This window comes from Frondihabitans sp. Leaf304, assembly GCF_001423105.1.
In the GTDB taxonomy this organism is placed as follows: domain Bacteria; phylum Actinomycetota; class Actinomycetes; order Actinomycetales; family Microbacteriaceae; genus Frondihabitans.
Genome location: NZ_LMNV01000002.1, coordinates 1,933,404 through 2,026,894, shown reverse-complemented (window position 1 = coordinate 2,026,894; position 93,491 = coordinate 1,933,404). Strand labels below are relative to the sequence as shown.

81 protein-coding genes are annotated in these 93,491 nt (G+C 68.3%); 42 read left to right on the top strand and 39 right to left on the bottom strand.

What is annotated here, in order from left to right; all coding sequences use genetic code 11:
• Positions 1 to 59: 59 nt before the first annotated feature.
• Entirely contained in the window at positions 60 to 3,017 is a 2,958-nt protein-coding gene (locus ASF54_RS09150; RefSeq protein ID WP_055961149.1) for a hypothetical protein, read from the bottom strand.
• Between the two features lie 173 nt (positions 3,018 to 3,190).
• Here ASF54_RS09150 and ASF54_RS09145 point away from each other — a divergent pair, with 173 nt between their 5' ends.
• Positions 3,191 to 5,392, top strand: a complete 2,202-nt coding sequence (locus ASF54_RS09145) for an ATP-dependent Clp protease ATP-binding subunit (RefSeq protein ID WP_084816063.1) — start codon at positions 3,191 to 3,193, stop codon at positions 5,390 to 5,392.
• Positions 5,393 to 5,451: 59 nt separating this feature from the next.
• Here ASF54_RS09145 and ASF54_RS09140 read toward each other — a convergent pair whose 3' ends face one another.
• From ASF54_RS09140 to ASF54_RS09120, 5 genes are all read right to left on the bottom strand, one after another.
• Entirely contained in the window at positions 5,452 to 6,051 is a 600-nt protein-coding gene (locus ASF54_RS09140; protein ID WP_055961147.1) for a nitroreductase family protein, read from the bottom strand.
• 114 nt (positions 6,052 to 6,165) lie between these two features.
• Positions 6,166 to 6,606 (bottom strand): hypothetical protein, encoded by a 441-nt coding sequence (locus tag ASF54_RS09135; RefSeq protein WP_055961145.1) that lies wholly within the window; start codon positions 6,604 to 6,606, stop codon positions 6,166 to 6,168.
• On the bottom strand, positions 6,603 to 7,658 hold the full coding sequence (locus ASF54_RS09130) for a threonine aldolase family protein (RefSeq protein WP_235480985.1): 1,056 nt from the start codon (positions 7,656 to 7,658) through the stop codon (positions 6,603 to 6,605). Before ASF54_RS09130 ends, ASF54_RS09135 begins: the two co-directional genes overlap by 4 nt.
• Before the next feature lie 33 nt (positions 7,659 to 7,691).
• Entirely contained in the window at positions 7,692 to 9,998 is a 2,307-nt protein-coding gene (locus ASF54_RS09125; RefSeq protein WP_055961138.1) for a transglycosylase domain-containing protein, read from the bottom strand.
• A 35-nt stretch (positions 9,999 to 10,033) separates the two neighbouring features.
• Complete coding sequence (locus ASF54_RS09120) at positions 10,034 to 10,849, bottom strand: alpha/beta fold hydrolase (RefSeq protein ID WP_055961135.1); 816 nt, start codon at positions 10,847 to 10,849, stop codon at positions 10,034 to 10,036.
• 38 nt (positions 10,850 to 10,887) lie between these two features.
• Here ASF54_RS09120 and ASF54_RS09115 point away from each other — a divergent pair, with 38 nt between their 5' ends.
• The gene (locus tag ASF54_RS09115) at positions 10,888 to 11,814 is read left to right on the top strand and encodes an AEC family transporter (protein ID WP_055961132.1); all 927 of its coding nucleotides are present in this window, start codon (positions 10,888 to 10,890) and stop codon (positions 11,812 to 11,814) included.
• A gap of 263 nt (positions 11,815 to 12,077) precedes the next feature.
• Here the strand turns inward: ASF54_RS09115 and ASF54_RS09110 are convergent, their stop codons facing one another.
• Complete coding sequence (locus ASF54_RS09110; RefSeq protein ID WP_055961129.1) at positions 12,078 to 12,917, bottom strand: exodeoxyribonuclease III; 840 nt, start codon at positions 12,915 to 12,917, stop codon at positions 12,078 to 12,080.
• A gap of 93 nt (positions 12,918 to 13,010) precedes the next feature.
• On the opposite strand from ASF54_RS09110, the gene pyrE reads away from it, so the two are divergent.
• Together pyrE and ASF54_RS09100 are read left to right on the top strand one after the other, a co-directional pair.
• Positions 13,011 to 13,562 (top strand): orotate phosphoribosyltransferase, encoded by a 552-nt coding sequence (gene pyrE / locus ASF54_RS09105; RefSeq protein ID WP_055962361.1) that lies wholly within the window; start codon positions 13,011 to 13,013, stop codon positions 13,560 to 13,562.
• The gene (locus ASF54_RS09100) at positions 13,559 to 15,652 is read left to right on the top strand and encodes a septum formation family protein (protein ID WP_055961127.1); all 2,094 of its coding nucleotides are present in this window, start codon (positions 13,559 to 13,561) and stop codon (positions 15,650 to 15,652) included. The genes pyrE and ASF54_RS09100 overlap by 4 nt, the downstream gene beginning before the upstream one ends.
• Before the next feature lie 7 nt (positions 15,653 to 15,659).
• On the opposite strand, the gene ASF54_RS09095 is transcribed toward ASF54_RS09100, so the two are convergent.
• Positions 15,660 to 16,478 carry an HAD-IIA family hydrolase gene (locus ASF54_RS09095; RefSeq protein ID WP_055961123.1) on the bottom strand — a complete coding sequence of 273 codons (819 nt, stop codon included), beginning with the start codon at positions 16,476 to 16,478 and terminating at the stop codon, positions 15,660 to 15,662.
• Positions 16,479 to 16,521: 43 nt separating this feature from the next.
• Here ASF54_RS09095 and ASF54_RS09090 point away from each other — a divergent pair, with 43 nt between their 5' ends.
• Complete coding sequence (locus tag ASF54_RS09090) at positions 16,522 to 17,190, top strand: TrmH family RNA methyltransferase (protein ID WP_200919605.1); 669 nt, start codon at positions 16,522 to 16,524, stop codon at positions 17,188 to 17,190.
• 12 nt (positions 17,191 to 17,202) lie between these two features.
• Here ASF54_RS09090 and ASF54_RS09085 read toward each other — a convergent pair whose 3' ends face one another.
• The 6 genes from ASF54_RS09085 to ASF54_RS09060 form a co-directional block, all read right to left on the bottom strand.
• A complete protein-coding gene (locus tag ASF54_RS09085; RefSeq protein ID WP_055961118.1) occupies positions 17,203 to 17,805 on the bottom strand; it encodes an arsenate reductase/protein-tyrosine-phosphatase family protein in 603 nt (200 codons plus the stop codon).
• A gap of 61 nt (positions 17,806 to 17,866) precedes the next feature.
• A complete protein-coding gene (locus tag ASF54_RS09080; RefSeq protein ID WP_055961115.1) occupies positions 17,867 to 20,029 on the bottom strand; it encodes an acyltransferase family protein in 2,163 nt (720 codons plus the stop codon).
• A 14-nt stretch (positions 20,030 to 20,043) separates the two neighbouring features.
• Positions 20,044 to 21,384: an O-antigen ligase family protein gene (locus tag ASF54_RS09075; protein WP_055961112.1), complete on the bottom strand. Its 1,341-nt coding sequence runs from the start codon at positions 21,382 to 21,384 to the stop codon at positions 20,044 to 20,046.
• A 40-nt stretch (positions 21,385 to 21,424) separates the two neighbouring features.
• On the bottom strand, positions 21,425 to 22,675 hold the full coding sequence (locus tag ASF54_RS09070) for a hypothetical protein (protein ID WP_055961109.1): 1,251 nt from the start codon (positions 22,673 to 22,675) through the stop codon (positions 21,425 to 21,427).
• Entirely contained in the window at positions 22,672 to 23,751 is a 1,080-nt protein-coding gene (locus ASF54_RS09065) for a glycosyltransferase (protein ID WP_055961106.1), read from the bottom strand. Before ASF54_RS09065 ends, ASF54_RS09070 begins: the two co-directional genes overlap by 4 nt.
• Positions 23,748 to 25,166 carry a polysaccharide biosynthesis tyrosine autokinase gene (locus ASF54_RS09060; protein ID WP_055961101.1) on the bottom strand — a complete coding sequence of 473 codons (1,419 nt, stop codon included), beginning with the start codon at positions 25,164 to 25,166 and terminating at the stop codon, positions 23,748 to 23,750. The genes ASF54_RS09065 and ASF54_RS09060 overlap by 4 nt, the downstream gene beginning before the upstream one ends.
• Positions 25,167 to 25,294: 128 nt before the next feature.
• On the opposite strand from ASF54_RS09060, the gene ASF54_RS09055 reads away from it, so the two are divergent.
• Complete coding sequence (locus ASF54_RS09055; RefSeq protein ID WP_055961098.1) at positions 25,295 to 25,711, top strand: DUF3151 domain-containing protein; 417 nt, start codon at positions 25,295 to 25,297, stop codon at positions 25,709 to 25,711.
• Positions 25,712 to 25,722: 11 nt separating this feature from the next.
• Here ASF54_RS09055 and ASF54_RS09050 read toward each other — a convergent pair whose 3' ends face one another.
• Positions 25,723 to 27,897 (bottom strand): acyltransferase family protein, encoded by a 2,175-nt coding sequence (locus ASF54_RS09050; protein ID WP_162237115.1) that lies wholly within the window; start codon positions 27,895 to 27,897, stop codon positions 25,723 to 25,725.
• 67 nt (positions 27,898 to 27,964) lie between these two features.
• On the opposite strand from ASF54_RS09050, the gene ASF54_RS09045 reads away from it, so the two are divergent.
• Positions 27,965 to 29,065, top strand: coding sequence for a glycosyltransferase (locus ASF54_RS09045; RefSeq protein ID WP_055961092.1), 1,101 nt, complete (start codon positions 27,965 to 27,967; stop codon positions 29,063 to 29,065).
• 293 nt (positions 29,066 to 29,358) lie between these two features.
• Here the strand turns inward: ASF54_RS09045 and ASF54_RS09040 are convergent, their stop codons facing one another.
• From ASF54_RS09040 to ASF54_RS09025, 4 genes are all read right to left on the bottom strand, one after another.
• On the bottom strand, positions 29,359 to 31,473 hold the full coding sequence (locus tag ASF54_RS09040) for a YhgE/Pip domain-containing protein (RefSeq protein ID WP_055961089.1): 2,115 nt from the start codon (positions 31,471 to 31,473) through the stop codon (positions 29,359 to 29,361).
• On the bottom strand, positions 31,470 to 32,105 hold the full coding sequence (locus ASF54_RS09035) for a hypothetical protein (RefSeq protein ID WP_055961087.1): 636 nt from the start codon (positions 32,103 to 32,105) through the stop codon (positions 31,470 to 31,472). The genes ASF54_RS09040 and ASF54_RS09035 overlap by 4 nt, the downstream gene beginning before the upstream one ends.
• Positions 32,102 to 32,755, bottom strand: coding sequence for a TetR/AcrR family transcriptional regulator (locus tag ASF54_RS09030; RefSeq protein WP_055961085.1), 654 nt, complete (start codon positions 32,753 to 32,755; stop codon positions 32,102 to 32,104). The genes ASF54_RS09035 and ASF54_RS09030 overlap by 4 nt, the downstream gene beginning before the upstream one ends.
• Before the next feature lie 64 nt (positions 32,756 to 32,819).
• A complete protein-coding gene (locus tag ASF54_RS09025; RefSeq protein WP_055961082.1) occupies positions 32,820 to 33,224 on the bottom strand; it encodes a hypothetical protein in 405 nt (134 codons plus the stop codon).
• Positions 33,225 to 33,586: 362 nt separating this feature from the next.
• Here ASF54_RS09025 and ASF54_RS09020 point away from each other — a divergent pair, with 362 nt between their 5' ends.
• From ASF54_RS09020 to ASF54_RS09005, 4 genes are all read left to right on the top strand, one after another.
• Positions 33,587 to 34,753 (top strand): RtcB family protein, encoded by a 1,167-nt coding sequence (locus ASF54_RS09020; protein ID WP_055961079.1) that lies wholly within the window; start codon positions 33,587 to 33,589, stop codon positions 34,751 to 34,753.
• A 137-nt stretch (positions 34,754 to 34,890) separates the two neighbouring features.
• Positions 34,891 to 35,340 (top strand): fluoride efflux transporter FluC, encoded by a 450-nt coding sequence (locus tag ASF54_RS09015; RefSeq protein ID WP_055961076.1) that lies wholly within the window; start codon positions 34,891 to 34,893, stop codon positions 35,338 to 35,340.
• Entirely contained in the window at positions 35,337 to 35,714 is a 378-nt protein-coding gene (crcB, locus tag ASF54_RS09010; RefSeq protein ID WP_055961073.1) for a fluoride efflux transporter CrcB, read from the top strand. The genes ASF54_RS09015 and crcB overlap by 4 nt, the downstream gene beginning before the upstream one ends.
• Before the next feature lie 57 nt (positions 35,715 to 35,771).
• Complete coding sequence (locus ASF54_RS09005; protein WP_055961071.1) at positions 35,772 to 37,352, top strand: Na+/H+ antiporter; 1,581 nt, start codon at positions 35,772 to 35,774, stop codon at positions 37,350 to 37,352.
• Positions 37,353 to 37,376: 24 nt separating this feature from the next.
• Here the strand turns inward: ASF54_RS09005 and ASF54_RS09000 are convergent, their stop codons facing one another.
• A complete protein-coding gene (locus ASF54_RS09000; RefSeq protein WP_084816060.1) occupies positions 37,377 to 38,261 on the bottom strand; it encodes an alkaline phosphatase family protein in 885 nt (294 codons plus the stop codon).
• Positions 38,262 to 38,371: 110 nt separating this feature from the next.
• On the opposite strand from ASF54_RS09000, the gene ASF54_RS08995 reads away from it, so the two are divergent.
• From ASF54_RS08995 to ASF54_RS08965, 7 genes are all read left to right on the top strand, one after another.
• Positions 38,372 to 40,498, top strand: a complete 2,127-nt coding sequence (locus ASF54_RS08995) for a cytochrome c oxidase assembly protein (protein ID WP_235480984.1) — start codon at positions 38,372 to 38,374, stop codon at positions 40,496 to 40,498.
• Between the two features lie 25 nt (positions 40,499 to 40,523).
• Entirely contained in the window at positions 40,524 to 41,162 is a 639-nt protein-coding gene (locus ASF54_RS08990) for a hypothetical protein (RefSeq protein ID WP_055961068.1), read from the top strand.
• Between the two features lie 97 nt (positions 41,163 to 41,259).
• Entirely contained in the window at positions 41,260 to 42,006 is a 747-nt protein-coding gene (locus ASF54_RS08985) for a YcnI family copper-binding membrane protein (protein ID WP_055961066.1), read from the top strand.
• Positions 42,003 to 42,641: a copper resistance CopC family protein gene (locus tag ASF54_RS08980; RefSeq protein WP_055961063.1), complete on the top strand. Its 639-nt coding sequence runs from the start codon at positions 42,003 to 42,005 to the stop codon at positions 42,639 to 42,641. Before ASF54_RS08985 ends, ASF54_RS08980 begins: the two co-directional genes overlap by 4 nt.
• A gap of 190 nt (positions 42,642 to 42,831) precedes the next feature.
• Entirely contained in the window at positions 42,832 to 44,124 is a 1,293-nt protein-coding gene (locus tag ASF54_RS08975) for an adenylosuccinate synthase (protein ID WP_055962352.1), read from the top strand.
• Between the two features lie 47 nt (positions 44,125 to 44,171).
• Positions 44,172 to 44,483 (top strand): chorismate mutase, encoded by a 312-nt coding sequence (locus tag ASF54_RS08970; protein ID WP_055961060.1) that lies wholly within the window; start codon positions 44,172 to 44,174, stop codon positions 44,481 to 44,483.
• Positions 44,480 to 45,550 carry a lactonase family protein gene (locus ASF54_RS08965; protein ID WP_055961057.1) on the top strand — a complete coding sequence of 357 codons (1,071 nt, stop codon included), beginning with the start codon at positions 44,480 to 44,482 and terminating at the stop codon, positions 45,548 to 45,550. The genes ASF54_RS08970 and ASF54_RS08965 overlap by 4 nt, the downstream gene beginning before the upstream one ends.
• A 126-nt stretch (positions 45,551 to 45,676) precedes the next feature.
• Here the strand turns inward: ASF54_RS08965 and ASF54_RS16415 are convergent, their stop codons facing one another.
• From ASF54_RS16415 to ASF54_RS08940, 5 genes are all read right to left on the bottom strand, one after another.
• A complete protein-coding gene (locus ASF54_RS16415; protein ID WP_157510093.1) occupies positions 45,677 to 46,588 on the bottom strand; it encodes a hypothetical protein in 912 nt (303 codons plus the stop codon).
• Positions 46,589 to 46,724: 136 nt separating this feature from the next.
• Entirely contained in the window at positions 46,725 to 49,064 is a 2,340-nt protein-coding gene (gene purL / locus ASF54_RS08955) for a phosphoribosylformylglycinamidine synthase subunit PurL (protein ID WP_055961052.1), read from the bottom strand.
• Positions 49,061 to 49,756 carry a phosphoribosylformylglycinamidine synthase subunit PurQ gene (gene purQ / locus ASF54_RS08950; protein ID WP_055962349.1) on the bottom strand — a complete coding sequence of 232 codons (696 nt, stop codon included), beginning with the start codon at positions 49,754 to 49,756 and terminating at the stop codon, positions 49,061 to 49,063. The genes purL and purQ overlap by 4 nt, the downstream gene beginning before the upstream one ends.
• Positions 49,757 to 49,767: 11 nt before the next feature.
• Positions 49,768 to 50,064 (bottom strand): phosphoribosylformylglycinamidine synthase subunit PurS, encoded by a 297-nt coding sequence (locus ASF54_RS08945; RefSeq protein ID WP_055961048.1) that lies wholly within the window; start codon positions 50,062 to 50,064, stop codon positions 49,768 to 49,770.
• Between the two features lie 405 nt (positions 50,065 to 50,469).
• Complete coding sequence (locus ASF54_RS08940; RefSeq protein WP_235480983.1) at positions 50,470 to 51,336, bottom strand: cytochrome c oxidase assembly protein; 867 nt, start codon at positions 51,334 to 51,336, stop codon at positions 50,470 to 50,472.
• Positions 51,337 to 51,454: 118 nt separating this feature from the next.
• Here ASF54_RS08940 and ASF54_RS08935 point away from each other — a divergent pair, with 118 nt between their 5' ends.
• Entirely contained in the window at positions 51,455 to 51,961 is a 507-nt protein-coding gene (locus tag ASF54_RS08935) for a Fur family transcriptional regulator (RefSeq protein ID WP_055961045.1), read from the top strand.
• Complete coding sequence (locus ASF54_RS08930) at positions 51,954 to 53,459, top strand: catalase (protein WP_055961042.1); 1,506 nt, start codon at positions 51,954 to 51,956, stop codon at positions 53,457 to 53,459. Before ASF54_RS08935 ends, ASF54_RS08930 begins: the two co-directional genes overlap by 8 nt.
• Before the next feature lie 189 nt (positions 53,460 to 53,648).
• Here ASF54_RS08930 and ASF54_RS08925 read toward each other — a convergent pair whose 3' ends face one another.
• The 4 genes from ASF54_RS08925 to purD all read right to left on the bottom strand — a co-directional run bounded on the left by ASF54_RS08925 (position 53,649) and on the right by purD (position 57,194).
• Entirely contained in the window at positions 53,649 to 54,251 is a 603-nt protein-coding gene (locus ASF54_RS08925) for a GNAT family N-acetyltransferase (protein ID WP_055961039.1), read from the bottom strand.
• 153 nt (positions 54,252 to 54,404) lie between these two features.
• Positions 54,405 to 54,899: a GNAT family N-acetyltransferase gene (locus ASF54_RS08920; RefSeq protein ID WP_235480982.1), complete on the bottom strand. Its 495-nt coding sequence runs from the start codon at positions 54,897 to 54,899 to the stop codon at positions 54,405 to 54,407.
• Positions 54,900 to 54,987: 88 nt separating this feature from the next.
• Positions 54,988 to 55,896, bottom strand: a complete 909-nt coding sequence (locus ASF54_RS08915; RefSeq protein WP_055961034.1) for a phosphoribosylaminoimidazolesuccinocarboxamide synthase — start codon at positions 55,894 to 55,896, stop codon at positions 54,988 to 54,990.
• The gene (purD, locus tag ASF54_RS08910) at positions 55,893 to 57,194 is read right to left on the bottom strand and encodes a phosphoribosylamine--glycine ligase (RefSeq protein ID WP_055961031.1); all 1,302 of its coding nucleotides are present in this window, start codon (positions 57,192 to 57,194) and stop codon (positions 55,893 to 55,895) included. The genes ASF54_RS08915 and purD overlap by 4 nt, the downstream gene beginning before the upstream one ends.
• 19 nt (positions 57,195 to 57,213) lie before the next feature.
• On the opposite strand from purD, the gene ASF54_RS08905 reads away from it, so the two are divergent.
• Entirely contained in the window at positions 57,214 to 57,591 is a 378-nt protein-coding gene (locus ASF54_RS08905) for a sterol carrier family protein (RefSeq protein ID WP_055961028.1), read from the top strand.
• 76 nt (positions 57,592 to 57,667) lie between these two features.
• Positions 57,668 to 58,033 (top strand): hypothetical protein, encoded by a 366-nt coding sequence (locus tag ASF54_RS08900; protein WP_055961025.1) that lies wholly within the window; start codon positions 57,668 to 57,670, stop codon positions 58,031 to 58,033.
• A gap of 41 nt (positions 58,034 to 58,074) precedes the next feature.
• Here ASF54_RS08900 and ASF54_RS08895 read toward each other — a convergent pair whose 3' ends face one another.
• The 3 genes from ASF54_RS08895 to purF form a co-directional block, all read right to left on the bottom strand.
• The gene (locus tag ASF54_RS08895; RefSeq protein WP_055961022.1) at positions 58,075 to 59,646 is read right to left on the bottom strand and encodes a hypothetical protein; all 1,572 of its coding nucleotides are present in this window, start codon (positions 59,644 to 59,646) and stop codon (positions 58,075 to 58,077) included.
• A complete protein-coding gene (locus ASF54_RS08890) occupies positions 59,628 to 60,461 on the bottom strand; it encodes an ABC transporter ATP-binding protein (protein ID WP_084816058.1) in 834 nt (277 codons plus the stop codon). The genes ASF54_RS08895 and ASF54_RS08890 overlap by 19 nt, the downstream gene beginning before the upstream one ends.
• Before the next feature lie 86 nt (positions 60,462 to 60,547).
• On the bottom strand, positions 60,548 to 62,011 hold the full coding sequence (gene purF, locus ASF54_RS08885; protein ID WP_055961017.1) for an amidophosphoribosyltransferase: 1,464 nt from the start codon (positions 62,009 to 62,011) through the stop codon (positions 60,548 to 60,550).
• A gap of 71 nt (positions 62,012 to 62,082) precedes the next feature.
• On the opposite strand from purF, the gene purM reads away from it, so the two are divergent.
• The gene (purM, locus tag ASF54_RS08880; protein WP_055961016.1) at positions 62,083 to 63,228 is read left to right on the top strand and encodes a phosphoribosylformylglycinamidine cyclo-ligase; all 1,146 of its coding nucleotides are present in this window, start codon (positions 62,083 to 62,085) and stop codon (positions 63,226 to 63,228) included.
• Positions 63,229 to 63,491: 263 nt separating this feature from the next.
• Positions 63,492 to 63,686, top strand: coding sequence for a hypothetical protein (locus tag ASF54_RS08875; RefSeq protein WP_055961013.1), 195 nt, complete (start codon positions 63,492 to 63,494; stop codon positions 63,684 to 63,686).
• 80 nt (positions 63,687 to 63,766) lie between these two features.
• Here ASF54_RS08875 and ASF54_RS08870 read toward each other — a convergent pair whose 3' ends face one another.
• Positions 63,767 to 64,003 (bottom strand): DUF3073 domain-containing protein, encoded by a 237-nt coding sequence (locus ASF54_RS08870; RefSeq protein ID WP_055961010.1) that lies wholly within the window; start codon positions 64,001 to 64,003, stop codon positions 63,767 to 63,769.
• 184 nt (positions 64,004 to 64,187) lie between these two features.
• On the opposite strand from ASF54_RS08870, the gene ASF54_RS08865 reads away from it, so the two are divergent.
• The gene (locus tag ASF54_RS08865; RefSeq protein ID WP_055961007.1) at positions 64,188 to 65,324 is read left to right on the top strand and encodes an NAD(P)-binding domain-containing protein; all 1,137 of its coding nucleotides are present in this window, start codon (positions 64,188 to 64,190) and stop codon (positions 65,322 to 65,324) included.
• Positions 65,325 to 65,434: 110 nt separating this feature from the next.
• On the opposite strand, the gene ASF54_RS08860 is transcribed toward ASF54_RS08865, so the two are convergent.
• Positions 65,435 to 67,642: an APC family permease gene (locus tag ASF54_RS08860; RefSeq protein ID WP_370275155.1), complete on the bottom strand. Its 2,208-nt coding sequence runs from the start codon at positions 67,640 to 67,642 to the stop codon at positions 65,435 to 65,437.
• A gap of 187 nt (positions 67,643 to 67,829) precedes the next feature.
• Between ASF54_RS08860 and ASF54_RS08855 the strand changes: the two genes are divergently transcribed.
• Together ASF54_RS08855 and ASF54_RS08850 are read left to right on the top strand one after the other, a co-directional pair.
• Positions 67,830 to 70,982, top strand: coding sequence for an efflux RND transporter permease subunit (locus tag ASF54_RS08855; RefSeq protein WP_084816057.1), 3,153 nt, complete (start codon positions 67,830 to 67,832; stop codon positions 70,980 to 70,982).
• 260 nt (positions 70,983 to 71,242) lie between these two features.
• Positions 71,243 to 73,621, top strand: a complete 2,379-nt coding sequence (locus ASF54_RS08850) for a DEAD/DEAH box helicase (protein WP_055961005.1) — start codon at positions 71,243 to 71,245, stop codon at positions 73,619 to 73,621.
• A 186-nt stretch (positions 73,622 to 73,807) separates the two neighbouring features.
• Here the strand turns inward: ASF54_RS08850 and ASF54_RS08845 are convergent, their stop codons facing one another.
• The gene (locus tag ASF54_RS08845; RefSeq protein ID WP_055961003.1) at positions 73,808 to 74,314 is read right to left on the bottom strand and encodes a mycothiol transferase; all 507 of its coding nucleotides are present in this window, start codon (positions 74,312 to 74,314) and stop codon (positions 73,808 to 73,810) included.
• Positions 74,315 to 74,368: 54 nt separating this feature from the next.
• On the opposite strand from ASF54_RS08845, the gene ASF54_RS08840 reads away from it, so the two are divergent.
• The 6 genes from ASF54_RS08840 (at position 74,369) to ASF54_RS08815 (ending at position 81,330) form a co-directional block, all read left to right on the top strand.
• A complete protein-coding gene (locus tag ASF54_RS08840; RefSeq protein WP_055961000.1) occupies positions 74,369 to 74,839 on the top strand; it encodes a DIP1984 family protein in 471 nt (156 codons plus the stop codon).
• Positions 74,840 to 75,173: 334 nt separating this feature from the next.
• Complete coding sequence (locus tag ASF54_RS08835; protein ID WP_055960997.1) at positions 75,174 to 76,355, top strand: exonuclease SbcCD subunit D; 1,182 nt, start codon at positions 75,174 to 75,176, stop codon at positions 76,353 to 76,355.
• Positions 76,355 to 79,402, top strand: a complete 3,048-nt coding sequence (locus tag ASF54_RS08830) for an AAA family ATPase (RefSeq protein WP_055960994.1) — start codon at positions 76,355 to 76,357, stop codon at positions 79,400 to 79,402. Before ASF54_RS08835 ends, ASF54_RS08830 begins: the two co-directional genes overlap by 1 nt.
• Positions 79,403 to 79,420: 18 nt before the next feature.
• Positions 79,421 to 79,819, top strand: coding sequence for an SdpI family protein (locus tag ASF54_RS16960; protein ID WP_157510092.1), 399 nt, complete (start codon positions 79,421 to 79,423; stop codon positions 79,817 to 79,819).
• 113 nt (positions 79,820 to 79,932) lie between these two features.
• On the top strand, positions 79,933 to 80,358 hold the full coding sequence (locus tag ASF54_RS08820) for a GNAT family acetyltransferase (protein WP_055960990.1): 426 nt from the start codon (positions 79,933 to 79,935) through the stop codon (positions 80,356 to 80,358).
• A gap of 36 nt (positions 80,359 to 80,394) precedes the next feature.
• Positions 80,395 to 81,330 carry a CPBP family intramembrane glutamic endopeptidase gene (locus tag ASF54_RS08815; RefSeq protein ID WP_157510091.1) on the top strand — a complete coding sequence of 312 codons (936 nt, stop codon included), beginning with the start codon at positions 80,395 to 80,397 and terminating at the stop codon, positions 81,328 to 81,330.
• A gap of 8 nt (positions 81,331 to 81,338) precedes the next feature.
• Here the strand turns inward: ASF54_RS08815 and ASF54_RS08810 are convergent, their stop codons facing one another.
• Positions 81,339 to 81,854, bottom strand: a complete 516-nt coding sequence (locus ASF54_RS08810; protein ID WP_055960984.1) for a hypothetical protein — start codon at positions 81,852 to 81,854, stop codon at positions 81,339 to 81,341.
• Between the two features lie 112 nt (positions 81,855 to 81,966).
• On the opposite strand from ASF54_RS08810, the gene recQ reads away from it, so the two are divergent.
• The 8 genes from recQ (at position 81,967) to ASF54_RS08770 (ending at position 90,074) form a co-directional block, all read left to right on the top strand.
• Positions 81,967 to 84,084 (top strand): DNA helicase RecQ, encoded by a 2,118-nt coding sequence (recQ, locus tag ASF54_RS08805; protein ID WP_084816055.1) that lies wholly within the window; start codon positions 81,967 to 81,969, stop codon positions 84,082 to 84,084.
• Positions 84,085 to 84,272: 188 nt separating this feature from the next.
• Entirely contained in the window at positions 84,273 to 84,776 is a 504-nt protein-coding gene (locus ASF54_RS08800; RefSeq protein ID WP_084816054.1) for a GNAT family N-acetyltransferase, read from the top strand.
• 89 nt (positions 84,777 to 84,865) lie between these two features.
• A complete protein-coding gene (locus tag ASF54_RS08795) occupies positions 84,866 to 85,297 on the top strand; it encodes a hypothetical protein (RefSeq protein WP_055960982.1) in 432 nt (143 codons plus the stop codon).
• Positions 85,298 to 85,357: 60 nt separating this feature from the next.
• A complete protein-coding gene (locus ASF54_RS08790) occupies positions 85,358 to 86,218 on the top strand; it encodes an NAD(P)-dependent oxidoreductase (protein ID WP_055960979.1) in 861 nt (286 codons plus the stop codon).
• 178 nt (positions 86,219 to 86,396) lie between these two features.
• A complete protein-coding gene (locus ASF54_RS08785) occupies positions 86,397 to 87,665 on the top strand; it encodes an FAD-binding protein (protein WP_055960977.1) in 1,269 nt (422 codons plus the stop codon).
• A gap of 149 nt (positions 87,666 to 87,814) precedes the next feature.
• Positions 87,815 to 88,399, top strand: a complete 585-nt coding sequence (gene folE, locus ASF54_RS08780; RefSeq protein ID WP_055962344.1) for a GTP cyclohydrolase I — start codon at positions 87,815 to 87,817, stop codon at positions 88,397 to 88,399.
• A complete protein-coding gene (gene folP / locus ASF54_RS08775; protein ID WP_055960975.1) occupies positions 88,396 to 89,304 on the top strand; it encodes a dihydropteroate synthase in 909 nt (302 codons plus the stop codon). The genes folE and folP overlap by 4 nt, the downstream gene beginning before the upstream one ends.
• Positions 89,301 to 90,074 carry a pyrimidine reductase family protein gene (locus tag ASF54_RS08770; RefSeq protein ID WP_055960973.1) on the top strand — a complete coding sequence of 258 codons (774 nt, stop codon included), beginning with the start codon at positions 89,301 to 89,303 and terminating at the stop codon, positions 90,072 to 90,074. The genes folP and ASF54_RS08770 overlap by 4 nt, the downstream gene beginning before the upstream one ends.
• A gap of 240 nt (positions 90,075 to 90,314) precedes the next feature.
• Here ASF54_RS08770 and ASF54_RS08765 read toward each other — a convergent pair whose 3' ends face one another.
• Positions 90,315 to 91,523: an FAD-dependent oxidoreductase gene (locus ASF54_RS08765; protein ID WP_326934333.1), complete on the bottom strand. Its 1,209-nt coding sequence runs from the start codon at positions 91,521 to 91,523 to the stop codon at positions 90,315 to 90,317.
• On the opposite strand from ASF54_RS08765, the gene ASF54_RS08760 reads away from it, so the two are divergent.
• Entirely contained in the window at positions 91,509 to 92,159 is a 651-nt protein-coding gene (locus ASF54_RS08760) for a GOLPH3/VPS74 family protein (RefSeq protein ID WP_055960969.1), read from the top strand. The two genes, ASF54_RS08765 and ASF54_RS08760, sit on opposite strands and share 15 nt — an antisense overlap.
• A 9-nt stretch (positions 92,160 to 92,168) precedes the next feature.
• Here ASF54_RS08760 and ASF54_RS08755 read toward each other — a convergent pair whose 3' ends face one another.
• Both ASF54_RS08755 and ASF54_RS08750 read right to left on the bottom strand, forming a co-directional pair.
• Positions 92,169 to 92,366, bottom strand: coding sequence for a hypothetical protein (locus tag ASF54_RS08755; protein WP_055960967.1), 198 nt, complete (start codon positions 92,364 to 92,366; stop codon positions 92,169 to 92,171).
• 75 nt (positions 92,367 to 92,441) lie between these two features.
• Complete coding sequence (locus tag ASF54_RS08750) at positions 92,442 to 93,236, bottom strand: CPBP family intramembrane glutamic endopeptidase (protein ID WP_055960965.1); 795 nt, start codon at positions 93,234 to 93,236, stop codon at positions 92,442 to 92,444.
• Between the last annotated feature and the right edge of the window lie 255 nt (positions 93,237 to 93,491).

The window sequence follows — 93,491 nt, the reverse complement described above, 5'->3', positions numbered from 1 at the left end:
GGCGGAGCCTGTTGGCTCCGCCCGGCGGGGTGGGTGGTGCGGTGGGGGTGTCGCCGGTGTTACTTGGCGGGGGCGGCGATGGTGGCGGTGAAGGGGGTCACCGTGGTCGTGCCACCGAGGGTGTAGCGGACTTCGAGGTTCCAGGTCCAGTTGCTGATACCGCCGGTGGCCTGCCAGTTGCCGTCGCTGTCGACGTCGGCCATGGCGACGAGGCGGTCGCTTGCCATGTTGCCGGTGGTCCAGATCTCGACGTGACCGCCGGTCGTTCCGAGCCCCGTGAAGGTGGCGAGGTTGGTGCCGTTCTGCACGAACGAGTCGACGTGTCCGTCTGCTCCGGGGGTGGTCAGCTCGAAGTCCTGGATGGTGCCGACGGCCTCGTTGACCGTGACGGTGAAGAACACGTTCTGCACGGCGCCGTTGGTGTTGACCTTGGCGCGGAGCATCTGGGCGCCGACGGGGAGCTTGGCGCCCTTCGCCGTCCAGGCCTCGGTGTCGCCGGTAAGACCGGTCGCGACGACGGTGCCGCCGGACCAGATCTCGACGGAGGTGTTCTTCGGTGCTTTACCGGTGAAGTCGACGAGTCCGTTCACCTGGGTGACTTCGCCGCCGTCTTTCGGGTTTGTCAGCTCGAATGTCACGCCCTGTTCGGCTTTTACCGTGACGGTGAAGAAGACGTTCTGCATGACGCCGTTGGTGTTGACCTTCGCGCGGAGCAGGTGGGAGCCGACGGGAAGGTTGGCGCCCTTCGCCGTCCAGGTTTCGGTGTCGCCGGTGAGGCCGGTCGCGACGACGGTGCCGCCGGACCAGATCTCGACGGAGGTGTTCTTCTTCGCCTTGCCGGTGAAGTCGACGAGTCCGTTCACCCGGGTGACTTCGCCGCCGTCTTTCGGGTTCGTCAGCTCGAAGGTGACGCCCTCTTCGGCTTTGACGGTGATGGTGAAAAAGACGTTCTGGATGACGCCGTTGGTGTTGACTTTGGCGCGGACTAGCTGCGTGCCGACGGGGAGGCTGGCGCCCTTCGCCGTCCAGGTTTCGGTATCGCCGGTGAGGCCGGTCGCGACGGCTTTGCCGCCGGCCCAGATCTCGACGGAGGTGTTCTTCTTCGCCTTGCCGGTGAAGTCGACGAGTCCGTTGACCTGGCTGATTTCTCCGCCGTCTTTCGGGTTTGTCAGTTCGAACGAGGTGCCCTCTTCGGCCTTGACGGTGATCGTGCGGTAGTGGTTCTCGACTGGCTGCCCGGCGGCGGTGACCTTGAAGCGGACGTTGTGGGTGCCGGTGGGAAGAGCGGCGAGGGTCTGCCAGGTGTTGGTGTCGCTGGCGGTGGCGCTACCGACGACGTTGCCGCCGAAGATCACCTGCACGTCGGCGCCCGCTCGTGCGGTGCCTTCGAGGGAGGCCTTGCCGTCGGCCAGGGTGACGTCTTCGCCGTCTTTCGGGTTCGTCAGGTCGAACTTCGCGGCCTCGGCCTCTTCGGGCTTGTCGGGGTTGACGGTGATGGTCTCTTCGGTGGTCAGGTTGCCCTTCGAGAGCATGCGCGCGGTGTAGGTGTGCTTGTAGTCACCCTTGACGCCGGTGATGTCGTGACTCCAGTTGCCGGAGTTCAGGGCCTGGAAGGAGGCGAGGCGGGTGCCGTTTTCGTAAAGGCCGATGTTCGCGAGCGACTGGCCTTCTCCGGTGAAGTGGAGGGTGCCGCCGTCGGTGTCGGTGTTGTCGCGGGGGGTGAGGATCTCGACCGGGTTGCCGTAGTTGACGTCGACTTCGCGGACGAGACTGTTGGCGTCGCCGATGGTCTGGAAGACCTCGAACGTCTGGATGCCGGCGCCGGGGGCCTTGACCGGGGTCGACCAGTTGCCGCGCGGGTCGGCGTCGGTCTCGGTCTTGTCGCCGTTCTCGTCGAGGACGGTGATGTGCGCGGCGCTCTCGGCCTTGCCGGAGAGGATGACGTCTTCGTTGTTGTTCGCACCGAAGGCGGCGTCGACGGTCAGGTCGGCGATCGTCATCATGATCGTGAAGGTCTTCGGGCCGCCGACCGACTTCGAGTCGATCCACTGTTCGAAGGTGACGTCGTTGCCTCCGAGGGCCAGGCCTCGGACGGTGGCGGTCGCGGTGCCGGTGCGACCGAGGGAGATCTCGCTGCCTTGGAACTCGACGGAGGCACCGGGGGTTCCGGTGATCTCGACGTCGGCGCTGTTGTTCTTGATGCTGGTGGCCGTGACCTTGAAGCTCAGGGGCGTGGTCTTCACGTCAACGATGAAGCTGGATTTGCCGAGTGATTCGTCGCCGTCGAACTGCTCCATCTCGAAGGTGTTCTCGCCGATTTCGAGGTTGCGGACGGTGGTCGTCCACTCGCCCGTCGTGGGGTCGGCGAAGATCTCCTTGGCACCAATCATCACCCTGGCGCCGGGGTTTGCGTACCCCTTGATCATGGCGGTGCGGTTGTAGACGTCGACACTGGTTGTCTCGGCGTTCAGAAGCAGAAGCCGCGACGGAGTCTCGTCGGCCGCGGGCTCCTGGTAAAGAACTTGTGAGTATCGATTATCAACGAGGATGCGAAAACTCGGATTTACGCTCTCGGTGAGCGTGCCGTCGCCAGAGACTTGAAAGGCGTTCGCATAGGTCGTCCCCGGGCCGGTGCAGTACGAGCCCGAGATGCCGCCCGCTTGAAGGTAGCGGTAGTGGAGGCTACTAGAGCCAACGAAAAGGCACCGTGAGCCGTCTTCAGACAAGAGTTTTCCGGTGACTCCGGGCCGGGGAACCTGAATCTTGTCTGCATAGGCGAGAGCTTCTTGAAGCGTCCCGTTCCTCGATCTCTGATTCACACTTGTCTTAGCCCCGAAATACGTTCCGTCGGCGTTCCGCACAACGTAAGGAATGAGGAGGTGATCGCCTTCCACCTGCGGAGTGTCATTTGCGGTGGGCGTGGAAGGAGCGGCATTGGCAGCAGCCCCGAGCGAGAGCGACGACGCGAGCGTCAGCGCGGCGAGGCCGAAAGCGGCCCCGGTTTTAGCGATATTCATGAAGGGTTTGTGTCTTTCTGATCGGCCCGCAGAGCGCGGGCGGAGAGAACGGAGTAAACAAAATATTACATCTACACTCCAAATATCGCAAACAGAGCGAGAAAGCGTGGTGGCGCGCCGGGTCTCCGACGAATAAACTTGAGTCGGATCAACTCAACTTCGAAAGGTGACTGATGGCGAACATGCAAGGCGCGCCGGCCTCCGACGAGAAGCAGAAGAGCGCCCTCGAGCAGTACGGCGTCGACCTGACGGCGATTGCGGCGAGCGGCAAGCTCGACCCTGTCATTGGGAGAGACACCGAAATTCGGCGCGTCAGCCAGGTGCTCACGAGGCGCACGAAGAACAACCCCGTGCTCATCGGTGAGCCGGGCGTCGGCAAGACGGCGGTCGTTGAGGGCCTAGCGCAGCGGATAATCGCCGGCGACGTGGCCGACTCGCTCAAGGGCAAGAGGCTGATCTCACTCGACATCTCGGCGCTCGTCGCCGGCGCCATGTACCGCGGCCAGTTCGAGGAGCGCCTCAAGGCTGTGCTCAAGGAGATCACCGAATCCGACGGCCAGGTGATCACGTTCATCGACGAGCTTCATACCCTCATGGGTGCGGGCGGCGGCGAAGGATCGGTGGCAGCGGCGAACATGCTCAAGCCGATGCTGGCCCGCGGCGAGTTGCGGCTGATCGGCGCGACGACGCTCGACGAGTACCGCCAGTACATCGAAAAAGACGCCGCCCTCGAACGCCGTTTTCAGCAGGTCTACGTCGGTGAGCCCAGCGTCGAAGACACGATCGCCATTCTCCGCGGCCTGAAAGAGCGCTATGAGGCGCACCACGGCATCACGATCGCCGACAGCGCGCTCGTCGCAGCCGCATCGCTCAGCAACCGCTACATCTCGGGTCGGCAACTGCCCGACAAGGCGATCGACCTGGTCGACGAGGCCGGATCCCGCCTCAAGATGGAGATCGACTCGTCGCCCCTCGAACTCGACGAGCTCTACCGCTCCCTGGCGCGGATGCAGGTCGAAGAGTTGGCGCTCAAAAAAGAGAAGGATCCCGCGAGCCGAGCCCGACTCGACGCCCTGCGCGACGAGATGACCGCTCGGCAGCAGACCTACGCCGACTTGAATCGTCGGTGGCAGGCCGAGAAAGCTGCCCTCCAGGGGGTCGGCGAGCTCAAGGGGCAGCTGAACGACGCCCGCATCGAACTCGATCGGGCCATGCGCGAGGGGCGTTACCAAGACGCCTCGAAGATCAACTACGAGACGATCCCCGAGATCGAGAAGAGCATCGCCGACGCCGAGAGCATCGAGGAGTCGGGTGACCGGATGGTCAACGACCAGGTCACCGACGCCGACATCGCGGAGGTCGTCGCGGCGTGGACAGGCATTCCGGTCGGACGGCTGCTCGCGGCCGAGACCGAGAAGTTGCTGCACCTCGAAAACGAGCTGGGGCGGAGGATCATCGGGCAGCGAGAGGCCGTGACGGCGGTGAGTGAGGCCGTGCGGCGGACCAGGGCCGGGATCTCGGATCCTGATCGCCCGACGGGCTCGTTCCTGTTTCTCGGGCCGACCGGCGTCGGCAAGACCGAGCTGGCGCGCGCGCTCGCGGAGTTCCTGTTCGACGACGAGAAGGCGATGATCCGCATCGACATGTCGGAGTACGGCGAGGCACACACGGTGTCGCGGCTGGTCGGGGCGCCTCCCGGGTACGTCGGCTACGAGGCCGGCGGGCAGCTGACCGAAGCGGTGCGGCGGCGACCGTACAGCGTGGTGCTGCTCGACGAGGTCGAAAAGGCGCACCCCGACGTCTTCGACATTCTGCTGCAGGTGCTCGATGACGGACGCCTCACCGATGGCCAGGGGCGGACGGTCGACTTCCGGAACGTGATCCTCGTGCTGACCTCGAACATCGGCAGCCAGTTCCTTATCGACCCGGTGCTGACGCAGGAGCAGAAAGAGGAGGCCGTCCAGGCGACACTGCGGCAGGCCTTCAAGCCGGAGTTCTTGAACCGACTCGACGACATCGTTCTGTTCACGACCCTGTCGCAAGACGACTTGGGGCAGATCGTGTCGCTGTACGTCGACCGACTGGCCCGGAGGCTCTCGGATCGCCGTCTCGAGCTGGCAGTGACGCCGGACGCCCGGGCCTGGTTGGCGGAGCGCGGCTACGACCCCATCTACGGGGCCCGCCCGCTGCGTCGACTCATGCAGCGGCAGATCGACGACAACCTCGCCCGAGCGCTGCTCGGCGGTGTGATCGTCGACGGCGACACCGTGCTCGTCGACGTGGCCGAAGGGGGCGAGTCGCTGACGGTCGTCAAGTCGGAGCCGACCGATCTGACATCACCGGCGCCGCAGCCGACCGACCCGGCCTCGGAGTGACAGAGGGGCCCGGGCACCATACGGTGCCCGGGCCCTCGTCTCGTGCGATGCGCCCGAGATCAGTCGCGGCGCAGCACCAGCTCGTCGAGCTCGAGGCGCGTGCGGGGGAGCGTCTCGCGCTCGGCCAGCTTCTCGGGGAGCTGGTCGGCGGGGGCGACGACTCCGACCGCGCTCACGGTGACGGGCAGAAGGCGGGCGGGAAGGTCGAAGGCGGCTCGGAGTCCGTCGACCTCGATGCCGGCCATCTGGTGCACGTGGAGGCCCTCGGCGTGAGCCTGAACCGTCAGTGCCGAGACCGCGAGCCCGAGGTCGTACTGGGCACCGGCGCGAGCGTCGCCCGCTTCGGACTCGGTCTCGGCGATGGCCACGACGAGCGCGGCGGCGTTACCCGCCCACAGCGTGTTGAAGCCCATAAGGTTGGCGAGGATCGTGTCGAAGGTCGCGGTTCCGCGGCGCCCGACGATGAAGCGTCGCGGCTGCAGGTTGAGGGCCGACGGTGCCCAGCGCGCGGCCTCGAGCAGGGCCGTCACCTGCTCGTCGGAGACTGTGGCGGTCGGGTCGAACGAGCGGGGGCTCCAGCGCTCGTCAAGAAGATCGACGAGAGGCACCGAGGTCTCAGAGGTGCGAACCGTGGTGGCGGACTGGTCTGTGGTGGTCATAGCTGCTCCTGGAGTAGTGAAGTCTGACTCCGCACCGTCGAGGAGAACTCTTTTGCTGAACACCCTAGGCGCAGTATCTATGCCCGCGCATGCTTATGTCGTGACGCGGCGCCCTCAGCCACCGAGGTGCGAGACGACCGCCGAATCGATCATCTGCTGAGTGACCGAGTACAGCGCCACGACGAGGATCGCGGCCACCACGGGCAACCAGAAGGCGAGAATGCGCCGCGCGACGAAGAGCCCGGCGAAAACCGACGCGAAGACGGCGAGAGCGATCGGGGCGAACTCGGCGAGGACGTTCGCGAGAGCGGCGCCCGGCACCGATCCCTCCGCTGAATCGGCACGATTCAGAGCTTCGACGACATAGACCGCCACCAGGATGTAGAGGATCGCCGTGAAGATCGCCGTGATCGCCACGTCGCCCGTGCGGAGGGGGCGTCGCTTCGGCTTGGCCGGACGCCCCGGGGCGACGGCCCCGGCGGGAAGCCCGGGGCGAGACGTGCCGGGGCTGGTAGCCGGCACGGGGATGCCCGAAGGATCCGACGGCTCCGTCACGAGAGCTCGCCCAGTTCGCGACGGATCGACGCCACAAGTGAGTCGACGTCGTCGGTCGTCGTATCGAAGGAGCACATCAGTCGCACCTCGCCCGTCTCTCTGTTCCAGTCGTAAAACCGGTGTTCGGCGCGGACCGTCTCGATGATCGGTTTCGGGAGGACCACGAAGACCGCGTTGGCTTCGACCGCCTGCGTGATCGTGACGCCGGGGAGGTCGACGAGCGCGTCGCGAAGGCGGAGCGCGAGGGCGTTGGCGTGCTGCGCTGACCGGAGCCAGAGATCACCCTCGAGGAGTGCCACGAACTGGGCCGACACGAAGCGCATCTTCGAGGGGAGCTGCGCGTCCATCTTGCGGATGTACGTGATGCCCTCGAGACCTGCGTCGCTCAGCGAGACGACCGATTCGCCGAAGAGGAGGCCGTTTTTGGTGCCGCCGAACGAGACCGCATCGACTCCGGCGTCGCGCGTCATCTGCTGGAGCGTGGCCCCGGTGCTGGCGGCGGCATTGGCGATGCGCGCGCCGTCGAGGTGCACCGTCATGCCGAGGGAGTGCGCGTGTTGCGTGATCGCCCGGATCTCGGAGACCGAGTAGGCCGTTCCCATCTCGGTCGTCTGCGTGATCGAGACGGCCAGGGGCTGCGGGCGCTGCTGGTCGCCCCACCCGTCGGCCTGCCGGTCGATCAGATCGGGTGTCAGCTTGCCGTCGGGAGTCGGAACGGAGAGGAGTTTCAGCCCGCCCAGGCGCTCGGGAGCCCCGCCCTCGTCGGTGTAGATGTGCGCGGTCGATGCGCAGATGACGGCGCCCCAGCGCGGAACGAGCGCCTGGAGGGCGGCCACGTTGGCGCCCGTGCCGGTGAGGACGGGGTAGACGGTCGAGCCGGCGCCGAAGTGTTGCTCGACGAGCTCGCTGAATCGCGTCGTGTAGGGGTCGGCGCCGTAGGAGGCGACGTGGCCGCCGTTCGCGTCGGCCAGCGCCTGAATGACCTCGGGGTGGGCGCCCGAATAGTTGTCGGAGGCGAACGAGTGAAGTGCGGGATCGTGCAGAGGAGTCACCTGCCCAGTCTCTCTCACGAAGAGAGGGCCGACCTACTCGTTGCCCGGCGGGGTGGGCGCGGGCGCGGTGGGGGCAGGCTCGGTGCCTGACGTCGGCGGGGCAGCCGGCTCGTCGTTCTGAGGCGCCGGTGCAGTGCCGTTGCTGTCGTCGTTACCTTCGCCGGTTGTGTCGAGCTCGCCGTCGGGATCAGCCTCGGTCTCGTCGTCGTCGCCGAGCGGCAGCGGGGTGGTGGGGGGACGGTATTCCGGCGCCGCTGCGGCGAAGGCGTCTCCGCCGTAGGCGGCGTTGATGGCCGACTGCAGGCCGCGCCAGATGTTCAGCCGCTGCACGTTCATCGCGCCGTAGGTGCCGTAGATGCCGTACTGGTTTTGGTGGCCCTCGATGTTCCCGACCCAGGAGGCCGTGACGACCTTCGACGAGCCGCCGACGAGCCAGGTCTGTTCGGCATGGTCGGTCGTTCCGGTCTTGCCGAGGATCGGCACGCCGTCGCGCGGGTTGGCGGAGGACGCCGTGCCCGATGCGAAGACCCCCTGCATCGCCACCGCGGCCCTGGCTACGACATCGGCGTCGATGGCCTGCTCGCACTTCGTCGTCTGGCCGGGAAGGGTCGTGCCGGCGTCGTCGACGATCGAGTCGATGAACGTCGGTTCGCAGTAGGTGCCGCCGTTGGCGATGGCGGCAAAGGCCGCTGCCACGGTGAGCGGGGCGACGGTGTTGCCGGAGCCGATGACGGACGATGGATAGGCGGAGAGCTCGCCGCCGTCGGCGGGGTGGACGCCGAGCGACTTGGCGGTGTCGCGGATGTCGCAGAGGTCGAGCTTCTGCGCCATCGCGGCGTAGCCCGTGTTGATCGAGCGGATCGTGGCCTGGAGGGCTGTGACCGTGCCCGGGTTACCGAAGTCGTCGTTCTTGGGGTCGAAGCGGGTGTAGTCGGGAGCCCCGCAGGCGGTCATCGGGCTGAAGTCGCGCGGAGTCGCATTGACCGTGTCGTACAGGCTGTGGCCCTTCTTTAGCCAGTCGAGAAGCGTGAAGGGTTTGTAGGTCGACCCGGGTTGAAAGCCGGTTGAGCTGCCCCACTTCTCGTCGACGGCGTAGTTGACCGCGGTCGTGCCGGGCCCGCCGCCCCGGAGGGTGTCGTCGAAGTCTTTGTTCTGGGCCATCACGATGACGCGCCCGGTACCGGCCTCGACGGAGGTGGCCACGGCACCCAGCGCGTATCGAGTCTCGGTTTTGGGGGCGTAGGTGTCGACCAGCTCTTTCGCCTTCGCCGTGAGATCGAGATCGAGCGAGGTGTGGATCTCGTACCCGCCGAGTCGCCAGTTGCGGTCGCGGTCGGCGGCCGTCTTGCCCAGAGCCGGAAGCGTCTTCACGACGCGGCGGATCAGGTCGCACCACTGCTGGGCTCCGGCCTCCGTCACCGCCATGCAGCCCTGCGTCGCTGGGGTGAGATGGACGTACGAACCGATGCGCGCTTTGAGGGCCTTCGTGAGCGACGCCTTCGACATCATCTTCTCGTTCGCCATCGACCGGAGGATCACGTCGCGCCGAGCCTTATTGGCCTTGTAGTGCTTCGGTGAGGAGAGGTTACGGCTCTCGGGGTACTGGACGGTCGCGATGAGACTGGCCGCCTCGGCCGGCGTCAGCGTCTTGGAGCTCTTGCCGAGGTAGTGCTGGGCCGCCGCCTCGACGCCGTACGCCTGATCGCCGAAGTAGGCGATGTTGAGGTAGGCGAGCAGGATCTCTTTCTTGCTGTATTTCTTCTCGAGGCCGATCGCGAGCTTCATCTCGGCGATCTTGCGAGCCGTCGACTTCTCGGTGGCTTTCGCGTAGGCCTTTTGACGGGCCTTCTCCGTGTCGAGCGACATGGCCTTCGCGACGAGGATGTTGCGAACCAGCTGCATCGACAGGGTCGAGCCGCCACCCGCCGACCCGAGCTCTTTCGTCGCCAGGCTGCCGACACCCGCCCGGACGAGGGAGCTGAGATCGACGGCACCGTGCTCGAAGAAGCGCCGGTCTTCGCCCGCGACCGCGGCGTTCTTCAGGTTTTTGGAGACGTCGTTCCACCCGACCGTCACGCGGTTCTCGCTGTAGAGGGTGGCCAGCGGCACCTCCTGGCCGCCCTTGTGCGCGTAGACGACGTTGCGTTGCTGCAGCTTGCCGATCTCGATGTACTCGGGGATCTGATCGAAGGCGCGAATTGAACCCGAGGCTGCTTGACCGGCCACCGCGACGCCGGGCGTAATGGCGACGCTGACGAGGAGGCCGGCCGCAGTGCTGAGGGCACCAATGCCGAGCAGGGCGGTGAGGGCGCGACGTGGTTGCGAGGTGGTGACTGCCATAGACAACATGGTATGTCACACCTCAGACATCCAGACTAGAGCTGTCGAGATTCGAGCCAGGTGTTCAGGATCCTGACGAATTCGTCGGGGCGCTCGACGCTCGGCAGGTGAGCCGAGTCGGGAAACCGCGCCCCTGACGAGTCGGGGACGGTCGAGAGGAGGTACTCGGTCGCGGCCAACTCGCCCGAGAGGTCGTGCTCGCCGACGACGATGAGCGCGGGCAGCTCGATGTCGACGGTGCGGTAGTAGGCCGGAGACTCGAGGGGGACGGGCTTGGGCGTCTCGGTCAGGTGCGGCAGATTGGCCGCATTGAGTGCGTAGGCCTGCTCGAGAAACGCCGGTTCGAGTTCGATCAGGTCTCGCGTCGGCCCTGCGGCCCAGAGCTCGGCCTCGACGCGGTTGAGTTGCGTGTGGTCTCCCGCTGCCAGCAGGGCGTCGAGTTCGTCGAACAGCTCGTTCTCGCGCTCGGTCATCTCGACCTCCGGAAATCCGCTCGGCACCGACCCGACGGTGACGAGGCCGGTGAAGCGGTCGGGGTGCTCGACGACGGCGTCGATCGCGATCCGGCCCCCGCGGGAGGCGCCGATGAGGGTGGCCCGGTCGATGCCAGCGGCGCCCATCACGGCGAGAAGATCGTCGACCTCCGAGAAGTGGACGTCGTCGGTTGCCGTGTCACCGAAACCCCGGGTGTCGTAGTGCAGGATCCTGTGGTTTTGGGCCAGGCCCGGCACGATCGGATCCCACATCCGCCGCGTCGCCACCCCCGCGTGGATCAGCACCAGAGCCGGAGCGCTCGGCTCTCCGTCGAGCTCGTAGGCGAATGTGCCCCCGTTGAAAACAGTCTCAGCCATGGCTCGAGGCTAACGCCGCAGCCACCAGACTGGGGAGTATGGCTGGAGTTCTGATCGGGTTCGCAATCATCGGCGCGGTCATTCTGATCGGGTACGTCGTCGGGCGCATCGATCTGCTCGGACCGCAGGGGCACCGCGTGCTCAGCCAACTCGTCTTCTTCGTGCTCACCCCGTGCCTGCTCTTCACGACCATCTCGAAGGCCGACGTGCACGTGCTGTTCTCGCCCATCTTGATCGTGTCGACCCTCGCGGCACTCACCGCGGCGGCGATCTCGGTAGTGGTGCTGCGGCTCGTGCTTCGTCGCTCGGTGCCCGAGACCACAATGGGCACGATGGCGGGGGCCTACGTCAACGCCAACAACATCGGCATCCCCGTCGCTGTCTACGTCTTGGGCAGTGCGACCTATGTGGCGCCGGTCCTCCTTTTTCAGCTGCTCATTCTGACTCCGGTAGTGCTGACGATTATGGACGTGTCGACGAACCGAGGATCCGGCAGCAGCCGCTTGGCCACCGTGACGCGCCCGTTCCGCAATCCCCTCCTCATCGCCTCTCTCCTCGGCGTGCTCGTCTCGGTGTTCGACATCCGCATTCCCACCGACGTGCTCGAACCATTCGCGTTGGTCGGTGCCGCCGCCGTGCCTGTCGTGCTGATCTCGTTCGGCATGTCGCTGCACGGGCAGAAGCCGCTGCAGGCGGGGAGTGCGCGGGTGGACGTGCTGGTCGAGAGCGCACTCAAGGTCGTGGTGATGCCCGTTGTGGCGTGGATCCTCGGCGCTTTCGTGTTCGACTTCGGGCACGACGAGCTCTTCGTGACGGTGGTGCTCGCCGGGCTGCCGAGTGCGCAGAACGCGTTCAACTACGCGCAGCGGTATCAGACGGGGGTGGTCGTGGCGCGGGACACGGTATTGATCACGACGATTGCCGCGGTGCCCGTGCTGGTCGTCGTCGCGGCTCTCTTGAAGTAGGGGCGCCCGCTCCCTCGCAGACGTGGTGCGGACTAGCCGCTCCGCCGCGGCGCGTCTCCCAGTCCGCAGAACGTCTGCCAGTTGCCTACCCTCGTAGCCGCCGCACAGCGCCGAATCGCGCTCGCCGTGGCACACGTCGGTGTGACAATCCTGGCCACCCAGATCATGAATTCGCCGGAGTTACTCCCGTGTGCAAACGCCCACACCGTGATCGTCTTGGGCTCTGCAGACATCTCCGTCGAATTCATAGCCCCCGGAACAATTCAGAAGATCATGGGCCGATCGTCGTCGTCACCCGGGTCGACATCGAGGTCGACGACGACGGGCACGTGGTCGCTCGGCGCATCACCCTTGCGCTCGTTGCGGTCGATCCGCGCGCTCGTGACGAGGTCGGCGAACGGCTTGGAGCCGAGGATGAAGTCGATCCGCATGCCCTCGTTGCGCGGAAAACGAAGCTGCTTGTAATCCCAGTAGGTGTAGCCCTCGGGCAAGCGCGGCCGCACGACGTCGGTCAGCAGCCCCTTCGTCTGGAAGGCGGCGAATGCGTCGCGTTCGGCCGGGCTGGTGTGGGTGTGGCCTTCGAAGACCGCGGGATCCCACACGTCGGTGTCGAGCGGCGCCACATTCCAGTCGCCCATCAGCGCGAGCGGCTGCTCGGGGTTGGCCTTGATCCAGCCCTCGGTCTCGTCGCGGAGCTTCGCCAGCCAGTCGAGCTTGTAGACGTAATGCGGATCGTCGAGTTCGCGACCGTTCGGCACGTACAGGCTCCAGAGCCGGACGCCGTCGACGGTGACGCCGATCGCTCGGGCCTCTTTGGGCGCCTCGGACGACTCGACGCCCTTGGCGAAGCCGGGCTGCGACGGGAAGGTGATCTCGACGTCGTCCATCGGGAGGCGGCTGGCGAAGCCGACGCCGTTCCACTGCGAGAGGCCGTGCAGCTCGACGTCGTACCCGGCCTCCTGGAAGACGTCGTACGGAAACTGCTCCGGTTTGCACTTCAGCTCTTGCATGCCGAGCACGTCGACGTCTTCGCGCACGAGCCAATCGACGACGCGGCCCGCACGGGCTCGAATGGAGTTGACGTTCCAGGTGGCGACTCGCATGCCCCCACGCTACTAAGAGCCGGCGACACCGGTGTCCAGCCGCCCCGCGAACGGGGCGTGAGGCTGTGGAGAGGGGCCGGGTACCATGTGGGCGTGACCGACGTACGCCAGAAGCTCATCGACTACATCAGCGAACTCGCCGTTTTCCACGGAGACTTCACGCTGACCAGCGGCAAGAAGGCGTCGTACTACGTCGATCTGCGCAAGGTCAGCCTCGATCACCGGGTGGCCCCGTTGATCGGCCAGGTGATGGTCGACCTCATCGACGAGGTGCCCGACGTCTTCGCCGTGGGCGGTCTCACCATGGGCGCCGACCCCATCGCTACCGCGGTTCTGCACCAGGGCGCCGCCGCCGGCAAAGACTACGACGCCTTCGTCGTACGCAAAGAGCCCAAAGACCACGGTCGCGGTCGCCAGGTCGAAGGTCCCGAGCTCGACGGCAAGCGCGTGATCGTGCTCGAAGACACCTCGACGACCGGCGGTTCGCCGTTGAAGGCGATCGAGGCGCTCGAGAAGGTCGGCGCGGTCGTCGTCGGGGTCGCGGTCGTCGTCGACCGATCCACCGGTGCCCGAGAGGTGATCGAGGCGGCCGGCTACCCGTACTTCGCGGCGATCAGTCTGGACGACCTCGGGTTGGAGCCGTGAGCGACGAGCGTCGCCCGGGCGACGATCCCGAGGCGGAGAGCGCAGGATCCGCGACGCCGCCCCCGGCAGCACGCGAATCCGCTGCTCCCGCCACCCCTACCGAGCCCGACGCCTCGCAAACCGTTCCGATCGTTCCGCGTCGGCTGCCGAGCGCCGAGGCCTTCTTCGGCGAGCCGCGTCCGCCGCGTCATTCCGCTCGGGTCGAACCGCCCGTGACCCCGGTCGAGCCTCCCGCAGCACCGGCCACGCCCCTGCCTGTCCCTCCCGCGGCCGCCACACCGGCGTCTCCCGAGTCGCCCCACCCGATGTCGCTCGATCTCTCGGCCCTGCGCGGCCAGCGCGATGACGCGCTCGACGAAGACCGATCCGCCGACGCCCCCGAACCCTGGAGTCTCTCGACCCCGACCGTCGCCGAACCCCTCGACACGTCGGCACTGCCGGCGCACGACGGCCGCGGTGAGACGCCCACCTCCGACTTCGGCGCGGTCTTCGGGGCGACCCCGACCGCTCCCGTCCACGTCGTTCCCCCGCAGGATCCCGCTCCCGCGAGTCCCGAACCCCCGCCCGCTCGTGCTGCCTCGTTCACCGAGCTCATCTCGGTGCCCCCGGCCGATGCGGCGACGTCGAGCGAGCCCTCCCGCTTCGATTGGACGGATCTGCCGCCCGTCGAACCGGCCTCGCGTGAGCCTGAGCCTCTTTCGCCCGTGCCCGTCGTACATGAGCCTGGCATGCCTGAGCCGGTCCGGGCCGAGCCCGTCGCGCCTCAGCCCTCGGCGCCTGAGCCCGTGACGTCGGTGCCTGATGCAGTGACGAGGGACGAGACGCCGACGGTCGCCGCGCCGGTCGTGTGGTCGCTCGACGACCTCGAGCCGGCGGCGACCCCGACTGCCTCCGCGGCTGCAGCTGTGCCGGACCAAGACGAGCTGCCGGACTCGGTTCGGCCCTCTGTCGAACAGCCCGGCGCCGAGCCCCTCGACCCGGCCGACGACGTCGACGCCGTGGCCGCGCTGTTCGGGGAGGACGCCCGCCCCGAGGTCGCCGACCCCGCGGCAGACGATCTGCCGCCGGGTGGACCGGACGGTGCCTGGGCGGACGAGCCTGTGGATCCTGAGCTTCCTGTCACGCAGGCGATGTCGGCCGTGCCGGCAGAAACCGACGCCGATTTCGCCCGACCCGGCCCGGCTCCGAGTGATGCGCCGACCGTCGTCTTCGTTCCGCCCGTGGTGCCTGTGACGCCCGTGGTGCCTGCGACGCCCGTCGTGCCTGTCACACCGGTGACGACCGTCTCGGCCGATGCGCCGACGCGCGTGGTGCCGGTGACGCCGACGGAGCGTCCGCTGCCGCTCGGAGGAGTCAGCTCGCGGACCATCACTCCGATCGACGTTTCGAAGGCGCCTGCTGCCTGGGCTTCGGCCGCGCCCGCAGCGCCGACCGCATCGACGGCGACGCCGGCCGCGGTCCGCCCGCGCGCGCAGGGGGGCGGGGGATCGGATGCCGGCCGCCGCCGGATCCTGCTCTTCGTCGGAATCGCCGTCGCCTTCGTCGTCGTGCTCGCAGCGCTCTTCTTCTTCGGGCGGGTTCTGGCCGGAGAGTCCGACTCGACGGCGGCGCCGGTCGCCACGGCCACTCCAAAGGCGACCGCGACCAGCACGTCGAAGGCCACACCGAAGGCGAGCAGCACGCCCACTCCGAAGGCGACCGCGGCCTCGGGTCTCGCGGGGCCCGGCGTGCATCCCTACACCGAACTCGGTGGTGGTGAGTGCCTGTCGGCGTTCACCGACGCCTGGCAGTCGAGCTACACGGTCGTCGATTGCGGCACTCCACACGTCGCCCAGCTCGTCTACGTCGGAACGCTCGACGGGGCCGCCGGGTCGACCTACCCGGGTGCTGCGGCTCTCGAGGCGCAGGTCTCGCCGCAGTGCCAGTCCGACAAGGCCATCAATCTCAGCGCCGCGCAGGCCTACACCGACGTGCAGGTGTCAGACAGCTTCCCGTCGACCGCCGAGGAATGGGCAGCGGGTTCGCGGACGTTCTACTGCTTCGTGAATCGCACGGGCGGCGACCAACTGTCGAGCAGCCTGGTGCCGTAGAGCCCGACTACAGGTTGCCGTCGGCATCGCCGAGATCGTAGGCGACCGGCTCCGAGCGCACGAGCTCGTGCACGCCGTTCAGCACCTCGGTGGGGCGGAACGGGTAGCGGTCGATCTCGGCGCGGTCGCTGATGCCCGTGAGCACGAGAATCGTGTGGAGACCCGCTTCGATACCGGCGATGATGTCGGTGTCCATGCGGTCGCCGATCATGGCGGTGTTCTCGGAGTGGGCGCCGATCCGGTTCATCGCCGAACGGAACATCATCGGGTTCGGCTTGCCGACGATGTAGGGCTCTTTGCCGGTGACCTTGGTGATCATGGCGGCGATGGCTCCCGTGGCGGGCAGGATCCCCTCGGCGCTGGGGCCGGTTGCATCGGGGTTCGTCACGATGAAGCGGGCCCCGCCCATGATCAGCCGGGCCGCCTTCGTGATCGCCTCGAACGAGTAGTTGCGCGTCTCGCCCACGACGACGTAGTCGGGTGCCGTCTCGGTCATGATGAACCCCGCCTCGTGCAGGGCCGTCGTCATGCCGGCCTCGCCGATGACGAACGCGGAGCCCCCCGGCATCTGCGAGCGGCAGAAGTCGGCGGTGGCCAGGGCGCTGGTCCAGATCCGATCTTCGGGCACCTCGAGACCGGAGGCGCGGAGTCGGGCGGACAGATCGCGCGGCGTGAAGATCGAGTTGTTCGTCAAGACGAGATAGGGCGTTCCCTCGTTCTGCCACTGCTGGATCAGCTCAGAGGCACCCGGAAGGGCCTGATTCTCGTGGACGAGCACGCCGTCCATGTCGGTCAGCCAGCATTCCACTTCGTCACGAGTCACCATGCGCTCACAGTAGCGGCCTGCCGTGGGCGGACGGCCTGGAAGACTGGACTCCGTGACCGACGAACCCGCAACGAGCCCCGAGCAGACCACCCACGGCATCGGGCCGTGGCCGGGCGGCGAAGCGGACTGGCCGGGGGACGAGCACTACGACCCCGACCTCCTCCGGGGCGGTGACACCCGGAACGTCATCGACCGATACCGCTACTGGTCGATGGAGGCGATCGTCGCCGACCTCGACGAGCACCGGCACCCCTTTCATGTCGCCATCGAGAACTGGCAGCACGACATGAACATCGGCTCGATCGTGCGCAGCGCCAACGCGTTCGGTGCCGACACGGTCCACATCATCGGTCGGCGTCGCTGGAACAAGCGCGGTGCCATGGTGACCGACCGCTACCAGCACGTCATCAACCACCCCGACGTCGAGACATTCATCGCCTGGGCAAAAGAGCGCAGGATCCCGGTGCTCGCGATAGACAACGTCGAAGGCTCCGTTCCCATCGAGACGTTCGATCTGCCCGAGACGTGCGTTCTGCTCTTCGGGCAGGAGGGCCCCGGGCTCTCACCCGAGGCGATCGCGGCGGCCGACGCGATCCTCGAGATCGTGCAGTTCGGGTCGACGCGAAGCATCAACGCTTCTGCCGCCGCTGCAGTCGTCATGCACGCCTGGGTGCTGCAGCACGTGAGCTTTCCGCGACCCGCGGCAGGCTGAGCCGCCACGAGCTCAAGGGGCTGCGACCGCGCGGCGCAGGAGGCTGGCGAGCGTCTCGACAGCTGGCTCGATCTCGGCGACCGCTTGGCGATAGACCGCGTCGGAGAGCCCGAACGGGTCGACGACGTCGTCGAACTCGGGTGTGGGCGGCGGCGGGACGGAGCCTCGCAGAGCGAGGACCGTGCGGGTCACCCCGCGGAGCCGCTCTGCTTGATCGTTGCCCGATCGCACGTCGAGATCTCGGACGTCGTCGTCGGTGACGGCCTGCGCGAGACGGCCGAACTCGCGTAGCGTCACGGTGTAGCGGTTCGTCCGTGGAGCCATCGAGACGACCCGGCCGCGGTTGTGGCGGTCGAGCGCGATGATCAGGTCGGCCCCGAGGAGTGCGCCCGCGGTGGCCTGGGTGCCTCGGTGGTGACCGGGTGTCAGCCCGCGCGCCGTTGCCAGAGCGACCATTGGCTCGGGTATCGGCGCGCCCTCGGCCGCGCTGGTGCCGAGGCTTGCAACGGCGACGAAGGGCGGGCTGCCCAGGCGCTCGCGGAGCAGGAGCTCGGCGTAGGGCGACCGGCAGATGTTGCCCGTGCAGACGAAGAGTAATTGGAAGGGCGCTTGCATACCGGTGCTTTCGTGGTGAAGGCGGGGTGGACAGCTGACGGGGGAGTTCGGATTGTCGGAGTCACCTCCGAGGCACTACGTCTAGCCGATCGAGTGCCTCTCGCAGGATGTCGCTGAGCGCACGTGACATGCGCTCGCTGAGATGGGAAGCGTCGGCGCGGATGAGGTTGGTTCCGGCGAAGAGAGGGCATCGCGTGCCCGTACAGAACCAGGGCAGTGTGTCGATGTAGTGCGCGTCGACGCCAGTCTTTCGGGCGGCGGCGGCAGCCTTCGATTCGGCGTCTCGCTTCAGGTGGTAGTTGGACGGCGGGCTTGCGAGGCACGCGGAGGGAGCGGAGAGCCGTGTCGTGCAGATCGCCGGCGAGGGGCCTTTGGGTGGCGCGGGCAATAGGACGAGAGCGCGATCGGGGGCGTCGAGAGCCCGAAGCGTCTCGGTGGTTCCGTCGCGCCACTCGCGCTCGGCGGCATCGCGCTGGGCTCCACTCTCGAGGAAGGGGAGGAGGTTGGTGCTGTCGCTGAGGAGCACGAGGTCGGCGGAGAGCTGCCGAGCGAGGCGGAACATGATGTCGCGGCTTGCTCGGCAGGCTTTGGCGAACCAGGGCTGGCCGGTTGGAGTGGCCGACACGGAGACGAACGAGCAGCCGGAGAAGGAGAGGGCGTCGACTCGCCAGCCCAGGGGAACGAGCGCCCCGGCTACGGCGGGAGTCCAGGCGGCAGCCGAGGAATCCCCGATCACGACAGCGCGCCGAGATGCCTTGGGGTCGCCCCAGCTGCAGGTTCGGGGGATCTGCGTCGATTCGACCGGGTTATGACGGCATCCTGAATCGTTGTCCATTGCCGGGGGAAGGCGGCTCGTGAAGGCGGAATCGAGTTGGGATCGAATCTCGGCGGGCCAGGAGCGGGCGGCGGAGGCTTTCGAGAGCTGTCGGCGCAGCTCGTCGAGGGTGGGTGGGGTGCTCGGAGGCGGGGCGGGGTCGATGAGGCCCAAGGTCGAAGCGGCGAACGCGGGATCGCCCAGCTTTCCTGGGCCGCGTACCTGAGCCACCGCGAAACACCCGACGATGAGCACCGCGGATGTCGAAGCGGCCACGGCGGCGATCGCCGTCGCCCGGGGTGACAGTCGTGTCCGTGTCCGTTTCCGTTTCCGTGTGCGGTCAGGCGAGAGGGCCCGTCGCGGCCGTTGGAAAGGGACCTCGATGTACCGGTAGGTCAGGGCTGACAGGAAGAGGGTCGCGGCCGCGATCGCCAGTGCGAGAGCCGGGGTCATGTCGATCGCACTCGTTGCGACAACGATCAGGGGGAAGTGCCACAGATAGAGGGAATACGAGCGCAAGCCCAGCCAGCGGAGGGGAGCAAATTGCAGAGCACGTGACGGCAGGGCCGAGCCGCCAAGGCCGCAGAGGAGAACGAGAGCGGTGCCCACCACGGCGGGCGCGGCACCGGGCCAGGGCAGGGAGTCGCTCGGCACGACGAGCGGAGTCACGACGAGGAGGACGACCCCCGCCGACGAGGCCCAGGTGCGGATCGTGGCCGGGAGGTGGCGGAGGCGGTTCGAGGCGACGCAGCAGAGGCACCCAAGCGCGATCTCCCACAGCCGGGTCGTCGTGTTGAAGTAGCTCGCATTGGGCGAGCTCACGGTCAGCGACGCCGCGACGACGATCGAGACGGCCGTCGTGAGGATGGCGACACCCGCGACGAGGAGCAGGATCCTCCTGCGTGAGCGCCCGACAACCACCGCAAGAACCACCACGAGGGGCCAGGCGAGGTAGAACTGCTCCTCGACGGCGAGCGACCAGAGGTGCTGCAGCGGTGACGGTGTCGGATCGTGGAGGTACGAGGCGCCTGCACCGATGAGGTGCCAGTTCTCGACGAGGGTGGCAGCGGCGAAAGCGTCGAGGATGGTCTGGAAGAACCTCGGCTGAAACCACAGGGTGCCGGTCGCGACGAGGGTGGCAGCCGTCACGACTGCGGCGGCGGGGAGGAGGCGGCGGATCCTGCGCGCAGCGAACCCTGGAAGAGAGACGCGGCCGGTGCTCGCGACCTCGCGGAGCAACGCGGCGGTGATGACGAAGCCCGAGATGGTGAAGAAGACGTCGACGCCGACTGCTCCGCCCCGCACTCCGGCGCCGAGGTGGAAGAGGACGACGAAGGAGACCGCTAGGCCGCGGATCCCGTCGATCTCGGCATGGTGCTTATGCGGCGGTGCAGTAAGGCGTGAAGTCACGAGGTATTTATACCTTATATCGAAATGGCCTGTGTCGTTTCGCGGTTGATGTTTCTCATTTTGGCCATCGGTTTGCTTGCCTGCTGGCCTTCCTCACAGGCCCTGTCGTCGGCGGTCAGCACCGTTTCGACACGGGGCATGGCGAGACAGACGATCAGGATGCTCACCATCGACGCGAAAGCGAGGTAGTCGAAAGAGCAGAGCATGACGACCATGGGGAGGATTGCTGCCCGCCCCGCCGCATCGGTTGCGCGCCACCCGACGAGTACGAGGAGGACGAGGAGCAGGAGCCCGACCACGCCCTGGGTGGCGAGGGTGGTCACGAGCTGGTTGTCGACGACGTTGAGACCGTTGTTGAGCAGGAGCCCGCGGTCGAACAGCAGCTGCTGTGTGGCCGCACCGCTGCCCCAGAGCGACTCCCACGGGGGTCGCGCCAGCAGAGCGGGCACGTACGAGAGGTTTCCCTGACGGTTCGAGAAGGAGCCGGAGTCGACGAGTTCGCCGACGATCGCACCGACGGAGTCGGCGTTGAGCGCGATGGCCGCGGCGCCGGCGGCGACGGCGAGGAGCCCCCGCCATCGACTCGACAGGGTCTTCCCGTTCAGGAGGACGTAGGCGACCCCGAGGATAGCGGCGAGGATCCCGCTTCGTGACCCCGACAGGATCAGGCTCGCCGCGAAGAGGGCGAGTAGGAGAAGAGCCCACGGCCTGGAGAAGGTCTTCCACTCGACAAGCAGGAGGACCAGGGCGATGGTGATGACCACCGAGAACGGAATCGGGTGGCCGAGGCTTCCCTGCACTCGCGACACCGCATCGCCGAGGAGGTGGTTCTCGTTGTTCAGCCCGCGTCCGTTGCCGTAGATCAGGTAGCCCCAGAGGACCGGGCGGTGAGTGATGAGAAGTTCGATCAGCCCCAGGGCGACCTGGATCGCCCCGTTCGCGATGAGCCCTCGGCGCAGTGACGCTATGTCGTCTCGGGTGAATTGGCCGACGACGGTGATGAGCAGCAGCGACAGGCCCACTAGACGAAGCAGGAAGCCGACCCCCTCGGGGTTGGTCAGTTGTGTCGTCGCCAGGGCACAGCCGAAGAACAAGGCCGTGAGGGGAATGAGGGGCGATATCGACGTCCGAATGCTCGCGTGCGCACGGGGCGACAGGGCAGTCAGGGCGAGGAAGAGGAGCGAGGCGGCGATGGTGGCGTCTTTGACGCTCTGCGGGCTCGTCCGTGACCAGAAGAGACACAGGGCGGTCACGGTCAGCGCGACGGCGATCCCGCGCAGGCGCGCGGGCTGGACGAGGGTGCTGAGGAGGAAGAAGAGGCCGGCGCCAAGCGGGGCAGCGAGAGCGATGAGCATCAGGGAACCTTCGGGGAGGAGGGGTCTGGGAGGAGTGGGGTCACCGGGCGGGCACCGTCGCGTGCCATCGACGGCACACGCAGAGGCCCTGAACTGCAAGCGCCGTGACCTCGGCGACGATGACAGCGACGACCGCCCCGGTGGCCCCGGCGGCGAGAGAGAGCGCGGGGACGAGCGCGAGGGCCACTGCCGCCGCCGCCAGAATGGCTCGCGTGATGTCGTTGGACGCGTCGAAGGCGACCAGCACGATGCCGAACCCGCGGGATGCGCACATCACGGCGACCAGCAGTGATCCGAGAGCGATGAGGGCCGCATCCATCGGAACGGCGTCTGCGAACAGAACGCCCCAGACCGCGGGCATGCCGGCACCGAAGACGAGGGCGGCGGCGACCCCCATGCCGGCGTTGATCAGCAGAGCGTTGCGGGCCCGGTGCTGGGCGAGTCGCCGGTCGACCACGCCGAGATAGGCCTGCAGGCGAGCCGGGATGGCCCCGAGCACGACGACTCCCATGCGCAGCGGTCGGTCGACGGCGGCGTAGAGGGCGACCGCGCCGGGAGCCAGTGCGCCGAGGGCGACCGAGGGGAGTGCCGTATAGACGATGCTCACGGCTCGCCCGGACACGACGACCGCCTGGCGTCGGAGCGTCTCGGGCGCCCGCGTGAAGTCGCGCGCTCGCGGAACGAGCGGAAGCCCCGCGATCACAGAGGCGAGGATCCAGGCCACAACCGACGACGTGACGAGTGCGGTCCCGTAGAACGCGAGGGAAGCGCCGCGGACGATGAGCCAGGCGGCGCCGAGCGAGAGAACCAAGCGCGGCAGCGTGTCGCAGACCAGCGTCAGGCCGGGGCGGCCGGCTCCGACAAAGAACCACGCGGGGCTGAGGGAGGCCATCGCGCCACCGGCCCCGACGAACGCGGCGCCGACGGGATCGACCGGGGCGAGCAGGAACGCGAGGACCGCCGCGAGTGGGGTGATCACGACGAGAGCGACGAGCTTGGAGGCCAGAGCCGAGCGGTAGAGGTCATGGCGGGAATCGGGGTGGCGAGCGACCTGCTGGGGGCCTACAACGCCCCAGCCCAATTCGGCGACCGTGGTGCTGGCGTTGCCGATGGCGAGAGCCAGGGCCAGTGACGCCCAGCCGGTGGCACCGAGGCCCCGAGTGACTGCGATGGTCATCGCGAGAGGCGCTGCCGCACCGAGGACTGGCGCTCCGGCGAACAGGAGGAGCGCACCCGTGCGGGCGGCCGGGGTGGAGCGGGGTGTCGTGGCGGCGGTGTGGCGGATGGTCATTGGCGGCATCGGCTCTCGACGAGGTCGCGCAGAATGTCTCCGAACTGCGCGTATTCGCCTGCCACCCAGGTCTCGAGGTCTGTCGCGATCGAGGTGTCGGCGTCTGCCGGGCTGAGCTCGGCAAGCGTGTCGGCCAGTTCGGCGGAATGCGGGGAGCGCACGCCGACGAGAAGATTTCGCGCGATCGGCGCGAGTTCCCGAACCGCGGCGGTGTCGCGGGTCACGACGACGCGACCGCAGGCGAGCCCCTGCCAGACCTTGTTGGCGACGACTGACTGGGCCTTTGCGGATGTGCCGAACGTCCCGAGCACGACGTCCGTCGACGCGATCACGGATAGGAGTGCCTCTTCGGGAACGGAGTCGAGAAAGACGCAGTCGTTCGCGATACCCAGATTGACGGCGCGGGCCTCGATGGCCGGACGCAGGCTGCCGTTGCCGACGAATGTCGCACTGAACGCCCGGCGCGGGGCAAGCGAGCCGAGGGCCTCGATGACGATGTCGAGCCCGTGCAGAGGAATGTAGTTGCCGTAGTACAGGATGCGCAGGGGCTCGCTGGTCGTTCGGGCCGGCTGGGGCGTGGCCCACGGGGGCGCACCGACGGGCAGCGCCAGAACGCAGCGCGCTCGCGGATGGTCAAGTCTGACGGCGGCTGCTCGCACTTCGGTGTCGATGAGGTAGACGTCTGACCAGGCGACCGCCAGACGGTCTTGCAGTCGGAGGAGCCGGGCGCGAAACGAGGTCGGTGAGACGGCTTTCCAATCGCCCACGGCTGTTTCGTGAAGGCCGACGAACCCGTCGATCACGACGGTGCAGCGCGTCAGGCGGCCGACGAGGGCGACGAAGGGGGCGTGTGCGAGGCGGAGTTCGGAGAGCACGACGACCTGCGAGCGTCGCGCCTCGGCCCAGAGGCGGAAGACGTCGTGCGCCAGTCGCACGATTCGACCCCGCACTCGACTCGGTCGCGGTGAGACGACTTCAAAGCCCGCATCGGCCAGGTAGCGCCGGATTCGCGAGTTGCGCGGGTACGTGCGGTCGTGGATTCGGTAGTAGACGACTCGAGGGCGTGTGGGCCTCATCGGTGGCGGCCGGAGATGAGAGCGTCGGTCTCGAGCGACGGGTCTTTGCCGTCGATGCCGTAGTACGCGTCGTAGGAGCCGTAGCCATAGGCATTGGGGCCCTTAGCCGGAAGCATGGTCAGGATGACGCCGGCGGGGTGGCTGCCCGTCCGCTCGAGGTTGTCGAGCGCGCTTCGGAGCTGGTTCTTCGTCGTGCGGCCCGCCGCGGCGACGACGAGGGCACCGCTCGTGACGGTGCTCAGGAGCGCGGCGTCGGTGACGGGAAGCGTGGGGGGTGCGTCGACGAGAACGTAGTCGTAGGCGGCGGTCAGTTCGCGGATGAGGGCGTGCATGCCAGCCGACCCGAGAAGCTCGCTGGGGTTCGGCGGAATGCTGCCCGCGGGGAGCACCGTGAGGCTGCCGCGGCCCCAGGGCTGGAGAGCGTCTTCGAGCTCGACGCGCCCGATCAGGATGTCGGTCAGGCCCACGGCGCCCTCGAGCCCCATGATCTCGGCGATGCGCGGTCGACGAAGATCTCCGTCGACGAGCACGACCGTGGCGCCGCTCTCGGCGATGGCGATGGCCAAGTTCGCGGTCGTGGTCGTCTTCCCCTCCGAGGGCACCGACGAGGTCGTCACGAAGCACCGCTTCGTCGCGCCGATATCGACGAACTGGAGGTTCGTTCGAAGCGCGCGGAACGCCTCGGCTCGAGGGCTTCGAGGGTCGGCGCGGACGATGAGCGGTCGATTCTTGATCGACGGGTCGAAGCTGATGCCACCCAGAATAGGAACCGTGGTGATTCCTTCGACATCGGAGCTGCCGTGGATGCGGGTGTCGAGTGCCGAACGCAGCACCGCGACAGAGAATCCGGCAGCGAGGCCGATGAGCCCGCCCAGGGCGAGAGTGAACAGCACGCGCGGCGACGAGGGGTAGCCCGGCACGACTGCGGGCTCGATCGTGCGGACCTTCACCAGGCTCGACCCGCCCGCCAGTGGGGACTCGAGGTCGAGGACCTCGGTGGTGAAGCTCGCCCCGACCGCGTTCGCGATCTCGGCCGCGCGCTGGGGGTCGGTGTCGGTCACCGCGACGTCCATCAGCGTCGTGTTGGAGTTCGCGGTCGCCGTGACGCGATCGGCCAGAGCGGCCGGCGTCGTAGTGAGATGCAGTTTTTTGATCACCGGCGCGAGGACGGTCGAGCTCTTGATCACACCCACATAGGTGCGGACCTTCTCCTGGGCGGCGCTCGTGCCCTGAACGGCCTCGACGGCGCTGCTGGCGTCGGCTGCCTGCACGGAGACGAAGAGCTGCGTAGATGCGACGTAGGTCTTCGTCGCTGTGATCGTGTAGGCCGCAGCGCACGAGACGGCGACGAGAGTCACGACGACGATCGTCGCCCATCGCCTGCGAACGATGCGGATGTAGTCGTTGAGTTGCATGTTCCCTGCCTGATGTTGTCGAGGAGCGGAAGAAAGAGGGGTTGTCCGCTCAAAACGTATCGGAGTGAACAATCTAGCATTTCACATTAAACAAAGGAAGGCTCAGAGCAAGGCAGTACTCTGCCGTCATGCCCGCAAACAACCTCCTCGGTGTGCCCGAGACCCTCTTGCCCGACGAGCCAGACGTGCAGGCGGCACTGGCCGCGGGTACTCCGCTGGTCGAAATCGTCTCGGCGCACCCGTCGTCGTCACTGGCATGGGCGCTCTTGGCCGACGAGACGGCCCTCGGCGGCGGTCGCGACCTCGAGGCCTACGCCTACGCGCGCGTCGGCTACCACCGCGGCCTCGACTCTCTTCGCAAGGCCGGCTGGCGTGGGCACGGGCCCGTGCCGTGGTCGCACGAGCCGAACCGGGGGGTGCTGCGGGCACTCTTCGCCCTGCGGCGCGGAGCCGCTGCAATCGGCGAGACGGAGGAGGTCGAGAGGCTGACCGCGTTCTTGACCGAGTCGGATCCTGAAGTCTTGCAAGTGCTCGGCAACGACTGAGTCGAAGCGGGTCAGACCGAAGGATCCGCGCCCGGCGCCCTGAGCAGCACGTCTCGGGCGACCGCCCCGAGAGCCTCGGACATCGCGTTCGTCAGGTGGCTGTCGTCGATGCGCACCAGGGTTTCGCCGATCTGGGCCGGGCAGCGCCCGCCCGAGCAGAACCAGCTCTCGGTCGAGATGAAACGGACGTCGTGGCCGGCCGCCGCGACCCGGTCGGCCGCCGCCCTCTCGGCACGGTCTTTCGCGCTGTGCTCCGCCGAGTAGGTCGTCTCGCACTGCCGGGGCGACGAGAGCCTTGTCGCGCAGTTCGTGATCGGTGGGCCCATCGGCGGGCTCCCGAGGAGGACGACCTGGCGATCGGCGTCCGCGAGGGTGCGCAGGAGCCTCTCCGTCCCGCTGCTCCAGCCCGCCCCGGCTCGAGGCTCGGGTGATTCGAGCCGCTCGGGAGCCGTTTCGTGACCGGAGAGGATGACCAGCTCGGGGTCGAGGTCGTCGACGAGAGCGAGGCTCTCTTTGCGGGCGTGCGCGCAGCCGTCGGTGAACGCGGTGCCGAGCCCGGGTTTGGTGAGAGCGGCATCGATTAGCGGGCAGCTACTGAACCCCAGGCCGACCACACGCCAGCCGCGGCCGGCGAGGGCCCGGTTGATCATGGGGAGGTAGCTGATCGCCATGGAGTCGCCGAGCACCACGGCGGTCTTGGTGGCGCCCGGTGTCGAAGTCGAGCAGATCGTGTGGGTCGTTTGTGCCGTCACGTCGTGCAGGCAGCCGCTTTCGAGCGACATGCCGGGCGCGTACTGGTTGTCGAAGGCGTGGTCGAGGCTCGGGATGGTCGAAGGCCAGGTCTCTTCTGACAGGCCGGCGGTGATCAGCGACTGGAGAGATGACGGGTCGAAGAGCTCCCGCGCCGATTCGCGCTTGCCGAGGAGATCGGTCGCGACGGCGGCGGCCTCGGTGCTGGTGAGTTCGGGCACGCTCGCCCGCTGGAGGGTCGTCGCCGTGCCGATGACGACGAGCACGAGCGCCGCGGTCGCGATCTGCAGTCGTCGGCGAGGTGCACGGGGGCTTCCGCTGATGCGGGCCGGTCGGCGCTCGGGTGTGCGCGCGTGGCGGAGCGCGGGCTGCTCGACGAAGCGATACGACAGCGCGGCGAGCAGGGCGGCCAGGGCGATGGTGAGCAGGGCGCTTGCGGGCGACGTGCCCAGCAGGCTGCGGACGAAGATGATGACCGGGAAGTGCCAAAGGTAGAGCGAATACGAGATTCGGCCGGTGAGGCGGATCGGCCGATTGTCGAGCACGCGGGCGAGACGGCTGCCGCCACGCGGCGGGAACAGGAGGAGGAGCACGGCCGCGCCCACCGGGAGCACGGCCACGGGCCAGGGGTAGTGACGTGGAGCGACGGGGGCGAGGAGGCTGAGCGCGATCCCGATGAGACCGGCCGTCGACAGGAGCTGTCGAGACCGCGGCGCGAGTCGAGCGGCCAGCGGCGCCAGGGCGGCCGCAAGGGCTCCGGCCGCGAGCTCCCAGACGCGGGCCCCGGTGTCGAAGTACGCGGCGTTCTGATCGACGCTGCTGCGCCAGGCGGCGAACGCCAGAGAGGCGACCAGGATCGCTCCGATCGCAACCGGGGTGACGGCCCGCGAGAGACGTGTTGATCTGCCCCGCCCGAGACGCCGGGTGGCGAGGCCGGTCGCGATGAGGAGCAGGGGCCAGAAAGCGTAGAACTGCTCCTCGACACCGAGTGACCAGAAGTGCTCGAGTGGCGACTCCCCACCGTCGCCCTGCAGGTAGGCGGTGCGGGTCGCGACGAGGTGCCAGTTTTCAACGAAGCTCAGGGAGGCGAGTGCATCGAGAGCGACGGCAAGGGCGCGCGGCGTGTGCCAGAGCGCGGCGGCGGCGACAGTGATCGCGGCGATGACGACGAGGGCGGCGGGCAGGATCCTTCGCGCTCGGCGCACCAGGAACGCCACCAGGTCGATCTGACCCGTCGTGTCACGCTCACGAATAAGGATGCCGGTGATCAGAAACCCGGAGAGGACGAAGAAGAGGTCGACGCCGGCGAACCCGCCGACGGGCGCACCGAAGAGGTGGTTCGCGAAAACGGCGAGAACGGCGACGCCGCGCAGGCCCTCGAGATCGGGGCGGAAGTGGGTTGAACGAGAGATGTCGGGGCCTTTCGATGGCAACACTCCAAATATTACATAACAACAGGGGATTTGACGAGAGTTTCTCGGTGGGACCGCTAGGGTTCGGTGCATGTCGAAATCCGTCGCCGTCATCGGAACCCGGGGCTACCCGAGCTATTACGGCGGTTTCGAGACCGCGGTGCGAAAGATCGCGCCGCACCTCGCCGAGCAGGGCTGGGACGTCACCGTCTACGGCCGCGACGGGGCGACCCGCGACGACGACCCCGACCTCGACCCGCGCGTCCGAGCGAAGACGACCCGCGGCGTTGAGAGCAAGTCGCTGTCGACGCTCAGCTACGGGCTGACCGCCACTCTCGACGCGATGATCCGCAAACCCGACGTCGCTCTGGTGATGAACGTCGCGAACGGCTTCTGGCTGCCGCTGCTCAAGCTGCGCGGAATCCCGACGCTCGTCAACGTCGACGGCATCGAATGGGAGCGCGCCAAGTGGGGCCGCCTGGCCAAGCTGATGTTCCGGGCCGGGGCCAAGACCACTGCGTGGTGGGGCACCCGACTGGTCGCCGACGCGCGCGAGATCGCCCGGCGCTGGCGCGACGGATTCGGACGCGACAGCGTGTTCATCCCCTACGGCGGCGAAGAGCCCGGCGACCTCCCCGTCGAAGAAGGGCAGACGCATCGCGGCTACGCTCTGATCGTCGCGCGGTTCGTGCCCGAGAACACCGTGCACGAGTTCATCGAGGCGGCCCGCACGATCGCTCTCATGACGAATGTCGTCATCGTAGGATCCAGCGGCTACGGCGGCGAGATCGACGACGCGGTCCGGTTGCTGGCCGACGCCGAGCCGCGTGTCACGTGGCTCGGCCACCTGAGCGACGACCGTCGCCTGCTCGCCCTCTGGCAGCACGCGGGTGCCTACTTTCACGGGCACAGCGTCGGCGGAACCAATCCGGCGCTCGTGCAGGCGATGCTCTGCGGCGCGCCGACCGTCGCCCGCGACACCGTCTACAACCGAGAGGTGCTCGACGATGCGGCGGTCTTCGTGCAGCCGACGCCGTCGGAGATCGCGTCGGCCGTCGTCGGCCTGATCGGCGATGCCGCCCGGCAGGAGGAGTTGTCGACGGCTGCGCGCTCACGGGCTTTGGAGCACTACACGTGGGCTGACATTTGCCGGCGCTACGAGGTCGAGCTCGAGGGGCTTGTTCGGCGTTAGGTGCGCTGGCGTCGGGCCGCTGCCGCGTTGCCGCCGCCGAGAGTGCGGAATTGGTGGCCCGGAAGGCGTGCGAGCACCCATTCGTGCACTTTCGGGCGCTCCCCGGCCGGCCGGGCCGGATTGGCCTCTCTCCAGAGACGTTTTGCGCCCGATCGAATTTGACGCGATTCGAAACGTCGGCCATTTCGATCTGCGTCAAATTTGATGACGCGCAAAACGTCTCCACGGGGGAGTTGCCTCGGGTGGGTCGCTAGGGCGACGCCGGCCGATCAGCCGATCAGCCGATCAGCCGATCAGCCGATCAGGCTGGGGCGCAGGTCGCGCATCGTGCGGCGCTTCGTCATGCGTCGAGCGGCGACGAACGAGACCAGCAGCGCGCCGATCATCCAGAGGGCGAGCACTCCGGCGTCGCTCCACGCGGCGCCGATGTTGCCGCCGTACATGAGCTGGCGGATGCCGTCGACGGCGTAGCTCATCGGCAGGGCGAAGTGCAGCGCCGCCAGCGGGCCGGGAAGGGTCTGCCAGGGGAACGTGCCGCCGGCGGTGACGAGTTGGATGAGCATCAGCACCAGTCCGAGGAACTGCCCGACGCTCCCGAGGAGCACGTTGAGCATCATGATGATGGCCGCGAAGGTGATCGACGCGAGCACCATCAGGCCGACCATCGGCACCGGGTTCACGACGTCGAACCCGAGGGCGAACTTGACGATCGCGAACAGGGCGACCATCTGCACCAGGCCGAGGATAGCGGGCGAAAGCCAGCCGGCTAGGGTAATCCGGCCGGGGGCGCGGACTGCCGTCAGGGCTCGCTTGGAGATCGGCTTGATGATCAGGAACAGCGCGTACATGCCGATCCAGGCGGCGAGGCTGATGAAGAACGGTGCGAGCCCCGCACCGTAGTTGCCGGCGCTCGCGATCGACGAGTCGCGAATGCTCACCGGGTCGGCGATCGCTGCGGCCTGGGTGTCTCGGGTGGCCGCGGTCGTGGCCGGAATCTGCTTCACGCCGTCTTTGAGCCCCTTCGTCAGCTTCGTCGAACCCGTGACGAGCGACTTCGCGCCCGAGTCGAGCTTGGTGATGCCGGAGGAGAGCGAGGAGGCACCGGTCGACGCGGTAGCCGCGCCGGAGGCGAGCTGCGCGGAGCCGTCGGCCGCGCTGGCGATGCCGCTCGTGAGGGCCGGAGCCGCCGTGCTGAGCTCGTTCGCTCCCGCGTCGAGCTGCTGGATTCCCGAGACGAGGGCCGGCGTCTGTGCCGAGAGCTTCGAGGTGCCTGCGGCGACCTGGGCACTGCCCGTGGCGAGCTGACCGGTCGTGGTTTCGAGCGTGGACAGCTGTGTCTCGGCGGCAGTCGCGGCCGAGGTCAGCTTGGTCGCCGTCGAGTCGTTGGAAGCATCGACGACCTGCTGGATGGCGGCCTTCTGCGCATCGGTCATTCCCGTGGCGGCGTAGATCTGATTGAGAGCGGCCTGCTGCTTCTTCTGAGCGGCCGAGAGCTGAGCCGGCAGGGCTGCCGTGACGTCAGACGCGGCCTGCTTCTGCAGGGCGACCCCGTCATCGAGAGCCTTGTTGCCCGCTGCGACCTTTTGAGCGCCGGTGTCGAGGGCTGCGGACTCGGCCGGAAGCGACGAGGTCTGCGACTGCAGAGAGTCGAGGCCGCTCGACAGCTGCGCCGTCTGGGCGGGGAGAGCTGCGGTCTTGGTGCGGAGCTGCTGGAGACCCGTATTCAGAGTCGATGCTCCGGTCGAGAGCTGGGATGCGCCCGAGGCGAGCTTCGTGGCGCCGGATTTCGCAGAGTCGAGACCGGATTTGAGGTCGGTCGCGCCCGAGGTGACCTTGCTGGATCCTGCGCTCGCGTCTTTCAGGTTGTCGCGGACGTCGTTCAAGCCGACGAGCAGGGTCTTGGCCGCCGTCTTGCCGACCTCCGCGGTGATCGTCGCCCGGATCGTCTTGCCCGCTTGATCGGCGATCGTCGACGAGAGGTAGCTCGTCGTGTCGTTCGTGGTCAGGTCGATCTTGGCCGCGGTCGGATCTGTCGTCGACGCGCTCGTGAGGTCGGTCGAGAACGACTTCGGAATCGAGAAGACGAAGTTGTAGGTCTCGTCTTTGATGCCCAAGTCGGCCTCGGCCTGCGAGACGACGTGCCAGTCGAAATCGTTGCCGTCGACGAGCTGATCGGTGATCTTCTGCCCGTAGTCGACCGCGTTGCCGTCGGAGTCGGTCGCCCCGGCGTCGTTGTCGACGATCGCGGCGGGGATGTGGTCGAGCTTGGCGTAGGGATCCTGGTTGGCCCAGAGATACATTCCGCCGTAGAGCAACGGAACGCACATCAGCGCGATGAAGGCGAGCCGGGCGAGCGGCGAGGCGGTGAGGCGCTTGAGCTCGGAGCGGACGAGGGCGGCGATCTTCATTCGGTGTCCTGCGATTCTGAAACGGTTTCGGGCGCGGGGAGCAGCGCGCTGACGTGCGCGGCCGCGGCGACGCCGGTGACGAGGAGGACGGCGACGTGGCGGAGGGCGAGGTCGCGGACTACACCGAACCAGGCCGCGGTGTCGCCGCCGTGGCGCTCCGGCGTGGTGATGATGAGGCCCTCGACGCCGGGGCGGAGGAGCGCGAGTTCGCAGAGAATGCGGATACGGGCCTCGGTCGGGAGGTGCTTGATGCGCGTCTCGTCGTGCTCGGCGAGACCGACCGCCTCGAGAAAGAGGTCGGACGTCGCCCGGTTGCCACGCTGGCCGGCGAGAGCGAGCTCCTCCTGCACCACCGTGCGGACGGTGAGGTCGGCGAACGGCTCGGCGACGGTCGGGGTGTCGATGAGGGCGAACGCCTCGCGGATGCGGGCGGGGTCGTCGACACCGTCGATCAGCACTCGGCCGGTGTCGGGGGCCATGCGGCCACCGGCGATGAGCGAGGCGAGTGTCGGGGCCCCCTCCGTCTCGACCGCGACGACCGCGGGAGTGTCGCTGGTGGCGGTGGCGTCGAGCCGGGGCAGCGGGGCGCCGGGGCCCTCGCCGATGGCGACGCCGTCGAGGGTGAGTCTCATCGTTCTTCTTCCGGGGTGAGGGTGGTCAGAATGGTCGTCGCCTCGGCGTGACCGAAGCCGGCGAGGGCGAGCACCGAGAGCACGACGAGGCGTCGCCCCTCCGCGGTGGAGATCTCATGTCGGGTCGACTCGTCGAGCACAGAGATGGCGGCGCTCTCGATCAGGTGGGCCAGGGTGCGCGCGTCGATGTCGTCACGGAACGAGCCGTCGGTGATGCCGCGCTCGACGATGCCGCGCACGTGCTCGCGCAGGGGGAGGAGCGCGTCGCCGACCAGCAGCGCCTGCGGCCCGCGCACCGTGATGAGGGCCATGGTGCGGACGTGGTCGACCTCGTTCCAGAGGCGGGCGCCGACGGTAGCGAGCTGGAGCGCAGGATCCGTCGGCTCGGCACCCGGCACGGCACCGGCGCCCGGCAGCAGCGCCGCGTTGATGCGCGCGGCGCCCCGCAGCGCCAGCTCGCGAAGCAGGTCGTCGCGGTTCGCGAAGTGGCCGTAGAGGGCGCGACGGGAGAGTCCGGCCTCCGCGGCGACGGCTTCGAGGGAGGCATTGGGGTCGCGGTTGAGCAGGGTGCCGGCAGCGAGCAGGAGGCTCTCGCGGTTCTCGGTCGCGTCGCGGCGCGGGGCGCGCGGGTGGCTGGCGGCGGAAGGCATGCAGCGAGTGTACGCCTAACTTGCACTCTCGTGTGCACTTTAGTTGCGTGCGCAGGAGGGGCGCCTAGTTGCAGTCGCGGCTTCCGCTATAACAGGGCTTTTGTCCGCCCGGCGCCGGGCTGAAGCCCTCACCGGAGGTCCAGCGATCGGAGGGGAAGGCAAGCACCACGACCACCAGGAGGGCGAAGAAAGCGCCCGCTACGTGCAGTGCAAGCAGGGCCTTGCGATCGAGCGACATCGCCGTGACGATGCCTGCCGCAATACTGAAGAAGGCGATGCCGGTTGTGACGTTGTACTCGACGACCTCGCTCCCGGTCGGGCTCTCGGCGCCGCCGATCGTGAGGTAGACCGAAGCCCACTGGAAGACGAGCATCAACACGGTTGCGGCGGCGATGAATGTGGAGGCGGCGAGGACCCAGCCCGAGACCACGCGCGATCGGGCGATGACCGCCCCATACTGATCCTGCATGCGTCGAGCGTACGAGCCACGCCAAGGCACCGCGAGAGGCACAACTGCTCGCCAGGGGAATGTAGCGCCACCACTTGACACGTCGGATCCTTCGCCCGCTATGCTCAGTTCTCCGTGCCACTCCGGCATGCCGCCCCTGGAAGGAACGAAATGCTGAACAACCAGCAACTCGCCCCGCGCTATGAGCTCGAGCTCATCCAGCGCACCTTCCACGAACCCATCTAGGGCCGTAGCTTTCGATTCGTCGAAGCCCCGGCCGCCGATGAGGCCCGGGGCTTCTCTCGTTTCTTTCGACACTGCAGGTCGATCGGAATGCGCCTCCCCGGGTGCACTCCGTCACACCGAACAGAAACGAAAGGACCATGAAGAAGATCACGAACCGGCTGCTGAGCTGGGCGAGCATCCTGGAGGACTCCACGGAGGCCCAGGCTCGCACCACCTCGACCATGCCGTTCATATTTCCGCACCTCGCTCTGATGCCGGACGCCCACCTGGGTCTCGGCGCCACCGTGGGGTCGGTCATCCCGACACTCGGGGCGGTCATGCCGGCCGCCGTGGGCGTCGACATCGGCTGCGGCATGATCGCAGTGAAGACGCAGTTCACCGCCGCCGACCTGCCCACCGACCGCAAGCCGGTGCGCGAGGCGATCGAGCGCGCCGTGCCGACCTCGGCCGGCTCGTACAACCGCAAGGTGGTGGCGACTGCCGCACCGCGCATCGACGAGCTCACGGCGATGGCCGTCGAGGCAGGATTCGACCCGGCGTCGTACGCGAAGAGCTGGGAGCTGCAGCTCGGCACGCTCGGCTCGGGCAACCACTTCATCGAGATCAGCCTCGACGAGAACGACGACGTCTGGCTGTTCCTGCACTCGGGCAGCCGAGGCGTGGGCAACAAGATCGCGCAGAAGCACATCCAGGTCGCCAAGGCGCTCATGAAGAAGTGGTGGATCGCGCTGCCCGACGACGACCTCGCCTACCTGATCGAGGGCACGTCGGAGTTCGACCGGTACATCGCTGAGCTCCGCTGGGCGCAGCACTTCGCCCTGCTCAACCGCGAGGAGATGATGGACCGCGTCGTGCGGCAGTTCGCCGACTGGATCGGCTCGCCCGTCACCGAGCTCGAGCGCATCAATACGCACCACAACTTCACGCAGAAAGAGACGCACTTCGGCAAGAGCGTCTGGCTCTCGCGAAAGGGCGCGATCTCGGCGCGGGCCGGTGAGGCCGGGCTGATCCCCGGCTCCATGGGCACGGCGTCGTACGTGGTCGAGGGGCTCGGCAACAAGCTCGCGCTCGACTCGTCGCCGCACGGTGCGGGTCGGCAGTTCTCGAGGTCGAAGGCTCGCAAGACCTTCACGCACGATCAGCTGCGCGAGGCGATGGTCGGCATTGAGTACCGCGATACCGACGCGTTCCTCGACGAGATTCCGCAGGCGTACAAGCCGATCGACCAGGTGATGGATGACGCGTCCGATCTGGTGTCGATCCGCCACACGCTGCGGCAGATCGTGAATGTGAAGGGCGACTAGCCGCTGCCGGTCGGGCCCGCATCCGAATTTGAAGGAGAAACGCGCCGGCCCCGACGGAAACATCAGGATCCGCCGGGGTTGAGGGCGCGGATCTCCTTCAAATTCGGAGCGGGGCGCGGGGATGATTAACTGGGCATGTGAGCCCACTTCACCGTCAGCCCCGGCTGATCCTCCTCGTGTTCGCGGGCGGCGCCGTCGGCACCGGCATCCGCGAGGCGCTGTCGCTCACCTGGCCGGCCGCGCCCCACGGGTTCCCGACGACGGTTTTTGCCATCAACCTCGTCGGCTCGTTCGCGCTCGGAGCGCTGCTCGAGTCGCTCGCACGGCGCGGATCGGATGACGGGGGGCGCCGGATCCTTCGCCTTCTCTTCGGCACCGGCGTGCTCGGCGGCTTCACCACCTACAGCGCGCTCGCGACCGACGTGGCGACCCGCCTAGGATCCGCGACCGGCGTCGCTCTGACCTACGCGGCCTTGTCGCTGCTCGCCGGGGTCGTGGCGGCGGCACTGGGCATCGCCCTCGCCGGGGCCGTGCAGTCTCGCTCGACCCGCCACGTCACTGGCGACGAAGAGGAGGACGCCGGATGACCACCCCACTCGTCTTCATCGCGATCTGCCTTGCCGGGGGCGCCGGGGCGTCGCTGCGCTTCGTTCTCGACGGCGTCATCAAGGCACGCGTCAGCCGCTTTCCGGTCGCGACCGTCGTGATCAACGTCACCGGATCGTTCGGGCTCGGCCTGCTGACCGGGCTCGGCACGGCGGCTGGTCTGCCGCACGAGTGGGTGCTGATTCTCGGCGGTGGCCTCATGGGCGGCTACACGACGTTCAGCACCGCGAGCGTCGAGACCGTGCGTCTTGTGCACGACCGCCGATACGGGGCAGCTGCTCTCTACGGCATCGGGATGCTTGTCGTATCGATCGCCGCCTCCGGTCTCGGGCTCGTGCTCGGCGGGGCGTTCTAAGGGGGCCTTTCCGCTCACCCCTCGTCGAGCCGCCGACGCTGTGCCATCCTCGACCTCATGGACCCCGTGACCTCGATCGCCTGGATCGTCGCGTTCGTCATCGTGACCGTCGCCGTGACCGGGCTCTCGGGTCGAGTCGGCTGGTCGGCCCCGGTCGCCCTCGTCGCGGTCGGAGCAGTGGCGTCGTTCATCCCCGGTGTGCCGAGGGTCACGCTCGAGCCGGATCTGATCCTCTACGCCCTCTTGCCGCCCCTGCTGTTCGCCGCTGCCATTCGCACGTCGCTGATCGACATCCGGGCTCGTAACGACAGCATCGTGCTGACCAGCGTCGCCCTCGTCGCCTTCACCGTCGTGGTGGTCGGGTTCGCTGCCTGGTGGATCGTGCCGGGCATCACGATCGCGGCTGGCCTCGCGTTCGGCGCTGTGGTCGCACCCACCGACGCGGTCGCGGTCACGGCGGTGACCGGCAAGGTGCCGCTCCCGCGTCGAGTCGTAACGATCCTCGAGGGCGAGAGCCTGCTCAACGACGCCACGGCTCTCGTGGCACTCGATGCGGCAATCGCCGCCATCCACCATGTGGTTACACCCGGTGAGGTCGCGGTTGATTTTGGCCTCGCGGTGATCGTTGGCGGAGGTATCGGCCTTGTTGTCGGTATCGTGCTGGCCCAGATTCGTAGCCGGCTCCGGTCCGCCGTGCTCGACACGAGCCTCTCGCTCGTCACCCCCTTTCTCGCTTTCCTCCCCGCGCAACTCCTCCACGGATCCGGGGCGCTCGCCGTCGTGGTCGCCGGCCTCTACCTCGGCTACCGGTCGCCCGTCGTGCTCTCGGCCGAGGCCCGCGTGGCCGAGCGGCTCAATTGGCGCACAGTGCAGTTTTTGCTCGAGAACGCCGTGTTCCTCTTCATCGGCCTGAACCTCGCCGGGGTGCTCGAGAACGTGGTCCGGTTCGGGCCGGGGCTTTGGACGACCATCGGCATCAGCTTCGCCGTGCTCGCCATCGTGATCGCTGCCCGGTTCGCGTGGGTGTTCTTCACGATGTTCCTCTACCGGATCGGGCCGGCGCGAGTCCGCGAACGCGCGTGGACGGCCGCGTCGAGCACGGTCGTCTCGGCGGCCGGTATCCGCGGTGTGGTCACTCTGGCCGCAGCCTTCCTCCTTCCCGAAGGCACTCCGCAGCGCGAACTGCTGCAGTTCTTGGCGTTCGTCGTGGTTCTCGGCACGCTGCTCCAGGCGCTCCCTCTGCCGCTGCTCATCCGCCGGGTGCACCTGCCCGCCCCGAACCTCGCCCAGGAGTGGACGGAACGACAGCTACTCACGGCAGAGGCCAAGCAGGCCGGCATCGACCGGCTCGACGCCGTGCGCGGCGACGACGATGAGGAGCGCGTCGTCGAGCAGCTCCGGCGCGCATCGAGCTTCCTCTCCGAGTCGCTCGCGAACCCGTCGCCTCCCGACCGGGAGCAGTCGCCCGTGATGTTCAGCAGGCTTCGCGGCAGCATGATCGAGGCCGAGCGCGAGGCCGTGCTTCTTGCACGCCGCGACGGGCGATACCAGGAGAACGCCGTGCAGGCCGTGTTGGCCGCGATCGACGCCGAAGAGACGGCGCTCCGAGCCCGACACCCGAAGGCGATCGGCGACTAGCGGCGTCGGCGGGCGCGGGGCCGATCAGCCGAGATGGGAGAGCAGGATCCGCGAGATGTCGGTGGGCTGGACCCTGATCGCGCTGTCGACGTCGACCGGTACGCCGCTCCCGTACCTGCCGAGGGCGAGGAACGACCGCGTTAGCACGGGGTCGCCGCCGCCGTGGCCGCCCTCGTCGAGGTGCCCATGGTCGGTCGTGACGCCGACCAGCCAGTCTTCGTCGTGCGTGCTCGCCCGGCGCGCCACCGCGTCGAGGATCGTGCCGAGGTGGGCGTCGACGCGCCCGACGGCGGCGTCATACTCGGGCGAGACCCCGCCGTAGAGATGACCGGCCTCGTCGACTTCGCCGAGGTAGACGAAGCTCGCGTCGGGCCCGGCGTCGCGGATCGCAAGGCGCGTGAAGGCGGCGATGTCGCCGTCGGCCACGCGGTAGCCGTAGGTCTCGCCGTCGCGGACCACGAGGCGATGGCGACCGGCTCTCTGGTCGTCGAGGCGAGTGGTGAGGATCGGACCCGCGCTCGCCGGATCGGCGAGCGGCGGCCAGCTCACCGCGGCGAAGGTGGAGTGGCCCGCGTGCGAGGCGCGGGCGAGGAAGTCGGTGGTGGCGTCGAGGCGGTGAGCGTGAAAGGTGTTGTCGAAAACGCCGTGGACCGAATGCGGTGCTCCGGTCAGAATGGACGACCATCCCGGACCGGAGATCGTCGGCACCTCCATCTCGAGCGGAAGGAGCTGGCCCGCGCGGGCGAAGGCAGAGAGCACGGGGGCGTGGACGCCTGTGAGGGCGTCGTCGATGCGCAGGCCGTCGATGCCGACCAGCAGGATCTTGCGCGGGTTCGCGTGTGTGGTCGTTCCGGGGCTCGAATTGGGGTTCGTGCGTGTGATCTCGTCGGGGTTCGTGCGTGCGTCCATGCCGGCAGAGTGGCGAGCCCGGGTGAACGAGCGGTTGCGAATGCGGGGAGGTGTCTCGGCCTTGTGGATAACTCCGACGGGGATCGGGAGCGTGTCCGTACTATTACTGGGTGACCGATCAGATCGACGACCTCCGCTTCGAGACCACCCGTCTCGATCTGTCGTCGAGCCGCCGCGCCTCGCAGGGGGGCGATTCGGGCGGTGACGCTCCCCGTCCGGTGCGATCCGGCCGACCGTCTGCCGTGGCCATCTGGCTGATCGTGTCGGGTGTGCTGTTGCTCGTGCTGGCGCTCGCGGCCATGTACTTCACCGGTGCGCTCGGTGGTTCACTCATCGTCGATCCCGGTGTCGTCGTCAACAATGGGCTGCCCCTCGCCAAAGGCGTCTTCAATGGTGCGGCCGCTGTGACGATCGGCCTGCTGGTGGTCTCGTCGGTCGTTCTCCCCGGCCAGTCGAAAGACCCGAAGTCGGCGAGTTTCAGCCAGTGGCACGCGACGCGCTGGGCGACGTGGTCGGCCACCGTGTGGTTTATCGCGGGTGTGGCCACGCTGATGTTCACGGCGGCAAATGTGCTCGGGGTGCCGTTTACCTCTTCGACTTTCCGCCGCCAATTCTTCTTCTTCACGTTCCAACTCGAGCTGGGTCAGACCTGGGTCGTCTCGATCGGCTGCACGCTCGTGGCGCTCATCATCCTGCTCGCCACGAAAAACGTCTCGTGGACGGCCACGGCGACGGTGTTCTCCCTCCTCGCGTTGCTCCCGCTCTCCCTTTCCGGCCACTCGTCGGGCACGAACGAGCACGTCAACGCGGTGAACAGCCTGGCCATGCACCTCATCGGCGTCACCGTGTGGATGGGCGGTCTGATCGCAGTCATCCTGCTGCGCAACAAGGCGGGCCGGCATCTCGCCGCGATCGTCTCCCGCTACTCGACGATCGCCGTGTGGGCCTTCGCCTTCGTCGCGTTCTCCGGCGTGATCAACGCGAGCCTGCGTCTGACCGGCCCGTCCGACCTCGTGACGACGAACTACGGGCTGCTGATCCTGGTCAAGTCGATCATCCTGATCGGGCTGGGAGTGGCTGGGGTCGTTCACCGACGACGGGTGATTCCGCGACTCATCCGCGAACCGGGGCGCTCTCGGGCGTTCGTCCGGCTGGCCGTGGTCGAGGTCGTCTTCATGGCGGTCGCGATGGGTCTGTCGGTGGCCCTCTCGAGGAGCGCGCCGCCCGTACCGCAGGTCGCGGAGGGCGACACCCGTGATGGGCTCATCGGCTTCGCGTACCCGGCACCGGTCACCCTGCCGCGCTTCCTGTTCGGGTTCCACCCCGACTACTTCTTCATCGCCGTCGCGGCCGTCATGGCCGGCCTCTACCTGGTCGGCGTCTACCGCCTCAAGCGCCGCGGCGACAGCTGGTCGTGGGGCCGCACCGTCCCCTGGCTCTTCGGCTGCTTCGGAGTGCTCTTCGCTACGAGCGGCGGCCCAAGCGTCTACGGCGCCGTGAACTTCTCGACGCACATGATCCAGCACATGGTGCTGATGATGTACGTCCCCCCGCTCCTTGTGCTGGGTGCCCCGATTCTGCTGGCGCTTCGCGTGCTCCCGAAGCGCCACGACAACAGCCGCGGTGCTCGTGAGTGGCTGATGCTTATCACGCACTCGCGCTACGCCGGCTTCATCACCAACCCCATTGTCGCGGCCGTGGTCTTCGCCGGTAGTCTCGTCGCGTTCTACTGGACGGGCTGGTTCGAAGCCTCGCTGCAGACGCACCCCGGGCACTTCATCATGGAGGTGCACTTCCTCCTCTCCGGGTACGTCTTCTTCTTCGTACTCATCGGGGTCGACCCCGGCCCCAAGCGGCCGCCGTTCCCGCTCCGCATCATCCTGCTTCTCGCGACGCTCGCGTTCCACGCGTTCTTCGGTCTCGCCATCATGTCCGGCACCGACATCCTCGCCGCCGACTGGTGGCACGCGCTCGGCAAGACGAACTACCAAGACCTCCTGGCCGATCAGCACACGGGTGGCGCCATCGCCTGGGGTGCCGGCGAGTTCCCGACCGTGCTCGTGGCCCTGATGGTGATGCGGCAGTGGATCACCAGCGACGAGAAGACCGCTAAGCGGTACGACCGACGAGCTGATGTCGACGGAGACGCCGAGTTGAACGCCTACAACGAGCAGCTCGCGCGCATGGCCGGCAAAGCACCGGTGGGCGCGGCCGACAACTCGCGCTCCGACCGCTGATCGCGTTCCCCGTAAGATTTCAGGCATGACGGTCCGGGTCGCTTCGAGGGGTTTGCGCGTCACGCGCGGCCTGATCGTGGCGACCCTCTCCGTGGCAATCGCTGCGTTCTCGCACGTCGCCGGCGGCGGCATGGTGCCGGGCCTCCTCGGCACGGTGCTGGCTCTCGTTTTCGCCTGCCTCGTCTGCATCGCACTCAGCGCACGGGCCCTCGCCGTGGTTCCGTTGGCGGTCTCCGTCGGCGTTAGCCAGATCGTCTTCCACCTGCTCTTCAGCCTCGGAACGTCGCTTCCCACCTCGGCTGGAGACGGTCACTCGGTGGGCATGCTCGGCATGGTGATGTCGGGCGGCTCGACCGTCCACCTCCCCGACGTCGCCGGATCGGCCAGCCCCGGTATGGAGGGCATGAGCGACACGCGCATGTGGCTCGGCCACGCCGTGGCTGCTCTCCTCACGATCGCATTGCTGCTCCACGGTGAGCGGGCGCTGGTGACCATCGCCCGACTTGCGGTCGCCCGGCTCGCGCTGGTGTCGCGGATCCTCGGGTTCGCCCTGTTCCCCGACCGGCACGGGCTGGTCCGGGCTCTGGCCGACCGACGTGGCATTCGCCGGCTCGGTGTGCTCCTCGCTGCTCGCCCCCATCGCGGCCCGCCCGCTGTCGTCTGACCCCACTTTCCTGCGACCGCCCGCTGCCGGGCGAAGTCGCCGCGCCCCGAGCCTCCCGCGCCCGGGCGCCATTCAGACGACAGAAAGACGATTCACCATGCCCACCACCCGCACCCGCACCCTCGGCCTGCGCGCCGCGTTCACTCTTCCCCTCGCTGGTGCCCTCGCACTGGCCGCACCTCTCGCCGCATCGGCACACGTGCACGTCGAGGGCGATGACGTGACCGCCGGTTCGTACTCCACGCTCCAGTTCAAGGTTCCGACCGAGTCGGCCACCGCGTCGACGACCAAGGTCGCTGTCGACTTCCCGACCGATCACCCGTTCACCTCGGTGTCGTACCAGCCGCTCGCCGGCTGGAAAGCCGTCGTGACCACCAGCACGCTCCCCAAGGCCGTGAAGACCGACGACGGCACCATCACGAAGGCGGTTACCCGCGTCACCTGGACCGCCGACTCGACCGCCGACGGGATCGCGCCGGGAGAGTTCCAGCTCTTCACCGTGTCGGCCGGTGCCGTTCCCGAGGTCGACGAGGTCGAGCTCCCGACGACGCAGACGTACAGCGACGGCAGCGTGGTCAAGTGGAACGAGCCGACGCCCGCCGACGGCGAAGAGCCCGAACACCCCGCACCGGTGCTCGCGATCGGCGCGGCGACCGACAGCCACCACGGGGGCGTGACGGCCACCGATACGGCGACGGCGACGCCGGTGGCATCCGCCAGTACCGGAACCACCTCGGGCCTGGGGCTCGGCTTCGGCATCGCCGGTCTCGGGCTCGGAGCCTTGGCCCTCGTGGTCGCGCTCCTCGCCTACGTGCGGAGCGCTCGAGGCTCGGCCCGCTCATGAAGCGCCTCGCCACGGCCTTCGTGGTCACTGTCGGGGTCGGCGCCCTCGTGCTCGGGCCGGCAGCCGCAGCGAGCGCGCACGACTACCTCGTGTCGTCGACGCCAAAGGCCGGCTCGACCGTGTCGACCGAGCTCACGAGCGTCAAGCTGACCTTCGACGATCGCGTGCTCGACCTGTCGGGCGACGGCTCGTCGAATGTCGTCGAGGTGACGGGCCCAGCCGGAAAGCACTTCGAGACCGGTTGCCCGACCATCGCCGACACCGACGTGACGGTGCCGGTTGCCCTGGGCGCGTCCGGCGACTACACGGCCCGCTGGCAGATCGTCTCGGCCGACGGCCACACGGTGACGTCGTCGCTCGCGTTCAGCTACGACAAGCCGGCGTCGGTGACCGCCGCGGAAGGCGCCGACCGCAGGCCGACCTGCGGTGACCAGGCGCCCGCAGCCTCGTCGGGCTCTGCGGCGGCGACCGATGGCGATGGCACCGCCCCGGAGGCGACGAGCCAAGGATCCAACGGCCTCCCCCTCGCCCTCGGGGTCGGCGGCGGGGTGATCCTCGTCGCGCTCGTGGCCGTCGTCGTGGTGCTCACCAGGGCGCGGCGCGGTTCCGGCTCACAGCCGCCCTCGGCCGACTAGGGCCGGCGAACCCGCGTCAGACCGAGATAACGCAATCGAGCCACGGCATGCCGTGGCTCGATTGTGCTTTTCGCGGTTCCGTCGCGCTTTTCGTGAGTCGAGTCTGCCCGCCGGGCCGTCGGATCCTCGGCTCCGATACACTGGGGTGCACCTGCGCACGGGTGCGATCCCCGACCGCGAGGAGAACACCATGCCCGCAATCGTGATCATCGGAGCCCAGTGGGGCGACGAGGGCAAAGGCAAGGCGACCGATCTGCTCGGCAGCCGCATCGACTACGTCGTCAAATTCAACGGTGGCAACAACGCCGGCCACACGGTCGTGATCGGCAATCAGAAGTACGCCCTGCACCTGCTGCCCTCGGGCATCCTGACCCCGGGCGTGACGCCGGTGATCGGCAACGGTGTCGTGGTCGACATCGAGGTGCTGTTCGACGAGCTCGACGCCCTCATCGCCCGAGGCGTCGACGTGTCGAAGCTCCGTGTCAGCGCCAACGCGCACCTCATCACGCACTACCACCGCACCCTCGACAAGGTCACCGAGCGCTTCCTGGGCTCGCGCTCGATCGGCACCACCGGTCGCGGCATCGGGCCGGCCTACGCCGACAAGATCAACCGCGTGGGCCTGCGGGTGCAAGACCTCTTCGACGAGAACATCCTGCGGCAGAAGGTCGAGGCGGCCCTCGACCAGAAGAACCACCTGCTCGTCAAGATCTACAACCGCCGGGCGATCAGCGCCGACGAGGTCGTCGAGACGCTGCTCAGCTACGCCGAGCGCCTGCGCCCGATGGTCGCCGACACCGCCCTCGAGCTGCACCACGCGCTCGAAGCGGGCAAGAACGTCCTCTTCGAGGCGGGCCAGGCGACCATGCTCGACGTCGACCACGGAACGTACCCGTTCGTGACCTCGTCATCAGCCACCGCGGGCGGTGCCTCGACCGGTTCGGGCATCGGACCGGGTCAGATCTCGCGCGTCGTCGGAATCGTCAAGGCGTACACGACCCGCGTCGGAGCCGGCCCGTTCCCGACCGAGCTCTTCGATGCCTCGGGCGAGTTCCTCCGCAGCCAGGGCTTCGAGTTCGGCACCACGACCGGTCGCCCGCGCCGCTGCGGCTGGTACGACGCCCCGATCGCGCGCTACTCGGCTCGCATCAACGGCGTGACCGACTTCGTGCTGACCAAGCTCGATGTGCTGACCGGCCTCGAGACCATCCCCGTCTGTGTGGCCTACGAGGTCGACGGCGTCCGCTTCGACGAGATGCCCGTCTCGCAGTCCGACTTCCACCACGCGAAGCCGATCTACGAAGAGTTCCCCGGCTGGAACGACGACATCACGGGCGCGCGCACCTTCGCCGACCTGCCGAAGAACGCGCAAGACTACGTGCTCGCCATCGAGAAGATCTCAGGATCCCGCATCTCCGTGATCGGGGTCGGCCCCGGGCGCGACGAGGTCATCGTCCGCCACGACCTCCTCGGCGACGAGTAACAAAGCCGCACCAGATTCTGCAAGGCCGCGACCGATAAAGTCGAGCCATGGAACCGAACCCCAGCGCCGTCGAGCGGCTACAGAGCATCCGAGAGAGCATCGACAACATCGACGCGGCCCTGGTCCATCTGCTCGCCGAACGGTTCAAGTTCACGCAGACCGTCGGCCACCTCAAAGCGGATGCAGGGATGCCGGCGAGCGACCCGGGCCGCGAGGTCGAGCAGATCAAGCGCCTTCGGGCCATCGCGGCCGACTCGCGCCTCGATCCCGACTTCACCGAGAGCTTCCTCAACTTCATCGTGGCCGAGGTCATCCACCACCACGAGCGAATCGCCTCGGGCGTCCGAGACGAATCATGAGCGAGGCCCGCACGCGTTTCTACCTGGGCTCGTACACCGCCACGAGTGGCGGGCGGGGCGAGGGTGTCTCGGTCTTCGAGCGGCAGGCGCGTGACGGGCAGTGGAAGCTGATCCAGGTCGCACCGGTCGACGACCCGTCGTTCCTCACCCTCACCGAGGGGGAGGTACACATCGTCTCCGAGACGGCGGCGGGGCGCGTCGTCTCGTTCACGAACTCAGCGGGTGAACTCGTGCCCGCCTCGATCGCCGCGTCGGGCGGCAGCGCCCCGTGCCACGTCGTCGTCGATCCAGCTTCAGGATCCCTCGTGGTCGCCAACTACACGGCCGGAACGGTCGCTGTCCTCTCTGCCGATGCGTTGGATCCTGCGCGAGTGGCCCGCGTGCTCCCCCTGCCTGCTGGCACCGGGCCCCACGTCGAGCGTCAGGAGGCGCCGCACGCCCACAGCGCCACACCGACGCCGTGGGGCACGCTCCTCGTAGCCGACCTCGGCACGGACCGTCTCTTCGAGGTCGCCGTCGATCCGATCACCCTCGAACCGTCGTTCGTCGGCGCGCACGCGTTGCCCGCCGGATCGGGGCCACGGCATCTCGCCTGGCTCGGCGAGCAACTCGTCGTCGCGGGCGAGTTGGACGGCTGCCTCCACGTTCTGTCCCACTCCGCCGAGGGATTCGCGCTCGACTACTCGGTGCGGGCCTGCGACCCCTCGGTCGAGGCAGGCACGGGCGAGACGCTCCTCTCGCACCTCGAGGTGCAGGGCGGGCGGGTGTACGTCGCAGTTCGCGGGCGTGACACCATCGCCGTGCTGGCGGGCTCGGAGCCGGACGGAGACACGGCCACGGCCACGGCCACGGACACGGCCACGGCCGGGCGCCTGGCGCTCGTGGCCGAGGTGCCGTGCGGCGGTCGGTGGCCCCGCCACTTCGCGATCAACGCGGGCGAGATGCTCGTCGCGAACCAGCTCTCCGACACGGTCGCGGTCTTGCCGATCGACCCGGCGACGGGTGTGCCGGGTGCCCCAACCACCCTCATCGCGACGGGTTCGCCCGCCTGCATCGTCTTCGCCTAGCGCCGCGCCGCGCCGCGCTGCGCCGCGTCGCGTCGCGCTGCGCTGCGCTGCGCCGCGCCGCGCCGCGCCGCGTGAGACCTCAAATTCGACAGGCGCCGGGCGCGGATCCTGGTCGATTTTGAGGTCTCACGGAGTTCGTTCGCGATGGAGGCGGGCGATTCGGGTGCAGAGCGCATCGAGGTGGCGCATGTCGGCGGCGGTGACCCTCGCAGTGCGCCAACCGGCATCGTCGAAACGTTCGCGCCGCGCGATATCGGCGAACCATTGATCGCGATCGGTGCGGTGGTAATCGCCCTCGTACTCGATAGCGAGGCGGTGCTCGTCGTAGGCGAGGTCGGCTGCACCCAGCCAGGCACCATCCGGGCCGTACTTGGTCACGTTGATCTCGGGCTCGGGGAGACCGGACTCGACGAGCGCGAGTCGGAGCCGCGTCTCTTGGGGTGACTTCGAACCGGCTCGAATACGGGTGGCGGCGCGGCGGAGTCGAGCGGATCCTTTGCCAATGGCCTTTCTGGCAGCGGCTACGAGGTCGGACGGATCGCAGTGGTGAGCTCCGCGGTAGGGCGACCACTCCCCGGCGAGGGCATCGCCCACGACGACGAGCTCGATGTCGTCCAGGGTGGCCCGGCAGTCGACCCAGGTGTCGATCGGTGTGCTGACCGGAATCCCCGCGCGAAGCACGTGCGGAGGTGCGGATCGACGGAGGTGTCCGACGACTCCTCGGCGTCGGAGTGCATTGCCCGAACGCGTCGTGACGTGGAGGGGTGCGTCATGCGACTCGAGCGCGGCCGGTAGGGGTAACCCCCACAGAATCGCCGCGGTGACGTGGCTGAAAAACGCGCCTTCGGGAAGCGCTGGCAGCAGCGCCCGGCAGAGATCGACCACCCGATCTCTCACGCCCCGCGGTGGCCCCGTGTCTCGATGCCAGCGCCGAATGCCATGGAATGGCAGCTCCCACTCGACGCGACGGAGGGCCGCCGGTGTCAGCCCGCGCGCCTCGGCGTCGCGAACTCGAAAGGCTTCAGGGTCGTCGTTCACCCGCCGATCATGCCCGCCCGCGCACTCCGCCTGCTCTGTTGTGCCCCCACCCTGTGGAGAACGCGCGAGACCTCAAATTCGACAGGCGCCGGGCGCGGATCCTGGTCGTTTTTGAGGTCTCACGGTGACGCGTGAGCTACTCGGCGATTAGCGCTCCGAAGCGGGCGGGGAGCGTCTGGCGGTGGGTTTGCTGGAGCTCGTTGAGGTCGACCGTGAAGAGATCCTGCACCTCGAGGCCCGGGTTCTGCTTGTCGGTGACGCCGATGCGAGCGACGGGGTAGCCGCGACCCTCGCAGAGACCGCGGAACTTCACGTCGTCTTCGCGGGGAACGGAAACGAGCACGCGGCCGGTCGACTCCGAGAAGAGGGCCGTCGCGGCGTCGACCCCGTCGCGCTCCATGACCTCGTCGAGCCACACTCGGGCGCCGACGCCGAAGCGGAGAACCGACTCGGCGAGGGCCTGGCCGAGGCCGCCTTCGCTGAGATCGTGCGCCGATCCGAGGAGCGACTCGCTGCCGCCGGCGGCCAGAAGACCCGCAAGCTGACGCTCGGCCTCGAGGTTGACCGCGGGGGGACGGCCGCCGAGGTGATCGTGGATGGTTCCGGCCCAGGCCGAGCCGTCGAGCTCGAGCGACGTCGTGCCGAGGAGGTAGATGTTGTCGCCCTCGTCTTGCCAGCCCGAGGGGATGCGCTTCGCGACGTCGTCGATCACGCCGAGCACGCCGATGACGGGCGTCGGGTGGATCGGCGCGGTGCCGGTCTGGTTGTAGAACGAGACGTTTCCGCCCGTGACGGGGATCTCCATCTCGAGGCAGGCGTCGCTCAGGGCCTCGACGGTCTTCGAGAACTGCCACATGACCTCGGGGTTCTCGGGGGAGCCGAAGTTGAGGCAGTCGGTGACGGCGACCGGGGTGGCACCGGTGGCGGCGACGTTGCGGTAGGCCTCGGCGAGAGCCAGGCGAGCACCCTGCGCGGGGTCGAGCTGGCAGTAGCGGCCGTTGGCGTCGGTCGCGATCGCGAACCCGAGGCCGCTCTCTTCGTCGACACGGATCATGCCGCCGTCGTCGGGGAAGCTGAGCGCGGTGTTGCCGAGCACGTAGGTGTCGTACTGGTTGGTGATCCACGACTTGTCGGCCAGGTTCGGGGAGCCGAGGAGGGCCAGGAACTGCTCGCGGAGCTCGTCGCCGGTCTCGGGCCGATCGAGGCTGCGAGCGGTGTCGGCCTGGAGCTCGTCGAGCCAGGACGGGTAGGCGACGGGGCGCTCGTAGACGGGGCCGTCGACGGCCACGGTGCGCGGCTCGACGTTGACGATCTCTTCGCCGTGCCAGTTGATGATGAGGCGGCCGGTGTCGGTGACCTCGCCCAGCACGCTGGTCTCGACCTCCCACTTCGCGACGACCGCGAGGAACGCGTCGAGCTTGTCGGGGCGCACGACAGCCATCATGCGCTCCTGGCTCTCGCTCATGAGGATCTCTTCGGCGGTGAGCGTGGGGTCGCGCAGCAGCACCTTCTCGAGCTCGATGAACATGCCGCCGTCGCCGTTGCTGGCCAGCTCGGAGGTGGCGCACGAGATGCCCGCCGCCCCGAGGTCTTGGATGCCCTCGACGAGCTCGTCGCGGAACAGCTCGAGGCAGCACTCGATGAGCACCTTCTCGGCGAAGGGGTCGCCGACCTGCACCGAGGGGCGCTTGGTCGGGCCGCCGGCCGAGAACGTGTCGGAGGCGAGAATCGAGGCGCCACCGATTCCGTCGCCACCCGTGCGGGCGCCGAACAGCACGACCTTGTTGCCCGCGCCCTTGGCGTTGGCGAGGTGGAGGTCTTCGTGGCGGAGGACCCCGACGCTCGTGACGTTGACGAGCGGGTTGCCCTGGTAGACGGCGTCGAACACGGTCTCGCCGCCGATGTTCGGCAGGCCGAGGCAGTTCGCGTAGAAGCTGATGCCCGACACCACGCCGTCGACGACGCGCTGCGTGTCGGGGGCGTCGATCGCGCCGAAGCGGAGCTGATCCATGACGGCGACCGGGCGGGCGCCCATCGAGATGATGTCGCGGACGATGCCGCCGACGCCGGTCGCGGCACCCTGGAACGGCTCGATGTAGCTCGGGTGGTTGTGGCTCTCGCCCTTGAATGTCACGGCCCAGCCGTTGCCGATGTCGACCACGCCGGCGTTCTCGCCCATGCCGACCATGAGGTTCTTCTTCATGGCGGGGGAGACCTTCTCGCCGAACTGGCGGAGGTAGATCTTCGACGACTTGTACGAGCAGTGCTCGCTCCACATGACGCTGTACATCGCGAGTTCGCCGGAGGTGGGGCGACGGCCGAGGATCTCGCGGATCTTGAGGTATTCGTCTTCTTTCAGGCCGAGGGCACCGTAGGGCTGCTCGCGGTCAGGTGTCGCTGCAGCGTTCGAGACGGTGTCGGGAATGTGGCGCTCGGATCCTGCGCTGCCGGGAGCCTGGGTGAGTTCGGTAGTCACGCGACGAGCGCCTTTCGGATGACGGAGGTGAAGAAAGTGAGGCCGTCGACGCCCGACGACATGGCGAGGGCCGTGTCGGGGCCGAAGCCGGGCTCGGTGGCGTGCTCCGGGTGGGGCATGAGACCCACCACGTTGCCGCGCTCGTTCGAGACGCCGGCGATGTCGTCGAAGGATCCGTTGGGGTTGACGCCGAGATAGCGGAAGGCGACCTGACCCTGGCCCTCGATCCGCTTGACGGTCTCCGCATCGGCGATGAAGCGGCCGTCGGCGTTCTTCAGCGGGATGGTGATCTCTTGACCCTGCTCGAAGCCGTTCGTCCAGGCGGTGTCGGCGTTCTCGACGCGAAGGCGCTGGTCGCGGCGGATGAACTGCTGGTGCGCGTTACGGGTGTGCGCGCCCGGGATGAGGCGGGCCTCGGCGAGCATCTGGAAGCCGTTGCAGATGCCGAGAACGGGCATGCCCTTGTTCGCGGCGTCGACGACCTCGCTCATGATCGGCGAGAGGCTGGCGATGGCGCCGGCGCGCAGGTAGTCGCCGTAGCTGAAGCCGCCGGGAAGGATGATCGCCTCCACGCCGTCGAGGTCGTGCGAGCCGTGCCACAGGGCGACGGGCTCGCCGCCCGCGAGGCGAACGGCGCGCTGGGCGTCGCGGTCGTCGAGCGACCCGGGGAACGTGACGACGCCGATGCGCATGCCGGTTGCCATCAGAGGGCGGCGGCGGTGCTGGACGCTTCGGCGGCGACGGTTGCCGCGGAATCCTGGAGCACCTCGATCGACACGACGTCTTCGATGACCGAGTTCGAGAAGACGTCGTCGGCGAGCTGCTTCACGTCGGCCAGGATCGCGTCGGTCACCTCGTCGACAGCGATCTCGAAGCGCTTGCCGATGCGCACCTCAGTGGCAAAGTCTTTGCCGAGACGGGCGAGAGCGAAGGTGACTGCCTTGCCCTGGGGGTCGAGCAGTTCAGCCTTGGGCATGACTTCGACGACGATCGTGGGCACAGGAACTCCATCACGTAGAGGGGAGGCGAGCGGACTCGCCAAGTCTACAAGTCGCGCCATTCGCGGCAGACGCCAAGATTCCTGTCAGCCCGCTCTTATACGGGGGGCCCAGAGTAGAGCTTGTCGGAGAGACGAGGCCTTGTGATCGGGCTTCTGACTCACTCCGGCTCAGCCGTGGAGTATCTGATCCACTCCCGGCCCGAAGGCGCCCAGTCATTTCCCCCGATGGCTGGGCGCCTCCCTTATTTCCCCTCCGCTGTGTGCCTTTGCAAATTCGAAGGAAAAACGCGGAGGCGAACCCCCCGGATAGGCATGAAGTCGTTGCCGGGCGCGGGTTTCTCCTTCAAATTTGCAAGAGCCCCGGGCACGCAGGCGGTCGGCGAGCCAGCCGGGCAAGCAGCCAGGTCAGTCGCGAGCCCCGCGCAGGTGTGCCCGGGTCAGCTCCTCCATCTCGTCGTCGCTCAGCTCGTCCACGGCGCGGGCCTCGCGGCGGTCGGTGCGACTCCAGCGCACGAACAGGAAGATCAGCACGGGAATGTCGGCCACCTCGGCGATGAACCAGAGCAGATCGCCCGAGAGCTGCTGATCGCGCAGCTGTGACGGGAACCACCCGGGCGCCAATGCTGCGACGGCGTGCCCCTGGTCGAGCACGTGGCCGGTGATGCGCAGCACGATCGCGGGGATGGCATCGAGGATCAGCTCGACGAACGCCAGCAGGAACTCGACGGTGATGAAGAAGCTCGTGTGCACGCGAGACCCCTCGAAGACCGGCAGGATCATCAGCAGCCCGGCGACCGGAACGAGCACCGTGATGAGCGATTCGCCCACGGCGTTCTCGCGGATCGAGAAGGCGAGCGGTGTCAGGAAGACCGCGAAGACGGCCAGCGCGAAGAGCGGCGAGAAGATCGCGCTGCCGACAACTTTCAGAAACGAGGATCCGAGGAACCGCTCCAATCGAGCCCGCCCTGCCTCCCCGAGTGCCGCTCGGGCCAGGTGCACCGGCCGACCGAGCGCGATGAGCGCCGGCACCACGAACAGCAGCAGAGCGATCCGGGTGGTGAAGGCGAAGCGCAGATCGTGGCTGTACGCGCCGAGGAACCCGAACGAGATGATCGCGTACGACCCGAGCCCCAGCACGAAGAAGGCCGCGGTGCGTCCCGGGCTCCAGCGGGTGCCCTCTCGATGGGCCCGAATGACACCGGCTCCGTAGAGGATGGCTGCACCGACGATCACGGCCAGCGCGACGGGGTCGAGGCGGAACGTGAGCAGCACGGTAGAGACGGGAGGCGTGGCTATTCCAATCGGTGAGGCGGGCGCTGACAAGTATGCGCCCACCGCGAGGAGTCCTCGCTTATTTTGAATCATTCAAAACAAGTGGTTCAATTGTGTCATGACGTCACTCGAGGCGAGCACCAGGATCCGAGACGCGGGCCTCCGCGTCACGGCACCCCGTGTCGCCGCGATCGAAGCGCTGATCGACCACTCGCACGCGACGGCCGACGAGGTCTTCACTCGCGTGGCCGCTCGGCTCCCCGGCACCAGCCTCCAGGCGACCTACGGGGTGCTCGCCGCCCTCACCGGCATCGGCATCCTCCGGCGGATCGAGCCGGCGGGCTCGCCCGCTCGCTACGAGCTCCGCACCGGAGACAATCACCACCATGTCGTCTGCTCGATCTGCGGAGCAATTGCCGACGTCGACTGCGTGGTCGGCGAGGCGCCGTGCCTCGCCCCGTCGTCGACCTCGGGCTACATGGTGACCACCGCGGAGGTGACCTTCTGGGGGCTGTGCCCAGAGTGCCGAGCCTCCGAGCTCGACGGGGCCGCTGGCGCGGCCGAGCCTTCGGATCCTGAACTTTCTCTTTCGTCCATCTCGATCAGCAAGGAGTCTCATGACTGACCAGTTGCACAACCACACGACAACTCAGGCCGGGGCGCCCGTCGCCAGCGACGAGCACTCGCAGAGCGTCGGCGCCGACGGCCCCATTGCGCTTCACGACGTCTACCTCGTCGAGAAGCTCGCCCAGTTCAACCGCGAGAAGGTGCCCGAGCGCATCGTCCACGCCAAGGGCGGCGGCGCGTTCGGTACGTTCACCGTCACGAACGACGTGTCGAAATACACGCGCGCCTCGCTGTTCCAGCCCGGTGCGACCACCGAGATGCTCGCTCGCTTCTCGACCGTCGCCGGTGAACAGGGTTCGCCCGACACCTGGCGCGACCCCCGCGGCTTCGCGCTGAAGTTCTACACCGACGAGGGCAACTACGACCTGGTGGGCAACAACACGCCCGTCTTCTTCATCCGCGACGGCATCAAGTTCCCCGACTTCATCCACTCGCAGAAGCGCCTTCCGGGCTCGCACCTCCGCGACCACAACATGCAGTGGGACTTCTGGACTCTCTCGCCCGAGTCGGCCCACCAGGTCACCTGGCTCATGGGCGACCGCGGCCTCCCGGCCTCGTGGCGCATGATGGACGGCTTCGGGTCGCACACCTACCAGTGGATCAGCGCCTCGGGCGAGAAGTTCTGGGTCAAGTACCACTTCAAGAGCGACCAGGGCAACGAGATCCTCACGCAGGACGACGCCGACCGCATCGCCGGTGAAGACGCCGACTTCCACATCCGCGACCTCTCCGAGGCGCTCGAGCGCGGCGACTTCCCGACCTGGAAGCTGTCGGTGCAGGTCATGCCCTACGACGACGCAGCCTCGTACCGCTTCAACCCGTTCGACCTGACGAAGGTGTGGCCGCACAGCGACTACCCGCTGATCGAGGTCGGCACCATGGAGCTCAACCGCAACCCCGAGAACTACTTCGCGCAGATCGAGCAGGCCACCTTCGCCCCCTCGAACTTCGTGCCCGGGATCGCCGCCAGCCCCGACAAGATGCTGCTCGCCCGCATCTTCAGCTACGCCGACGCTCACCGCTACCGCGTGGGCACCAACCACGCGCAGCTGCCGGTGAACATGCCGCACACCGAGGTCAACGACTACTCGAAAGACGGTGGCGCCCGCTACCACTTCTCGTCGGCGACGACCCCGGTCTACGCACCCAACTCGGTCGGCGGCGCACACGCGTCGCCCGAGGCGCACGATGACGACTCGGGCTGGGAGTCCGACGGGCTCCTGACCCGCACGGCCGCCACGCTGCACCCCGAAGACGACGACTTCGGCCAGGCCGGCACCCTATACCGCGAGGTTCTCGACGACGCCGCCCGTGAGCGCATGGTCGGCAACATCGTCGGCCACGTGTCGAAGGTCACGCGCCCCGACCTGCTCGAGCGCGTGTTCGCTTACTGGACGTCGGTCGACCCCGACCTCGGTGCTCGCGTTCGCGCCGGTGTCTCGCCCGAGGCTCCCGGTTCGAACGAGGATCCGGCTACCGTCGGCATCTCGCAGTAGTAGGGCCTTTCGGCCTCAGCATCACAAAACCCTCGTGTTCGGCGTCCGAGGTGGTCCTAGGGCCACCTCGGCCGCCGCCCGCGAGGGTTTTGCTTTGCGCGGCCGACGCGGCGCGGCGTGGGGCGCAGTGCCGGAGGGCCGGAGCTTGTCGGAGGTCCGGCACCGCGACCCTCGTCGCACCAAAATGGATCAGACCATCTGGCCGTTCCAGCGAATGTCGCCGTCGGGCCAGGCCTCGCGGTCGGCGCCGCGGGGGCGAATCAGCCAGCCCTCGTCCTGACTCACCAGGGTGGATGCTCCGTCGGCGGTGAGGGCGTTGTAGTGGCCGGTCACTTCGTCGAGGGGTTCCCATCCGTGGCGACGGTAGAAACCTTGCACAGCTTCGCCGGTCTCGAGCAGGCCGAAGGGAACGCCGAGCCCGCTGAGTGCGTCGTCGACGGACGAGAGCAGGCCGGTGCCGAGGCCGGTTCCCTGCAGGATCGGCGAGACGGCCACCATCCCGACGGCACCGACGAGCTGGTCGACGTCGCCGACGGTCACGAATTGGCGTCGGATGCCGGCGTGGGCGACGACGACGTCGCCAGCACGGGCGATCACTCGCAGTTCGGGCTGCATTCCGGCCCAGCTGCGAGCGCCCTGGTACCAGTGGTCGTAGGACGGGAAGGCCCGCGCAAGGGTGGCGGTGATCGCCTCGTGGTCGTCGAGGGTGAGGTCTCCCTCGGCCACGGTCGTGAAGACGGGGTGGGTGGGGCCGTCGTCGGCGGGGGAGTCGGCGTCAGCTTGGTAGGTCATGGGCTCACCGTACTCACCGATCGCGGGCCCCGACCCAGAGCTGGTGCAGACCTCTAGCCAGGACAGACCTCTAACCGACGCCGTGCGGACTCATCGACGTGCCGCGGCAGGGCCCGGTGTCCGTGAGACGTCGGGCGGCGGATCCTGGTGCTGCTAGGAGAGCGTCTTGCCGAAGCAGATCGAGTCGCGGTGGCCGACGTAGTGGCCGAAGTTGGGGATGCGCGTGTAGCCCTCGCGCTGGTAGAAGCGGATCGCGTCGGGCTGCGCGCTGCCCGTCTCGAGCACCAGGCGGCTCCAGCCGCGAGCCACGGCGCGCGATTCGAGGGCCTGAAGCACGGTGACGGCTGCCCCGCCGCCGCGACTGTTCGAGCGGACGAACATGCGCTTGATCTCGGCATCGCCGGCCGGGGCCACGCCGTCTTCGTCGTGGAGCTCGCGGAGGCCCCCGCAGGCGACCGGCTTGCCGTCGATCGTCGCGACGACGAACTCGGCGATGTCGTCGGCCGTGGGTTTGACGCCCGGCTCGGAATCGTCGGTGCCGTAGCGGATGGCGATCTCAGCCCGCTGCTCGCAGCGGAGATGTGCGCCTTCGGGGTCGGTCCACGGGCGATCCTGAATCTGGATCTCCGTCGCAGTTGCGTTCGTCACCGGAACATTCTGCATCTTCTTCGCTCCGATCGTTAATCAGGTCCATCCAGATTCATGGATTGCCGCTCGGCCACGGCCGAATCAGTGATCAGGAGGTGAGGCGTTCGAGCAGCTCGCGGTAGCGTCCGGCGGTCTGCTCGACGACCTCCGCCGGGAGCCTGGGTGGGGTGCCCTCTTTGTTCCAGTTGTCGAGCAGCCAGTTGCGCACGATCTGCTTGTCGAAGCTGTCGGTGCGGTTGCCGTCGTCGTAGGTGTGGCGATCCCAGTAGCGGCTGGAGTCGCTGGTGAGCACCTCGTCGGCGAGGGTGATCTCGCCGGTGACGCGGTCGGCACCGAACTCGAACTTGGTGTCGGCGAGGATCACACCGCGCTCTTCGGCGATCTCGGACGCCGCCCGGAAGATCGACAGCGAGAGGTCGCGCAGGGCCGTCGCGGTCGCCTCGCCGACCAGTTCGGCGGTGCGCTCGAACGTGATGTTCTCGTCGTGGTCGCCCAGCTCGGCTTTGAACGCCGGCGTGTAGATCGGCTCGGGCAGGCGGTCGCCCGATGCGAGGCCGGCGGGCAATGGGATGCCGCAGACGGTGCCGGACTCCTGGTATTCGAGCCACCCGCTGCCCACGAGGTAGCCGCGCACGACGCACTCGATCGGGAACATGTCGAGCGACTTCACCAGCATCGACCGGTCGGCCACCGAGGCCGGAACGGCCGGAACCGCAGGATCCGCGCCGCTGCCGCTCGAGAGGAGGTGGTTGGCGACGGGCAACCGCTCGAACCACCACCGGCTCAGGCTCGTGAGCAGGGCGCCCTTGTCGGGAATGCCGGGCTCGAGCAGGTGGTCGAAGGCGCTCACGCGATCGCTCGCGACGACGAGCACGGCCGGGGCGTCGCTGAGGTCGGTCGCGCCCAGCGGCACGTAGAGGTCGCGCACCTTGCCTGAGTAGAAGTGGCGCCAGCCGGGCAGATCGCCCGAGGCGGGGGTCGGCGCGGCGGTGGTCACTCGGCGACCTTCGCGGCGATGTCGCGGCGGTACTGGCCGCCCTCGAGGCCGATTCGGCCGAGCGCCTCGTAGGCGCGGGCGCGGGCCTCGGTGAAGTCGGCGCCGGCGCCGACGACGCTGAGCACCCGGCCACCGGTCGCGACGAGGGTGTCGTCGAGGCGGGCCGTCGCGGCGTGGGCGATGCTGACGCCCGGCACCGTCAGCGCAGAGTCGAGCCCCGTGAGGGCGCGACCGGTCTGCGGAGACTCGGGGTAGCCCTCGCTGGCGAGGACGACCGTGACGGCGACGTCGGTCGAGAAGGTCGGTGCAGCATGCTGCGAGAGCGAGCCGGTTGCCGCGGCGAGGAGCAGGTCGCTGAGCGGTGAGGTGAGCCGGGGGAGGACGACCTGCGTCTCGGGGTCGCCGAACCGGGCATTGAACTCAATGACGCGGATGCCCTGCTCGGTGAGGATCAGCCCGGCGTAGAGCAGGCCGATGAACGGCGTGCCCTCTTTGGCGAGCTGCCGCACCGTGGGGAGCGCAATCGTCTCGATCACCTCGGCGACGAAGTCAGCCTCGCTGCCGAAGCGGTCGGCGAGCCAGGGCAACGGCGAGTACGCGCCCATGCCGCCGGTGTTGGGCCCGGCGTCGCCGTCGAGGAGGCGCTTGAAGTCTTGGGCGGGGCTCAGAGGGAGCACGGTGTGGCCGTCGGAGATTAGGAAGAGCGAGACCTCGTGCCCGTCGAGGAACTCTTCGACGAGCACCGAGCCGTGCTGCAGCCAGTAGGTGGCGTGCTCGAGGGCCGCGTCGCGCTCGGTGGTGACCAGCACTCCCTTGCCGGCGGCGAGGCCGTCGGCCTTGACGACGTAGGGGGCGCCGAACTCATCGATCGCCGCGGTCGCTTCGGCCAGGTTGCCGGTGCGAACGGCGCGACCGGTCGGAACTCGCGCTTCGTCCATGATCCGCTTCGCGAAGGTCTTGCTGCCCTCGAGCGCGGCAGCCCTCTTGCCGGGGCCGAACACGGGAATGCTGTGGGCACGCAACTCGTCGGCGACACCGGCGACTAGGGGTGCCTCCGGGCCGATGACGACCAGCTCGATGTCGTTTTCGAGGGCGTACTCGGTCACGACCTTGCCGTTGGTCGCGTCGAGCTGGACGGTCTCGACGTCGTGGGCCAGGCCCGCGTTGCCGGGCGCGGAGACGATGTGGTGCGGTGGTGTCGCCGAAGCGGCGCTGCCGTCTCGACCCGCCCCCTCACGGAGAAGAGCGGTGACGATGGCGTGCTCACGAGCACCGGAGCCGAGGACGAGGATTCGCACGGGGGATACCTTATCGAGTATGGCCAAAGCGAGAATCGATCCCTCCACGGGGCGGGCGGCCGTCCGCACGGCACTCGACGAGGGCACTGAAGCCGCGAGGCCGACGACCGCCACGGCGGTCCGCTATCTGCTGCAGCTGCTCGGCGACCGCGAGCCGGGAGCGACGGTCGAGGTGCGGGTTCCTCCGTTCGGGGCCGTGCAGTTTCGCGAAGGACTGAGCCACACGCGCGGCACCCCGCCGAACGTCGTCGAGACCGACGCGCAGACCTTTCTGGCGCTCGCCGACGGGCGACTCCGATGGGAGGACGCAGTCGACCGCGCGCTCGTGTCGGCGTCCGGCAGCCGGGCCGACCTCGTCGGATACCTTCCCATCGCGTGGGGTGGGTCAGCCCGGTGAGCCGTGGGATCCTCGGCTCTCTCGAAGCGAAGCTCGCCGGGTCGGGAAGAGCGGCTGTTCCTGAGAGAATGGAGCCGTGAGTACGGCACCCGACGATCTTCCGCAGCCCGAGCCGCAGGTCAGCGCGACCCGCGACGAGGTGCGAGTGCGCCGAGCGCCGAAATACCCGGTCTTCATCTTCGGCGGAATCGTCGTGGGTGTCGTCGTCACGTTGATCGCCGTCGTGGCTGCACCCGGTGACGACCAGACGCCGTTCGCGCAGGTCTTCGGCTACTTCGTGCTCTACGGCATCGCGATCGGCGCTCTGGTCGGAGCGATCGTCGCTGTCATCCTCGACGCGATCCTGTCGCGCCGCGGTCGTTCGGTCGAAGGGGAGCGGACGGTCGTCGAGACGCCCGAGTCTGACGAGGCCGATCAACCGGTCGACGGCGAACTCGAATAGTCAGTCGAGCAGCACCTCCTCAGCCCCGAGCGGGCTGATCGTCAGCGCTGGACGCGGAGGCGGGCCAGCAGGTCGGGCCCGCGCCGATCGAGCTCACGGCCGCCGATTCGCACTCCGTTGACCAGCAGCGTCGCGCCGAGCCCCAGCCCGACCATCAGCGTGATCGCGCCGAGCAGGGCGCTGCCCGTGGCTCCCGCGACCACCGCCAGCACGATCTCGGGCAGCGAGAGCAGCAGCAGAACGCCCCAGGTCGCGAACGTGGTCACCGAGGTGGTGAACCCGGCCCCGGTCTTCGCGGCGAAGGGGCTGTCGCCCGGCGCGGGCACCGGCAGCACGATCCGCGCCGACGACACGCTCGAGAGCCCCAGCCCGGTGAGGAGCATCCCGAGCGACAGGCCGAGCAGAGCCGGCAGAGACGACCAGGATCCCGCAACCGCCACCGAACCGACCGTGATCGCGACGACGATGGGCACTGCGAACGAGGCGACGGCGATCACGCGCCCGGCGCGATCGGCGCGGCCGGGCAACCCGGCCGACAGGTGCGCCGCGAAGGCGGTGGAGTCGTACGACAGGTCAGTGAAGATCGACAGCGAGACGAGCACAGCGACGACCGGACCCGAGGCGGTCACGAGGCCCGGCAGATCGAGCGTGCGGCTGTTGACGAAGAGCAGAATCGGGAAGATCGGGATCAGGATCAACTGCCGGCTGTAGCGGGGGTCGCGGATCCAGTAGGTCAGGGCTCGGGCCGCGACGGCGCCGGTGGGGGTGGCCGGAAGGCGGGCGAAGAGGCCGATGTCGCCCGCGGCCGCGCTCTTCGAGGCCGGCTGCTGGGTCGAGACGAGGGCCGTCGCGAGGCTGCGGCGCCAGACGACGACGACGATCGCGAGCGTGGCGAGCGCGATGAGCAGCTTCAGCGCGGCGGTACCGGGGTGGCCGAGGGCGATGTCGGAGGGGACCGACCAGGCGGCACCGAGCGGGCTCCAGCTCAGGCCCTCCGCCAAGACGGGCAGCGTCGCTGCAGCGCCCCGGAGCCCCTGGGCGAGCACGGTGATGGCCGGGCCGAGCAGGAGCAGTGGAATGAGCAGCAGGATCCCCGAGATCTCGCGGTACCGCCGGTGGGCGGAGAGGCCCGCGTTGAGCGACTCGATCATCCGTGACGCGCAGACGCAGGTCAGTACGGCGAGGGTGGCCACCAGGAGGGCGACGAGGGCGATCCCCGGCTGGCGCCACCAGGTGGCGGCCGTGAAGAGGCCCGCCAGGAGCGTCACCGCGCCGGGGATGCCGAGCAGACCGCAGACGGCCAGGGCGGCGACCAGGCGGGTGGGAGCGAGCGGGAAGATCTTGAGGCGCGCGACGCTCAGCGTCTGGTCGATCCCCGACGCGAGCAACGGCACGATCGCCCAGCCGAGAAGGGTCGCCGACCCGGCGAGCACGACGATCGTCTTGATCAGGCCGACCGGGGCCGATCCGAGAAAGGCGAGGCCGACGAACACCACGGCCAGAATTCCGACGCCGTAGATGCCTCCGGCGATGACGGCGACGAGCTGCCAGGGGCTCCGCGCCAGGGTGTTGCGCAGCACCAGCAGCCGAAGGCTCAGGAGGTGCGCAACCACTCCGGCCCCCTCGTGTGGTGGCGACCGCCGACGAGATCGACGAAGACGTCTTCGAGGTCTCGCCCGCCGCGGACTTCGTCGACGGTGCCCGAGGTCAGCACTCGCCCGGAGGCGATGATGGCCACGTGGTCGCACATGCGCTGCACCATGTCCATCGCGTGGCTCGACACGATCACCGTGCCGCCCGACTCGACGTAGCCGTGCAGGATGTCGCGGATGTTGGCCGCCGAGACCGGATCGACCGACTCGAACGGCTCGTCGAGCACCAGCAGTCGTGGTGCGTGCACCAGAGCTGTCGCGAGCGCGATCTTCTTCGTCATGCCGGCCGAGTAGTCGACGACGAGCTTGCCGGCCGCCTCGTTCATGTCGAGCAGGTCGAGCAGGTCGCGGGTGCGCGTCTTCACGGTCTCGCGGTCCATGCCGTTGAGCAGGCCGTGGTAGGTGATGAGCTGCTCGCCGCTGAGACGGTCGAAGAGGGCGATCCCGTCGCTGAGCACCCCGACGAGTCGCTTGGCTGCAGTGGGATCAGCCCACACATCGGTGCCCAGGATCCTGATCTCTCCCGCATCGGGGCGGAGCAGGCCCGTCGCCATCGAGAGCGTCGTGGTCTTTCCGGCGCCGTTCGGGCCGACGAGGCCGAAGAAGGATCCGGCGGGAACCTCGAGATCGAGACCCTGCACCGCGACCTTCTCGCCGAACCGCTTGGCCAGGCCGCGAATGCCGAGCGCCGGGGTGCCCGTGTCGCCGCTCGGCCGACTCGGCGCGACCGAGTCGAGCAAACGCATCGCAGGGTCGGGTGGAGGAGCATCAGACATGGTGCCGATCAGCCTACGCACCCGCCCGGTCTCACCACGGGGTGAAACAGGGGGTGCCGCCCGAGCGGGGGCTGGGTGCGCCGGGCTCAGCTGAGCTGGTTCGCCTCGACCCACGCCAGGTATTCGGGGGTGACCGAGCCGGTGACGTAGTCGCCCGTGAAGCAGCTCATCTCAAGGTCGGTGACGTTCGACCCCTCGGTGATCGCGGCGCGCATGTCTTCGACCTCCTGGTAGATGAGATGGTCGGCGCCGAGCACCTTGGCGATCTCGGGGATCTTGCGATCGTGCGCGATCAGCTCCTGCCGGGTCGGCATGTTGATGCCGTAGACGTGCGGGAATCGCACGGGAGGCGCGGCCGAGGTGAACGTGACCTCGTTGGCGCCAGCGGCGCGGGCCATCTCGACGATCTCGCGCGAGGTGGTGCCGCGCACGATCGAGTCGTCGACGATCAGGATGTTCTTGCCCTTGAACTCGGAGCCCATCGCATTGAGCTTCTGACGGACCGAGCGCTTGCGCTCCGCCTGCCCCGGCATGATGAAGGTGCGGCCGATGTAGCGGTTCTTGTAGAAGCCCTCGCGGTATTCGATGCCGAGCTTCTGCGCGACCTGTGAGGCCGCGGGGCGCGACGAGTCGGGGATCGGCATAACTACGTCGATGTTGCCCGTCGGGGCGTATTTCGCGACGGTGTCGGCGAGCTTGTCGCCGAGACGGAGGCGGGCGTCGTAGACCGAGATGCCGTTCATCACCGAGTCGGGGCGGGCCAGGTAGACGTACTCGAACGAGCAGGGCACGAGGCGGGGGCGCGAGTGGCACTGCTTCGAGACCATCTCGCCGTCGAGCGTGACGAATACGGCTTCGCCGGGAGCGACGTCGCGGACGATCTCGTAGCCGGCCGACTCGAGCACGAGACTCTCGGAGGCGACGATCCACTCCATGCGGCCGCTGCCGTTCAGAGCCTGGCGCTTGCCGAGGATCAGCGGGCGGATGCCGAACGGGTCGCGGAAGGCGAGGAGGCCGTGGCCGGCGATCATCGCGATGGCGGCGTACGAGCCCTCGACGCGATCGTGCACGCGCGTCACGGCGGCGAAGACCTGCTCGGGGTCGAGCTCGTGGCCGTTGACCTGCTCTTGCAGCTCGTGCGCGAGCACGTTCACCAGGAGCTCGGTGTCGCTGTTCGTGTTGAGGTGCCGACGGTCGATGTGGAACAGCTCGCTCGTCAGCTCACGCGTGTTGGTGAGGTTGCCGTTGTGAATGAGCGTGATGCCGTAGGGCGCATTCACGTAGAACGGCTGCGCCTCCTGCTCGTTCGAGGCGGCGCCCTTGGTCGCGTAGCGCACGTGGCCGATGCCCATGTTGCCGAGGAGACCCCGCATGTCGCGGGTGCGGAAGCCCTCGCGAACCTGGCCGCGGGTTTTCGAGACGTGGAAGATGCTGCCTTCTGCGGTAGCGATTCCGGTCGAGTCTTGCCCCCGGTGCTGAAGCAGGAGGAGGGCGTCGTAGACGAGTTGGTTTGCTGGCTCGTGCGCGACGAGACCGACGATGCCGCACATGCGCAGCTGGCTCCAGACCGTAGAGTTGGGCTTACCCAGACAGTCTGTCATGCCTGCGATTGGAACGAGAATTGACCAACTCCGCCGCCTCGAACGTCTCGAGCTCCGTTGCGTCCGCCTCGAGTTCGTATGCGGCGGCCGGAGTCGACACCGCCGCCGGTGACCTCGCCGTCGAGTTGATGAAGTCGGCCGTCTCGGCCACGCACACCACCAACGTGATGGGTGGGGTCGGCGGTTTCGCGGGCCTCTTCGACGTCTCGTTCCTCAAGAGCTTCGACCGCCCGCTGCTCGCCACGAGCACCGACGGGGTCGGCACGAAGGTCGCCATCGCGCAGGCGCTCGACAAGCACGACACCATCGGCCAAGACCTCGTCGGCATGGTCGTCGACGACATCGTGGTGGTCGGCGCCAAGCCCCTTTTCATGACCGACTACATCGCCTGCGGCAAGGTTGTCCCCTCACGCATCGCCGACATCGTCGCCGGTATCGCCCGCGGCTGCTCGGCGACCGGCACGGCCCTCGTCGGCGGCGAGACCGCTGAGCACCCCGGCCTGCTCGGACCCGACGACTACGACGTCGCGGGGGCTGCGGTGGGCGCGGTCGAGTCGGGCTCTCAGCTCGGGCCGCACCTCGTCGAGGAGGGCGACGTGGTGCTCGCGCTGGAGTCGTCCGGCCTCCACTCCAACGGCTTCTCGCTCGTGCGCCACATCCTGCGCTCGGCCGACCTCGGCTACAGCGACTCGAACGCCGACCTCGGCGGCGTCATCGGCGAGGTGCTCCTCGAGCCCACACGCCTCTACACGTCGCCCCTGCTGGCCGTGCTCGACGAGCCGTCGCTCCGAGGGAGCGTTCATGCGCTGAGCCACGTGACCGGAGGCGGGATCGCCGCCAACCTCGCTCGAGTGCTGCCGGTCGGATCCTGGACCGAGGTCGACCGCGGCTCCTGGTCGCCGGCCCCGGTCTTCCGTGTGCTGAGCGACATCGCCGGGTCGACCCTCGAGTCGAGCGAGGGCACCTGGAACCTCGGCATCGGCATGATCGCCGTCGTCGCGCGCGACTCCGCGGTCGCGGTGACTGCCCACCTCGAAGCAAGTGGAATTCACACCTGGCAGGTCGGTGCCGTGTCGGTCGGCATCCGCGACCTCAGCGGCTTCGAGCAGGGCGCCAAGGGCGTCGACGGCGGGGCCGTGCGGCTCGTCGGGGCCTACGCGGGCTGAGCCGAGCGGCGGTTGCCGAGCCTCGCGGGTCGGGGCGCGCCAAATGGCCGAATCGTCGGGCGGCTCCGCCGGATCCTGAAGTTCAGGCCATCTCGCTGGCCCGACGAGCGCAGCCGCCTAAACGGGGGACCGGCGGGGCACAGGTCGGGAACAGCGGAGTCCGCATTTCGCGGGACAAACGGGCGATTTCGACGTACTCTGTGATGGTTGCTCAACGATGAGCGGCACGGCAATGACGCCACATCACCCCAGAGGACCACCCGATGTCTTTCACCCGCACAGTCACCGTCATCGATCACGAGGTCGTCGTCCGCACCGTCGAGGTGCCCGACGAGGCTCCGGCGCAGACATTCACCGCGATCACCGGCGGGCGTCGCACCGCTGCATTCACGGCGGCTGGCGGACTCTTCGTCATCGCCCTAGCCCTCATGCCCGCGGTGACGGCCGCATTCCACTGAGCCGTCGCCCGCATCTCGAATGACGAATGCCGCCTCCCGAAGGAAGCGGCATTTCGCTGCGATGTTCGCCCAGCGAGCGCTCAGGCCGACTTGTGCTGCGGCTCGTCGTGCTCGACGAAGTCGTCGGCGTACTTGTCGACGTACTGGTCATCGGTGTCGTCTTCTTCTACCTCGTCGGCCCACTTGTCGACGTAATTGTCGTCGCCGTGCGGGCTGGAGAGCTCTTTTTCGAGCGCACCGTAGTTGGTGTCCGGGCTGAAGTACTTCAGCTCGCGGGCAACCTTGGTGTGCTTGGCTTTTTGACGGCCACGCCCCATGCGAGACCCCCTCGTGATTCTGGTTCCGGTTGACTGCAGATGCGACTCGAATCGAAGCGCGCTTCGACTGGAATCACCACCGAGCCCGGGAACTACCGACAGGTAAATGGTGCAAAACTAACCGCAACCTTAGCATGTGCCCGCACGGCACGACCCCGAGTCGAGCTACGGCCAGAATGGATGCATGGTTGTCGCATCAGGAGCCCCCTCTGCCGCTCCGCGAACCAGGGTCGTCATCATCGGTGCCGGTCAGGCCGGACTTTCGGTCGCCTACTACCTCCGCCGGTTCGGTCTCGTACCGGGCTCCGACTTCGTCGTCGTCGACCGCGGCCCCAGCACTGGGGGAGCCTGGCAGTTCCGCTGGAGAGCGCTCCGTCTCGGCACCGCCCACAAGGTCAACGACCTCCCCGGCCTCGCCGACCTCGGCCTCAGTTTCGACACCGCCGACCGGAGCGTGCCGGCGCGCGACATCGTCTCCGACTACTACGACCGCTACGAGCGGTACTACGACCTCCGGGTGCGCCGCCCGGTCGAAGTCCGCCGGGTCGACGAGTCGGGCGACGGCGACCTCGTCGTCGAGTTCGCTCACGCATCAGGATCCAGCTCTCCCGCCGAGACCGAGACCCTCACCACCGAGATCGTGGTCAACGCCACGGGGACGTGGGGCTCGCCCTTCCGCCCGTACTACCCCGGTCGCGACGACTTCGCCGGTCGGCAGCTGACCACAGCCGAGTACGTCTCCGCCGATGAGTTCGCCGGGCAAGACGTCGTGGTCGTGGGCGGGGGAACGAGCGCCATCGGATTCCTCCTGGAGCTCGAGAGGGTGGGCGCGACGACGACCTGGGCGACGAGGCGACCGGTCGAGTGGTTCGACCAGCAGGAGCTCGGCGTCGAGATGGGGCTCGCGGCGGTCGGCGAGCAAGACGAGGCGGCGAAGCTGGGGCTCGCACTCCCGAGCATCGTGAGCGGCACGGGGGTGCCCATGACGCGTCGCAATCGCGCCGGCATCGACCGTGGGGTGCTGGTCGATCGGCCGATGTTCGCCTCGATCGAGAAAGACGGGGTGCGGTGGGGCGACGGATCCTTCGCCCCGGCCGACGCGATCATCTGGGCGACCGGGTTCCGGCCCGAGCTGCGGCATCTCGCACCCCTCGGCCTGCGGAGCGCCCAGGGCGGCGTGGCCGTCGAGCGGGGTGTCTCGACGGTGGATCGGCGGGTGTTCTTCGCGGGCTACGGGCCGCAGGCGTCGACGATCGGGGCCAACCGGGCCGGGCGGGTCGTCGCGCGACAGGTGCTGCTGGCTCTGTCTCGCTCGCGCTAGCCCGGTCGCTTCCGAATTTGAAGGAGATCCCGGCCGACACGCCGCGCCGATCCGCCTCACTTTCGCGGATCGGCGCTTTTCTCCTTCAAATTCGGGAGGGGAGGCGGGGGCTAGCGACGCGGCGGGTCGTCCTGCGACTTCTTCGAGGGCGCCGACGCGCTGTTGCGGGCCGTCGACCGGGCGGCAGCGGCCTTGCGGCGCGACTTCGTGGTGGTACCGCCGTGCTGGTCGTGCTTCGGCGCAGCGGCGTTCGCGGCGGCCATGGCCTTGTCGGCCTCCGCCTGGGCGATTCTCGCCGAGGCCGCATCGGCGTGCATGCTCCGCGGCACGGGTTTCACCGGGCGGCGCGGTTCTCCGGAGCGGTCCTGGCCCGGGAAGACCCGCGAGCGACGGCCGTAGAGCAACTCGGACGAGTCGAGGAGCCACGGCACGAGCGCCACCGTGACGCCGTGGGCGAGCATGAGCTTCTGGCGGATCCTTCGGCTTCTGTGGTTGTGGAGCAGTGACTCCCACCAGTGCCCGACGATGTAGATCGGGGTGTAGACGGTGACGACCTCGGCGCCGAATTCTTCGCGGTGCGCCTTGATGTACTTGATCACGGGCACGGCTACGTCGCGGTAGGGCGACGGGATGATGATGAGCGGGACGTCGATGTTCATGTCGTCCCACTGCTTTTGCAGGCGGTCGGTCGACTCATGGTCGACGGCGACGTGGATGGCCTCCAGAGTGTCGTGCCGAGCCGCAATGGCGTAGTCGATCGCCTTGAGCACGGGCTTCTGCATCTTGCCGACCAGCACGATCGCGTGGTCGCCCGATGCGCCGAAGGTAGTGGTCTCGTCGACCTCCACCTCGACATCGACGTCGCGGTAGTAGCGGTTGACGCCGAGCATGAGGGTGAACAGGATTGGCATCACGACGAAGACGATCCAGGCGCCGTGTGTGAACTTCGTGATGGTGACGACCACGAGCACCGTGAACGTCATGATCGCGCCGATCAGGTTGATCGTCAGCGAGCGCTTGATCTGACCCCGGTCGACGGTCGCGGGATCGCGCAGGAGCCGCAGCCAGTGGCGCACCATGCCGGTCTGGCCGAGTGTGAACGACACGAAGACGCCGATGATGTACAGCTGGATCAGCTGGGTGACGTTCGCCCGGAAGATGAGCAGGATCACGCTCGCGATGACCGCGAGCACGATGACGCCGTTCGAGTAGATGAGTCGGTCGCCGCGGCTGTTGAGCGCCTTGGGGGCGTAGGTGTCGCGCGCGAGGATGGAGCCGAGGAGCGGGAAGCCGTTGAAGGCCGTGTTCGCGGCGAGAAGCAGCACGGCCGCCGTGACGGCCTGGATCACGTAGAAGGCGATGCTGCCCGGGCCGAAGACCGCGCTCGCCACCTGCGAGATCAGGCTCGGCTGCGGAGTCGTCGCGCAGTTCGCCATGCCGATCAGGTCGCAGGCGCGCTCGGCGTAGTGCACCTTCGAGATGAGTGCCACCGAGACGAGACCGGCGAACAGCACGATCGCGATGCCACCCATGAGCACGAGGGTCTTCTGCGCGTTCTTGACCTTGGGGAGCCGGAAGGCGGGCACGCCGTTGGCGATCGCCTCGACGCCGGTGAGAGCCGAGCAGCCGGAGGCGAAAGCGCGGAGGAGGAGAAGGACGAACGCCGCGTGGGCCACGTTGTCGCCCTGCACGGTGTAGCCGGCGCTCTCGGCGACCGGTGCGTCGCCCATCGCGGTGCGCACGAGGGCCACGATGATCATCACGAACACGCTGGTGATGAAGAGGTAGGTCGGCACCGCGAAGGCTTTGCCGGATTCGCGGACACCGCGAAGGTTCACGGCGGCGAGCAGGATCACGAAGAAGATCGCCATCTCGACGCGGATGCCGTTCAGCTCGGGCAGCGCCGAGATGATGTTGTCGACGCCCGACGCGACCGAGACGGCCACGGTCATGACGTAGTCGACGAGCAGGGCCGACGCGACGATGAGGCCGGGCTTCTCGCCCAGGTTCTTGCGGGCGACCTCGTAGTCGCCGCCGCCCGACGGATACGCCTTGATGAGCTGCCGGTACGAGAGGACGACGACGATCAGAAGGATCACGACCGCCGCCGCGACGCCCGGCGCGAGAGTGAGGAACCCCAGCCCGCCGATCAGCAGGATCATCAGGAGCTCCTGCGGCGCGTAGGCCACGGAGCTCAGGGGGTCGCTCGCGAAGATGGGGAGCGCGAGGTGCTTGGGAAGGAGCTGCCCCTCGAGCTTCTCGGAGGAGAGGGGCTCGCCGATCAGCCAGCGCTTGGGAGACCGAACGTCGTTACTCACGAGCCGCAAGCCTAATCGCGTGCAATCGGCTGTCAACACCAGCGCGACACGCTCTATTCCCCCAGTTCTCGGGTCCCTCCCAGTCGGCTCACTGTCTTGAGTCCGAGCGAGGCACAGCCGCCCCCCAGTGCGGCTGGTGTTGCATAAGAAAACTGTCTGTTTTTTCGGGTCATCGGGTGGAGCCTTCGTGCATCTTCTTTCTGTCTTCAGCCTGCGCAACCGCGCGCTGATCGCTCTCATCACCATCGTGGTGGCGATCTTCGGCGGCTACGCGCTGACTTCGCTCAAGCAGGAGCTGATTCCCGACATCCAGTTCCCCCAGGTCGCGATCGTCTCCTCGTACCCTGGAGCCTCTCCGCAGGTCGTGAACGACAGCGTCTCGGCTCCGATCGAGAAGGCGATCCAGGTGATCCCCGGCCTGAAGTCGACCACTGCGACGTCGCAGACCTCCGAGAGCAACATCTCGGCCGAGTTCGACTACGGCACCGACCTGCCCGCCACCGAGGAGAAGATCCAGCAGGCGATCGACACCGTCTCGCTTCCCGACAGCGTCGACACGCAGGTGGTCTCGGGCAGCCTCGACGACCTCCCGGTCGTGCAGCTCGCCGTCACAGGCGGGCCCGCCGACAAGCAGAAGCTCGTCGACGACCTGACCAACATCACCGTCCCGGCCCTGCAGAAGCTCGACGGTGTGCGACAGGCCTCGGTCTACGGCGATGCCGGGCAGCGCGTCACCATCGAGCCGGATCAGGAGAAGCTCCAGGCGGTCGGGCTCTCGACGGCGGCCATCAAGGACGCACTGGACGACAACGGCACTCTCCTGCCCGGTGGCCAGATCACCCAGAACGGCAAGACCCTCTCGATCCAGTCGGGCGCGCGCCTCACCTCGGTCACTCAGGTGAAGAAGCTGCCGCTGGTCGGGGCGAAGAACGCTCTCACCGGTCAGGTCGAAGCGACCGACATCGCCGACGTGGCCACCGTGAAGCTGACCAGCGCCCCGGTGACGTCGATCTCTCGCGTCAACGGCAAGGACGCCCTGACGATCGCGGTGACGAAGACCCTTGAGGCGAACACGGTCAGCGTCTCGAGCACGATCCGCGATCAGATCTCGTCGCTCGAGTCGAACCTGTCGGACGGCGTCAAGATCGAGGTGGTCTTCGACCAGGCCCCGTTCATCACGCAGTCGATCGAAAGCCTCTCGACCGAGGGGCTTCTCGGCCTCCTTTTCGCGGTCGTCGTGATCCTCGTCTTCCTGCTGTCCCTCCGGTCGACGCTCGTCACCGCCATCAGCATCCCCACCAGCGTCTTGATCACGTTCATCGGGCTGCTCGCGTCGAACTACACGCTCAACATCCTCACGCTCGGTGCCCTGACGATCGCCATCGGGCGCGTGGTGGACGACTCCATCGTCGTCACCGAGAACATCAAGCGGCACCTGGTGCCAGGAGTCGACCGGATCACGGCCATCACCGAGGCTGTTCGCGAGGTCGCCGGTGCCGTCACAGCCTCGACGATCACGACCGTCGTCGTGTTCCTTCCGCTCGCCTTCGTCCAAGACGTCACGGGCGAGCTCTTCCGGCCCTTCGCGCTGACCGTCGTGATTGCGCTCGCCGCCTCGCTCTTCGTGTCGCTGACGATCGTGCCCGTGCTCGGCTACTGGTTCATGCGCGCGCCGAAGATGCACAAGCACGAGGTCGGGGCCGAAGCCCAGGCCGCCACGGTGCCTGCAACGACTCCGTCGACCGCGCCCAGAGCGCCCGGCGCGACCCGCATCGACCCGGAGCCGGCCGACCGCCTTCACCGCGTGTATCGGCCGATCCTGCTGGCGACCCTCCGTCACCCGTGGATCACCGTCGTGGCCGCCCTCGTCATCTTGGCCGGGTCGGGTGGGGCCGCGACTCTCCTGACCACGAACTTCCTCGGATCCTCGGGTCAGAACACCCTCACGGTCACGCAGGTGCTTCCGGCCGCGTCGAGCCTCGCCGTGCAGTCCGACCAGGCGGAGAAGGTCGAGAAGGCCCTCGACTCGACCGACGGGGTCGAGACGGTGCAGCTCACGATCGGCTCCAGCGGAAACTCGCTCGCCGCCTTCTTCGGCGGAACCGGCGGCAGCACGGTCACGTACCAGATCACCACCGACGAGAACGCCGACCAGGATGCCCTGACGGCGACCGTCCGCGACCGGCTCGACGCGCTCAGCGATGCCGGAGACATCTCGGTGGAGGCCTCGAGCGGACTCGGCTCCTCGAGCGACATCGAGGTGAACGTCACCTCGAACGACGCTTCGACGCTCGCGACGGCGTCCGACCGCGTGCTGAAGGCGATGAAGGGACTGCCCGCCACCGCGGGAGCGTCGACTAACCTCTCGGCCGCCCAGCCACTCATCGGCGTCGAGGTTAACCGCGCCAAGGCAGCCTCGTACGGGCTTTCCGAGCTCGATGTCGGAGGCATCGTCTCGCAGGCTGTCCAGCCCTTCCAGGTCGGCTCTCTCGAGATCAACGCCTCCACGGTCGACATCTACACGATTCCGACCGACCCGCCGAAGACGCTCGCCTCGCTGAAAGACGTCGAGATCCCGACGTCGACCGGCACCGTTCCTCTATCTACGATCGCCACGGTCTCACAGACCGAGGGGCCGACGTCGATCACGACCGAGAACGCCGTTCGCAGCGCGACGATCACGATCACGCCGTCGTCCGACAACCTGTCGGCCGCCAACTCGCAGGTGACCGATGCGCTCGCCGGAGTCGACCTGCCGAAGGGGGCCACGGCCGCGATCGGCGGCGTGACCGCTCAACAGGGCACCGCCTTCACCGACCTCGGCATCGCGATCCTCATCGCGATTCTGATCGTCTACATCGTCATGGTGGCCGCGTTCAAGAGCCTGCTGCAGCCCGTGCTCCTTCTGGTGTCGATCCCGTTTGCCGCCACCGGGGCGATCCTGTTGCAGCTGATCGCGAAGGTGCCCCTCGGCGTTCCGTCGGTGATCGGATTCCTGATGCTCGTCGGAATCGTGGTGACGAACGCCATCGTGCTCATCGACCTCGTCAACCAGTACCGCCGTCGAGGGCTGCGGGTGCATGAGGCTCTCGTCGAAGGCACGTCGCGGCGCCTCCGTCCGATCCTGATGACCGCCCTCGCCACGATCTTCGCCCTCACCCCGCTCGCGATCGGGCTCACCGGGCACGGATCGTTCATCTCGCAGCCGCTCGCGCTGATCGTCATCGGCGGACTCGTCTCGTCGACCGTTCTGACCCTCATCGTGCTGCCGGTGCTCTACTCGCTGATCTATTCGTGGCTGGAGCGACGAGCGGACCGCCGGGAGCGCGCGGCGGCGTAGCGACACAGACGAGGATCCGACACGGGCGGCAGTCGCGGATCCTGCCCTCGCATCTTCGTCACCACTCGCGTAGTGTGTGTGGGTCGGCTCGAGACACCGCACTGTGCTGCTCTAACAGCACTGGCGGTTGGGTTTGTATGTCTCAGGGGCCGGAATCGCAGCGAATCGCGTTGCGAACAATCACATGTATGTGAACGGTCCCTGGCCAATGACTGCCCGGGTGAATTCTTCGCGTCATTACGTAGAACCCAGGAAGAACCATGTCTCCTTACGACAAATCTGCATCGTCACGCCCCAAGGGCGAGCGTCCCGGCTCGAAGAGCCCCAAGCACCGCGGCTTCCGTGCTGAGGCCGAGGGTGGGCCCGCGAAGAAGCGCTGGGATGCCCCCGAGCGCGCTGCTCGCGCCGAGGGTCGCTCCGGCGGTCGCGACGCTGGTGCTCGTGGCGGTTCCGCTCGTGACGCCGGTGCCCGTGGCGGCTCGGCTCGCGATTCCCGTGGTGCCGGTCGCGACGCTTCGGCGGGACGCCCCAATTGGGAGCCCCGCAAGACCGGCGGCTCCAACCCCCGCTTCGGCGGCGGAGCCCGCGACGATCGCGACGCCCGCAACGGTGCCCGTGGCGGCGACCGCTTCGACCGCAACGACCGCTTCGGTGGCGGACGCCCCTCGCGCGACGACCGACCGGCCCGTGACGACCGTCCGTCGCGTGACGACCGCTTCGGTGGAGGCCGCCCGGCTCGCGACGACCGCGCCCCCCGCGACGACCGCGGTGGTCGCTCGTACGACCGCAGCGACCGCCCCGCCCGTGACGACCGCGCCCCGCGTTCGTTCGACCGCGGCGACCGCCCCGCCCGCAGCTACGACCGCCCCGAGGGCGGCCGCCCGGGCCGCGAAGACCGCGCCCCCTTCAAGAAGCGCGACGACTACGGCCAGGGCCGCCCGGCTCGCGACGATCGCGCGCCCCGCTCGAACGACCGTGGCGACCGCCCCGCTCGTGACGACCGTGCCCCGCGTTCGTTCGACCGCAACGACCGTCCTGCCCGTTCGTTCGATCGGGACAGCCGTCCTGCTCGTTCGTTCGATCGGGACAGCCGTCCGGCCCGCGACGACCGTCCGGCTCGCGACGACCGCGCTCCGCGTTCGTTCGATCGGAACGACCGCAACGACCGTCCCGCTCGTTCGTTCGATCGCGACAGCCGTCCGGCTCGTGACGACCGCGCTCCGCGCTCGTTCGACCGCAGCGACCGCACCGAGCGTCCGGCTCGCTCCTTCGACCGCACCGAGCGTCCGGCTCGCTCCTTCGACCGCACCGAGCGTCCCGCTCGCTCCTTCGACGGCGACGACCGCCCGAGCCGCTCGAGCGACTACTACCCGAAGCGCGACTCGCACTTCACTCCCGAAGACGACGTCAAGCTCGAGAAGCTTCAGGCCGAGGTCGTCACCGCCGGTGACGTCGCGGGCAAGACCTGGGGCGACCTGGGCCTCGGCGACAACCTCACCCGTCAGCTGATCGCGATGGGTGCTCCCTCGCCGTTCCCGATCCAGGCGGCGACGATCCCCGACGTGATCGCGGGCAAGGACGTCCTCGGGCGTGGCCGCACCGGATCCGGCAAGACCATCGCCTTCGGGGCACCTCTCGCCGAGAAGCTGCTCGAGCACGGCGGAGCCAAGGATCGCAAGATGGGCCGCAAGCCCCGCGCACTGATCCTCGCACCGACCCGCGAGCTCGCCATGCAGATCGACGACACCGTGCAGCCCATCGCGCGCTCCGTCGGACTCTTCACCACCCAGATCTACGGCGGCGTGCCGCAGCAGCGTCAGGTGCACTCCCTGCAGCGCGGCGTCGACATCGTCATCGGCACCCCCGGGCGGATCGAAGACCTCATCGAGCAGGGTCGCCTCGACCTCAGCGAGGTCACCGTCACGGTGCTCGACGAGGCCGACCACATGTGCGACCTCGGGTTCCTCGAGCCGGTTCAGCGCATCCTTCGCGAGACCGCGGCGGTCACCCGTCACGGTGCCCGTGCGCAGAAGCTCCTCTTCAGCGCCACCCTCGACAAGGGTGTCGCCAAGCTGGTCGACGAGTTCCTGACCGATCCGGCCGTCCACGAGGTCGCTGGCGAAGACCAGGCGTCCGCCACCATCGATCACCGCGTACTGCTGATCGACCAGCGCGACAAGGGTGCGATCATCGAGCAGCTCGCGCAGGGCAAGGGCAAGACACTCGTCTTCGCCCGCACGCGCGCTTTCGCCGAGCAGCTCGCCGACCAGCTCGAAGACGCCGGAATCGCGTCGACCAGCCTCCACGGCGACCTGAACCAGTCGCGCCGTACCCGCAACTTGCAGCTGCTCACCTCGGGCCGTGTCAACGTGCTCGTCGCCACCGACGTCGCAGCCCGCGGCATCCACGTCGACGACATCGAGCTGGTCATCCAGGCCGACGCCCCCGACGAGTACAAGACCTACATGCACCGCTCCGGACGCACCGGCCGCGCGGGCAAGGAGGGCACCGTCGTGACGCTGATCACGCGTGCTCGCCGCCGCCGCATGGAAGAGCTGCTCGACCGCGCCGAGATCACGGCCGAAATGGTCGAGGCTCGCCCCGGCGATCGCCTGATCGACCAGCTCGCGGGGGTCTGATTCCATTGGGTCGGCTCCTCCGGCGGGGCCGGAGCTCGACAAGCTCGCTCGTCCGGCCTCGCCTGCGTCGCCGGCCGTGACCCTCTGGGTCGACTCCTCCCGGAGTAAACCCGCACAGACGGCGTAAACACATGCCCTAGGGCAGGTGTTTACGCCGTTCGTGCGGGTGCAGCCACACGCGGGTCGTCAGAGACGGTCGAGGATCCCACGGGCATAGTTCGCCTGCCCGGCGTGCTGCAGGCAGTCGTTCACGATGCTCACAAGGCGGGCGCCGCGCGTGACCGGCGGATCCCACGCCTCGTCGACCACGTCGTCGAGATCGTCGCCCGAGACGGTGCCGAGGTAGGCGACGGTCGCTGCCGTGACCGCCTCGAGGTATCCGCTCAGGAGATCGGCGGTGGCGACGACTCGCGTCACATCGCCGGCGCTCATGCCATAGCCCATCTCGTCGGGGCCGAACGGCAGCTCGAACCGGCCGTACCAGCCGTCGGCCGTCCAGACCTCCTTCGACCCGGCGAGGGCGGCGATCTGGGCATCCTGCCCGCGGGCCGTGTGCCACGCGAGCCACGCGATCGTGTTCGTGCCGGGCGCGGGCCGGGCAGCGAGCTGCTGGGGATCGAGACCGTCGGTGGCGCGATCGACGAGGGCGGGGATCCTGGAGAACGATTCGATGAGAAGGTCGGACGGAGTCATGACTCCACGCTACGACCAGGGGCCAGCCGGCGTGCGGCGTGCCAGGATTCAGACATGAAGCTGGCCGAAGCCCTGATCAACCGAGGTGATCTGCAGAAGCGCATCGAGCAGTTGCGCTCCCGCGTGATCGCCAATGCCCGCTACCAGGAGGGCGAAGAGCCGGGGGAGAACGCCGAGGCGCTTCTCGCCGAGGTCATCTCCCTTCAGGAGGCCCTCGAGCAGTTGGTCGTCGCGGTGAACCTGACCAACTCGACGACGATGCTCGACGACGGACGCACCATGACCGAGGCGCTGGCCCACCGAGACGCCCTCCGCAGCCGGCATTCGATCCTCGTGCAGGCGGCCGACGCCTCGGCCGGTATGGGAGAGTTCGCGGGCTATCGCCAGCTGCGGAGCGAACTCCGCCAGCTCTCGGCTCTTCCGACCGCGGCCGTCCGCCAGCAGGCCGACGACGTCGCTCGCCGTCTGCGGCAGCTCGACGTGATCATCCAGCAGGCGAACTGGGAGGCCGACCTGGCCGACTGAGAGACAGCGCTGAGAACAGCGACAGCACGAGCGGTGAGTCGGTAGGCATCCGCCGGAGCGAGCACGGAGCCGACGGGACGACGGTGAATTCGTCCCACTGCATCCGCGAGGGGCCGCGGGCGGCCGCAAGGCGCTCACACCTCAGCCCAGCACCCATCACAGGTGACCTCGCAGCAGTCACACCTCATCACCGCGTGCTGGCCGGGGGTTCGCCGAGGGCGGGATCGGGGCCTCACCGCGGTGTTTGGAGTGGCCTCTGCCGATGTCGGCGCGCGGTCGTCGATGTCGGCGGCCCTCGCTACGCTGGCGAGGCCCACCGACGAAAGGCGAGCGCTTGCTGATCTTGCACACCAGCGACTGGCATCTGGGGCGCACGCTCCACGGCGTCGACCTCCTCGACCACCAGCGGGTCTATGTCGACCATCTGGTCGAGCTGGTGCGCGAGCGGTCGATCGACGTCGTGCTGGTCGCGGGCGACGTTTACGACCGGGCCGTGCCGTCGGTGACGGCCGTTCAGCTGCTGTCGTCCGCGCTGGCGCGTCTCGGCGAGCTCGCCACCGTGATTGTGACGCCGGGCAACCACGACTCGGCCGTTCGCCTGGGGTTCGCGTCCGGCCTGCTTCGCGACCACGTGCAGATCCGCGCGTCGGTCGATGACCTCGCCGAGCCAGTCGTGCTCGACGACGCGAGCGGCCCGGTCGCGTTCTACGGCCTGCCCTACCTCGATCCCGACAGCGTGCGCGCGGTTCTCGTGCCAGACGAGCAACGGGCCGAGGATCCCACGGCGAGACTCGCGAGATCCCATGCGGCCGTGATGGGCGCGGCCCTCGATCGTGTGCGGGCCGACCTCGCCACCAGGCCGGGCACCCGCGCCGTCGTGCTCGCCCACGCGTTCGTGGTCGGTGGCACCTCGAGCGACAGCGAGCGCGACATCCGCGTCGGCGGGGTCGACTCGGTTCCGGCTGAGCTGTTCCGCGGCGTCGACTACGTGGCCCTCGGTCACCTGCACGGCGCCCAGGGCATCACCGCGCCTGCCGCGGGCCCGGTCATCCGCTACAGCGGTTCGCCGCTCGCGTTCTCGTTCGGCGAGAAGCACCAGGTCAAGTCGTCGGCCCTGGTGCGGCTGGCGGCCGGCGGCCAGGTCGACGTCGAGCTCGTTCCGACGCCGGTGCCGAGACGCCTCTCCGAGATCACCGGCGATCTCGCCGAGCTGCTCGACGGGCGGCACGACTCCCTGGCCGACAACTGGCTGCGCGTCTTCGTCACCGATCCTGTGCATCCGGCGGGCCTGCACGCGCTCGTCCGTGAGCGGTTCCCGCATGCGCTGTCGATCCAGCACGTGCCGCGGGGCGCGGTCCGTTCGGCGGAACGGCGGGCGGTGCCGGTCGACGCCGATCCGGTCGAGGTCGCTCGCGAGTTCGTCGCGTTCGCCACCGGGGCGGAGGCGAGCGACGCCGAGATCTCTGTGCTGCGTGCGGCCTACGAGGCAGCCGGTCGAGCCGAGCTGAGCGCCTGATGGAGCTGCATCGCCTGACGCTCCGCGCCATCGGCCCCTACGCCGACGAATTCACGATCGACTTCGCCGCACTCCGGTCGTCCGGGGTCTTCCTGCTCGAGGGCCCGACCGGCTCGGGCAAATCGACGATCATCGACGCGATCGTGTTCGCGCTCTACGGTGGCCTCGCGGGTGCCTCGTCGAGCGACGATCGACTCCGCAGCCACCACGCCGGCCCCTCGGTCGAACCGTTCGTCGAGCTCGTCTTCGAGACCGGCGCCGGCATCCACCTCATCCGGCGCAGCCCGAAATGGAACCGCCCGAAGAGCCGCGGCGTCGGCACGACACCCGTCAACATGGCGGTGGTCCTGCAGCGGCTCGCGACGCCGGGTGCTGTCGACGGCGAGACGCTGTCGACGCGGGCGCAGGAGGTCGGAGGGGAGATTCCTCGGATCCTGGGGGTCACTAAAGAGCAGTTCCTGCAGACGATCGTGCTTCCGCAGGGCGAGTTCGCTCGCTTTCTCGCCGCCAGCGGCGAAGAGCGTCGGCTCGTGCTGCAGTCGTTGTTCGGCACCGAGATCTACGACCGCACGACCGCGACCCTCGTCGATGCCCGGCGCGCGGCCAACGCCGCCGTCGAGTCGTCGCAGCGCGCCGTCGACGAGGCGCTGGCGGGTCTCCGCAGCACGGTCGACGTCGGCGCCGATCAGGGTCCGGGCGATGGCCCGCGTGTGGAGAAAGACGCCGGTCTCGGTGGTGACGGCGGCACGGAAAGCCCCGTCGAGACGGTGTCGATCGACGTGGAGAACGCGGCCGAGGTGGTCGCCAGGCTGAGCGCCGAGTCGGGCTCAGCGGGTGAGCGCCGCGACATCGCCCGCGCGGCACTCGACGATGCCAGCGCGAAGTCGGCGGAGGTCACGAGGCTGGCCGAGGCGATCGAGGCGCGGCGTGGTCTGATGGCTCGCCGCGAAGCCCTCTCTGGGCGGGTTGCTGCCGTGGCCGAGGCTCGCAACCGAACCGAGCTGGCCGACCGTGCCGCTCTGGTCGAGGGGCCCGCGCGAGCGCTCAGCCTCTCCGAGGCGAAACGGGAACGCGCGCGCGACGAGCTCGCCGTACTGCGGGGCAGTATCGACGACAGCCTGTTCGGGGCAGAGCTCGACGATCTGCGAGATCGCCGCGAGCGACTCGCCCACGAGCGAGCGACACTGGCCGCCATCGTCGACCTCGAGGTGGGCCTGCCGGCGCGCGACGACGAGCAACTGCGCACCCGGGGCCAGCTCGCCGATCGTCGAGCGGGTATCGCAGCGGATGAGGCCCGGGTCACCGGCCGGGCGGCAGAACGGGAAGTGCTGACGGCCGAGATCGCCGCTGCGGCCGAGCTCGCGGGCACCCTCGACCTCGAGACCCGACGACTCGACGATCTGCATGCCGCCCTGGAGGCGGTGCGGCGCCATGCCGGACTGGCCGATGGGTTGCAGATCGCGCGGGAGAGCGTGTCAGCCGCTGCCGCTCGGGCCCGCAAGGCGGTCGATACCGAAGCCGACCTCCGCCGACGGCGCATCAGCGGTGTCGCCGGCGAGTTGGCTCTCGAACTGATCGACGGTGAACCCTGCAGTGTCTGTGGGGCAACCGAGCACCCGGCCCCGGCCGTGCTTCTCGACGGACATCCCGCCGATCGAGAGCTCGACGAGGCGACCCGGGCCCGTGAGGCTGCGGAAGCCGCCCTGCAGACGGCTCGAGATGCGGCGTCCGCGCTCGAAGCGCGACTCGGCGACGCCGCCCAGGCCGTGGGCGAACACGACGGCGACGAACTGCGGGTACACCTGACCGAGGTCGAGGCGAAGATCGACGCGGCCCGGGCTGCAGTCTTGGAGCGGTCCAAGGCCGACGATCGCCTGCTCCGATTCGACGCCGAGACAGCCGCCCAGGAGGCCGCGATAGCAGCCGAGCGGCTCGACCTGGCGGCAGAGGAGGCCCGACTCGAGACCGAGGCGGAGCGGCTCGTCGCCGACCACTCGCGCGTCGCCGAGATTCTGGCGGGCCGTGCGGCATCGTGCGTCGCCCTCAGCGACGAACTGCACGCCGACGAGCGGGTGCTGGTGGCGATCGTGCGTGCGCGGGAGGCCGAGGCCGCCGCCGCCGTCGAGGTCGAGAGCCGCCGTGCAGACGTTGAGCTCGCCCTCGCGTCGTCGACCTTCAAGAGCGTCGCAGAGGCGTCGGCGGCGCTCCTCGCGCCGGGCGATCGGGCTGTGCTTCTGGCCGAGATCCGAGACTTCGACAATGAGTCGGCGGTCGTCGCAGACGGACTCGCGTCACCCCGCGTCGCGGCCCTCGACGGAGACGAGGTCGCCGACATCGAGGCGGCAGAGGGGGTGCTGGCGATGGCCTCGGCCGCCCACGCTGCCGCCGCCGATCGTGCTTCCATCCTCGAAGACCGTGCCGCGAGCTCCGAGAGGGCCCTCGGCCGCCTCCGGCAGGCCCTCCGCGCGGCCGACGCGGTCGCCGAGGAGTCGCGCGCCATCGTGCGCATGGCCGACGTCGCCAGCGCCAGCGGTGCAGAGAACCTCCACGGCGTCACCCTCGGCACCTACGTGCTCCTCCGGCGCTTCGACGACGTGGTCGCCGCAGCGAACAGCCGGCTGGGGCTCATGTCGAGTGGCCGGTACCAGCTCGAGGCCGCCGAACGCGAGGCCTCGTCAAGGGCACGCCGCGCCGGGCTCGCGCTGACGATCCGCGACAACGCCACCGGCACGACGCGCGACCCGAAGAGCTTCAGCGGCGGCGAGACCTTCTATGCCTCGCTCAGCCTGGCGCTCGGGCTCGCCGACGTGGTGCAGGCTGAGGCGGGCGGTATCGAACTCGGCACGCTCTTCGTCGACGAGGGCTTCGGCACGCTCGACCCCGAGACCCTCGACGCAGTCATGGCCGAACTCGGGGCGCTGTCGGCAGGCGGTCGCGTCGTCGGCATCGTCAGCCACGTCGACGAGCTCAAGCAGCGCATCGCCGACCGGATCGAGGTGCGGCGCCGGCCCGACGGCTCGTCGACGCTGACCTCGACGGTGGGGTGAGTGCGGCAAAATGAGACGATGATCGAAGACCCGGGGCTTCCGGCCACGATCGGCCTGGCTCTTCTCGTATCGGTGCCCGCCTGGGCCGTGCACGCCTGTGTGCGAGCCTGCGCGTCAGGCCAAATTCCTGCAAACGGCCTTGTCGGTCTCAGAGTTCGCGCGCTCATGCGGTCTGAGGCAGCTTGGCGTACGGGCCACGGGGCGGCAGCCCTCTGGACGCGGCGCATGGCGATCGGAGTCAGCGTCGTCCTTGCGATGAGCTGCGCCGCCCACGCACTGCCGATCCTCTACCTCGTCCTGCTCGGCATCGGCGTTCTGCTGCTACCGGCGGGGACTCTTGTCGCAGCCGCCGCGGCCCTGCGAGCGGTCGACTCGATGACCCAGGAGGGGGCCGCAGGGGCCGACACGTCGGGCTGAGCGTCGTCGACGCTGACCTCGACGGTGGGGTGAGCGAGCGGGGAGTGGTGGCCGAGGGGCGGGGGTCAGAGCGACGCGTGCCGGATCCTTCGGTTCGCCTCCAGAATGGAGCGATGCAGATTCGCGCGTTCCGCCCCGCTGACACCGAGCCCGTCGTCGCCCTCTGGGAGGAGGCCGGGCTGACCCGCCCGTGGAACGACCCCCGCAAAGACATCGAGCGCAAGCAGCGCGTGCAGCCCGAGCTGTTCCGCGTGGGCGTCGAGGGTGACGCGATCGTCGCGACGGCCATGGCCGGATACGACGGACATCGCGGCTGGGTCTACTACGTCGCCGTGGCCGACTCGGCGCGCGGAACCGGGCTCGGCGCACAGATCATGGCCGACGTCGAGCGCCTGCTGACCGACCTGGGCTGCCCCAAGATCAACGTGCAGGTGCGCCAGGGCAACGATGCCGTGATCGGCTTCTACGAGCACCACGGCTACTCGCCCGACGGCGCGCTCGGCTTCGGCAAGCGCCTGATCTCCGACGTCGCCGACTGACACGTAGGCGCGGGGCCGTCGCGCTACCCTCGCCAGGTGCCTTACGCGTATCACCGGCTGTTCCGCGCCCGTCCCCGCTACCGCTGGTGGAAGCCGCTCGTGGCGCTCATCTTCGGCGTCGGCATCTACTACGCGCTGAGCATCGTCTGGCAGGAGCTCCTCCTGCTGACAGTCGACGCGATCGGCGGCACTCAGGCCCGGCTCGATCTCGTCGGCGACATTCGGCGCAACCAGCAAGACGCCTCAAATCCGCTCGTGATGCTGTTCACGCTCGGCTCGCTCGCGCTGCTTCTGCCCTCGATGATCGTGGGCGTGCGGATCCTCGGCCTCGGCCCCATCGGCCAGCTGACGAGCGTGGTCGCGCGCCTTCGCTGGCGCTGGATGGCGCGCTGCATCATTCCGGCGGTCGTCTACATGGCCCTGCAGGTCGGTCTCGGTTTCGTGGTGCCCGCGTCATGGCAGGGCCAAGGATCCGACACGGCTGCGACCCAGACGACCACCCCGCCGCTGGCGCTGTTCGTGTCGATCGTGCTCATCCTGCTCCTGGTCCCGTTCCAGGCGGCCGGCGAGGAGTTCGCCTTTCGCGGCTTTGGGATGCAGGCGCTCGGATCGTGGGTGCGCTGGCCCGTCGTCGCCATCGTCGTGCCGACGGTGGCCTTCGCCTTCGCGCACAGCTACAACGTCTGGGGCAAACTCGACGTCGCGACCCTCGGGGTGGCCTTCGCCTACCTCACCTGGCGGACGGGCGGGCTCGAGGCGGGCATCGTCGCCCATGTGGTCAACAACGTGGTGGTCTTTCTCCTGGCGGCTCCGGTCGTGAGCACGCAGCAGGCTGACGGGTCGCCGGGTGCCTTTGCCGTGACGCTCGTCGCCTCGGCCGCCTATGTGGGCCTGGTCACTCTCGTCGCACGCCGAAACGGACCCGAGCGCGTGGCGCCCGAGTCCGTTTCGGTGGGGGATGCTGCGGTGTAACGAGGATGTCAGCCGGCGAAGAGGCCGGTGAAGATCTTCGAGGCCTCGTCGTTCGTCATCTTCTTCTCGGCGGTGATGAGGTTGACGGTGGAGCCGAGGTCGGTCGTGGCTGTGAACTCGCGGTTGTCGCTCTTCTCGGAGCCCTTCGACGTGGTGAGGACGGAGCCTGAGAACTTCGCGACGGCGTCGTTGTCGATGACGACGCGGCTCTTGTCTTTAGCAACCTTGTCGGCTGCCGAGTCGGACTTCGCGTCACCGCTCGACTTGGTCTCTTTGTCGTCGACGTCGACCGCGATGACGCTGCCCTTCTTGCTCGACCAGACGCACTGGCCGCCCTTGCCGTCGATCTTCGAGTGCGACTCGAGCTTCATGCCGTCGATGCTCGAACCGAGCGCGGATTCGAACGAGGTGCAGTCGTCGGCGTGGAGTGCGAGAGGCTCGCTGGTGGTGGCGGAGGACGTGCAGCCCGTAAGGGCGGCCACGGCTGCGACGGTGAGGGCGGTGGCGGCGAGGAAGCGCTTCATGGGGGTCTCCTAAATGAGTTCGGGATTGCCAATCTAACATATTGCGTTTTATCAGACCAGAGCTTGTGGACAAGGGCGCCGGGGTGTCGGGCCCGGCTCGTAGACTCGCCGGGTGACTACGACGACAGACGCGGCCCCGCGGCCGGGTGCCCCACTGCCAATCGACGTGTTGCAGGAGGTCTTCGGCTACGAGTCGTTCCGCGGCAGCCAGGCCGAGATCATCGATCAGGTGGTCAGCGGCGGCGACGCCCTGGTGCTGATGCCCACCGGTGGCGGCAAATCGCTGTGTTACCAGGTGCCCGCACTCGTCCGCGACGGCGTCGGCATTGTTGTCTCTCCGCTCATCGCGCTCATGCAAGATCAGGTCGACGCCCTCGAGGCGGTCGGTGTTCGCGCCGCTTTCCTGAACAGCACGCAAGACGGCGCCGAGCGCCAGCGTGTCGAGAATGCCTTTCGAAGCGGCGATCTCGACATGCTGTATCTCGCGCCCGAGCGGCTTCGGCTCGAATCGACCAAGCGACTGCTCGACGAGGGGCAGATCTCGCTCTTCGCCATCGACGAGGCTCACTGTGTGGCGCAGTGGGGCCACGACTTCCGCCCCGACTACCTTGAACTCTCCGTGCTCCACGAGCGCTGGCCCGCAGTGCCCCGAATCGCCCTCACGGCGACGGCGACCGAGACGACGCACCGCGAGATCTCGACCCGGCTCGACCTCGACTCCGCGCGCCACTTCGTCGCGGATTTCGACCGACCGAACATCCAGTACCGCATCGAGGCGAAAGACCAGCCGCTGAAGCAGATTCTGCGGCTGATCCAGACGGAGCATCCGGGCGACGCCGGAATCGTCTACTGCCTGTCGCGCAACTCCGTCGAGAAGACGGCCGAGTCGCTCGTGGCGAATGGCATCCCCGCCCTCCCCTATCACGCCGGTCTCGACGCCGCGACGCGGCAGCGAAACCAGTCGCGCTTCCTCCGCGAAGACGGAATCGTCATGGTCGCGACGGTCGCCTTCGGCATGGGCATCGACAAGCCCGACGTCCGATTCGTCGCCCATCTCGACCTCCCCAAGTCGGTCGAGGGCTACTACCAGGAGACCGGTCGAGCCGGGCGTGACGGCCTGCCGGCGACCGCGTGGCTCGCGTACGGGCTGCAAGACGTCATGCAGCAGCGACGCATGATCGACCAGTCGGAGGGCGACGCCGCGCATCGTCGGCAGCTGACGGTCCACCTCGACGCGATGCTCGCGCTCTGCGAGACCGTGGAGTGCCGACGCGTGCAGCTTCTCGCCTACTTCGGGCAGTCGTCGACGGCCTGCGGAAACTGCGACACCTGCCTCACGCCGCCGACGTCGCTCGACGGCACAGTCGCCGCGCAGAAGCTCCTCTCGACCATCGTCCGGCTCAAGCGCGAACGTAACCAGCAGTTCGGCGCCGGGCATCTGATCGACATCCTGCTGGGCAAGAGCACCCCGCGCATGGCGCAGCAGGGCCACGACAAGCTCGCCACCTTCGGAATCGGCACCGAGCTCTCTGACGCGGAATGGCGCGGCGTCGTCCGTCAGCTGCTCGCCAAAGGCCTGCTCGCCTCCTCGACCGACGGCTACGGCACCCTCCTCATCACCGACGAGTCGGCAGCCGTGCTCGCGGGCGAGCGACCCGTGCTTCTCCGCAAAGAGCCGGAGCGTCCGTCGCGAGCGGCGCGTTCGCGGCGATCCGGGCCGGGCGCCTCCGTCGCCGACCTGCCGGCCGAGGCCCAGCCCCTGTTCGAGAAGCTCCGAGCCTGGCGCTCGGCAACGGCGAAGGATGCGGGGGTTCCCGCCTACGTCGTCTTCGGAGACGTGACGCTCCGCGGTGTCGCCTCGATGAGGCCGTCGAGCCTCGATCAGCTCGCGACCATCTCGGGCGTCGGCCAGAAGAAGCTCGAGAGCTACGGGGAACAGCTGCTCGCCGTCGTCGCCGAGTCGGGCGGCGGTGGGCCCGTGGGGAGCGCCGTCGCGCCTGCTTCGGGTGGGTCGAGGGGCGGGCGTGCCGGATCCTCGGCCAGTCGGTTCGCGGCCGCGCCCTCGCGCGCTGTCTCGAGCTCGCGCGCCGTCTCGAGCTTCGACCCGGGGCCCGGCGTGGGTGTCGATGAGCCGGGCGCCTATGAGCCTGGCGCCGACGATGGCGGGTGGCCTGACGCGCCGCCCGACGACCCGTACGACGAGTCGGTGCCGCCCGACGACTGGCGCTGATTCTCGGGCTGATTCTGGGGCTGGTCGCTGGCCGGGGTTCCTCGAAGTGACGCGATTCGGCCATTCTGACGCGGCGCGCCGGGTCGCTTTGGCCGATTCGCGTCAGGTCGTGGGCCGCTGGCTCGCAGCGCACGACCCGCAGCGTCATGAGAATTGACCCCTGTAAGCGCTCCGAATACCGTCTCGACATGGCCCTCGACAGCGTCAACCACCCCGTCTCCACCTGGACTTCACCCGACGCGGCTCTCGCCCAGCCCCTCGTCGACGACCTCGCCCGCGACTACGACGAGCGCTACGGGCTGAACGACGGCATCCCCTCGTCGGTCGAGCTGAGCCGCTACCCTGCCGAGCTATTCGCTCCGGCTCGGGGCGGGGCGTTCCTGATTCTCGAGCAGGCGGGGACGGCGGTCGCGGGTGGCGCCTTCATGCGCCTCGACGACAAGACGGCCGAGATGAAGCGGGTGTGGACGCACCCCGACCATCGGCGACGCGGTCTCGCCGGGCGGGTCATGGCAGAGCTCGAAGGCGAGGCGAGGATCCGAGGCTACCGCCGTGTGAATCTCACCACCGGAGCTCGCCAGCCCGAGGCCGTCGGGCTCTACCTGCACCTCGGCTACGTCCCTCTCTTCGACGTCGAGGGTGACTACGAGGCGATCAGCTACCTCCGGTTCACCAAGTCGCTCGTCGACTGAGTTCTCCACAGGGGCGTATTTCCCTAGCCAGCCGATCGGAAGAAAGGTAACATTTCGCATGTCTTCCTCTCCGATCCGAAGGTAGCCCTGTGAATTCGCTCGCTCCGGCAACGCTCTCCGCTTCTCTCCTTGACGATGTCATCGAGCTCCGACGCTCGTCTGACGGGGCTTCCGGCGGGTCGCACCCGACCGATCGTTCCCCGGTGGCTTTCGCGCCGCGACCTCGGGGCCGGGGCCGTACCCTCGTCGCTCTGCTGGGCGCCGGTCTGGCCGGGCTCCTCGCGGGCATCGACGTGCTTCTCCTCGTGCTCCTCGAGACGCTGCTGCGAGGCGTCGACGCCGACAGCCTCGACGTGCCGGGCATGGGCTTTGCCGCCTGGTCGGCCGAGAACGGCCTCGCCTACGGTTTCGGTCCGGCTGCGATCGCCATTCTTGTCGCGTGCACGGGTGTCGGTGTCGCACTCGGCTGGATGTTCGTTCGGTCGAGTCGATCGAAGTCGGCGGACAGCTCTCAGGCGTAGCGTCGATCGCGGCGCCGACGGCGCCGTGTTGGGGCAGGTGGCCCCGCAGAGAGGCAAGCGATGAAGGTGACCGTTCTCGGTCTGGGAATCATGGGCCAGGGGGTAGCGGCGACGCTCCTCCGCGAAGGCTTCGACGTGACGGTCTGGAACAGATCGCCCGGCAAGGCCTCCGATCTTCAGGCGGCCGGAGCCTCGGTTGCGGGCACGCCCCGCGAGGCGGTCAGTGACGCCGACGTGATTCTCTCGATCCTCTTCGATGCCGATTCCGTGCTCACGGTCTTCGACGAGGCGTCGTCCGCGGTTCGCGACGGCGCAGTGTGGGTGCAGGCCAGCACGATCGGCATCGACGGAACACGCCGCGTCACCCGGGCCGCCGAGGCGAAGGGCGTGTCGCTCATCGAGGCGATGATGCTCGGCACCAAAGTCCCCGCCGAGAAGGGCGCCCTCGTCATGCTCGCCGCGGGCGATGCCGGGCTCATCGAGAAGGCGTCGCCCGTGCTCGAGGCGATGGGTTCGAAGACGGTTGTGGCTGGCCAGTCCGTCGGCGACGGTTCGGCACTCAAGCTCGCGGCGAACGCGTGGATCGCCAGCATCACCGCCGCGACCGCTCAGTCGATCGCACTAGCGGAGGCGCTCGGGCTCGACGGCGACCTCTTCTTGCAGGCGATCGACGGTGGTGCGAGCGATACCCCGTACGCGCACACCAAGGGCGCGACCATGCTGGCGCACGACTATCCGGCGCAGTTCGCGCTCGACGGCCTCCGCAAAGACGTGGGGCTCATCACCGAGGCCGCTTCGGGAGCGGGCGTCGACGTCGGCCTGCTGACCGCTCTGAGCGCCGTCTACGCGAAGGCCTCCGAGTCGGGGCACGGTGGCGACGACATCGCGGCCGTCTACGAGGGTTTCGCGGCGTCTCGCTGACGGGTGGCTGGCTAGCTGGCTGGCTGGCTGGCTGGCGGAGGAGCCGAGCCGCCGAGTGCCGCCGAATGCCGGAAGTGCACTCGCTAGGGGTGCATTTGGCGGCACTCGGCAAGCCGGCCGGAGTGAAACACGACAGGCCGCACTCGAAGTGAGCGCTCACGGGGATTAGTCTCGACGCATGACGTTCACCGCCGAACGCGAGCAGAACTGGGCCGGCACTCACGTGTACGGCGCCTCGCGCATCCTCCAGCCCCAGTCCGTCGACGAGCTCCAGTCGATGGTGAGAGAGTCGCCGCGCATCCGGGCTCTCGGTACCCGGCACTCCTTCAACGCGATCGCCGATGGGCCCGGTGTGCTCGTGTCGCCCGTCGACATCCCGACCGAGCTCGTCATAGCTGACGACCGGCTGTCCGCGACGGTCAGCGCGGGTGCGCGGTACGCGGCCGTCGCCACCGAACTCGAGGCTGCCGGCCTGGCCCTGCACAACATGGGTTCGCTCCCGCACATCTCGGTGGGCGGAGCCACTGCCACGGGCACGCACGGCTCCGGCTCGCGCAACGGGTCGCTGGCGACCTCTGTCCGCGCCCTCGAGTTCGTCACTGCCGACGGATCTCTCCGCACGGTCCGTCGCGGCGACGCCGACTTCGACGGCAGCGTGATCCACCTCGGCGCGCTCGGCATCGTGTCGCGGGTGACGCTCGATGTCGAGCCGTCGTTCCGTGCTCGCCAAGACATCTACCGCAACCTCCCCTGGTCGGCCATCGAGGGTGACGGGCTCGAGAAACTGATGGGCCTCGGTTACAGCGTCAGCCTGTTCACCGAGTACGGCGACGACATCTCGGCGATGTGGGTCAAGACCCGCATTCCCGAGGGGCAGGACGACGTCGAGGTTCCCGACGAGATCGGCGGTGCCCGGCGTGATCCCCGCCAGGTGGGGCTGGTCAGCGACGACGACAACACCACGCCGATGGACGGCTCGGTCGGCCCCTGGCATGAACGTCTGCCGCACTTCCGTATCGACCGCACGCCCTCGAACGGCGAAGAAATTCAGTCGGAGTACTTCGTCGCGCTGGCCGACGGGGCGGCCGCCGTCGCCGCGGTCCGCACCCTTGCCGACCGAATTCAGCCGCACCTCCTCGTGACCGAGCTCCGAGCCGTGGCGGCTGACGACCTGTGGCTGAGTGAGACACAGGGGCGCGACTCGCTCTGCATCCATTTCACCTGGGCTCGTCACGTCGACGAGGTCGCGGCACTGCTGCCCCAGATCGAGAGCGTGCTCGAACCGTTCACCGCGCGGCCGCACTGGGGCAAGGTGTCGATGCTCGATGCAGCCGCGATCGAGGCGCGGTACCCGCGGATTGGTGAGTTCCGTGAGCTGGTGACGCAGTGGGATCCTTCGGGCAAGTTCGGCGGCGGCTACCTCGACAGGCTCGTGCTCGGGCGGTAGCGGCGGAGCCAGGGGTACGGGCTGGGCTCGCGACGAGACCGCCCGGCGCTTCTGGGGTGGGGCTTCGAGCCGATCTGTCGGTGGTCGGGGGTAATCTTCGTCGCGAGGATCCCGGTTCCACGGGGTACGGCAAGGGGTACAGCACGGCTATGACGACACGTTTCGACCGCCCGAGAATCGAGGCCGCGGTGGCCGAGATCTTGGCCGCCATCGGCGACGACCCGGCTCGGCCGGGCCTCGTCGACACGCCCCGGCGAGTCGCCGACGCCTACGAGGAGTTCTTCTCGGGGCTCGACGTGGATGTCTCCGCCCTCATGGGCACCAGCGTTGTTCCGGCCGAATCGGGCGAGCTCGGCGAACTCGTCATCGTCCGCGACATCGAGTTCCGCTCGGTCTGTGAGCACCACCTCCTGCCGTTTGTCGGCGTCGCTCACGTCGCCTACGTTCCCGGGGCGCAAATCGTCGGCCTCGGTCGCATCCCCGGCCTCGTCGACGCTCTTGCATCGCGGCCGCTCCTGCAGGAGCGCCTGGGCGAAGACATCGTGCGGGCCCTCGACGACGCGGTCGCTCCGGCGGGCGTGCTGGTCGTGCTCGACGCCGTTCACGGCTGCGTGACGACCCGGGGCGCTCGCCAGACCCACAGTTCTACGGTGACGGTCGCGAGTCGGGGCACCCTGTCCGACCCCGCGGGGCGGGCCGAAGCCATCGCGTTGATCGGTGGGCCGGCCGCATGAGCGAGACGGTGATGCCGAGAGGCTTCGTGCCTCCGGCCCTCACGACGCCAGTGCGCCGGATCGGCCGACGCACGTTCGACTTCGACCGGCAGATCGCCGTCATGGCCATCGTCAATCGCACCCCCGACTCGTTCTTCGACCAGGGGGCGACCTTTGCGCTCGACAGCGCCGTGGCCGCGGCGGTCCGTGCCGCCGACGACGGCGCCGACTGGGTCGATATCGGGGGAGTGCCGTTCGCGCCCGGCCCCGAGCTGCCGTCCGCGGAGGAGGCGAACCGGGTCGTGCCGGTGGTCGCCGCGCTCGCCGAGCAGTCTGACGTCGTCATCTCGGTCGATACCTTCCGAGCCGATGTAGCCGAGTCGGCCATCGCGGCCGGTGCGGGCGTCATCAACGACACGACGGGGCTCGCCGACCCGCGCCTCGCCGACGTCGTCGCCGACAGCGGCGCGACGCTCGTGCTCACCCACTCGCTCGCGGCACCTCGCCAGCCGTATCCGCGGCCGCAGTATGCCGACGTCACCCGGGAGGTGCTCGACCGGTTGCGCTCCCGAGTCGACCTCGCCCTCTCTCGGGGCATTCCCGAGAGTCGGCTCATCGTCGATCCCGGCCACGACCTCAACAAAAACACGGCGCAGACGCTCGAGATCACACGTCGTTTCGCCGAGTTCACGACTCTTGGCCTGCCGGTGCTCGCCGCAGTCTCGAACAAAGACTTCATCGGTGAGAGCCTCGGTCGCGACAAGCCCGAACGCCTTGCCGGCTCGCTCGCGGCGGCGACGGCGTGTGCCCTGTTCGGCGCTCGCATCGTGCGCATGCATGCCGTGCGCGAATCGATCGACGCCCTCCGCATGGTCGAGGCGATTCTCGGCTGGCGCGAGCCCGTCAACCCGGTGCACAACCTATGAGTGGGGCGGGCGACGGGCCGATCGGCCAGATCTTTCCGACGGCGGTGGCCGCTCTCGACGACGACGCTCTTCTCGCCCTGCTGGCGCCGGCCGATCGCGCCGTGCCGCGCCTTCGCGCGAACTTCGTCGCGAGCATCGACGGCTCGGCGACTGCGGAGGGGCTGAGCGGCAGTCTCGGCGGCCCCGCCGACCGCACCGTCTTCGACCTGATGCGTCAGCTCTGCGACGTCATCGTCGTGGCGGCCGGCACTGTCGCAGCCGAGGGCTACGCCGGGCCTCTCGTATCCGCGGCGGCCAGTGCCTGGCGCGCGGCGAACGGGCTCGCACCCCACCCGGCGGTGGCCGTGGTGACCGGGCGACTGTCGCCGGATCCTGAATCGGAATTCTTCGCCCAGAGCCCCGTGCGGCCGCTGGTGCTGACGGCCGCATCGGCCGACGCGGGTCGGCGCCGAGCGCTCTCGAAGGTCGCCGACGTGATCGACTGCGGTTCCGCGACGGTGGAGCCCGGGCTGATCGTCGAGTCGCTCGTCGCGCGGGGCCTCACGCAGATGCACTGCGAGGGTGGCCCCTCGCTGCTGGGAGCCCTGATCGAGGCCGACGTGCTCGACGCGCTGTGCCTGACGATCAGTCCGTCGCTCGAGGGTGGATCCGGGCCGCGGATTGCCGTGCGGCCGGGCGAAGCGGCGCCGATCGACCTGCGCGCCATGCGACTCGACCACGTGCTGCACGCGTCGGGGATGCTGTTGACGCAGTACACGCGGGTGCGCTGAGGCGTGCTTGCCCTCCGGCGCGGCACTGACCCGCACGATTGGCACAGACCCGCACGATCGGCACAGACCCGCACGATCGGCACAGACCCGCACGATCGGCACAGACACGGTGATCGGCACAGACCCGCATCGCCGGCAGAAACGGCACGCCGCGGCCGAGGGTTTATGCCGCGTGGGCGGGTGTGAGCCGACGCGACGGGTCTGAAGCGGTACACCGGTGTAGGAACCCGCTCCGCCGCGCTACGAGCCGAGCGAAAAGCGGGCGGCGGGTCGCGAACGGCCCATCGCAAGATCGGCAAGGATCCGGCCCACCGTCGGCGTGAACTTGAACCCGTGGCCCGAGAAGCCCGCGCCGATCGTGACCGGCCCGACCCGGTCGAGCACGAAGTCGGTGGTGTCGGTCGACGTGTACGTGCAGCTGATCTCGACGAACGCGTCGGGGTCGACGCCCGGCAACCACTCGGCGGCGTAGCGGCGCAGGGCCGCGAGCTGCACCGGCTCCGACTCGAAGGTGCGCGCGTCAGGGTCGATCTCGAGCCCGGTGCCGTGCCAGCCGACCTTGACGCCCTCGGCCGGGGTCAGCATGCCGTAGACGTCGCTGTACCAGTAGTCGTCGCGACCGCGGTCGCGCAGGTGGTTGAACGACGGCCAGGTGCTGACGAGCGCAGGATCCGAGACCGCGAAGTGAGCGGGCTGCTCCTGCGTCACGATCAGCCGGGGTAGCGGGATGAGCCCGCCGAGCAGCTTCTCCGTCCACGCTCCCGCGGTCACCACGACCGACCGTGCTCGGATCGTCTCGACGACCCCGTCCCTCTCCAGCTCGACCTCGGCGAGATCGTCGGTGAGGAGTCGGATGGCGACGGCGCGGGTCTCATGACGGATGTCGGCGCCATGCCCCTGCGCGGCGCGCTGCAGGGCGACGACCGAATCGTCGGCCCGGACCCGACCGGACTCGGGGGAGAACAGCACGCGGGTGTCGAACCGCATGCCCGGCCAGCGGTCGTGCGCGGCTTCGGGTGCGAGAAACTCCGAGGCGATGCCGGCGCCCTCGAGCTGCGCGTGCACGGCGTCGAAGCGCGCATCGGGGCCCTCGCCGTGATTGACGAGCCCGACGAGGTCGAGCAGCTTCTCGCCCGACTCGTCCTCGAGCTCGCCCCAGAGACGTCGTGCTTCGACGAGCATCGCGACATAGTCGGGCTCGGCGTAGGCGACGTTGAAGTTGCGGAACTCGCCGTGCGAGGCGCCGTTCGCATGGCCCGGCGTGAAACGCTCGGCCAGCACGACCTCGCGGCCTGCTCGAGCGAGAGCCCAGGCCGTTGCGGAGCCCATGGCTCCGCCACCGATGACGAGGGTGTCGACGTGTTCGATGGTCCGCTCCTTCTTCGACGTCCTTCTACCGTAGGTGCGGAGCGTGCCGCAGGGCAGGATAGGAACGTGGGGATCGCACAAGAACTGGAACTGCTCATCCGTGAGCCGGAGACCGGGAAGTCGCGCGTCGACGCCGTGGCAGCCCGCGCGGCACTCGCAGGAGCCCTCCTGGCAGACCTGCTGATCGAGCGAAGGATCGTTCGCGACGAGCGGGGCAAGCTCGTCGTCGTCGACCATTCACCGCTCGGCGACTTCGTCCTCGATCGAGCGCTCGCCTCCATGGCGAGCGACCCCAAGCCGCGGTCCGTTCGCCGGTGGGTGGCACGTCTGGAGAGGTCGGGTGTTCGCGAGGACGTCATGGGCACGCTCGTGACGCACGGTGACGTCGAGGCTCGCACCCATCGGATCCTGGGCCTGTTTCCGACGACGCGCTACCCGGTCGTCAACACGCGAGCTCGAGGAGAAGCGGTGGAGTCGATCCACAACGCACTCGTCGCAAAAGGACCTGTTCCGGATCGTGGTTCGGCCCTGGTCGGCCTCTGCGACGCCGCCGGACTGCTGAGGCAGGTCGTCGGACCGGTCGACCGCCATCGCCTCAAGCCGTTTCGAGACGTCGACGTCGCCCGCGCAGTCCGAGCGTCGATTGCCGAGAAGCGGTCGTCGTCGGATGCGGGCATGATCGGAGGGGGAGGAGCAGGCGGCGACGGCGGCAGCTAGGGGGCGGAGTTACTCCTCGAGGTCGCCTGGCCCCTCCGGCTCCACCTTCGTCTCGTCCATCCGGTCGTGGAGCTGATCGGACATCGCTGCGGCCCCCTCGGAGCCGTGATCGTGCTCGACCTGCTCGATGAGGCCCAAAAGCTTGTCTTTGTTCGTGGCCTCGTTGCTACCGTCCATCATCGGTGCGGTCTGTTCGCTATCGCTCATACCTCGAACCTACGCCGGCTCCGGCGGTGAGCCCCAGGCATTGCCGTCCGCGGGCCTTTGGGGGTGCCGTAGCGCTCATCGCGCCGCCGCCGCGGAAGCCGCGAGGAGCGCCACAGTGAAGATCGCCCAGTCGTTGAGGATGTGCGCCCCTGTGCTGACGAGGATGTTCTTGGTCCGGATGTAGGCCAGAGTCAGCACGAGCCGGGCGACGCCGATGATCAGGAACGCCTGCGCGAAGTTCCACTGATAGGTCGGCAGGTGTGCCGCGCCGAACCACGCGGCTGTCACGAACCAGGCAATGAGGAGGGCGTTCTTCCGGGAGAGACCGGCCTTGGCGCAGAACGCCATGACGGCAAGGAACGGCAGGATCGTGAACAGCTCCTCGCCGAAGATTTGCACGGCTGTACCAAGGTAGAAGGCAAATGTCTCCCCGACACCATGAATGCCGTCCGCTGCCGGGTTAGCGTTCGCGCCGAAGAACACCTTCACGATGATGCCGACCAGGAACGAAACGACGAAGTTCAGCACAGCGAACAGGATCATCAGGCCGAAGTCGCGGGGGCGAAGCCGCCGCAAGATCCTGTGCCATTGGCCTCGCGTGAAGGCGATGAACACCGCCAGCTGGATCGCGGGGAAGAGGAATCGCGAGACCAACGCCTGCACATTATTCGTCGCCGGATAGAAGATGAGCACCGCAATTCCGGCGGCGCAGCCGAGGATGACGACGATCCACTTCCAGATCGCCAGCTCGAACGGGACACCGTTGTAGAACGGGAAATCCTCGCTGTCCGGCCGCTCTACCGCTCGGCCGTATCTCTGGTCGGTGTCCGCTGGTGGGGTCGGAGAATCCACTGCTTCGGTCGATGACATCGCGTTGCTCCCTGATCGCAACGAGCCGGCCTTGGCTCTCGAAAACAGTAGCGAAATGGCTCAGCAGATGCCAAGGAAAGAGAAAGGTGGACTGCACCGCACCCCACCGCATCACCGGAGAGCGGTCTACGCTCCCGTGGTAGAGGAGAGCTCCTGCCGACCACGACCCTGAGCGTGGTTCACAACCACCATTTCGGTGCGGCGATGCGGAGCAACGGCGCAGTGCGAGGGTGTCACCCGCACATCTCTCCCGGC

What these genes read in the sequence shown, in the direction of transcription:
- ASF54_RS09150 (WP_055961149.1), bottom strand. Translation starts at nt 3,017, where the DNA reads ATGAATATCGCTAAAACCGGGGCCGCTTTCGGCCTCGCCGCGCTGACG.
- ASF54_RS09145 (WP_084816063.1), top strand. Translation starts at nt 3,191, where the DNA reads ATGGCGAACATGCAAGGCGCGCCGGCCTCCGACGAGAAGCAGAAGAGC.
- ASF54_RS09140 (WP_055961147.1), bottom strand. Translation starts at nt 6,051, where the DNA reads ATGACCACCACAGACCAGTCCGCCACCACGGTTCGCACCTCTGAGACC.
- ASF54_RS09125 (WP_055961138.1), bottom strand. Translation starts at nt 9,998, where the DNA reads ATGGCAGTCACCACCTCGCAACCACGTCGCGCCCTCACCGCCCTGCTC.
- ASF54_RS09120 (WP_055961135.1), bottom strand. Translation starts at nt 10,849, where the DNA reads ATGGCTGAGACTGTTTTCAACGGGGGCACATTCGCCTACGAGCTCGAC.
- ASF54_RS09115 (WP_055961132.1), top strand. Translation starts at nt 10,888, where the DNA reads ATGGCTGGAGTTCTGATCGGGTTCGCAATCATCGGCGCGGTCATTCTG.
- ASF54_RS09110 (WP_055961129.1), bottom strand. Translation starts at nt 12,917, where the DNA reads ATGCGAGTCGCCACCTGGAACGTCAACTCCATTCGAGCCCGTGCGGGC.
- ASF54_RS09095 (WP_055961123.1), bottom strand. Translation starts at nt 16,478, where the DNA reads ATGGTGACTCGTGACGAAGTGGAATGCTGGCTGACCGACATGGACGGC.
- ASF54_RS09085 (WP_055961118.1), bottom strand. Translation starts at nt 17,805, where the DNA reads ATGCAAGCGCCCTTCCAATTACTCTTCGTCTGCACGGGCAACATCTGC.
- ASF54_RS09075 (WP_055961112.1), bottom strand. Translation starts at nt 21,384, where the DNA reads ATGCTCATCGCTCTCGCTGCCCCGCTTGGCGCCGGCCTCTTCTTCCTC.
- ASF54_RS09070 (WP_055961109.1), bottom strand. Translation starts at nt 22,675, where the DNA reads ATGACCATCCGCCACACCGCCGCCACGACACCCCGCTCCACCCCGGCC.
- ASF54_RS09065 (WP_055961106.1), bottom strand. Translation starts at nt 23,751, where the DNA reads ATGAGGCCCACACGCCCTCGAGTCGTCTACTACCGAATCCACGACCGC.
- ASF54_RS09060 (WP_055961101.1), bottom strand. Translation starts at nt 25,166, where the DNA reads ATGCAACTCAACGACTACATCCGCATCGTTCGCAGGCGATGGGCGACG.
- ASF54_RS09055 (WP_055961098.1), top strand. Translation starts at nt 25,295, where the DNA reads ATGCCCGCAAACAACCTCCTCGGTGTGCCCGAGACCCTCTTGCCCGAC.
- ASF54_RS09045 (WP_055961092.1), top strand. Translation starts at nt 27,965, where the DNA reads ATGTCGAAATCCGTCGCCGTCATCGGAACCCGGGGCTACCCGAGCTAT.
- ASF54_RS09040 (WP_055961089.1), bottom strand. Translation starts at nt 31,473, where the DNA reads ATGAAGATCGCCGCCCTCGTCCGCTCCGAGCTCAAGCGCCTCACCGCC.
- ASF54_RS09035 (WP_055961087.1), bottom strand. Translation starts at nt 32,105, where the DNA reads ATGAGACTCACCCTCGACGGCGTCGCCATCGGCGAGGGCCCCGGCGCC.
- ASF54_RS09030 (WP_055961085.1), bottom strand. Translation starts at nt 32,755, where the DNA reads ATGCCTTCCGCCGCCAGCCACCCGCGCGCCCCGCGCCGCGACGCGACC.
- ASF54_RS09025 (WP_055961082.1), bottom strand. Translation starts at nt 33,224, where the DNA reads ATGCAGGATCAGTATGGGGCGGTCATCGCCCGATCGCGCGTGGTCTCG.
- ASF54_RS09020 (WP_055961079.1), top strand. Translation starts at nt 33,587, where the DNA reads ATGAAGAAGATCACGAACCGGCTGCTGAGCTGGGCGAGCATCCTGGAG.
- crcB (WP_055961073.1), top strand. Translation starts at nt 35,337, where the DNA reads ATGACCACCCCACTCGTCTTCATCGCGATCTGCCTTGCCGGGGGCGCC.
- ASF54_RS09005 (WP_055961071.1), top strand. Translation starts at nt 35,772, where the DNA reads ATGGACCCCGTGACCTCGATCGCCTGGATCGTCGCGTTCGTCATCGTG.
- ASF54_RS09000 (WP_084816060.1), bottom strand. Translation starts at nt 38,261, where the DNA reads ATGGACGCACGCACGAACCCCGACGAGATCACACGCACGAACCCCAAT.
- ASF54_RS08990 (WP_055961068.1), top strand. Translation starts at nt 40,524, where the DNA reads ATGACGGTCCGGGTCGCTTCGAGGGGTTTGCGCGTCACGCGCGGCCTG.
- ASF54_RS08985 (WP_055961066.1), top strand. Translation starts at nt 41,260, where the DNA reads ATGCCCACCACCCGCACCCGCACCCTCGGCCTGCGCGCCGCGTTCACT.
- ASF54_RS08980 (WP_055961063.1), top strand. Translation starts at nt 42,003, where the DNA reads ATGAAGCGCCTCGCCACGGCCTTCGTGGTCACTGTCGGGGTCGGCGCC.
- ASF54_RS08975 (WP_055962352.1), top strand. Translation starts at nt 42,832, where the DNA reads ATGCCCGCAATCGTGATCATCGGAGCCCAGTGGGGCGACGAGGGCAAA.
- ASF54_RS08970 (WP_055961060.1), top strand. Translation starts at nt 44,172, where the DNA reads ATGGAACCGAACCCCAGCGCCGTCGAGCGGCTACAGAGCATCCGAGAG.
- ASF54_RS08965 (WP_055961057.1), top strand. Translation starts at nt 44,480, where the DNA reads ATGAGCGAGGCCCGCACGCGTTTCTACCTGGGCTCGTACACCGCCACG.
- purQ (WP_055962349.1), bottom strand. Translation starts at nt 49,756, where the DNA reads ATGCGCATCGGCGTCGTCACGTTCCCCGGGTCGCTCGACGACCGCGAC.
- ASF54_RS08935 (WP_055961045.1), top strand. Translation starts at nt 51,455, where the DNA reads ATGACGTCACTCGAGGCGAGCACCAGGATCCGAGACGCGGGCCTCCGC.
- ASF54_RS08930 (WP_055961042.1), top strand. Translation starts at nt 51,954, where the DNA reads ATGACTGACCAGTTGCACAACCACACGACAACTCAGGCCGGGGCGCCC.
- ASF54_RS08925 (WP_055961039.1), bottom strand. Translation starts at nt 54,251, where the DNA reads ATGACCTACCAAGCTGACGCCGACTCCCCCGCCGACGACGGCCCCACC.
- ASF54_RS08905 (WP_055961028.1), top strand. Translation starts at nt 57,214, where the DNA reads ATGGCCAAAGCGAGAATCGATCCCTCCACGGGGCGGGCGGCCGTCCGC.
- ASF54_RS08890 (WP_084816058.1), bottom strand. Translation starts at nt 60,461, where the DNA reads ATGTCTGATGCTCCTCCACCCGACCCTGCGATGCGTTTGCTCGACTCG.
- purF (WP_055961017.1), bottom strand. Translation starts at nt 62,011, where the DNA reads ATGTGCGGCATCGTCGGTCTCGTCGCGCACGAGCCAGCAAACCAACTC.
- ASF54_RS08875 (WP_055961013.1), top strand. Translation starts at nt 63,492, where the DNA reads ATGTCTTTCACCCGCACAGTCACCGTCATCGATCACGAGGTCGTCGTC.
- ASF54_RS08870 (WP_055961010.1), bottom strand. Translation starts at nt 64,003, where the DNA reads ATGGGGCGTGGCCGTCAAAAAGCCAAGCACACCAAGGTTGCCCGCGAG.
- ASF54_RS08865 (WP_055961007.1), top strand. Translation starts at nt 64,188, where the DNA reads ATGGTTGTCGCATCAGGAGCCCCCTCTGCCGCTCCGCGAACCAGGGTC.
- ASF54_RS08850 (WP_055961005.1), top strand. Translation starts at nt 71,243, where the DNA reads ATGTCTCCTTACGACAAATCTGCATCGTCACGCCCCAAGGGCGAGCGT.
- ASF54_RS08845 (WP_055961003.1), bottom strand. Translation starts at nt 74,314, where the DNA reads ATGACTCCGTCCGACCTTCTCATCGAATCGTTCTCCAGGATCCCCGCC.
- ASF54_RS08840 (WP_055961000.1), top strand. Translation starts at nt 74,369, where the DNA reads ATGAAGCTGGCCGAAGCCCTGATCAACCGAGGTGATCTGCAGAAGCGC.
- ASF54_RS08830 (WP_055960994.1), top strand. Translation starts at nt 76,355, where the DNA reads ATGGAGCTGCATCGCCTGACGCTCCGCGCCATCGGCCCCTACGCCGAC.
- ASF54_RS16960 (WP_157510092.1), top strand. Translation starts at nt 79,421, where the DNA reads ATGATCGAAGACCCGGGGCTTCCGGCCACGATCGGCCTGGCTCTTCTC.
- ASF54_RS08820 (WP_055960990.1), top strand. Translation starts at nt 79,933, where the DNA reads ATGCAGATTCGCGCGTTCCGCCCCGCTGACACCGAGCCCGTCGTCGCC.
- ASF54_RS08810 (WP_055960984.1), bottom strand. Translation starts at nt 81,854, where the DNA reads ATGAAGCGCTTCCTCGCCGCCACCGCCCTCACCGTCGCAGCCGTGGCC.
- ASF54_RS08800 (WP_084816054.1), top strand. Translation starts at nt 84,273, where the DNA reads ATGGCCCTCGACAGCGTCAACCACCCCGTCTCCACCTGGACTTCACCC.
- ASF54_RS08790 (WP_055960979.1), top strand. Translation starts at nt 85,358, where the DNA reads ATGAAGGTGACCGTTCTCGGTCTGGGAATCATGGGCCAGGGGGTAGCG.
- ASF54_RS08785 (WP_055960977.1), top strand. Translation starts at nt 86,397, where the DNA reads ATGACGTTCACCGCCGAACGCGAGCAGAACTGGGCCGGCACTCACGTG.
- folE (WP_055962344.1), top strand. Translation starts at nt 87,815, where the DNA reads ATGACGACACGTTTCGACCGCCCGAGAATCGAGGCCGCGGTGGCCGAG.
- folP (WP_055960975.1), top strand. Translation starts at nt 88,396, where the DNA reads ATGAGCGAGACGGTGATGCCGAGAGGCTTCGTGCCTCCGGCCCTCACG.
- ASF54_RS08770 (WP_055960973.1), top strand. Translation starts at nt 89,301, where the DNA reads ATGAGTGGGGCGGGCGACGGGCCGATCGGCCAGATCTTTCCGACGGCG.
- ASF54_RS08755 (WP_055960967.1), bottom strand. Translation starts at nt 92,366, where the DNA reads ATGAGCGATAGCGAACAGACCGCACCGATGATGGACGGTAGCAACGAG.
- ASF54_RS08750 (WP_055960965.1), bottom strand. Translation starts at nt 93,236, where the DNA reads ATGTCATCGACCGAAGCAGTGGATTCTCCGACCCCACCAGCGGACACC.